This window comes from Halomonas sp. ABH4_019, assembly GCF_056159885.1.
The window spans coordinates 335,537-445,742 of sequence record NZ_JBSWWC010000004.1 but is presented as its reverse complement, the minus strand read 5'-3'; the positions used below and the strand labels follow the sequence as shown (position 1 = coordinate 445,742).

The 110,206-nt window shown below is 69.1% G+C and carries 110 protein-coding genes and 1 pseudogene (2 of these 111 cut by a window edge); 66 read left to right on the top strand and 45 right to left on the bottom strand.

The window, feature by feature from the left end:
• From ACXAFN_RS17870 to ACXAFN_RS17830, 9 genes are all read left to right on the top strand, one after another.
• A protein-coding gene (locus ACXAFN_RS17870; protein ID WP_474990976.1) for an ABC transporter ATP-binding protein crosses the window boundary here: on the top strand, positions 1-754 show its 3' portion. Its footprint begins 335 nt before the window's first position; 754 of the gene's 1,089 nt are visible here — the last part of the coding sequence; the start codon falls outside the window, past its left edge; it ends in the stop codon at positions 752-754.
• Between the two features lies 1 nt (position 755).
• Complete coding sequence (locus tag ACXAFN_RS17865; protein ID WP_474990974.1) at positions 756-1,856, top strand: ABC transporter ATP-binding protein; 1,101 nt, start codon at positions 756-758, stop codon at positions 1,854-1,856.
• On the top strand, positions 1,849-2,730 hold the full coding sequence (locus ACXAFN_RS17860) for a carbohydrate ABC transporter permease (RefSeq protein ID WP_474990972.1): 882 nt from the start codon (positions 1,849-1,851) through the stop codon (positions 2,728-2,730). Before ACXAFN_RS17865 ends, ACXAFN_RS17860 begins: the two co-directional genes overlap by 8 nt.
• A gap of 1 nt (position 2,731) precedes the next feature.
• Positions 2,732-3,625 (top strand): carbohydrate ABC transporter permease, encoded by an 894-nt coding sequence (locus ACXAFN_RS17855; protein WP_474990970.1) that lies wholly within the window; start codon positions 2,732-2,734, stop codon positions 3,623-3,625.
• A gap of 12 nt (positions 3,626-3,637) precedes the next feature.
• Entirely contained in the window at positions 3,638-3,910 is a 273-nt protein-coding gene (locus ACXAFN_RS17850; protein WP_474990968.1) for a DUF2160 domain-containing protein, read from the top strand.
• Positions 3,911-3,998: 88 nt separating this feature from the next.
• Entirely contained in the window at positions 3,999-5,723 is a 1,725-nt protein-coding gene (locus ACXAFN_RS17845) for an ABC transporter substrate-binding protein (protein WP_474990966.1), read from the top strand.
• Between the two features lie 273 nt (positions 5,724-5,996).
• Positions 5,997-7,238, top strand: a complete 1,242-nt coding sequence (locus tag ACXAFN_RS17840) for a uracil-xanthine permease family protein (RefSeq protein WP_474990964.1) — start codon at positions 5,997-5,999, stop codon at positions 7,236-7,238.
• Positions 7,239-7,333: 95 nt separating this feature from the next.
• Positions 7,334-8,515: an acyl-CoA dehydrogenase gene (locus ACXAFN_RS17835; RefSeq protein WP_474990962.1), complete on the top strand. Its 1,182-nt coding sequence runs from the start codon at positions 7,334-7,336 to the stop codon at positions 8,513-8,515.
• Positions 8,516-8,571: 56 nt separating this feature from the next.
• Complete coding sequence (locus ACXAFN_RS17830) at positions 8,572-9,795, top strand: CaiB/BaiF CoA transferase family protein (protein ID WP_474990960.1); 1,224 nt, start codon at positions 8,572-8,574, stop codon at positions 9,793-9,795.
• Positions 9,796-10,096: 301 nt separating this feature from the next.
• On the opposite strand, the gene ppsR is transcribed toward ACXAFN_RS17830, so the two are convergent.
• Positions 10,097-10,930, bottom strand: a complete 834-nt coding sequence (ppsR, locus tag ACXAFN_RS17825) for a posphoenolpyruvate synthetase regulatory kinase/phosphorylase PpsR (protein ID WP_474990958.1) — start codon at positions 10,928-10,930, stop codon at positions 10,097-10,099.
• 235 nt (positions 10,931-11,165) lie between these two features.
• Between ppsR and ppsA the strand changes: the two genes are divergently transcribed.
• From ppsA to ACXAFN_RS17810, 3 genes are all read left to right on the top strand, one after another.
• Entirely contained in the window at positions 11,166-13,538 is a 2,373-nt protein-coding gene (gene ppsA / locus ACXAFN_RS17820; protein WP_474990956.1) for a phosphoenolpyruvate synthase, read from the top strand.
• 198 nt (positions 13,539-13,736) lie between these two features.
• A complete protein-coding gene (locus ACXAFN_RS17815) occupies positions 13,737-14,180 on the top strand; it encodes a hypothetical protein (RefSeq protein ID WP_474990954.1) in 444 nt (147 codons plus the stop codon).
• A 54-nt stretch (positions 14,181-14,234) separates the two neighbouring features.
• The gene (locus ACXAFN_RS17810; RefSeq protein ID WP_474990952.1) at positions 14,235-16,064 is read left to right on the top strand and encodes a gamma-glutamyltransferase family protein; all 1,830 of its coding nucleotides are present in this window, start codon (positions 14,235-14,237) and stop codon (positions 16,062-16,064) included.
• Between the two features lie 7 nt (positions 16,065-16,071).
• On the opposite strand, the gene ACXAFN_RS17805 is transcribed toward ACXAFN_RS17810, so the two are convergent.
• From ACXAFN_RS17805 to acnB, 3 genes are all read right to left on the bottom strand, one after another.
• Positions 16,072-17,955, bottom strand: a complete 1,884-nt coding sequence (locus ACXAFN_RS17805; protein WP_474990950.1) for a glycerophosphodiester phosphodiesterase — start codon at positions 17,953-17,955, stop codon at positions 16,072-16,074.
• A gap of 77 nt (positions 17,956-18,032) precedes the next feature.
• Positions 18,033-18,518, bottom strand: a complete 486-nt coding sequence (gene rraA / locus ACXAFN_RS17800; RefSeq protein ID WP_474990948.1) for a ribonuclease E activity regulator RraA — start codon at positions 18,516-18,518, stop codon at positions 18,033-18,035.
• Between the two features lie 205 nt (positions 18,519-18,723).
• Entirely contained in the window at positions 18,724-21,327 is a 2,604-nt protein-coding gene (acnB, locus tag ACXAFN_RS17795) for a bifunctional aconitate hydratase 2/2-methylisocitrate dehydratase (protein ID WP_474990946.1), read from the bottom strand.
• 237 nt (positions 21,328-21,564) lie between these two features.
• On the opposite strand from acnB, the gene ACXAFN_RS17790 reads away from it, so the two are divergent.
• From ACXAFN_RS17790 to ACXAFN_RS17780, 3 genes are read left to right on the top strand one after another with little or no spacing between them, the layout of a single operon-like run.
• On the top strand, positions 21,565-21,999 hold the full coding sequence (locus ACXAFN_RS17790; protein ID WP_474990944.1) for a DUF1289 domain-containing protein: 435 nt from the start codon (positions 21,565-21,567) through the stop codon (positions 21,997-21,999).
• 43 nt (positions 22,000-22,042) lie between these two features.
• Positions 22,043-22,675, top strand: coding sequence for a MiaE family protein (locus ACXAFN_RS17785; RefSeq protein WP_474990942.1), 633 nt, complete (start codon positions 22,043-22,045; stop codon positions 22,673-22,675).
• A gap of 33 nt (positions 22,676-22,708) precedes the next feature.
• A complete protein-coding gene (locus ACXAFN_RS17780; protein ID WP_474990940.1) occupies positions 22,709-26,608 on the top strand; it encodes an AAA family ATPase in 3,900 nt (1,299 codons plus the stop codon).
• A 98-nt stretch (positions 26,609-26,706) separates the two neighbouring features.
• On the opposite strand, the gene ACXAFN_RS17775 is transcribed toward ACXAFN_RS17780, so the two are convergent.
• Genes ACXAFN_RS17775 through queC form a run of 4 tightly spaced genes read right to left on the bottom strand, consistent with a single transcriptional unit; the run spans position 26,707 to position 29,237 of the window.
• Positions 26,707-26,976, bottom strand: a complete 270-nt coding sequence (locus ACXAFN_RS17775) for a YkgJ family cysteine cluster protein (protein ID WP_474990938.1) — start codon at positions 26,974-26,976, stop codon at positions 26,707-26,709.
• Positions 26,973-27,818, bottom strand: a complete 846-nt coding sequence (locus ACXAFN_RS17770; RefSeq protein ID WP_474990936.1) for a 6-pyruvoyl trahydropterin synthase family protein — start codon at positions 27,816-27,818, stop codon at positions 26,973-26,975. Before ACXAFN_RS17770 ends, ACXAFN_RS17775 begins: the two co-directional genes overlap by 4 nt.
• Complete coding sequence (queE, locus tag ACXAFN_RS17765; RefSeq protein WP_474990934.1) at positions 27,818-28,459, bottom strand: 7-carboxy-7-deazaguanine synthase; 642 nt, start codon at positions 28,457-28,459, stop codon at positions 27,818-27,820. Before queE ends, ACXAFN_RS17770 begins: the two co-directional genes overlap by 1 nt.
• The gene (gene queC / locus ACXAFN_RS17760; RefSeq protein ID WP_474990932.1) at positions 28,452-29,237 is read right to left on the bottom strand and encodes a 7-cyano-7-deazaguanine synthase QueC; all 786 of its coding nucleotides are present in this window, start codon (positions 29,235-29,237) and stop codon (positions 28,452-28,454) included. The genes queE and queC overlap by 8 nt, the downstream gene beginning before the upstream one ends.
• 223 nt (positions 29,238-29,460) lie before the next feature.
• Here queC and ACXAFN_RS17755 point away from each other — a divergent pair, with 223 nt between their 5' ends.
• On the top strand, positions 29,461-29,871 hold the full coding sequence (locus ACXAFN_RS17755) for an SRPBCC family protein (RefSeq protein ID WP_474990930.1): 411 nt from the start codon (positions 29,461-29,463) through the stop codon (positions 29,869-29,871).
• A 357-nt stretch (positions 29,872-30,228) separates the two neighbouring features.
• Here the strand turns inward: ACXAFN_RS17755 and ACXAFN_RS17750 are convergent, their stop codons facing one another.
• From ACXAFN_RS17750 to ACXAFN_RS17710, 9 genes are all read right to left on the bottom strand, one after another.
• Positions 30,229-30,465, bottom strand: a complete 237-nt coding sequence (locus ACXAFN_RS17750; RefSeq protein ID WP_474990928.1) for a DUF2789 domain-containing protein — start codon at positions 30,463-30,465, stop codon at positions 30,229-30,231.
• Between the two features lie 108 nt (positions 30,466-30,573).
• Complete coding sequence (locus tag ACXAFN_RS17745; protein WP_474990926.1) at positions 30,574-31,626, bottom strand: asparaginase; 1,053 nt, start codon at positions 31,624-31,626, stop codon at positions 30,574-30,576.
• Between the two features lie 167 nt (positions 31,627-31,793).
• Positions 31,794-33,020, bottom strand: a complete 1,227-nt coding sequence (locus tag ACXAFN_RS17740) for an MFS transporter (protein WP_474990924.1) — start codon at positions 33,018-33,020, stop codon at positions 31,794-31,796.
• Positions 33,007-33,555: a hypothetical protein gene (locus tag ACXAFN_RS17735; protein ID WP_474990922.1), complete on the bottom strand. Its 549-nt coding sequence runs from the start codon at positions 33,553-33,555 to the stop codon at positions 33,007-33,009. Before ACXAFN_RS17735 ends, ACXAFN_RS17740 begins: the two co-directional genes overlap by 14 nt.
• A 3-nt stretch (positions 33,556-33,558) precedes the next feature.
• The gene (locus ACXAFN_RS17730) at positions 33,559-34,062 is read right to left on the bottom strand and encodes a hypothetical protein (RefSeq protein WP_474990920.1); all 504 of its coding nucleotides are present in this window, start codon (positions 34,060-34,062) and stop codon (positions 33,559-33,561) included.
• 58 nt (positions 34,063-34,120) lie between these two features.
• On the bottom strand, positions 34,121-35,482 hold the full coding sequence (locus ACXAFN_RS17725) for a DEAD/DEAH box helicase (RefSeq protein WP_474990918.1): 1,362 nt from the start codon (positions 35,480-35,482) through the stop codon (positions 34,121-34,123).
• 182 nt (positions 35,483-35,664) lie between these two features.
• On the bottom strand, positions 35,665-36,252 hold the full coding sequence (locus ACXAFN_RS17720) for a PqiC family protein (RefSeq protein WP_474990916.1): 588 nt from the start codon (positions 36,250-36,252) through the stop codon (positions 35,665-35,667).
• Entirely contained in the window at positions 36,249-37,931 is a 1,683-nt protein-coding gene (gene pqiB / locus ACXAFN_RS17715; protein WP_474990914.1) for an intermembrane transport protein PqiB, read from the bottom strand. The genes ACXAFN_RS17720 and pqiB overlap by 4 nt, the downstream gene beginning before the upstream one ends.
• Positions 37,928-39,274 carry a PqiA/YebS family transporter subunit gene (locus tag ACXAFN_RS17710; protein ID WP_474990912.1) on the bottom strand — a complete coding sequence of 449 codons (1,347 nt, stop codon included), beginning with the start codon at positions 39,272-39,274 and terminating at the stop codon, positions 37,928-37,930. The genes pqiB and ACXAFN_RS17710 overlap by 4 nt, the downstream gene beginning before the upstream one ends.
• 108 nt (positions 39,275-39,382) lie before the next feature.
• Between ACXAFN_RS17710 and ACXAFN_RS17705 the strand changes: the two genes are divergently transcribed.
• The 6 genes from ACXAFN_RS17705 to ACXAFN_RS17680 all read left to right on the top strand — a co-directional run bounded on the left by ACXAFN_RS17705 (position 39,383) and on the right by ACXAFN_RS17680 (position 47,403).
• Positions 39,383-40,366, top strand: coding sequence for a calcium/sodium antiporter (locus ACXAFN_RS17705; RefSeq protein WP_474990910.1), 984 nt, complete (start codon positions 39,383-39,385; stop codon positions 40,364-40,366).
• Positions 40,367-40,570: 204 nt separating this feature from the next.
• Entirely contained in the window at positions 40,571-41,980 is a 1,410-nt protein-coding gene (locus ACXAFN_RS17700) for a cytochrome ubiquinol oxidase subunit I (protein WP_474990908.1), read from the top strand.
• A gap of 3 nt (positions 41,981-41,983) precedes the next feature.
• Complete coding sequence (gene cydB / locus ACXAFN_RS17695; protein ID WP_474990906.1) at positions 41,984-42,985, top strand: cytochrome d ubiquinol oxidase subunit II; 1,002 nt, start codon at positions 41,984-41,986, stop codon at positions 42,983-42,985.
• A gap of 3 nt (positions 42,986-42,988) precedes the next feature.
• A complete protein-coding gene (gene cydD, locus ACXAFN_RS17690) occupies positions 42,989-44,653 on the top strand; it encodes a thiol reductant ABC exporter subunit CydD (protein WP_474990904.1) in 1,665 nt (554 codons plus the stop codon).
• Positions 44,646-46,394: a thiol reductant ABC exporter subunit CydC gene (gene cydC / locus ACXAFN_RS17685; protein ID WP_474990902.1), complete on the top strand. Its 1,749-nt coding sequence runs from the start codon at positions 44,646-44,648 to the stop codon at positions 46,392-46,394. Before cydD ends, cydC begins: the two co-directional genes overlap by 8 nt.
• A gap of 13 nt (positions 46,395-46,407) precedes the next feature.
• Positions 46,408-47,403: an adenosine deaminase gene (locus tag ACXAFN_RS17680; RefSeq protein ID WP_474990900.1), complete on the top strand. Its 996-nt coding sequence runs from the start codon at positions 46,408-46,410 to the stop codon at positions 47,401-47,403.
• A gap of 106 nt (positions 47,404-47,509) precedes the next feature.
• On the opposite strand, the gene guaD is transcribed toward ACXAFN_RS17680, so the two are convergent.
• From guaD to xdhA, 4 genes are all read right to left on the bottom strand, one after another.
• Positions 47,510-48,835: a guanine deaminase gene (gene guaD, locus ACXAFN_RS17675; protein WP_474990898.1), complete on the bottom strand. Its 1,326-nt coding sequence runs from the start codon at positions 48,833-48,835 to the stop codon at positions 47,510-47,512.
• Between the two features lie 201 nt (positions 48,836-49,036).
• Complete coding sequence (gene xdhC, locus ACXAFN_RS17670) at positions 49,037-49,900, bottom strand: xanthine dehydrogenase accessory protein XdhC (RefSeq protein WP_474990896.1); 864 nt, start codon at positions 49,898-49,900, stop codon at positions 49,037-49,039.
• Entirely contained in the window at positions 49,887-52,343 is a 2,457-nt protein-coding gene (xdhB, locus tag ACXAFN_RS17665) for a xanthine dehydrogenase molybdopterin binding subunit (protein ID WP_474990894.1), read from the bottom strand. The genes xdhC and xdhB overlap by 14 nt, the downstream gene beginning before the upstream one ends.
• On the bottom strand, positions 52,327-53,823 hold the full coding sequence (gene xdhA / locus ACXAFN_RS17660) for a xanthine dehydrogenase small subunit (protein WP_474990892.1): 1,497 nt from the start codon (positions 53,821-53,823) through the stop codon (positions 52,327-52,329). The genes xdhB and xdhA overlap by 17 nt, the downstream gene beginning before the upstream one ends.
• 182 nt (positions 53,824-54,005) lie before the next feature.
• Between xdhA and ACXAFN_RS17655 the strand changes: the two genes are divergently transcribed.
• A complete protein-coding gene (locus tag ACXAFN_RS17655; RefSeq protein ID WP_474990890.1) occupies positions 54,006-54,689 on the top strand; it encodes a TetR family transcriptional regulator C-terminal domain-containing protein in 684 nt (227 codons plus the stop codon).
• Here the strand turns inward: ACXAFN_RS17655 and ACXAFN_RS17650 are convergent.
• Positions 54,676-56,049, bottom strand: a complete 1,374-nt coding sequence (locus ACXAFN_RS17650) for an NCS2 family permease (protein WP_474990888.1) — start codon at positions 56,047-56,049, stop codon at positions 54,676-54,678. The genes ACXAFN_RS17655 and ACXAFN_RS17650 overlap by 14 nt on opposite strands.
• A gap of 198 nt (positions 56,050-56,247) precedes the next feature.
• Here ACXAFN_RS17650 and hrpB point away from each other — a divergent pair, with 198 nt between their 5' ends.
• Both hrpB and ACXAFN_RS17640 read left to right on the top strand, forming a co-directional pair.
• Positions 56,248-58,698, top strand: coding sequence for an ATP-dependent helicase HrpB (hrpB, locus tag ACXAFN_RS17645; protein WP_474990886.1), 2,451 nt, complete (start codon positions 56,248-56,250; stop codon positions 58,696-58,698).
• A 30-nt stretch (positions 58,699-58,728) separates the two neighbouring features.
• A complete protein-coding gene (locus tag ACXAFN_RS17640) occupies positions 58,729-59,184 on the top strand; it encodes a YchJ family protein (protein ID WP_474990884.1) in 456 nt (151 codons plus the stop codon).
• 91 nt (positions 59,185-59,275) lie between these two features.
• On the opposite strand, the gene ACXAFN_RS17635 is transcribed toward ACXAFN_RS17640, so the two are convergent.
• The 6 genes from ACXAFN_RS17635 to hutI form a co-directional block, all read right to left on the bottom strand.
• Positions 59,276-60,610 carry a Na+/H+ antiporter family protein gene (locus tag ACXAFN_RS17635; RefSeq protein ID WP_474990882.1) on the bottom strand — a complete coding sequence of 445 codons (1,335 nt, stop codon included), beginning with the start codon at positions 60,608-60,610 and terminating at the stop codon, positions 59,276-59,278.
• 120 nt (positions 60,611-60,730) lie between these two features.
• Positions 60,731-62,077 (bottom strand): Na+/H+ antiporter family protein, encoded by a 1,347-nt coding sequence (locus ACXAFN_RS17630; protein ID WP_474990880.1) that lies wholly within the window; start codon positions 62,075-62,077, stop codon positions 60,731-60,733.
• A gap of 89 nt (positions 62,078-62,166) precedes the next feature.
• Positions 62,167-63,699, bottom strand: a complete 1,533-nt coding sequence (gene hutH / locus ACXAFN_RS17625; RefSeq protein ID WP_474990878.1) for a histidine ammonia-lyase — start codon at positions 63,697-63,699, stop codon at positions 62,167-62,169.
• A 128-nt stretch (positions 63,700-63,827) separates the two neighbouring features.
• Positions 63,828-65,522: a urocanate hydratase gene (gene hutU, locus ACXAFN_RS17620; protein WP_474990876.1), complete on the bottom strand. Its 1,695-nt coding sequence runs from the start codon at positions 65,520-65,522 to the stop codon at positions 63,828-63,830.
• 55 nt (positions 65,523-65,577) lie between these two features.
• The gene (gene hutG / locus ACXAFN_RS17615; RefSeq protein WP_474990874.1) at positions 65,578-66,537 is read right to left on the bottom strand and encodes a formimidoylglutamase; all 960 of its coding nucleotides are present in this window, start codon (positions 66,535-66,537) and stop codon (positions 65,578-65,580) included.
• Positions 66,527-67,744 (bottom strand): imidazolonepropionase, encoded by a 1,218-nt coding sequence (gene hutI / locus ACXAFN_RS17610; protein ID WP_474990872.1) that lies wholly within the window; start codon positions 67,742-67,744, stop codon positions 66,527-66,529. Before hutI ends, hutG begins: the two co-directional genes overlap by 11 nt.
• 297 nt (positions 67,745-68,041) lie before the next feature.
• On the opposite strand from hutI, the gene ACXAFN_RS17605 reads away from it, so the two are divergent.
• The 3 genes from ACXAFN_RS17605 to ACXAFN_RS17595 all read left to right on the top strand — a co-directional run bounded on the left by ACXAFN_RS17605 (position 68,042) and on the right by ACXAFN_RS17595 (position 71,798).
• Complete coding sequence (locus tag ACXAFN_RS17605; RefSeq protein WP_474990870.1) at positions 68,042-69,370, top strand: YjiH family protein; 1,329 nt, start codon at positions 68,042-68,044, stop codon at positions 69,368-69,370.
• 210 nt (positions 69,371-69,580) lie between these two features.
• The gene (locus ACXAFN_RS17600; RefSeq protein ID WP_474990868.1) at positions 69,581-70,642 is read left to right on the top strand and encodes an HlyD family secretion protein; all 1,062 of its coding nucleotides are present in this window, start codon (positions 69,581-69,583) and stop codon (positions 70,640-70,642) included.
• The gene (locus ACXAFN_RS17595) at positions 70,632-71,798 is read left to right on the top strand and encodes a DUF2955 domain-containing protein (protein ID WP_474990858.1); all 1,167 of its coding nucleotides are present in this window, start codon (positions 70,632-70,634) and stop codon (positions 71,796-71,798) included. The genes ACXAFN_RS17600 and ACXAFN_RS17595 overlap by 11 nt, the downstream gene beginning before the upstream one ends.
• Positions 71,799-71,812: 14 nt before the next feature.
• Here ACXAFN_RS17595 and hutC read toward each other — a convergent pair whose 3' ends face one another.
• Positions 71,813-72,523, bottom strand: a complete 711-nt coding sequence (gene hutC / locus ACXAFN_RS17590) for a histidine utilization repressor (RefSeq protein WP_474990856.1) — start codon at positions 72,521-72,523, stop codon at positions 71,813-71,815.
• Between the two features lie 203 nt (positions 72,524-72,726).
• Here hutC and ACXAFN_RS17585 point away from each other — a divergent pair, with 203 nt between their 5' ends.
• Both ACXAFN_RS17585 and ACXAFN_RS17580 read left to right on the top strand, forming a co-directional pair.
• Positions 72,727-73,335: a DUF938 domain-containing protein gene (locus ACXAFN_RS17585; RefSeq protein WP_474990854.1), complete on the top strand. Its 609-nt coding sequence runs from the start codon at positions 72,727-72,729 to the stop codon at positions 73,333-73,335.
• The gene (locus tag ACXAFN_RS17580) at positions 73,298-73,501 is read left to right on the top strand and encodes a DUF938 domain-containing protein (protein ID WP_474991065.1); all 204 of its coding nucleotides are present in this window, start codon (positions 73,298-73,300) and stop codon (positions 73,499-73,501) included. The genes ACXAFN_RS17585 and ACXAFN_RS17580 overlap by 38 nt, the downstream gene beginning before the upstream one ends.
• Positions 73,502-73,504: 3 nt before the next feature.
• Here the strand turns inward: ACXAFN_RS17580 and ACXAFN_RS17575 are convergent, their stop codons facing one another.
• From ACXAFN_RS17575 to ACXAFN_RS17505, 15 genes and pseudogenes are all read right to left on the bottom strand, one after another.
• Positions 73,505-73,699 (bottom strand): hypothetical protein, encoded by a 195-nt coding sequence (locus ACXAFN_RS17575; protein WP_474990852.1) that lies wholly within the window; start codon positions 73,697-73,699, stop codon positions 73,505-73,507.
• A gap of 32 nt (positions 73,700-73,731) precedes the next feature.
• On the bottom strand, positions 73,732-73,980 hold the full coding sequence (locus tag ACXAFN_RS17570; RefSeq protein ID WP_474990850.1) for a hypothetical protein: 249 nt from the start codon (positions 73,978-73,980) through the stop codon (positions 73,732-73,734).
• 369 nt (positions 73,981-74,349) lie between these two features.
• Positions 74,350-74,550 carry a hypothetical protein gene (locus ACXAFN_RS17565; RefSeq protein WP_474990848.1) on the bottom strand — a complete coding sequence of 67 codons (201 nt, stop codon included), beginning with the start codon at positions 74,548-74,550 and terminating at the stop codon, positions 74,350-74,352.
• Positions 74,551-74,906: 356 nt separating this feature from the next.
• Positions 74,907-76,040: a phage integrase Arm DNA-binding domain-containing protein gene (locus ACXAFN_RS17560; RefSeq protein ID WP_474990846.1), complete on the bottom strand. Its 1,134-nt coding sequence runs from the start codon at positions 76,038-76,040 to the stop codon at positions 74,907-74,909.
• A 1-nt stretch (position 76,041) separates the two neighbouring features.
• Positions 76,042-76,242: an excisionase gene (locus tag ACXAFN_RS17555; RefSeq protein ID WP_016854756.1), complete on the bottom strand. Its 201-nt coding sequence runs from the start codon at positions 76,240-76,242 to the stop codon at positions 76,042-76,044.
• A 1-nt stretch (position 76,243) separates the two neighbouring features.
• Positions 76,244-76,744, bottom strand: a complete 501-nt coding sequence (locus ACXAFN_RS17550; protein WP_474990844.1) for a hypothetical protein — start codon at positions 76,742-76,744, stop codon at positions 76,244-76,246.
• On the bottom strand, positions 76,741-78,474 hold the full coding sequence (locus ACXAFN_RS17545) for a DNA cytosine methyltransferase (protein ID WP_474990842.1): 1,734 nt from the start codon (positions 78,472-78,474) through the stop codon (positions 76,741-76,743). The genes ACXAFN_RS17550 and ACXAFN_RS17545 overlap by 4 nt, the downstream gene beginning before the upstream one ends.
• Positions 78,475-78,712: 238 nt before the next feature.
• Positions 78,713-79,525 (bottom strand): YfdQ family protein, encoded by an 813-nt coding sequence (locus tag ACXAFN_RS17540; RefSeq protein ID WP_474990840.1) that lies wholly within the window; start codon positions 79,523-79,525, stop codon positions 78,713-78,715.
• A 2-nt stretch (positions 79,526-79,527) separates the two neighbouring features.
• Positions 79,528-79,905: a hypothetical protein gene (locus tag ACXAFN_RS17535; protein ID WP_474990838.1), complete on the bottom strand. Its 378-nt coding sequence runs from the start codon at positions 79,903-79,905 to the stop codon at positions 79,528-79,530.
• Between the two features lie 15 nt (positions 79,906-79,920).
• On the bottom strand, positions 79,921-80,220 hold the full coding sequence (locus ACXAFN_RS17530) for a hypothetical protein (protein ID WP_474990836.1): 300 nt from the start codon (positions 80,218-80,220) through the stop codon (positions 79,921-79,923).
• A complete protein-coding gene (locus ACXAFN_RS17525; RefSeq protein WP_474990834.1) occupies positions 80,211-80,531 on the bottom strand; it encodes a hypothetical protein in 321 nt (106 codons plus the stop codon). The genes ACXAFN_RS17530 and ACXAFN_RS17525 overlap by 10 nt, the downstream gene beginning before the upstream one ends.
• Complete coding sequence (locus ACXAFN_RS17520; protein ID WP_474990832.1) at positions 80,528-80,920, bottom strand: response regulator transcription factor; 393 nt, start codon at positions 80,918-80,920, stop codon at positions 80,528-80,530. Before ACXAFN_RS17520 ends, ACXAFN_RS17525 begins: the two co-directional genes overlap by 4 nt.
• A 145-nt stretch (positions 80,921-81,065) precedes the next feature.
• Positions 81,066-81,923, bottom strand: coding sequence for a hypothetical protein (locus tag ACXAFN_RS17515; RefSeq protein WP_474990830.1), 858 nt, complete (start codon positions 81,921-81,923; stop codon positions 81,066-81,068).
• Between the two features lie 14 nt (positions 81,924-81,937).
• Positions 81,938-82,369 (bottom strand): LexA family protein, encoded by a 432-nt coding sequence (locus ACXAFN_RS17510; RefSeq protein WP_474991063.1) that lies wholly within the window; start codon positions 82,367-82,369, stop codon positions 81,938-81,940.
• A 159-nt stretch (positions 82,370-82,528) separates the two neighbouring features.
• Positions 82,529-82,708 (bottom strand): annotated as a pseudogene (locus ACXAFN_RS17505) (helix-turn-helix domain-containing protein); the annotation flags it as partial.
• A gap of 157 nt (positions 82,709-82,865) precedes the next feature.
• Between ACXAFN_RS17505 and ACXAFN_RS17500 the strand changes: the two are divergent.
• From ACXAFN_RS17500 to ACXAFN_RS17360, 29 genes are all read left to right on the top strand, one after another.
• Positions 82,866-83,102, top strand: a complete 237-nt coding sequence (locus ACXAFN_RS17500; RefSeq protein WP_474990828.1) for a helix-turn-helix domain-containing protein — start codon at positions 82,866-82,868, stop codon at positions 83,100-83,102.
• Positions 83,103-83,143: 41 nt separating this feature from the next.
• The gene (locus ACXAFN_RS17495; protein ID WP_474990826.1) at positions 83,144-83,470 is read left to right on the top strand and encodes a hypothetical protein; all 327 of its coding nucleotides are present in this window, start codon (positions 83,144-83,146) and stop codon (positions 83,468-83,470) included.
• Complete coding sequence (locus ACXAFN_RS17490) at positions 83,460-83,762, top strand: hypothetical protein (protein ID WP_474990824.1); 303 nt, start codon at positions 83,460-83,462, stop codon at positions 83,760-83,762. The genes ACXAFN_RS17495 and ACXAFN_RS17490 overlap by 11 nt, the downstream gene beginning before the upstream one ends.
• Entirely contained in the window at positions 83,759-84,775 is a 1,017-nt protein-coding gene (locus tag ACXAFN_RS17485) for a DnaT-like ssDNA-binding domain-containing protein (RefSeq protein WP_474990822.1), read from the top strand. The genes ACXAFN_RS17490 and ACXAFN_RS17485 overlap by 4 nt, the downstream gene beginning before the upstream one ends.
• Entirely contained in the window at positions 84,696-85,463 is a 768-nt protein-coding gene (locus ACXAFN_RS17480) for a hypothetical protein (protein ID WP_474990820.1), read from the top strand. The genes ACXAFN_RS17485 and ACXAFN_RS17480 overlap by 80 nt, the downstream gene beginning before the upstream one ends.
• A gap of 3 nt (positions 85,464-85,466) precedes the next feature.
• On the top strand, positions 85,467-86,252 hold the full coding sequence (locus ACXAFN_RS17475; protein WP_474990818.1) for a BRO-N domain-containing protein: 786 nt from the start codon (positions 85,467-85,469) through the stop codon (positions 86,250-86,252).
• The gene (locus tag ACXAFN_RS17470; protein ID WP_474990816.1) at positions 86,249-86,617 is read left to right on the top strand and encodes a hypothetical protein; all 369 of its coding nucleotides are present in this window, start codon (positions 86,249-86,251) and stop codon (positions 86,615-86,617) included. Before ACXAFN_RS17475 ends, ACXAFN_RS17470 begins: the two co-directional genes overlap by 4 nt.
• The gene (locus ACXAFN_RS17465; RefSeq protein ID WP_474990814.1) at positions 86,614-87,162 is read left to right on the top strand and encodes a VRR-NUC domain-containing protein; all 549 of its coding nucleotides are present in this window, start codon (positions 86,614-86,616) and stop codon (positions 87,160-87,162) included. The genes ACXAFN_RS17470 and ACXAFN_RS17465 overlap by 4 nt, the downstream gene beginning before the upstream one ends.
• The gene (locus ACXAFN_RS17460) at positions 87,162-87,698 is read left to right on the top strand and encodes a hypothetical protein (protein ID WP_474990812.1); all 537 of its coding nucleotides are present in this window, start codon (positions 87,162-87,164) and stop codon (positions 87,696-87,698) included. The genes ACXAFN_RS17465 and ACXAFN_RS17460 overlap by 1 nt, the downstream gene beginning before the upstream one ends.
• A gap of 119 nt (positions 87,699-87,817) precedes the next feature.
• Positions 87,818-88,189, top strand: a complete 372-nt coding sequence (locus ACXAFN_RS17455) for a hypothetical protein (RefSeq protein WP_474990810.1) — start codon at positions 87,818-87,820, stop codon at positions 88,187-88,189.
• Positions 88,190-88,197: 8 nt separating this feature from the next.
• The gene (locus ACXAFN_RS17450) at positions 88,198-88,557 is read left to right on the top strand and encodes a D-Ala-D-Ala carboxypeptidase family metallohydrolase (RefSeq protein ID WP_474990808.1); all 360 of its coding nucleotides are present in this window, start codon (positions 88,198-88,200) and stop codon (positions 88,555-88,557) included.
• Positions 88,558-88,647: 90 nt separating this feature from the next.
• Entirely contained in the window at positions 88,648-88,932 is a 285-nt protein-coding gene (locus ACXAFN_RS17445) for a hypothetical protein (RefSeq protein ID WP_474990806.1), read from the top strand.
• A complete protein-coding gene (locus tag ACXAFN_RS17440; protein ID WP_474990804.1) occupies positions 88,929-89,303 on the top strand; it encodes a hypothetical protein in 375 nt (124 codons plus the stop codon). The genes ACXAFN_RS17445 and ACXAFN_RS17440 overlap by 4 nt, the downstream gene beginning before the upstream one ends.
• On the top strand, positions 89,248-89,511 hold the full coding sequence (gene lysC / locus ACXAFN_RS17435) for an Rz1-like lysis system protein LysC (protein ID WP_474990802.1): 264 nt from the start codon (positions 89,248-89,250) through the stop codon (positions 89,509-89,511). The genes ACXAFN_RS17440 and lysC overlap by 56 nt, the downstream gene beginning before the upstream one ends.
• Positions 89,512-89,613: 102 nt before the next feature.
• Positions 89,614-90,126 carry a helix-turn-helix domain-containing protein gene (locus ACXAFN_RS17430; protein WP_474990800.1) on the top strand — a complete coding sequence of 171 codons (513 nt, stop codon included), beginning with the start codon at positions 89,614-89,616 and terminating at the stop codon, positions 90,124-90,126.
• Positions 90,119-92,074, top strand: coding sequence for a phage terminase large subunit family protein (locus ACXAFN_RS17425; protein WP_474990798.1), 1,956 nt, complete (start codon positions 90,119-90,121; stop codon positions 92,072-92,074). Before ACXAFN_RS17430 ends, ACXAFN_RS17425 begins: the two co-directional genes overlap by 8 nt.
• Positions 92,075-92,084: 10 nt before the next feature.
• Positions 92,085-92,627, top strand: a complete 543-nt coding sequence (locus tag ACXAFN_RS17420) for a hypothetical protein (protein ID WP_474990796.1) — start codon at positions 92,085-92,087, stop codon at positions 92,625-92,627.
• A 70-nt stretch (positions 92,628-92,697) separates the two neighbouring features.
• Positions 92,698-94,197: a phage portal protein gene (locus ACXAFN_RS17415; RefSeq protein WP_474990795.1), complete on the top strand. Its 1,500-nt coding sequence runs from the start codon at positions 92,698-92,700 to the stop codon at positions 94,195-94,197.
• Positions 94,187-96,307, top strand: a complete 2,121-nt coding sequence (locus ACXAFN_RS17410; protein WP_474990793.1) for a phage major capsid protein — start codon at positions 94,187-94,189, stop codon at positions 96,305-96,307. Before ACXAFN_RS17415 ends, ACXAFN_RS17410 begins: the two co-directional genes overlap by 11 nt.
• 74 nt (positions 96,308-96,381) lie before the next feature.
• The gene (locus ACXAFN_RS17405; protein ID WP_474990791.1) at positions 96,382-96,693 is read left to right on the top strand and encodes a Rho termination factor N-terminal domain-containing protein; all 312 of its coding nucleotides are present in this window, start codon (positions 96,382-96,384) and stop codon (positions 96,691-96,693) included.
• A complete protein-coding gene (locus ACXAFN_RS17400) occupies positions 96,693-97,013 on the top strand; it encodes a head-tail joining protein (RefSeq protein WP_474990789.1) in 321 nt (106 codons plus the stop codon). Before ACXAFN_RS17405 ends, ACXAFN_RS17400 begins: the two co-directional genes overlap by 1 nt.
• A 61-nt stretch (positions 97,014-97,074) precedes the next feature.
• Positions 97,075-97,593 carry a hypothetical protein gene (locus ACXAFN_RS17395; protein WP_474990787.1) on the top strand — a complete coding sequence of 173 codons (519 nt, stop codon included), beginning with the start codon at positions 97,075-97,077 and terminating at the stop codon, positions 97,591-97,593.
• Positions 97,590-98,147: a hypothetical protein gene (locus ACXAFN_RS17390; RefSeq protein WP_474990785.1), complete on the top strand. Its 558-nt coding sequence runs from the start codon at positions 97,590-97,592 to the stop codon at positions 98,145-98,147. Before ACXAFN_RS17395 ends, ACXAFN_RS17390 begins: the two co-directional genes overlap by 4 nt.
• Positions 98,144-98,689, top strand: a complete 546-nt coding sequence (locus ACXAFN_RS17385) for a phage baseplate assembly protein V (protein ID WP_474990783.1) — start codon at positions 98,144-98,146, stop codon at positions 98,687-98,689. Before ACXAFN_RS17390 ends, ACXAFN_RS17385 begins: the two co-directional genes overlap by 4 nt.
• 66 nt (positions 98,690-98,755) lie before the next feature.
• Positions 98,756-99,085 (top strand): GPW/gp25 family protein, encoded by a 330-nt coding sequence (locus ACXAFN_RS17380; protein ID WP_474990781.1) that lies wholly within the window; start codon positions 98,756-98,758, stop codon positions 99,083-99,085.
• Entirely contained in the window at positions 99,085-99,996 is a 912-nt protein-coding gene (locus ACXAFN_RS17375; protein ID WP_474990779.1) for a baseplate J/gp47 family protein, read from the top strand. Before ACXAFN_RS17380 ends, ACXAFN_RS17375 begins: the two co-directional genes overlap by 1 nt.
• The gene (locus tag ACXAFN_RS17370; RefSeq protein WP_474990777.1) at positions 99,989-100,618 is read left to right on the top strand and encodes a phage tail protein I; all 630 of its coding nucleotides are present in this window, start codon (positions 99,989-99,991) and stop codon (positions 100,616-100,618) included. Before ACXAFN_RS17375 ends, ACXAFN_RS17370 begins: the two co-directional genes overlap by 8 nt.
• A gap of 23 nt (positions 100,619-100,641) precedes the next feature.
• Entirely contained in the window at positions 100,642-101,676 is a 1,035-nt protein-coding gene (locus ACXAFN_RS17365; protein WP_474990775.1) for a phage tail protein, read from the top strand.
• A gap of 5 nt (positions 101,677-101,681) precedes the next feature.
• Complete coding sequence (locus tag ACXAFN_RS17360; RefSeq protein WP_474990773.1) at positions 101,682-102,266, top strand: DUF4376 domain-containing protein; 585 nt, start codon at positions 101,682-101,684, stop codon at positions 102,264-102,266.
• A 34-nt stretch (positions 102,267-102,300) separates the two neighbouring features.
• Here ACXAFN_RS17360 and ACXAFN_RS17355 read toward each other — a convergent pair whose 3' ends face one another.
• Positions 102,301-102,960 carry a hypothetical protein gene (locus tag ACXAFN_RS17355; RefSeq protein WP_474990771.1) on the bottom strand — a complete coding sequence of 220 codons (660 nt, stop codon included), beginning with the start codon at positions 102,958-102,960 and terminating at the stop codon, positions 102,301-102,303.
• Between the two features lie 979 nt (positions 102,961-103,939).
• Between ACXAFN_RS17355 and ACXAFN_RS17350 the strand changes: the two genes are divergently transcribed.
• The 7 genes from ACXAFN_RS17350 to ACXAFN_RS17320 form a co-directional block, all read left to right on the top strand.
• Positions 103,940-105,454 carry a phage tail sheath subtilisin-like domain-containing protein gene (locus ACXAFN_RS17350; RefSeq protein WP_474990769.1) on the top strand — a complete coding sequence of 505 codons (1,515 nt, stop codon included), beginning with the start codon at positions 103,940-103,942 and terminating at the stop codon, positions 105,452-105,454.
• On the top strand, positions 105,454-105,960 hold the full coding sequence (locus ACXAFN_RS17345) for a phage major tail tube protein (protein ID WP_474990767.1): 507 nt from the start codon (positions 105,454-105,456) through the stop codon (positions 105,958-105,960). The genes ACXAFN_RS17350 and ACXAFN_RS17345 overlap by 1 nt, the downstream gene beginning before the upstream one ends.
• A gap of 69 nt (positions 105,961-106,029) precedes the next feature.
• Complete coding sequence (locus ACXAFN_RS17340; protein WP_474990765.1) at positions 106,030-106,323, top strand: phage tail assembly protein; 294 nt, start codon at positions 106,030-106,032, stop codon at positions 106,321-106,323.
• Between the two features lie 134 nt (positions 106,324-106,457).
• A complete protein-coding gene (locus ACXAFN_RS17335) occupies positions 106,458-108,893 on the top strand; it encodes a hypothetical protein (protein WP_474990763.1) in 2,436 nt (811 codons plus the stop codon).
• On the top strand, positions 108,886-109,293 hold the full coding sequence (locus ACXAFN_RS17330; RefSeq protein WP_474990762.1) for a phage tail protein: 408 nt from the start codon (positions 108,886-108,888) through the stop codon (positions 109,291-109,293). Before ACXAFN_RS17335 ends, ACXAFN_RS17330 begins: the two co-directional genes overlap by 8 nt.
• Positions 109,268-109,480, top strand: a complete 213-nt coding sequence (locus tag ACXAFN_RS17325) for a tail protein X (RefSeq protein ID WP_474990760.1) — start codon at positions 109,268-109,270, stop codon at positions 109,478-109,480. Before ACXAFN_RS17330 ends, ACXAFN_RS17325 begins: the two co-directional genes overlap by 26 nt.
• Positions 109,477-110,206 carry the 5' portion of a contractile injection system protein, VgrG/Pvc8 family gene (locus tag ACXAFN_RS17320; RefSeq protein WP_474990758.1) on the top strand. It continues 287 nt past the right edge of the window, so only the first 730 of its 1,017 coding nucleotides appear in the window; it begins with the start codon at positions 109,477-109,479; its stop codon lies off the right edge, out of view. Before ACXAFN_RS17325 ends, ACXAFN_RS17320 begins: the two co-directional genes overlap by 4 nt.

The window sequence follows — 110,206 nt, the reverse complement described above, 5'->3', positions numbered from 1 at the left end:
GGTGCGCGAGATCGCCGAGATGCTGCATATCGCCCCCTTCCTGGATCGCCTGCCCCTGGAACTCTCCGGGGGGCAGCAGCAGCGCACCGCCATGGGCAGGGCGCTGGTCAAGGATGCCGATATCATCCTCTTCGACGAGCCGCTGGTGAACCTCGATTACAAGCTGCGCGAGGAATTTCGCGACGAGCTGCGCGCCGTGTTCGCCGAGCGCCACTGCATCGCCGTCTATGCCACCACCGAGCCCGCCGAGGCCCTGGCGCTGGGCGGCAATACCGCCGTGCTCCACGAGGGGCGGCTGGTGCAGTACGGTCGCACGGAGGACGTCTATCACCGCCCGCGCAACGTGCTGAGCGCCGAGATGTTCTCCGAGCCGCCGATCAACATCGTCGATGGCCGGGTGTCCGACACCGAGGTCACCTTCGACAGCCAACTGCATTTCCCGATCAACGACGACCTGCGCGTGCTCCCCCCGGGGGAATATCGCTTCGGCGTCAGGGCCTCGCACATCTCGCTGACACCCCGGGCCGAGGATGACATCGAGATGCGGATGATCGTCGACCTGGCCGAGATCAGCGGCTCCGAGACCTTCCTGCACGTGCACAACGAGCGCTTCCAGCTGACGGTGCATCTCGAGGGCGTGCATGAATTCGCCGTCGACGCGCCGGTCACGCTCTACTTTCCGACCCACAAGGTGTATGCCTTCGACCGCCAGGGCGCCGTGGTGCATATCCCGTCTCATCTGGGGGGCATCTGAGATGGCCGAGATCACCCTCAAGTCGCTGGCACACAGCTACCTCGCCGCGCCTCTATCGCCCGACGATTACGCCATCCGCGAGATGGATCACGTCTGGCACCAGGGCGGGGCGTACGCCTTGCTCGGGCCCTCGGGCTGCGGCAAGTCGACCCTGCTCAACATCATCTCCGGGCTGCTGGAGCCGTCCAGCGGCGAGGTGCTGTTCGACGGCGAGCGGGTCAACGCGCTGACGCCGGAGGCGCGCAACATCGCCCAGGTTTTCCAGTTCCCGGTCGTCTACGACACCATGACGGTCTACGACAACCTGGCCTTCCCGCTGCGCAACGTGAAGACGCCCGAGGCCAGGGTCCACGAGCGGGTGACGGAGGTCGCCGAGGTGCTGGAGCTGACGGGGCAGCTCAAGCGCAAGGCCAAGAACCTCACCGCCGACGAGAAGCAGAAGGTCTCCATGGGGCGCGGGCTGGTACGCGACGACGTCTCGGCGATCCTGTTCGACGAGCCGCTCACCGTGATCGACCCGCAGCTCAAGTGGAAGCTGCGCCGCAAGTTGAAGGAGATCCACCAGCGCTTCGCGATCACCATGGTCTACGTCACCCACGACCAGCTCGAGGCCTCGACCTTCGCCGACAAGATCGCCGTGATGTACGAGGGGCAGGTGGTCCAGTTCGGCACGCCTCGCGAGCTGTTCGAGACCCCCAACCATACCTTCGTGGGCTACTTCATCGGCAGCCCCGGCATGAACTTCCTCGACGTGACCCTGCGCGATGGCCGGGTGATGGCCGGCGACACGGCGCTCTCGGTGGGGCAGGGCGTGCGACGCGCCATCGACGGCGCTCGCTCGACCAACGTCAAGCTGGGCATCCGCCCCGAGTTCATCGAGGTTCACGAGACGCCGGTGGAAGGCGGCATGGCAGCCACCGTCGAGCACGCCCAGGATCTCGGCACCTACTCCATCGTCAACCTGAGGCTCGGTGACGTCAGTCTCAAGGCGCGCATCGAGGAAGACCAGCCGACCCCGGCAGGGCAGGCCTACCTGCGCTTCCCCGATGCTCGCCTCGGCCTCTACGTCGACGAGTACCGCGTGGAGATCGACCATGACTAAAGTCCGCAACAATCGTGCGTGGTGGCTGATCCTGCCCATGCTGCTGCTGGTGGCCTTCTCGGCCATCATCCCGCTGATGACCGTAGTGAACTATTCGGTCCAGGACGTCTTCGATGCCAATACCCGCTTCTTCACCGGGACCGAGTGGTTCCGGGAGATGCTCAACGATCCGGCCCTGCAGGCGGCGCTGCTGCGCCAGTTCGCCTTCTCGCTGACGGTGTTGGCCATCGAGGTGCCGCTGGGCATCGGCATCGCCCTGATCATGCCCAGGAAGGGCTGGCAGGCCTCGGCGGTGCTGATCCTGGTGACCATGCCGCTGCTGATCCCCTGGAACGTGGTGGGCAGCATCTGGCAGATCTTCACCCGCGGCGATATCGGCCTGATGGGCTGGAGCCTGCGCGAGCTGGGCTATGGCTACAACATCACGGCGAGCCCGGTGGATGCCTGGGCGACCATCGTCCTGATGGACGTCTGGCACTGGACCCCGCTGATCGCGCTGCTCTGCTACAGCGGCCTGCGCTCGATTCCCGATGCCTACTATCAGGCGGCGCGCATCGATCGGGCCTCCAGGTGGGCAGTGTTCCGCTACATCCAACTGCCCAAGCTGACCAACGTGCTGGTGATCGGGGTGCTGCTGCGCTTCATGCACTCCTTCATGATCTACGCCGAACCCTTCGTGCTCACCGGCGGGGGGCCCGGCAGTTCGACCACCTTCCTCAGCCAGTCGCTGACCACCATGGCCATCGGCCAGCAGGATCTCGGGCCCTCCGCGGCGTTCTCGCTGATCTACTTCCTGATCATCCTGCTCGTCAGCTGGGTGTTCTACACCGCGATCATGAACATGCAGAAGGACAAGCCGGATGGGGAGGCCTGACATGACCGATTCGATGCCCACCACGCCCGATGCCGTGCGCAAGCGGGCGGCCGCCGCCGATGCCAGGCGCCGTCGCCGAGCCCGGCCGGCGAGCCGCCAGTGGCACAAGCGTGGCCTGATGGCGGCCTATATCGTCTTCGTGCTGCTGCCGATCTACTGGCTGCTCAACATGTCGTTCCAGTCCAACACCGAGATCCTCGGTGGGCTGACGCTGTGGCCCGAGGACGTCACCCTGGAGCACTACGCCAAGATCTTCACCGACTCGAGCTGGTACATGGGGTACGTCAACTCCATCACCTACGTGGTGATGAACATGGCGATCAGCATCGCGGTGGCCCTGCCCGCGGCCTATGCCTTCAGCCGCTACCGGTTCATCGGCGACAAGCACCTGTTCTTCTGGCTGCTGACCAACCTGATGGCGCCGCCGGCGGTGTTCCTGCTGCCGTATTTCCAGCTCTACTACACGGTCGGGCTCTTCGATACCCATATCGCCGTGGCCCTGGCGCACTGCCTGTTCAACATTCCCCTGGCGGTGTGGATCCTCGAGGGCTTCATGAGCAGCGTGCCCAAGGAGATCGACGAGACCGCCTTCATCGACGGCTACAGCTTTCCGAGGTTCTTCGTCAGGATCTTCATTCCCATGATCAGCTCGGGGATCGGCGTCACGCTGTTCTTCCTGTTCATGTTCTCCTGGGTCGAGCTGTTGCTGGCCAGCACCCTGACCGCTACCGATGCCCAGCCCATCGCCTCGGTGATGACCCAGACCAAGGGCGCCTCGGGGATCGACTGGGGTGCGCTGGCGGCCGCCGGCACCCTGACCATCCTGCCGGGCATCGTCGTCGTCTACTTCGTGCGCAACCACATCGCCAAGGGCTTCGCCCTGGGCCGGACCTGAGGAGGACAAGGTATGGAATGGATGGTCTGGACCACCCCGACCATGATCTTCTTCGCGACCATCGCCGCCATCCTGGCCGGCATGACCGCCTGGGAGGTCGCCTCGCCCTCGGTCGAGCGCAAGGGCTTCCTGCCGATCACGACCACGCGGGGCGACCGGCTGTTCGTCGGCCTGCTCTCCGCCGCCTATATCCATCTGCTGGTGGTGGGGTTCTCGCCGCTGAGTATCTGGGTGGCCCTGGGAGCCTCCATCCTGTGGATGCTGGTACTGATGCGCTGGGGCTGACAGCGACGATGGAGCGGGACGTTCATGGAAGAACGATCACGGAAGAACGATCACAACAACCGATGAGGTCTATATGAAAGCGACAACAATGCGACTCTCTCTGCTGACGGCCGGCGTCATGCTGGCGAGCGGCTCCCTGCAGGCCGATGATCACGACGCCCGGGCCATCGCCGAGCGGCTGGTCGATGAGCACTTCCAGGAGTCGACGCTGACCCGCGAGCAGCAGATCGAGGAACTGCTGTGGTTCGCCGAGGCGGCCGAGCCGTTCCGGGGCATGGAGATCAACACCGTCGCCGAGGGCCTGACGACCCATATCTACGAGCGCGACGTGCTCGCCGAGGCCTTCGGCGAGCTGACCGGCATCGACATCACTCACAACATCATCGGCGAGGGTGATGTGGTGAACAACATGCAGACGCAGATGCAGTCGGGCCGCAACATCTACGACGGCTACGTCAACGACTCCGACGCGATCGGCACCCACATTCGCTATGGCGCCACCGTGAACCTCTCGCGGGCGATGGACAACGAGTGGGCCGACTTCACGCTGCCGACGCTGGACCTCGACGACTTCATCGGCCTGCAGTACGGCACCGGCCCGGACGGCAGCGTCTACCAGCTGCCCACCCAGCAGTTCGCCAATCTCTACTGGTTCCGCTACGACTGGTTCCAGCGCGAGGACCTGCAGTCGCAATTCCGCGAGATCTACGGCTATGACCTGGGCGTGCCGACCAACTGGACCGCCTACCAGGACATCGCCGAGTTCTTCACCGAGCACGTCGGCGAGATCGACGGCACCAAGGTCTATGGCCACATGGACTATGGCCGTCGCGATCCCTCTCTGGGCTGGCGCTTCCACGACTCCTGGCTCTCCATGGCCGGCATGGGCAGCCCCGGGGTGCCCTTCGGCAACCCGGTCGACGACTGGGGGATCCGCGTCAACGAGCAGAGCGAGCCGGTGGGGGCCAGCGTCAGTCGCGGCGGTGCCACCAATTCGCCGGCCTCGGTGTTCGCCGTCACCAAGATGGTCGACTGGCTCGACAAGTATGCGCCGCCCGAGGCCAGCGGCATGACCTTCGGCGAGGCGGGGCCGGTACCGGCCCAGGGCAACGTGGCCCAGCAGATGTTCTGGTATACCGCCTTCACCGCCGACATGACGGACCCGGAGCTGCCGGTGACCGACGAGCAGGGCAACCCGAAGTGGCGCATGGCGCCGTCGCCCACCGGGCCTTACTGGGAGGAGGGCATGAAGGTCGGCTACCAGGACGTGGGGGCCTGGACCTTCTTCGACTCCACCCCCGAGGATCGGCGCACCGCCGCCTGGCTGTTCGCCCAGTTCACGGTTTCCAAGACGGTCTCCCTCGAGAAGCTGATGGCCGGCCTCACGCCGATTCGCCAGTCCGACATCTTCTCCGAGCAGATGACCGAGATGGCGCCCAAGCTGGGCGGCTTGGTGGAGTTCTATCGCAGCCCCAACGAGTCCCAGTGGACGCCGTCCTCCACCAACGTGCCGGACTATCCGCGCATGGCACCGCTGTGGTGGCAGAATCTGTCGCCCGCCGTCAGCGGGGACATCTCGCCCCAGGAGGCCCTCGACAACCTGGCCGGGGATCTGGACAGCATCATGGCGCGGTTGGCCCGGGCCAAGGTCTTCGCGACCTATTCCCCGAACCTCAACGAGGAGCGCGACCCCCAGTACTGGCTCGACCAGCCCGGCTCGCCCAAGGCCAAGCTGGACGACGAGATGCCCCAGGGCCATACCGTGCCCTATGACGAGATGATGGAGGAGTGGATGTCCGCCGGCACGCGCTGAGGGGGCCGACCCCCGCCGCCCCTGAGCGGTGATGCCACGCAGGGCCGAGCCCCGCCGGATGCGCTCCGGCGGGGCTCGCGCGCGAAGGCCCTCCCGTTCCCGCGCTTTCGTCGCCCTCGGCCGCTCGCATCGCTACCAAGGCGCGGCGAGGCTGATAGAATGCCGCGCGATCGCTTGCCCGAAACCCGGGACGATCGCCGTTGGACAGGCCGTCGGGTGCCCGAGCGCGCCTGGCCAGCGGCAATCGCCCCGCCGATGACCCGGAGTCCTGACATGAGTGACCCTACGGCGGCCGCCGTTTCCCCGGCCGAATCCCCCCTGCGCACCCTGGTGGTCGGCGCCCAGATGCTGTTCGTGGCCTTCGGCTCGCTGGTGCTGGTGCCGCTGCTGACCGGCCTGGATCCCAACGTCGCGCTGTTCACCGCCGGCCTCGGCACCCTGGTGTTCCACGCCGTGACCCGCAACAGCGTGCCGGTGTTCCTGGCCTCGTCGTTCGCCTTCATCGCGCCGATCCAGGGCTCGGTGGCGAGCTTCGGCGTCTCGGCGACCCTCGGCGGGCTGCTGGCCGCCGGCGTGGTCTACGTGCTGATCTCCCAGCTGGTTCGCCTCAAGGGCACCGTCTGGCTGCATCACCTGCTGCCGCCGGTGGTGGTGGGGCCGGTGATCATGGTGATCGGCCTGGCCCTGGCGCCGGTGGCGGTGGACATGGCCACCGGCGGCACCAGCGAAGCCATCGGTTATGGACGCGCCATGGTGCTGTCCATGGCCAGCCTGCTGGTCACCCTGGTGCTGGCGGTGTTCGGCCGCGGCCTGATCCGGCTGATCCCGATCCTCGGCGGCATCGCCACCGGCTACGCGCTGGCCGCGCTGATGGGCGTGGTGGATTATTCCCCGGTGCGCGAGGCGGCCTGGCTGGCGCTGCCCGAGTTCGTCACGCCGAGCTTTCACTGGGCGGCGGTGCTGTTCATGATCCCGGTGGCCATTGCGCCGGCGGTGGAGCACATCGGCGACATGATCGCCATCGGCTCGGTGACCCGCCGCAACTACCTGGACAAGCCCGGCCTGCATCGCACCCTGCTGGGCGACGGTCTGGCCACCTGTACGGCGTCGCTGTTCGGCGGCCCGCCCAACACCACCTACTCCGAGGTCACCGGCGCGGTGACCCTGACCCGGGCCTTCAATCCGCGGATCATGGTGGTCACCGCGGTGATCGCCGTGCTGCTGTCGTTCCTCGGCAAGCTCGGCGCCGTGCTGCAGACCATTCCCGGGCCAGTGATGGGCGGCATCATGACGCTGCTGTTCGGTTCCATCGCGGTGGTCGGCATGAACACCCTGGTGCGCGCCGGCAAGCCGCTGACCGCGCCGCGCAATCTGGTGGTGGTGTCGCTGATCCTGGTGTTCGGCATCGGCGGCATGCAGCTCGGCGGCGGCCAGTTCACCCTGCAGGGCGTCGGCCTCGCGGCCCTGGTGGGCATCCTGCTCAATGCCATCCTGCCGAGGGCCGACGAGGACTGATTCGCAGACGAGGCGAGGGGCGCCTCGGGGGTTGGCAAAGCGGTCGCATGGGTCTACATTTTATAGAAATGTAGAAATTCACACGGAGCGCCCCCATGAGCCAGATCACCCCCATGACCTGGGACGACCCCTTTCGCCTCGTCGACCAGCTCGACGGCGACGAGCGGCTGGTGCAGCAGACCGCCCACGACTACTGCCAGGAGCAGCTGCTGCCCCGGGTGCTGGAGGCCAATCGGCACGAGCGCTTCGATCGCGAGATCATGACCGAGATGGGCGCGCTCGGCCTGCTGGGGGCCACCCTCGAGGGCTACGGCTGCGCCGGCATGAGCTACGTCGGCTACGGGCTGATCGCCCGCGAGGTCGAGCGGGTCGATTCCGGCTATCGCAGCGCCATGAGCGTGCAATCCAGCCTGGTGATGTACCCGATCCATGCCTTCGGCAGCGAGGCCCAGAAGGAGCGCTACCTGCCGAAGCTGGCCAGCGGCGAGTGGGTCGGCGCCTTCGGCCTCACCGAACCCGATCACGGCTCCGACCCCGGCGCCATGTCGACCCGGGCCGTGCGCACCGAGGGCGGCTGGCGGCTCAACGGTACCAAGACCTGGATCACCAATGCGCCGATCGCCGATGTCTTCGTGGTCTGGGCGCGGGACGAGGAGGGCGTGATCCGCGGCTTCGTGCTGGAGCAGGGCATGGCCGGGCTCTCGGCGCCCAAGATCGAGGGCAAGTTCAGCCTGCGGGCCTCGACCACCGGCCAGATCGCCCTGCAGGACGTGGAGGTCGGCGACGAGGCGCGGCTGCCCGGCGTCACCGGCCTGAAGGGCCCGTTCTCCTGCCTGAATCGCGCCCGCTACGGCATCGCCTGGGGCAGCATGGGCGCCGCCGAGGCCTGCTGGCACGCCGCCCGGCACTATACCCTGGAGCGTGAGCAGTTCGGCCGCCCGCTGGCCGCCAACCAGCTGATCCAGAAGAAGCTCGCCGACATGCAGACCGAGATCGCGCTCGGGCTGCAGGCCGCGCTGAGGGTGGGGCGGATGATCGACGCCGGCCAACTGGTGCCCGAGACCATCTCGCTGATCAAGCGCAACAATTGCGGCAAGGCGCTGGACATCGCCCGCACGGCGCGCGACATGCACGGCGGCAACGGCATCAGCGACGAGTACCACGTGATCCGTCACGTCATGAACCTCGAGGCGGTCAATACCTACGAGGGCACCCATGACATCCATGCGCTGATCCTGGGGCGGGCGCAGACCGGCCTCCAGGCGTTCACCGGCTGACACAGGCCTCTGCGATGGCTTGACGCCGGAATAGCTCCGAGAGCAGGGAGATCACAATGAGCGGACCGCTGGACGGCGTGGTGGTGCTGGACCTGTCCCGGGTGCTGGCCGGGCCCTGGGCCGGACAGCTGCTGGCCGACCTGGGCGCCCGGGTGATCAAGGTCGAGCACCCCGAGCGCGGCGACGACACCCGCGGCTGGGGCCCGCCCTGGCTCGGTGACGAGGGCGATGCCGAGCGGCTGGCCGCCTACTACCTGTGCGCCAACCGCGGCAAGCAGTCGCTGGCCGTGGATATCGCCACCGAGCAGGGGCAGGCGCTGATACGACGCCTGGCCGCCGGGGCCGATGTGCTGCTGGAAAACTTCAAGGTCGGCGGCCTGGCCCGCTACGGGCTCGACCATGCCAGCCTCAAGGACGTCAACCCGCGCCTGATCGGCTGCTCGATCACCGGTTTCGGCCAGGACGGCCCCTATGCCCATCGGGCCGGCTACGACTTCATGATCCAGGCCCTGGGCGGACTGATGAGCCTGACCGGCGAGCCGGAGGGCATGCCGATGAAGGCCGGGGTGGCGATCACCGATGTGATGACCGGCCTCTATGCCGCCATCGGCGTGCTGGCGGCACTGTACGAGCGGCGGCAGGGTGGGGCGGGGCACCGGGAGACGGGGCGGCATATCGACGTGGCGCTGCTCGACGTCCAGGTGGCGACCCTGGCCAACCAGGCGCTCAATGCTCTGGTGACGGGAGAGAGCCCCGAGCGCCACGGCAATGCCCATCCCAATATCGTGCCCTACCAGGCCTTCGCCTGCGCCGACGGCCACCTGGTGTTGACGGTGGGCAACGACGCCCAGTTCGCGCGCCTGGCCGAGCTGCTCGGCCACCCGGCATGGGCCGAGGACCCGGCTTTCGCCACCAATGCCGCCCGAGTCGCCCAGCGTGATCGCCTGGTGCCGAGGATCGCCGAGGTCCTGCGGACCCGCAGGCGCGATGCCTGGCTCGCCGAGCTCGAGGCGCGCGGCATTCCCGCCGGGCCGATCAATACCGTCCGCGAGGCCTTCGCCGACCCCCAGGTGTGCCACCGTGGCCTGCAGCGCACCCTCGACGGCGTCGACGGCCGCCGCCTGCCCCAGGTCGCCAACCCGCTGCGCTTCGACGGCCGGAGCGCCACCAGCGACACGCCGCCGCCGACCCTCGGCCAGGACAGCGACGCCCTGCTCGCCGAGATGGGACTTTCCCCGGCGGATATCGCCCGGCTCAGAAGGGCGGGGGTGGTGAGGTAGTCCGAGCCGGGAGCGGCGCCTGGCAAGCCGGCCCGATAGTCGCGGGAGTCGGCGGGGCGGCACGACGGCGCCGCGGCTCGATAAGGGCAACCGCCGCTACGGTGGGCAGTCTCCCTGTCGTTCCTCGTTCCTAGTGTCCTGCATCGGAGGTTGACGGTAGAATTCTGGCGGCCCCTTGCGCCGCCATGCCGCGTTGCCACTCCTCGCCATAGCGCTGCTATGCCTCGTCGCGGCGCCTTGCCTGGCGACCCAATGCGCTCGCCATCTCTTCAACGAACCTCCGAAACAGGACACTAGCTTGTCAGCGCGGTGAGAAGCGACGATGGATGCCGGTCTCGGCGATCATCCGCGTGGAAATCTCCTCCACCGAGAAGCGCGTGGTGTCGATGAAGGGAATGTGCAGGCGCCGGTAGAGGGCCTCGGCCTGTTCGACCTCCTGGACGCACTGGTCCATGGAGCTGTAGCGGCTGTTGGGCCGGCGTTCGTGACGAATCGCCGCCAGTCGCCGCGGATCGATGGTCAGCCCGAACAGCTTGTGGCGGTGTCGAGCCAGGTCGCGGGGCAGCTTGAGGCTGCCGTTGTCGTCCAGGTCGTCCTCGGTGAAGGGGTAGTTGGCGGCGCGAATGCCGAACTGCAGGGCCAGGTAGAGCGAGGTCGGTGTCTTGCCACAGCGCGAGACGCCGACCAGGATGATGTCGGCCTGGTCGTACTGGTGCGTGCGTGCCCCATCGTCGTTGTCCAGCGCGAAATGCACCGAGTGGATGCGGTCCATGTAGACGTCGTCGCTGCCGATGGAGTGAGTGCGGCCCACGCTGTAGGAGGAGTGGGTGGCCAGTTCCTGCTCCAGGGGTTCGAGGAAGGTGGAGAAGATGTCGACCTGGAAGCCCGGGGCGCTGCGGATCACGTTGCGCACGTCCTGGTCGACGATGGTGTCGATGATGATCGGCGTCTCGCCGTCCTTCACCGCCGTGGCCTGGATGATCTCGACCAGGCGCTGGGCCTTGTCGACGCTGTCGATGTAGGGCTTGGTGAGCATGCGTATCTCGACGTTCTCGAACTGGGCCAGCAGGCTGCGGCCCAGGCTCTCGGCGGTGATGCCGGTGCCGTCGGAGATGAAGAAGGCGGTACGCGTCATGGGGTCGCTCGGGCTGTGAGGAATGGCCGTATTGTCGAGCCTGGCGGGGGGCGAGACAAGCCGCCGACTACAGGAAGGGGCGCGAATCGCGGTTTGTTGTAAAAAACCTCCAGTGACTTCGATGTTAGACCAATGGCGAATATGGCGAGCCGCTGGTAGAGTCGCCACCATCCCGTCATGACCGTATGCGTCATGCGTCTATTTGGTGCCGGTATCCAATTCCTAAGGGGGTCTCGTGGACGATTACATTCTGTGGTTCGATCAGCTGGGCATGGACGATGTCGAGCGAGTAGGGGGCAAGAATGCCTCGCTCGGCGAGATGATCTCCAACCTGGCCGGCGCCGGGGTCACCGTGCCCGGCGGCTTCGCCACCACCGCCCACGCCTACCGTGAGTTCCTGTCCCATGAAGGCCTCAACGAGCGCATCAACCAGGCGCTGGCCACCCTGGACGTGGACGACGTGACCGAACTGGCCCGGGTCGGCGCGCAGATCCGTCAGTGGGTGATCGACACCCCGCTGCCGCCGAGCTTCGAGGCCGCCCTGCGCGAGAGCTACGAGCAGCTGCAGGCCAAGCACCCCAACCTCAAGGTGGCGGTGCGCAGCTCGGCCACCGCCGAGGACCTGCCCGACGCCTCCTTCGCCGGCCAGCAGGAGACCTTCCTCAACATCGAGGGCTTCGACAACATCAAGCGTGCCGTGCACGAGGTGTTCGCCTCGCTGTTCAATGACCGCGCGATCTCCTACCGGGTGCACCGCGGCTATGCCCACGAGAACGTGGCGCTGTCCGCCGGCATCCAGAAGATGGTGCGCTCCGAGACTGGCGCCTCCGGCGTGATGTTCACCCTGGACACCGAGTCCGGCTACCGTGACGCGGTCTTCGTCACCGCCTCCTGGGGCCTCGGCGAGACGGTCGTGCAGGGCGCGGTCAACCCCGACGAGTTCTACGTCCACAAGCCGACCCTGGCCGCCGGCCGCCCGGCGGTGCTGCGCCGCAACCTGGGCTCCAAGCTGATCAAGATGGTCTACACCGCCGACGCCAGCGCCGGCAAGTCGGTCGAGACCGTCGACGTGCCGCTGGCCGACCGGGCCCGCTTCAGCATCGACGACGACCAGGTCATGGCGCTGGCGCGCCAGGCGGTGATCATCGAGCAGCACTACGGCCGCCCCATGGACATCGAATGGGCCCTCGACGGCGACGACGGGGCGCTCTATATCGTCCAGGCGCGCCCCGAGACCGTGGTCTCCCAGCAGGAAGGCGGCAAGCTCGAGCGCTTCCAGCTCAAGGAGAAGGGCCGCACCCTGGTGACCGGCCGGGCCATCGGCCAGCGCATCGGCAGCGGCACGGTCAAGGTCGTGCATAGCCCCGACGACATGGACAAGATCCATGCCGGCGACGTGCTGGTCACCGACATGACCGATCCGGACTGGGAGCCGGTGATGAAGCGCGCCTCGGCCATCGTCACCAACCGCGGCGGGCGCACCTGCCACGCGGCGATCATCGCCCGCGAGCTGGGCATCCCGGCGGTGGTGGGCTGCGGCGACGCCACCGAGGCGCTGGCCGACGGCCGCGACGTCACCGTGTCCTGCGCCGAGGGCGACACCGGCCACGTCTACGACGGCCTGCTGGCGTTCGACCGCAACGTCACCAGCGTCGATGCCATGCCCGAGATTCCCTTCAAGATCATGATGAACGTCGGCAACCCGGACCGCGCCTTCAGCTTCGCCGGCCTGCCCAACGCCGGCGTCGGCCTGGCGCGCCTCGAGTTCATCATCAACCGCATGATCGGCGTGCACCCCAAGGCGCTGCTCGACTACGCCACCCTGCCCACCGACCTGCAGCAGACCATCGACGTACGCACCGCCGGCTACGACGATCCGGTCAGCTTCTACGTCGACAAGCTGGTCGAGGGCATCGCCACCCTGGCGGCGTCCTTCTACCCGCAGCGGGTCATCGTGCGGCTCTCGGACTTCAAGTCCAACGAGTACGAGAACCTGATCGGCGGCAAGCTGTACGAGCCGGGCGAAGAGAACCCGATGCTGGGCTTCCGCGGCGCCTCGCGCTACCTCTCCGAGGACTTCCAGGCCTGCTTCGAGCTGGAGTGCCGCGCGATCAAGCGGGTTCGCGAGCAGATGGGCCTCGACAACGTCGAGATCATGGTGCCCTTCGTGCGCACCACCGAAGAGGCGAGCGGCGTCATCGACCTGCTGGCCGCCAACGGCCTCAAGCGCGGCGAGAATGGCCTCAAGGTCATCATGATGTGCGAGCTGCCGGCCAACGCCCTGCTGGCCGACGAGTTCCTCGAGTACTTCGACGGCTTCTCCATCGGCTCCAACGACCTGACCCAGCTGACCCTGGGCCTCGACCGGGATTCCGGCATCGTCGCCGGCCTCTTCGAGGAGCGCAATCCAGCGGTCAAGAAGCTGCTGTCCATGGCGATCCAGGCCTGCAAGGCCCAGGGCAAGTACGTGGGCATCTGCGGCCAGGGGCCGTCGGACCACCCGGACCTGGCCAAGTGGCTGATGGAGCAGGGTATCGATTCCGTATCCCTGAACCCGGACGCGGTGCTGGAGACATGGTTCATGCTGGCCGGCGAGACGCTGGACTGACGCGAGCGCTGCCACGCCATCGACACGACACCCGGGCCCGGCCCGGGTGTCGTCGTTATGGCCTTGTCCCCGTCGGCCCGGCGGGTCCCGCCCGGCTCGGTGGACGCCTTCCGGGGCCGTCGAGGCCCGGGATCGCGGTACCCAGGGGCGGCGGCCTTTGGCATCATGGCCGGCCGATCTTTCACGAGGAGCCGCCCCATGGCGTATTTTCTGGTAATGGGCGGCCTGGCGCTGGCGGTCTGCTTCACCCTCGGCTGGGGGCTGTGGCGGCTGGCCCGCGGGGTCTTCGCCCGCCTGCCGCGGCGGCGTCCGGCCTCGGCACGCCGCGGCGACCGTACCAAGCCCCGCCGCGGTAGCGCCGCGCCGCGCCGCGCCGCCGCCGGGCGTCGTGCCGCCGCGTCGCCGTCATCCCCCTGGGCGCTGACCCGTGGCCTGGCCCGGCTGCGCGGGGCCTGGCCGCTGGCCCTGCTGGCCTGTGCGCTCTACGCTGGTGCCCAGCTGGTCGCCCATGGCATGGCGGCCCGCCCGCGCCCGGCGCCCGGCGCCTTCCTGCGCCTGGTCGATGTCCTCGGCTGGGGCGCCGCCGGCCTGCTGGGCATGGCGCTGCTCGGGCTGTTGGCCGCCTGGCGATGTCGGCGTTGAAGCGATATCGCCTATGCTGGGGAGGCGATCGCCTTCGTCACGGGAGCCACGGCCATGGAGAGATATTCCCCGCCAACCAGCCGACGCCTGGGGCAGGCGGCCCTGGGAGCCCTGATGGTGCTGCTGTCGACGCCGGGCGGCGCCGAGTCCTCGTTCCAGTACCAGCGCCCCGACGCGCTCTCCGGCCAGGCCGGCGAGGAGTCAGCGCCGTCGGCGGTGGCCGGCGAATCCTTCGCCATCGCCACGCCGCATCCCCTGGCCACCGACGCCGGCCGCCAGGTCCTGGCGGCAGGCGGGGCGGCCATCGATGCCGCCGTCGCCGCGCAGATGGTGCTGTCCCTGGTAGCGCCCCAGTCCTCCGGTCTCGGTGGCGGTGGCTTCCTGATGCTCTACGACGGGGAGCGGGTGCGGGCCTTCGACGGCCGTGAGAAGGCGCCCTCGGAGGTGGAGGAGACGCTGTTCATGGATGGGGAGGGCGAGCCGCTGGCCTTTGCGACGGCCGCCTCCAGCGGTCGTGCCGTCGGCGTGCCGGGCATGCTGCGGATGCTGGCGGCGGCCCACGACGCCCATGGCAGCCTGGACTGGGCGAGCCTCATCGCGCCGGCCATCGCGCTGGCCCGGCGGGGCGTCCCGGTGAGCCAGCCGCTGCACCGGGCGCTGTCGGCGGTCCCCGAGCTCGCCGACGACGGGGCGGCGGCCGCGCTCTATTTCACGGAAGCGGGCGAGCCTCTGGCCGCGGGGCAGACCCTGACCAATCCCGCCCTGGCGGCGATCCTCGAGCGGGTCGCCGAGCAGGGCAGTTCGGCGCTGCATACCGGCCCCGTCGCCGAGGACCTGGTGGCCCGGGTCCAGGGGCATCCCGACCTGCCGGGCGCACTGGCCCTCGAGGACCTCGCCACCTATGTCGCCGAACAGCGCGAACCGCTCTGCGCCCCCTGGCGACGCTGGCGCGTCTGCGGCTTCCCCCCGCCGGCCTCCGGCCACCTGTCCGTCATGCAGATCCTCGGCATCCTCGACCACCTGCCCCCGCTGGAGGCGGCGCTGGACGACGAGCGGCCCACGGCGGCCTGGCTTCACCGCCTCGTCGAGGCCTCGCGGCTGGCGCGCGCCGATCGCGACCGCTACGTCGCCGATCCGGCGTTCGTCGATCCGCCGGGGGACGAGTGGTCGACGCTGGTGGCCGACGACTACCTGGCCGCTCGCGCCGACCTCATCGGCGAGCGGCGGCTGGACGATGACCGGGCCAAGGCCGGCAATCCGGTCACGCCGTCGAGCGCCTGGGCCATGCCCCCCGGCCAGCCGGAGCCCGGCACCAGCCATCTCAGCGTCATCGACGGCGAGGGCCGGGCCGTGTCCATGACCACCTCGATCGGCCAGGCCTTCGGCGCCCGACTGCTGGCCGATGGAGGCACCGGAAAGCCCGGCGGCTACCTGCTGAACAGCGGCCTGGCCGATTTCTCCCTGCGGCCGTCGAACGACCAGGGCACGCCCTTCGCCAACCGGGCCGCCGCCGGCAAGCGGCCGCGCTCGAGCATGAGTCCGACCCTGGTCTTCGAACGGGAGAGCGGCGATCTGGTGGCGAGCCTGGGGGCGGCCGGCGGCGCCGACATCGTCCCGTATCTCGCCACGACCCTGGTGGCCCTGCTGGCCTGGGAGCTCGAACCGGCGGCGGCCATCGGCGTGCCGCATGCGGTCATCCGCGACGGGGGCATCCGCCTCGAGGCGGAGGGCTATCCCCAGGCGGTGCACGCGGCCCTCGCCGAGCGGGGGCATGAGGTCGAGGCCGGCGAGCTGGCCAGCGGCCTGCAGGTCCTGCGGCGCGACGGGGACGGCCTGGCCGGGGCCAGCGACCCGCGGGCCGGCGGTGCCGCGGGCGGCGACTGACGGGGCGTCATTCGCGCAGCCAGTTGCGCAGCTTGACCAGCATCAGGGCGCCGTCGCCGAGGCGGTGGCGTTCGGCGATCAGCGCCGCCAGACGGTCCGGGCGGTCGGTGATGATGCCGTCCACGCCGAGGTCGATGAGCCGCGACATGCGCGCCCGGTCGTTGATGGTCCAGGCATGCAGCCGGTAGCCATAGTGGTGAGCGCGGCGTACCTCGTCGGCATCGATCCGGTTGTGGCGCAGGGCCAGGGCATCGAAGCCGCGTCGCGGCAGGGTGCCGCGCATCACCAGCTGGGCGAGCAGGATGGTGCGGGCCCGGGGCGCCTGGCGCTCGATCTCGGCGAGCAGCGGGTAGGCCTGGGTCGCCAGGGCCACTCTCGCCAGCACGTCGGGCTCGCCGCAGGCGGCTCGCCGGATGCCGTCGGGGGCGCGCTCGCGACAGGCCAGCCGGGCCTGGCGCTCTTCGGCCAGGACGTCGAGCACCCGTCGCACCAGGAGGTCGCCGTTGCCCGTCGTCGGCTTGAGCTCGATCATCAGGCCGGCGCGGCCGCGTGTCCGCACCAGCGCCTCGTCGAGCCCGGCAATCCGCGTGCCCACGAAGGGGTCGCCGAACCAGCTGCCCACGTCCACGGCGGCGAGGCTGGCGCGATCGAGTTCGGCGATGCGTCGCCGGTCGCCGGCGAGCCGGGCCAGGCTGCTGTCGTGGTGAAGCACCACCTGGTGGTCGGCGGTCAGGCGGGCATCGACCTCGATGAGGTCGGCGCCGTCGACGATGGCCTGGTCGATGGCCGCCAGGGTGTTCTCCGGGGCCTTCAGCGAGCTGCCGCGGTGGGCGATGATCGCCACCTCCTCGCGCAGCTCGAAGCGATGGACGATCAGCCAGGCCTGGCCGATCGCGAACAGCACCACCGCGAGTTCCACGGCCCAGGCCAGCCGGCCCGAGTGGGTGCCGGGAGGCGGCGCCGGCGGCCTGGGCTCGCGATGGGCCAGGCGCAGGTAGAGGCAGGCACCCATCAGGGCGTTGGCCGCGATGCCCAGGAAGGTGATGGCCAGCGTGACCAGCACGTAGAGCCCCACGTAGCCGAGCATGGCCGGGACCAGCACCGCCTGGCGGTCGGGCAGGTTCCCGAGCAGGGGCGTGAAGAGCGCGTCGAAGGCCAGGCTGGCGGCGAGCGGCAGGGCGAGGATCGCCGCCAGCAGTACCAGGATCGACAGGGCGATGCCGCGCCCGCGACCGCGGGTCAGGTCGAGGCTGCGGGCCAGGGCGCGACGGGGCGAGGCCTCCTCGAGGATCAGCACCGGCAGGGCCAGGTGCCAGCGGGTGTAGAGGGTGGCGGCGGCCGTCGCCCAGAGCAGCGTCAAGGGCAGGGCGGCGGCCAGGAAGCCCCAGAACGCCGGCGGACGCACCTGCTGGACATAGTAGGCGTCCAGGTGGCCGAGCATCAGCCCGTGCAGCCCCACCAGGGCCAGCGCCAGCGGCAGCGCCAGCAGCAGCTGGCTGCCGACCTGCAGGACCACCAGGCCGGACAGCGCCGGCAGTCGTCTCAAGCAGCCCCACAGGGCTTCGAAGGCCAGGCGCACGTGGTGGTCCCGCGGCCGCACCGCGACCAGGGTCATGCCGGCCTGCTGCAGGTAGAGCAGCAGGAAGATGATGCCCAGGGCGGCCAGCAGCCAGGCCTGGCCGCCCGGCGTCAGCAGGATCTCGAGCAGCGCCGCCGGGGAGAGCAGCGGCCGGCCGAAGCGGCCGAGCAGGTGGGCGAGTGCCCAGCCCGCCGCCGGCAGCAGCAGGCTCGAGGCCAGCAGGGTGAAGAACAGGTGGTAGGCGACGAGCGGACGCAGATGGTCACGCAGGCTGCGCAGCACGTCGCCACCGAGCGTGGTCAGGGACAGCATGGACGCCTTGGGGCCGAAGTCATGCGCCTAGCCTGGCATCGTCGCGGCCGGGGCGGCAAGCCGCCGCCGAGGCGGGCTCAGTCCAGGTTCAGGCGCTGGTCGGCCACCAGGATGCCGTTGTTGTCGGCGTAGAGCCATTGCCCCGGCGAGACGGTCACCCCGGCGAAGCCGACCGGCACGTCGCGCTGGCCCTCGCCGTGCTTCTCGCTCTTGCGCGGGTGGGCGCCGAGCGCCTGGATGCCGAGCTCGGTCTCGGCGAGCTCGTCGACGTCGCGCACGCAGCCGTACATCACGATGCCGGCCCAGCCGTTGCCGGCGGCCTGTTCGGCCAGCATGTCGCCGAGCATGGCGCAGCGGGTCGAGCCGCCGGCGTCGACCACCAGCACGGCGCCGTCCCCCGGCTCGTTGACGGCCTGCCTGACCAGCGAGTTGTCCTCGAAGCACTTGACGGTGCGCACCGGGCCGAAGAAGGCCTCGAGGCCGCCGAAGTTGACGAAGATCGGCTCGAGCACGGCCACCTCGGGGTAGGCGTCGCAGAGATCGGGGGTGACGATGGAGGTCATGACGGTGTCCTTGCGAGGAAACGAAGGGAAGGTCTCCGATCATGCCAGGCCCGGGCGTGGCGATGAAAGTCGGCGATGGTCGCAGGGGCGGCGAACGAAGCCGCGCATGAAAAAAAGCGCCCCGCCAGGGGCGGAGCGCTTCGGTCGTCGACGGCCCGCCGGGGCGGGCCTACGATGGTGCGAGCATCGGTGACGATGGCGGTGGTCAGGCTTCCTGAGCCACCGGGATCACGTTCGAGGCGGCCTTCTGGAATTCCTCGATCTCGTGGAAGTTCATGTAACGATAGATCTCGCCGGCCATGGCGTCGAACTCGCTCATGTAGCGACGATATTCGCTGACGCTCGGCAGGCGACCCTCCACGGCGGCCACGGCGGCGAGCTCCGCGGAGGCCAGGAAGACATCGGCGCCGTCGCCCAGGCGGTTGGGGAAGTTACGCGTGGAGGTGGAGACCACGGTGCTCTTGGCGGCGACGCGGGCCTGGTTGCCCATGCACAGCGAGCAGCCGGGCATCTCCATGCGTGCGCCGGCACGGCCGTAGATGCCGTAGTAGCCTTCCTCGGTCAGCTGGTGCTGGTCCATCTTGGTCGGCGGCGCCAGCCACAGCTTGGTCTTCAGGCTGCCCGCGGGCTGCTTCTCGAGCAGCTTGCCGGCGGCGCGGAAGTGGCCGATGTTGGTCATGCACGAGCCGATGAACACCTCGTCGATCTTCTCGCCGGCCACCTCGGAGAGCAGGCGGGCGTCGTCCGGATCGTTGGGGGCGCACAGCACCGGCTCGGCCAGCTGGTCGAGGTCGATCTCGATCACCTCGGCGTACTCGGCGTCCTTGTCGGCGCGCATCAGGCTCGGGTTCTCGAGCCACTCTTCCATGCCCTGGATGCGGCGCTCGATGGTGCGCTTGTCGCCGTAGCCGTTGGCGATCATCCACTTGAGCAGGGTGATGTTGGACTTCAGGTACTCGGCGACCGAGTCCTCGCCCAGGGTGATGGTGCAGCCCGCGGCGGAGCGCTCGGCGGAGGCGTCGGAGAGCTCGAAGGCCTGCTCGACGGTGAGGTCCTCGAGGCCCTCGATCTCCAGCACGCGGCCGGAGAAGGCGTTCTTCTTGCCGGACTTCTCGACTGTCAGCAGGCCCTGCTGAATGGCGTAATAGGGGATGGCGTGGACCAGGTCACGCAGGGTGACGCCGGGCTGACGCTGGCCCTTGAAGCGCACCAGCACCGATTCCGGCATGTCCAGCGGCATCACGCCGGTGGCGGCGGCGAAGGCCACCAGACCGGAGCCCGCCGGGAAGGAGATGCCCATCGGGAAGCGGGTGTGGGAGTCGCCGCCGGTGCCCACGGTGTCGGGCAGCAGCATGCGGTTCAGCCAGCTGTGGATGATGCCGTCGCCGGGGCGCAGCGAGACGCCGCCGCGGTTCATGATGAAGTCGGGAAGGGTGTGGTGGGTCTCCACGTCGACCGGCTTCGGATAGGCGCTGGTGTGGCAGAACGACTGCATCACCAGGTCGGCCTGGAAGCCCAGGCAGGCCAGGTCCTTGAGCTCGTCGCGGGTCATCGGGCCGGTGGTGTCCTGAGAGCCCACGGTGGTCATCTTCGGCTCGCAGTACATGCCCGGGCGAACGCCGTCCATGCCGCAGGCCTTGCCGACCATCTTCTGGGCCAGGGTGAAGCCCTTGTCGCTGTCGGCCGGCTGTTCGGGCAGGCGGAACACGTCGGACGGGGCCAGGCCCAGTGACTCGCGGGCCTTGGCGGTGAGGCCGCGGCCGATGATCAGCGGGATACGGCCGCCGGCACGGGCCTCGTCGAGCAGCAGCTGGGTCTTGAGCTCGAAGGTGGTCAGCACCTCGTCGGTGCCGTGGCGGCAGACCTTGCCTTCATACGGATAGACGTCGATCACGTCGCCCATCTCGAGCTTCTCGACGTCCATCTCGACCGGCAGGGCGCCGGAGTCTTCCATGGTGTTGAAGAAGATCGGGGCGATCTTGCCGCCGAAGCAGAAGCCGCCGGCGCGCTTGTTCGGCACGTTGGGAATGTCGTCACCGAAGAACCACAGCACGGAGTTGGTGGCGGACTTGCGCGAGGAGCCGGTGCCGACCACGTCGCCGACGTAGACGACCGGGTGGCCCTTGGCCTTCACTTCCTCGATCTGCTTGAGCGGGCCGGTGACGCCCGGCTCTTCCGGCTCGATGCCGTCGCGCGGATTCTTCAGCATGGCGTTGGCATGCAGCGGAATGTCCGGGCGCGACCAGGCATCCGGGGCCGGGGAGAGGTCGTCGGTGTTGGTCTCACCGGGCACCTTGAACACGGTCAGGGTGATCTTGTCGGCCAGCTTGGGCTTGGCGAGGAACCACTCGGCCTCGGCCCAGGACGCGATGATCTCCTTGGCCACGGCGTTGCCCGCCTTGGCGCGTTCTTCCACGTCGTGGAAGGCATCGAACATCAGCAGGGTGTGCTTGAGCTGCTCGCCCACTTCCTTGGCCAGCGAGTCGTCGTCCAGCAGCTCGACCAGCGAGGCGATGTTGTAGCCGCCCTGCATGGTGCCCAGCAGCTTCACGGCGTGGACGCGGTCGATCAGCGGGGACTCGGCCTCGCCCTTGGCGATGGCGGTCAGGAAGCCGGCCTTGACGTAGGCGGCCTCGTCGACCCCCGGGGGCACGCGGTTGGTCAGCAGGTCGAGGATGGCCTCTTCCTCGCCGGCGGGCGGGTTCTTCAGCAGCTCGACCAGCGCAGCCGTCTGCTCGGCGTTCAGCGGCTTCGGCGGAACGCCCGCCTGGGCGCGCTCCTCGACATGTTGGCGATAGGCTTCAAGCACGTGGTGGCCCTCATTGGTTGGTGGTGGCCGAGCGCGCCGCGCTTCGAGGTGACAGCGCGGCGTCGGCGTCGGCGTTCGGCACGGTCAACGGTGGCGCCATTCTATGAGAAACTGTCGACAATGTTAAGAAGGCCGGCCGTGGCGGGGCTCGAACTTTGGTCGGCGGTCGGGCCGGGGTGTCAGCGCGCGGGCGGCGCGTTACCATGGCAGGCTCATGTCAACGGAGAGGAGCGGCCGATGTCGGGGCGTATCGCTTCCCCCTGTGTGGGGCTGTGCTCGACCACGGTGGGGGATCGTGTCTGCCGGGGCTGTCAGCGCGTCGACGACGAGATCCGCGACTGGCCTGCCCTGGACGGCGCGGAGCGCACGCGGCGCATGCAGGCGCTGGATGCCCTGCGCGAGGAGGTGGCCGCCCGCTACCTGCGGGTGGAAGACGCCGCGGCGCTGGAGGCGCAGCTGGTGCGCCACCGGATCCGCTTTCGCGTCGAGCAGCCGCCGCTGTCCCGGGCGGTGGAGCTGCTGCGGGTGGGTCGCGATCGCATTCGCGACCTGTCGCGCTACGGCATCGTGCCCCTGGAACCGCTGGATGCCGCGGCGCTGCATGGGTGCATCGCCGAGGCGCTCATGGCGGCGGCCGAACACCGTCGCCTCGACCTCGTCCCCCTTTCCTGAACCCCGAAACCCTCTCCTGAACCCCGAACCACCGGATCTTGCGATGACCGCGATGCCTGCCGCTGCCCACGATGCCTTGCTGCCCGCCGGGCTGCTCGAGTTCCTCGACTGCGCCACCCCCGATGCCTGGGTCGACGAGGCGCTCGCCAATCCCGCGCTGCTGTTGATCGATCATGCCCAGTGCGAGAAGAAGGCCGCCTCCACGGCCATGAGCCTGCTCTACCGCTACGTGGACCGGCCGCTGCTGCTGACCAAGATGAGCCAGCTGGCCCGCGAGGAGCTGCTGCACTTCGAGCAGGTCGTCAAGCTGATGGAGGACAGGGGCATCGCCTACCGGCACCTGTCGGCGTCGCGCTATGCCGAGGGCCTGCGTCGCCACGTCCGCCCTGAAGAACCGCAGCGGCTGGTCGATATCCTGATCGTGGGCGCCCTGATCGAGGCGAGAAGCTGCGAGCGCTTCGCGCGTTTGATCCCTTACCTTGACGACGAGCTTGCCAAGTTCTACCGCGGTCTGGTTAAGTCGGAAGGGCGTCACTATGAGGATTACCTGATGCTGGCGCGGGACACCGCCCCGGACGCCATCGACGATCGGGTCGCCTTTCTCGCCGCACGGGAAGCCGAACTGATCAGCATGCCGGACACGGCATTTCGTTTTCACAGCGGCGTCCCGGCCTGAGGCCGGGGCGACGCCCAGCTGGACCGATCAATCATGCGGGATGCATCCGACGCCGTTAGCCATGACGACCAGGACCGCCTGGCCCTCTTCGGTCACTTCTCGCTGACCCTGGGCGACGACGCCCTGACCCATTTCAGCTACGACAAGGTCAAGGCGCTGCTCGTCTACCTGCTGCTCCACGATCAGCCGGTGAACCGGGCGACGCTCGCCGAGCTGCTGTGGCCCGACCAGGGGCTCTCCTCGGGTCGTACCAACCTCCGCCATGCCCTGCATTGCCTGCGCCAGTCGCTGGGCGAACAGGCCGAGGAGGTGCTGTCGGTGTCGCGCCAGACCATCGCCTTTCATCTCCCCGAGCGCTGGCGCTTCGACCTGCACGAGCTGCAGGCCATGCTCGACGCCCCGGCCGAGGTGGCGACCCTGGAAGAGATCCTCGAGTGCTACCAGGGAGATCTGGTCGAGGAACTCCAGCTCGCCGCCTGCGCCGAGTTTCAGCGCTGGCTGGTGCAGGTCCGCAACGAATGGCGCCAGCGGGTGATCCGCTACGCCGAGGCGGTGCTGGAACAGCACGACCCGCTGCCCGACGCCGTGCTGCAGGCGCTGGTCAGCCGCTTCTCGGGCTATGGGCCCTTCCACGAGCGTCTGGTGCGTCAGCTGGCCGAGCAGAACCAGCTGGCCGCCGCCCACGAACAGTACAATGCCTACCTGCAGCTGCTGGCGCTGACCGGCCAGCAGCCCGATCCGGCCTTCCTGCAGCTGGCGCGCTACTGGTCCGACGGCAAGTCCGACGCGACCAACGGGCCCAGTGGCGCCTTCTCGCGCACCCTGGCCCCGGACAGCGCGCCGCTGCGCGAGGACGAGATCGAGCAACGCCAGCTCTCGGTGATGGCGATCCGCCTGAGCCTGTCGGCCGATCTCTCGACCCGCGGCGAGTCGCGGGCCTGCCTGACGCTGCAGATCGAGCTGATGCGCTGGCTCGAGCAGCAGTGCCACCACCTGGGCGGTTTCTGGCTGCCCGGTGCCACCGGTGGCCTGGGGCTGGCCTGCTTCGGCACCCACGGCCCGGCCCATCAGCTGGCCGAGCTGGTGGCGCTCTACGAGCACTGCCGACGGGTGTTGCCCGAGGAGTGTGCCCGTCACTGGAGCGGCGAGGGCGACCCGCCGCCGATCGCGCTGGCCGCCGGCCTGGACAGCGGCCGGGTGGTCTATCTGCCCGAACGCCACCTGGTCGACCCCCTCGGCCAGGTCACCCAGGGGGCGCTGGACCTGATGAGCGCCGCCCAGGGCAGCGAACTGGTGATCTCCCAGGACGCCAGCCAGCACATGCCGCCGGCCCTGGACCTGCAACCGAGGCTGTCCTCGCGGCTGGTGGCCAGCGACGGCCGGGTGCGCCTGCGGGCGCTGGTCCTGGGCACCAACGAGGGCGGCCGGGAGGCCCTGCCGCCCAGCCTGGTGGGCCGCGAGTCGGCGCTGCGTACGCTGCGTGACGCCCTGGCCCGGGCCGGCATCGGCCTGCGTCAGAGCGTGCTGGTGCGCGGGCCGTCGGGGCTCGGCAAGTCGGCGCTGCTGGTCGGCTTCCGCCAGCTGGAACAGAGCCGCGAGGCCGCCGTCTGCTGGCAGCCCACGACCCGGCTGTCCGTCCAGGAGCCGTACGGCGTGGCCCGCCAGCTGTTGCGTTGGCACCTGGGCGATGCGCTCGATGGCGAGGCCCTGAACGACCTCGCCGCCGCCGGGCTCGACGACGAGCCGCGACGGCTGCTGGAGGAGGCGCTGGGCGTGCGCGAGCCACGCGAGGTGGCGGTGCTCGCCCAGAGTGGCGAGGCGGTCGAGCTGGTGGTGGCCCTGCTGCATCGGCTGATCGACCGGCTGACCGCCGAGCGGACCCTGGTGCTGATGATCGATGACCTGCAGTGGCTCGACGAGCCGTCGTTCAAGGTGCTGGCCGGTCTGCAGGCGCGCCTGCCGATCAACTGCCCCTTCCTGCTGGTGGCCAGTCATCACGGTCGCGAGGCGCTGCCCGCCAAGCTCGACTGGGACCAGCAGATCACCCTGGGGCGCCTGGACCCGATGCAGGCCTCGCGGCTGTTGACCCAGCTGGCCCGGCGCTATCGGCTGCACCTGAGCCCGCGGCTGCGCAGCCAGATCATCGAGCGCTGCGACGGCGTGCCGCTGTATCTCCAGGAGCTCTGCCGCCGGGTCGACATGGACCGCCGCGAGGGGCGCAGCATCCAGCTCGACGAGCTGCCCCGGGGGCTGCTCGGCCTGCTGGCCAGCCGCATCGACCAGCTCGATGGCGACCGCGAGGTGGCGCACGTGGCCGCCGTGCTGGGGCGCCGCTTCCGCCTCGACTTCCTGGCCGAATGCAGCGACTGGGAGATGCCGCGGCTGACCTCGGCGCTGGAGCAGATGAACCGCCTCGAGATCATCGAGCCGGTCGAGGACGCCGAGGAGGGGCGCGAGTACCAGTTCACCCACCAGCTGCTGCAGGAGGCGGCCTACCTGTCCTGCCCGCGGGACGTGCGGGTGGCCCTGCACCGCCAGGTGGTGGGGCTGATCGAGGAACGCTTCCCAGTGTGGATCAGCCGCCACCCTGGCGACTTCGCCACTCACCTGCGGCGCAGCGGCCACTATGCCCGCGGCGCCCGCTACTTCGAGCTGGCCGCCCGCGAGGCGCTCAAGGTCAGCGCCAATCGCACGGCGCTCAAGATGGCCGACTTCGGCCTGGCCAGCCTGCGCCAGGTCGAGGGTCAGGAAGAGCGCGAGATCAGCCTGCACACGGTGCGCGGCCAGGCGGCCTTCGCCCTGGAGGGGCATGGCTCGCCGACGGCCCACGAGAGCTTCGTGCGGGCCCGGGAGCTGATGAGCTGTGCCGGGCCGTCGCTGGAGGACAGCGAGGACCTGGAGCAGGCCTTCCTGGTCAAGTGGGGCCTGTGGGTGGGCTGCAGCCAGCGCAACGCCCATGCCGATGCCTTCCTGCTGGCGGCGCGCCTGGCCGACCTCGCCGAGCAGCTGGAGGATCCCCGCTATCGGCGCCTGGCCGACTTCGCCCGGGCCTGCTGCGAGTACTGGGCGGGGCGCATCCAGCAGGCCTACGAGCACCTCGAGGAGATCGATCCGCTGCATTCGCCGATGATGATCGAGTGGCTGCCGTTCTCCGACCATCCCCAGGTGGCCGCCGCCTGCTTCCAGGGCTGGGCGCTGTGCCTGCGGGGCGACTATCGCCGCGCCGAGCAGCAGGTGGAGTCGGCAATCCGCCTGGCCGAGCGCATCAACCACCCGGGCAGCCTGGCCATGGCGCTGATGTACGCCGCCGCCCTCTATCGTCAGGTCGGCCACGTGCATCTCGCCGCCCAGCGCGCCGAGCGCGCCTACGAGATCACCGGCACGCCGGACCTGCAGCTGTGGCAGGTGTCGGCGCGGATCGTGCTCGGCTGGCAGCGTGCGCTGTCCGCCGACCGCGAGGGGCTCAAGCGCATCGATGCGGCGCTGGAGGAGCTGGTCGAGGTCACCGGCCGCGATCCCTACCAGCGGCCCTCGCTGTGGTGCGTGGACGCCTGCGCCTCGCTCGGCGAGCTGGCGCGGGCCGAGGACTACCTCGACCAGTGCCTGCTGATCGCCCGGGAGCGGGCCACGCTGTTCGTGCCGGAGCTGGCGGTGCAGCTGGCCCGGGTGCGCCATCGCCTCGGGCATCCCGCCGAGGAGGTACGGGCGCTGACCGAGCAGGCCCTGCAACAGGCCCGCGATGACGGCAACCTGCACCAGGAGCTGTGTGCCCTGGAGGCCTGGCTGACCCTGGTCGATCCGGACGACGCGCCCGCCCGGGCGGCGTTCCGGGCGCTGCTCGGCGAGGTCAGTCACAGCGATGCCCCGGTGCTGGTGCGCTGGCGGACCCTGCTCGACAAGCGCCTGCCGCATACCGCCGACCTGGAAGACTGAGGACGCCGGCAAGGCCGGCGCCAGGGAAAACGCCCGGCGAGGCTCGAGAGACGAGCGTCGCCGGGCGTCTTGTCATCCGGGAGAGCGGTGAGCCGGGCTCAGGTCGCGACCTCCAGGGCGGCGATGCGTGCCAGCGCCTGGTCGCGGTGCTCGCCGCACAGCTCGCGGTCATAATCGAAGCGTGCGCAGACCGCCGGCCGTTCGGGGCGGCCGAACAGCCGACACAGGTTGTCGTCGTCGAGCTGGGCGCAGCGCACCCCGGCGGGCTTGCCGTCCGGCATGCCGGGGATCGGCGAGCTGATCGAGGGCGCGATGCAGCAGGCGCCGCAGCCGGGGCGGCAGCCGCCGTGAGCGGGGGATGCCGTCATGGCCGGGCCTCCGCCAGGGCCCCCTTGTCGATGCCCTCGAAGGCCTGGACGCGGGTGGTCCGGCCGGTCTCCCGGGCGATCTCACCGGCCAGCCAGCCGGCGATATGCTCCACCGTGGTGGGGGTGGGCATCACCACGCATCGGCTGCGGGGCAGGGTCAGCGCGAAGCGGCCCTGCTCGGCGGTGTAACGGCTCGTCAGCCGCCCCATGAAGGAGGCGTCCAGGCCATCGGTGACGTCGGCCTCGTCCACCAGGTAGCGGTCCGCCAGGCGGTCGGCCCACTCGGCCTCGAGGACCGGGCGGCGCGCGCCGTCCTGCCAGACGTGCAGCCGCGAACGGTGGCCGTGGGCGATGCGCTGGCAGTTGCCGGCGTGGCGCTTGAGACCGTGGCTGTAGGTATAGGCGGCGCCGTCGATCGCCTCGTCGGTGAGGGTCAGGCGGATGGCCTCGACCCGGGCGGGCGGTTGGCGCGAGAGCTCCGCGGCCAGGTGCCCCGCCAGCCGTGCCGGCGTGATGGCGTCCCAGGGCAGCAGCGTGAAGGCCTGGCGCGGGCCGCGCACCTCGAAGGGGTAGGGCGCCTCGGCGCGTAGGCACAGGCCCTCGGGGGCATCGTTGACGGTGACGCCGGGCGCCGCGGTGGGCACCAGCAGGGTGTGATCGGCGCCCTGGTCGATCCGCGACTTGATCCACGGCTTGACCTCGCCGAAGTCGAACAGCATGCCGTCCTCGCCCAGCTCGCCGTCGAGTTCGGCGTCCACGCGCCAGCTGGCGCCGATCAGTCCCCGCTCGGGGCACCACAGGGAGGCGTCGAGGTGGGTGAGGCGGTTCACGAACAGCGTCATCAGTCGATCCCCGTGATCTTGTGGGTCTGCAGCGAGAGCCGCCATTGGGGATGGCTCAGGCAGTAGGCCACGGTGTCGGCCGTGACATCGCCGCCGCCCACCGCGGCGGTATCCATGGGCTGCAGGAAGAAGTGGTGGAAGTCCAGGCCGGTGAAGCGCTCGGGCGGCGCGTCGCCCTGCGGATAGACCAGCTTGAGTTCGTCGCCGGAGGTCTGGGCCAGCGCCGTCTCGCCCTTGGGGCTGACGCACAGCCAGTCGATGCCCGGTGGGGCCGCCAGGGTGCCGTTGGTCTCCACGGCGACGTCGAAGCCGCGCTCGTGCATGGCGTCGATCAGCGCCGCGTCGAGCTGCAACAGCGGCTCGCCGCCGGTGAAGATCACCTGGGGCGTGGCGGTGCCCGGGGCGTCCGGCCACAGCGCGATCAGGTGGTCGGCCAGGGCGTCGGCCTCGGCGAAGCGCCCGCCGTGCTGGCCGTCGGTGCCGCGGATATCGGTATCGCAGAAGCGACAGGCCGCCGCGGCGCGGTCGGCCTCGCGGCCGGACCACAGGTTGCAGCCGCTGAAGCGGCAGAACACGCTGGCACGCCCGGCCTGGCCGCCTTCGCCCTGCAGCGAGTAGAAGGCCTCCTTGACGCTATACATTGCCGGTCCCATCGGTCGTTTCGGCGGCGGCGTGTGGCCGCTGTGACGAGGCCCTAGCGGCGTCCTCGGGACGCTGAGACGAGGCCCCGGCGGCGGCATCGGGCCGCTGCGAATAGCCGATCGGGTCGACGGCGCCGTTGGCCTCGAAGGCCGCCAGCCGCTCGCGGCAGCTGCCGCAGCGCCCGCAGGCCAACGCTTCGCCGCGGTAGCAGGTCCAGGTCCTGGCGTAGTCGAGGCCCATGGCCAGGCCGTCGGCGAGGATCTCGCCCTTGCCGGCGCGCAGGTAGGGGGCGTGCAGGGTCACCGGTTCGAAGTTGGCGATGCCGGCCACGGCGTTCATGGCCTCGACGAACTCGGGGCGGCAGTCCGGATAGAGCACGTGGTCGCCGCCATGGGCACCGTAGTCGACCCGGTCGGCGCCGATGTTGACCGCCTTGGCGATGGCCAGCGACAGCAGGATCATGTTGCGGTTGGGGACCACGGTGGCCTGGAGGTTGGCCTCGGCGTAGTCGCCGTCCGGCAGCTCGCGACTGGCGTCGGTGAGCGCCGAGGCGTCGATCAGCCCGTGGATGGCGGTGATGTCGATCACCTGGTGAGGCACGCCGAGCTCGCGGCAGACCTCGCGGGCGACATCGAGCTCCCGGGCGTGACGCTGGCCGTAGTCGAAGGACAGGGCGTGGACCTCGCGGCCCTCGCGCAGGGCGCGATGCAGCACGGTGTAGGAATCCATGCCACCGGAGTAGATCACCACGGTGGACGGTGCAGACGTTGGGGACATAGCTAACCTGTGGGTCGGAGAATTTGTCCGCCCGCGGCGCCTCGGGCGCGGCGGGACCTTGGCCGGGGTCCGGTCCGGCAGGGCGCACAGTGTACTTGACCGACGAGACAGGCGGCAATCACGCCCGCGCCAGGTCGCCGCGGGCTGGACATCGCCCGGGGTCGTCGGGGAAGCTGGCACGGCAGCCGCGGTTGCTCCGAGGCCCCCAGCACAAGGAACCGGCATGGCCACCATCGAACATCGCGCGACCCTCGAGGCGCCCCCCGAACGCGTTTTCGCCCTGCTCGAGCGGGTCGAGGACTTCGTCGACTATTCGGACCTGATCCAGGCCATCGAGCCGCTCGGCGAGAGGCGCTACCGCTGGCACGTCCATGCGGTGCGCATGGACTGGACCTTCGAGGTGGCGATCACCGAGCGACACCCTCCCGAGGTGCTGGCCTGGGAGTCGCTCAGCGGGGTCAAGAATCGAGGCCGCTACCGGCTGACCCCGGTGCCCGAGGGCACCGAGGTGGCGCTGACCCTGGAGTACGAGATCAAGAACCGCCTGGTCGAGAAGGCGGTCAAGCGGGCGGTGTCGCCGCTGGTCAACCGGGTCAGCCAGCAGATCCTGGATCGCGTCGCCGCGCGGCTCTAGCGTCCTGTATCAGAGGCTGACTGCCGAATTCCGGCGGCCCCTGGGGCCGCCATGGGGTGTTGCCACTCCTCGCCATAGCGCTGCCATGCCTCGTCGTGGTGTCTTGCCTGGCAGACCCAATGGCGCTCGCCGTCTCTTCAACGAACCTCCGAAACAGGACACTAGGCAATGTCTGAAAACTGTCTGCGCTCGGCTATACCGCGTTAAAAATCAGCTCAAAGTCCTCATTTACACCCCGTAAACTCCGGCTTCTCGCTGATTTTTGCCTTGTTTAGCCTGCGCTCGCCGACTTTTCAAACAAAGCCTAGCGGCGCCAGGCCGAGGCGCGCGAGGCCTCCCCGCTCGCTGTCGCTTCTCTCAGGCCTTGCGCAGCGAGGCGTTCAGATGGTCGACCACCTCGGCCCAGTCGGCGTCGGCGTCGATGGCCTCGCGCAGGAACTCCGCCTGCCCCTCGTTCCAGCAGGGTGCGTCGGGAAGCTCCATGCCCTCGGGGAGGGGGCCGTTGCGTTCGATGAAGCGCTGGATGGCGGCCGGGTCCGAGGCCAGGCCGAGCTGTTCGAAGAGTTCGGTGAACGGATGGTCGGGATGTTCCATGGCGTGGCACCTGTGTGAGCGGGCATGTGTCACCACTCTAGCGCGCCGAGGAGGTCGCGTGGCGATGGTGCGTCCATGACGCCTTCAACGCTCGGCCTTCCGCGCCGCTCAGGGCGCGGAGCGCTCGCCGACCAGCGGGGTCAGGAAGCGCCGGCGGCGTTCCTCGTCGGGCAGCGGCTGGGCCAGCAGGTGGATGAGCTTGGTGGCGGCGGCCTCCGGCGTCATGTCGTCGCCGGCCAGCACGCCGGCATCGGCCAGCGGGCGGCCGGCGGCATAGCGGCCGATGGCCACCGCCCCATGGGGGCATTGACTGATGGCGGCCAGCAGCTTGCCCTCGCCGCAGGCCTCGGCCAGCACGCCGGCCAGGCCCGGATCGTCGGGTAGGTTGCCGCCGCCCCAGACCTCCAGCAGCGCCCCCTTGACGCGTTCATCCAGCAGCCAGGCCTCGAGCTGCCAGGCCTCGAGTCCCGGCCACAGGGCGATCCGCGGCACGGCACCCGCGGCGAGGGGCGCGTAGTCGGGCAGTTCGAAGCGCGGCGCACCGCGCTGCGCTCGTTCCAGGCCGCGGCTCGGGTAGAGCACGGGATCGTCGTCCACCCACTCGCCCAGGGGCGGATAGTTGGGGCTGGCGAAGGCGTCGTCGGCGCTCGTCTGCCACTTGCGGCTGCGCACGCCCCGCAGCAGGCGGCCGGCGAAGCACACCGCGACTTCCTGCAGCCGGGCATCGGCGGCGTAGCGCAGCGCCGACTCCAGGTTGCTTGGGGCGTCGCTGTAGGGGGCCTCCAGGGGGCGCATGGCGCCGGTGACGACCACCGGGCGGTCCAGGCCCTGCAGCTGATAGGCCAGGCTGGCGGCGGTCCAGGCCAGGGTGTCGGTGCCGTGGATCACCACGATGCCGGCGTGGTCGGCATAGCGATCGGCGATCAGCCGGGCCAGCATCTGCCAGTCCCGGGGCGTGGCGGCACTGGAGTCGATGGGCGTCGGCGTGGCGAGGACCCGAAAGTCGGGCAGTGTCGCCCGACGGGCCGGGGGCAGGGCGGCGAGGGCACGGCGCAGGCGCGCCTCGATGTCGCGGCCCGGCGTCAGGCCATCGGGGCCCTCGACCATGCCCAAGGTGCCGCCGGCGTAGATCACCAGCAGCGAAGAGGCAAAAGCGGTCATGTCGGCTCCAGCGAGAGGGGGTGTGGCCATGATACGGGGCCCGCCTCGCCAGGCAAGGCGACCCTTTCGACGCGGGCTCTCACCGTTGGCGTTGTCGCTCGGGGCGGATCCGTCGACGGGCCCGGGGCGCCGCGGCCAACGGCGGTCGCACGGGGCGGTGCGTCGGGCTAGCGGACCACCAACCGGCCGTCGTCGTCGGTGGCCAGGCGGCGGTTGCGTCCGGCGAGCAGGGCGAAGGCCGCCGCCGCCGCCACCACGGCGAGCAGCGCCAGGGTGATGCCGGTGAGGCTCAGGTCCAGGTCGAGCATGACGCCGATGCCCAGCGGGCCCAGCGAGGCGAGGGCATAGCCCCCGCCCTGGACCATGCCCGAGAGCTTGCCGGCCAGCCGGGCGTCGGCGGTGCGCAGCACGATCAGCGACAGCGCCAGGCTGAAGCCGCCGCCCTGGCCGAGCCCCAGCAGCACCACGCCGGCCCAGCGCCACTCGACGGGCCCCTGGAGCAGCACCCAGAAGCCCGCGCCGACCAGGCTCAGCACCAGGATCAGCGCCGGGCGCTGGTCGCGCCCCAGGCGCGCCAGCCAGGGCGCGGCCAGGGCCGCGCCGAGCTGCACCATCACCGACACGCCCATCAGCCAGCCGGCCTCGGCCTCGCCATAGCCGCGCTCCACCAGCAGGGTGGGCAACCAGCCGAAGACGATGTAGGCCAGCGAGGACTGGCAGCCCATGTAGAGGGTCACCTGCCAGGCCAGCGGCTGATGCAGCAGCGCCCGGGTGTTGCCGCTGCGCGGGGGGGGAGGCGGCCGCTGCGCCGGCGTGGGCATCAGCCCCTGCCAGGCCACCAGGCTCAGCGCCGCCAGCGCGGCCCAGCTCACCAGGGCCTGGGGCCAGCCGCCCAGCGTCTCGGCCAGCGGGATGCTGAGCCCGGCGCCGAGAGCGCCGCCCAGGCACAAGGCCATGGTGTAGACGCCGGTCATCACGTCGGCGCTGGCCGGCAGCTCGCGCTTGACCAGTGCCGGCAGCAGGGTGCCGGCGACCCCGATGCCGGCGCCCACCAGCAGGGTGCCGGTGAACAACCAGGCGGGCGTGGCCAGGCCGCGCAGGCCGAGGCCGAGCGCCAGGATCAGCAGCGCCAGCGACAGGGTCCGCTCGGGCCCCAGGCGACGCGACAGCCAGGGCGCCAGCGGGGCGAACAGCCCCAGGCACAGCACCGGCAGGGTGGTCAGGGCGCCGATGGCGAGCAGCGGCATGCCGGTGGCGGCCTCGATGCGCGGCAGCAGCGGGGCCAGCGACGACAGGGCGGGCCGCAGGTTGAGCCCGACCAGCACCATCAGGGCGATGAAGACCAGCGGCGAGGGAGCGCCGTCGCGGCGCGCGCCGAGGCTAGGGGTCGTCATGGGGCCGTTCCTCTTCGTGCCTGGGGGCGTCGCCGCGGCGCCGGCGCGCGGCAAACGCCGCTTCTCCCTCGAGCTCATCGGCGGCCGCGAACCGCGGGCCGCTCGGCAAGGCGGCCTCGGCGGAGGCGCGCCGGCGGATGTCGCTGACGTCCTCGCCGCTGACCAGGTCGTGGGGGGCGCCAGCCGCGGGCGCGGCCACCAGTCGGCCCTCGTAGGTCCAGCAGCGCTGGGGCGTGCTGGCGATCCGCCACCGTCGCCCGCGCCAGTGGGCCTGGCCGTCGGCGCCCAGGTGCAGGCCGTCGCGGGGAACCAGGGCGGCGAACAGGCGGGCATTGAGCACCGCGCCGTTATCGGCCATGGTCACCGGCCCCCGGTAGTCGCCGCGCTGCAGGGCGCCGATCACCTCGTCCCGTTCGCGCCGGTGGGCGGGCAGCAGGTGGCCCTCGCCGCACAGGTGCAGCAGCGCCTGCTCGCGGTCGACCTGCTTGATCACCCACACGGGGATCGGACGCTTGCCGAACAGCTTCTTCCACATGGCTCAGCTCAAGTGTCGACGAAGGTCGCCCCGCACGCTGTCGATCAGGGTGATGAAGTGGCTGTCACCGGCGGCGTCGACGCGATCGACCCGCGCCACGCTGGCCAGGCCGCGGTCGACCAGCAGCTGATCGAACACCTCCAGGGTCAGGGTCTCGGGGTGGGCGTCGGCCGGGGCCAGGGCGCCATCGCCCAGGGTGAAGCTCGGCAGCAGGGTGCCGCGCACCCGGGTGGCACCGCCCTCGGCGATCACCCGGCGCACGAACAGCCAGCCCTCGCAGGCCAGCCGCTGGCCGTCGCCATGATCGCGCAGGAAGAGGGTGCGGTAGCAGGCGCCCTGGGCGGCGGCCTTGTCGGCCATGCTGCGGTAGGCGTCGGTGGTGCGCTGCGCCGAGACGCCGGCGGATTCCAGCTGCTGCCAGGCCGCCCGGTGTTCGCGGTCGAGGCGGGCCTGGTACTGGAAGCGTTGCCAGCGGTGATAGTCGTCGATCAGCTCTCGTGATGCCATGGGCCTTCCTTGTGCGGGGGGTGAGCGTGGCGTTCGGCTACATTCGCATTATCGGATGCTATTCGCCAGCGCGGCGGCGTCCCCGGCCGCCGCGACGGCGGCGACGCCGTCCGGGGGACTGGCCGTCGCGGTCGGCGGCATTGCCGTCGTTGCCGCTGGCCTGGCGGTTACGGGTACCGCCATTGCCGCTGCGACCGCCGCCGCTCGCCTGGCGAGCATTCCCCCGGCCGTTGCCGCCGCGTCCGCCGCGACCGCGGCCGTTCTCGATGGGCTCGGGCTTGGCGTTGGGATCGGGCTCGAAGCCGGGCTCCACGTGCTTGACCAGCTCGCGCTTCATGAGTTTCTCGATGTTGCCGAGCAGGCCGTGCTCGTCGACGCATACCAGGGACACCGCCTGGCCGTCGTTGCCGGCGCGGCCGGTACGGCCGATGCGGTGCACGTAGTCCTCGGCCACGTTGGGCAGCTCGAAGTTGACCACATGGGGCAGCTCGTCGATGTCCAGCCCGCGGGCGGCGATGTCGGTGGCCACCAGGACCTGCAGGTCGCCCGACTTGAAGGCGGACAGGGCCCGGGTGCGGGCCGACTGGCTCTTGTTGCCGTGGATCGCCATGGCCGAGATGTCGCGCTTGTCGAGGTGCTCGGCGAGGCGGTTGGCGCCGTGCTTGGTGCGGGTGAACACCAGCACCTGGAACCATTGGCGGCTGCTGATCAGGTGGGCGAGCAGCTCGCGCTTGCGCTCGCGATCGACTCGGTAGATGGCCTGGTCCACGGTCTCGGCGGGGGTGTTGCGTCGCGCCACCTCGATCAGCGTCGGGGCGTCGAGCAGCTTGTTGGCGAGCGCCTGGATCTCCTTGGAGAAGGTCGCCGAGAACAGCAGGTTCTGGCGCACCTCGGGCAGCAGCCGGAGGACCTTGCGGATGTCGTGGATGAAGCCCATGTCGAGCATGCGGTCGGCCTCGTCCAGCACCAGGATCTCCACGCCGGAGAGGTCCACGTGGCCCTGCTGATGCAGGTCGAGCAGGCGGCCCGGAGTGGCCACCAGGATGTCGAGGCCGGGGCGGATGGCGTCCACCTGGGGCTGCTGGCCGACCCCGCCGAAGATCACGTGGGAGGTCAGCGGCAGGTGGCGGCCGTAGTCGCGCACGCTCTCGCCGACCTGGGCGGCCAGCTCGCGGGTCGGCGTCAGCACCAGGGCGCGCACGCCGCGCTTGGCCGGACGGCGGCCGTCCTTGAGGCGCTGCAGCATGGGCAGGGTGAAACCGGCGGTCTTGCCGGTGCCGGTCTGGGCGCTGCCCAGCAGATCGCCGCCCTGGAGGACGGCGGGGATGGCCTGGCGCTGGATGGGCGTCGGGGTGGTATAGCCCTGGGCGTCGATGGCGCGCAGTAGTTCGGGGCACAGGCCGAGGTCGGAAAAGGTCATGCGGTCTCCGCGGCGACGTCCCGCCCGGCCCGCCGCGGGGTGCGGTCGGCGCCAGGCGGCACGTGGGAATGGGGTGAGTCGCGGCGGCGGGGCGGCCGCGAGTGGCGCGCATTATGCCATAACGACGGGCGCGGCGCAGCCGCTTCGCCCGGCCGTGGCGTGATCGGCGGCAGGCGGGACGATCAGCGCGCGGCGTCCCGCACCGCCGCGGCGATGGCCTCGGCGACGCCGTCCCAGCTGTGGCCCAGGGCGCGGACCAGCGCCGGGTAGCCATCGCTGGCCAACGGTGTGGCCACCCGGAAGGCGGCGGTGTCGATCAGCGAGCGGTCGGCGGCGAGCAGCTGCCAGCGGCCGGCGGCCTCCGCATGGCCGTCGGGGCGGCCCTGGAAGCGCTCCACGCTGACCCGCAGCTGCAGGGGGTCGGGTTCCGTGGCGGCCTCGGCCTCGAGCAGTACCCGGGTGTCGGGCAGGGCGGCGGCCAGCCGGTCGCGCAGGCCGCGCTCCAGCTGGCGGCCCAGCGGCTCGGCCCAGCGATGGCCGCTGGCCTCGCGCAGGGTGACGTCATCGAGCTGGACGATGATGCCCTCGGCGTCCAGGAAGGGGGCCAGGCGCAGGGGTCGCAGGATCAGCACCCGGCCGGCCTCGGCGCCGGCAACGTTGGTGGCGGTGGGCTCGGGCAGGGCATAGCGGGTCGCCGGCGTGCCGCCCAGGGCACAGCCGGTGAGCCAGAGCAGGGCCAGCAGGGGGAGCAGGGCGCGTGGGGCGATCATGGCGAAGTCCTTTGCGTCGGAGCGCGGGGCACGGGGTCCTGGGCGTCCAGGCTGTCGAACAGCAGCGCGCCGGGGGTATCGCCGAGGCGACGGGCCGTCGGCTGGAGGTCGCGCAGCAGCCGTTCGAGCTGGTCGAGGGTCTCGGTCAGGTCGCGGTAGGCCGGGGCGCCCGGCGAGACGCCACCGAGGGTGTCGCGCAGCGTCGTCAGGGTGGCGTTGAGCTCGCCCGGCAGGGCGCGGGTATCGGGATCCTCGAGCAGCGTCTGGACGCCGGCGGTGAGCTGGCGGACCTGTTCCAGGGTCGCCTCGGAGGTGGCCAGGTTGCGTTCGAGGCCGTCGAGGATCGGCTCGATCTTCAGCCCGTTGAGCTTGTCGAGCAGCGCCGTGACCTGGGCCTGGATCTGGGCCAGCCCCCCCGAGGTGGTCGGGAAGACGGGGCGTTCGGCGAAGGTCTCGGCCCGGTAGTCGCCGGCGCGCTGCGGGTCCAGGCCGAGATCGACGAACAGCGCCCCGGTCAGCAGGTTGCCGCTCTTCAGCGAGGCACGCATGCCGCGTCGGAACAGCCGGTCGAAGCGGGCCCGCCAGGCGTCGAGGTCCAGGGTCTGGCTGTCGATGCCGAGCCGCTGGGGTTCGATGCGGATCAGCACCGGAATCGCCAGTCGCGCGTCGCGGTCGGGCTGGGGGGCGGTGAAGTTCCAGGGCACGCTGGCCACGGTGCCGACCCTGACGCCGCGGAACTCGACCGGCGCACCGCGGGTCAGGCCGCGCACCGTGTCCTCGATCAGCAGCACATACTCCAGGTAGCGGTCGAAGGTGCCCTGGCGGGCGCTGTCCTCGTCGGCATAGAGGGTGAAGGTGGTGTCGGGCTCGGCGGCCAGGCCCCGGGGCAGGTCCTCGGGCACGCCGAAGGTGACGCCGCCGCTGAACATCGCCTCCAGCGACTCGAGCTGCACGCGCACGCCCTCGGAGTCGAGCCGCAGGTCGATCCCGCTGGCGGTCCAGAAGCGGGTGTTGTCGGTGACCAGCCGGTGGTAGGGGCTCTCGATGAAGATGCGATGGCGCATGCGGCGGGTCTCGACGTCGAAGTCGGCCTCCTCGACGCGGCCCACCGTGAAGCCCTGGAAGGTGACCGGGTCGCCGACGCTGAGGGCGTTGCCGACCTCGCTGAGCAGGTTGATGCGCAGGCCCTCGGCGCCGGGGGGCGCCACCGGCGGCTGCTCGCTGACCGCGAACTCGCGGGCCTCGACTTCGCTCTGGCCGGGCTCCAGCTGCAGGTAGGCACCGGACAGCACGGTGTTGAGCCCGCTGATGCCCTCGCGGCCGATGCGCGGCTTGACCACCCAGAAGGTGCTGTCCTCGACCAGCATCGGCGCGGCCTCCGGCTTCATGCGGGCCGTGATCTCGACCTGGCTGAGCTCCTCGGAGAGGCTGACCGATTCCACCTGGCCGACTTCGACGTTGCGGGTCTTGATCAGGGTGCTGCCGGCCTCGATGCCGTCGGCGCTCTGCATGGTCAGGGTGATCACCGGGCCTCGGCTGAGGTAGCTGTCATACACCAGCCAGGCACCGATCAGCAGTGCCACGATGGGCACGATCCAGATCGGCGAGAGCGGCGCCTGGCGGGTGGCCCGGGCGCGGTGCTCGTCCTCTGGCGCGGCGTCGCGGGGGGTATCGTTCATGCGGGGGCGTCCTCGTCCGCGGTGGAGTCAGGGCCCCGGCCGTCCCAGATCAAGCGGGGATCGAAGGTCATGGCGGCGAGCATGGTGAGTACCACCACGCTGCCGAAGGCCAGGGCCGCGGGGCCGGGTTCGACCGCCATCAGGTTGCCGGCGCGGATCAGCGCCACCAGGATGGCGACCACGAAGATATCGACCATCGACCAGCGGCCGATGAATTCGGTCAGCCGGTACAGTCGGGTGCGCACCGGCGCCTTGAGCGACTGGGCGCGCGGCACCACCAGGCACAGCCAGGCCAGGGCCATCAGCTTGCCGAGCGGCACGATGACGCTGGCCACCAGGATCACCAGGGCCACCGGCCAGGAGCCCATCTCGATCAGTTCGACGATGCCGCCGATGATGGTGTTGGGGCTCGCGCGCCCGAGGCTGATGGTGGTCATGATCGGGTAGACGTTGGCGGGCACGTAGAGCACCGCGGCGCCGGCGAGCAGCGCCCAGGTGCGCTGCAGGCTACGCGGGCGACGGGCGTGGAGCGGCTCGCCGCAGCGTTGGCAGTTGCCATGTCCCTTGTCATCGAGCCGGTTGACCAGGCCGCAGGTATGGCAGCCGGTGAGCCCCTGGGGGGCGGCGGTGCGGCCGGTCTGGGAGCCCTCGGGGGCGGGCGGCTCGCCGGCCAGCGCGAACCACAGCCAGTCGCGGTCCACCGATTGGGTGGTGGCGAGCAGCAGCACGGTGAAGGCGCCGAAGGCCCAGAAGGAGGGGCCGAGCTCGACCTGGGCCAGGCCGGCGATCTTGATCAGGCTGACCAGGGTGCCGATCAGGAAGACGTCGGCCATCATCCACGGCTCCAGGTGCGCCAGGGCCCGGGCCAGGGCGCGACTCCCCGTTGGCGGCGCGCCGCGCAGCAGGCCGACCTGCAGCCAGGCCACGCCGAGCAGGTAGAGGGCCGGCAACACCAGGATGGTCAGCAGCACGGCGATGGCCACCACCGGCTCGTGATGGCCGATCAGGTCGGTGGCGGTCTGGGTCAGCTCGATGCGATTGCCGACCCCGCTGACGCTGAAGCCGAGAAAGGGGAAGGCCACCGCCATCGCCAGGGTGGCCAGGGCCGCGAGAGCCAGGGCCAGGCTGCGCTGGGCCGGATAGCGGTGGCGACGCACCTCGGCATGGCCGCAGCGGGGGCATACCGCCTGCTCGCCGGAGCGCAGGGGGGGCAGGGCCATCAGCCAGTCGCACTCGTGGCAGGCGCGCAGGCGGCGCCGATTGACCCTGGCCTCCGGCGGGGCGCGGTCGACGTAGGGGGCCTGGGTGGGCAGGGCGAGATGGCGAAAGGCCGGCCTTGGCACGGCGATGGCGTCCTCCTGACGATCAACGGCATTGTCTGAAGTGTGTCACGTTGACGCGGGGGGCACCATAGTCAACCATGCGTGCCTCATATTTGCGATGGAGACACCATGATGCTTCCCGCCCTGGCGGTGGTGGCAGGCCTGATCCTGCTGGTTTGGAGCGCCGAGCGCTTCGTCGACGGCGCGGCGGCGACGTCCGCGCGGCTCGGCCTGTCCCCCCTGTTGATCGGCATGCTGGTGATCGGCTTCGGCACCTCGGCGCCGGAGCTGGTGGTCTCGGCCATCGCCGCCAGCCAGGGCAATCCCGGGCTGGCGCTCGGCAACGCCTATGGCTCGAACATCGCCAATATCGGCATGATCCTCGGCCTGGTGGCGCTGATCTCCCCGCTGGCGGTGCATTCCAGCGTGATCCGCCGCGAGCTGCCGGTGCTGGGCGGGGCGACCCTGCTGTCGGCGGTGCTGATGCTCGGCGGCATGATCGAGCGCCTCGAGGGTGTGCTGCTGCTGGTGGTACTGGCGGCCTTCATGGGCTTCAGCGTCGTGCAGGGGCTGCGCGACGGCAGCGACCCGCTGTCGTCGGATACCGAGACCGACCTGGCCTCGCATCCCATGTCGCTGAAGGTCGCCCTGGCCTGGACGGCGGTGGGCCTGGTGCTGCTGGTGGCAAGCTCCAGGCTGCTGGTGTGGGGCGCGGTGTCGATCGCCCAGAGTCTCGGGGTCAGCGACCTGGTGATCGGCCTGACCGTGGTGGCGGTGGGCACCTCGCTGCCGGAGCTGGCCTCCTCGATCAGCGCCCTGCGCCGCCGCGAGCACGACCTGGTGCTGGGCAATGTGGTGGGGTCGAACCTGTTCAACACCCTCGGCGTGGTGGGGCTCGCCGCGGTCATCGCGCCCATCGAGGCCGGCCGCGAGGTGCTGTTGCGCGACTGGAGCCTGATGACCGCGATGACGGTGATGATGGTGGTGTTCGCCATGGGCTGGCGCGGTCGGGCCGGGCGCATCAACCGCCTGGAGGGCGGCGCCCTGCTGGCGATGTACGTGGCCTACCTGGGTTTCATGGTCCACCTGGTGGTGAGCGCCGCCCCGCTCTGAGGCCCGCTGCGACAACGCGACACAGACGGCGGATCGGCCGGGGCGCGCTATGATGGCCCCGGTTGCCTCTACCCGCCCCGCGTCGGCTAGGCTGGTGCAGGCAAGGGGGAGGAATGCGGCAGGGCGCCACGCGCCCCACGCACAAGAGCACCTCGAGTGCCTGGCGCATCCCGGTCATCGATCCGCAGGAACGAGGTATGCCTCATGGAACTGGATCCTCTGCTGCTGTCGCGGCTGCAGTTCGCCTTCGTGGTGTCCTTTCACGCCATCTTCCCGGTCTTCACGATCGGTTTGGCGTCCTATCTGGCCGTGCTCAACGGCCTCTTCTACCGTACCGGCAACCGGGCCTGGGAGCGCCTGGCGATCTTCTGGACCCGGGTCTTCGCCGTGGTGTTCGGCATGGGGGTGGTCTCGGGCATCGTGATGTCCTTCCAGTTCGGTACCAACTGGAGCAACTTCGCCCTGGCGGCGTCGAACTTCCTCGGCCCCATGCTCAGCTACGAGGTGGTCACCGCCTTCTTCCTCGAGGCCGCCTTCCTCGGCGTGCTGCTGTTCGGCCGCGGCAAGGTGCCCCAGGGCGTGCACCTGTTCGCCTCGATCATGGTGGCGCTCGGCACCTTCATCTCGGCCTTCTGGATCCTCGCCGCCAATAGCTGGATGCAGACGCCGGCGGGCACCGAGCTGATCGACGGGCGCTTCCGCGTCACCGACTGGAGCGCGGCGATCTTCAATGCCTCCTTCCCGTATCGCTTCGCCCACATGGTGCTGGCGTCCTTCCTCACCGGCGGCTTCGTGGTGGCCGGGGTCAGCGCCTGGTTCCTGCTGTTCGGGCGGGATCCGGCGGCCAATCGCAAGGCCTTCTCCATGTGCCTGTGGCTGCTGCTGGTGCTGGCCCCGGCCCAGGCAGTGGTGGGCGACTTCCACGGCCTCAACACCCTGGAGCACCAGCCGACCAAGGTCGCCGCCATGGAGGGCAACTGGGAGACCCAGGCCCGCACGCCGCTGCTGCTGTTCGCCTGGCCCGACCAGGCCGCCCAGCAGAACCGCCTGGAGCTCGGCATCCCGGGGCTCGCCAGCCTGATCCTCACCCATCGCCTGGACGGCGAGGTGCCGGGCGTCAGCGAGGCGCCGCCGGAGGAGCAGCCGCCGGTGTGGCTGGTGTTCTGGTCGTTCCGGGTCATGGTAGCCATGGGCATGGCGATGATCGCCGCGGCGCTGATCGGGCTCTGGCTGCGGGCCAGGGGCCGGCTCTACGACCATCGCGGCTTCCTGCAGTTCATGCGTCTCATGACGGTCGCGCCCTTCCTGGCGGTGCTCGCCGGCTGGTTCGTCACCGAGGTCGGCCGGGCGCCCTGGCTGGTCTACGGCATCATGACCCAGGCCGAGGCGGTGACGCCGTCGCTGACCGGCGGCATGGCGCTGTTCAGCCTGGTGGGCTACGGCCTGGTCTATGCCGTGGTCTTCTACGCCGGGACCCTCTACCTGACCCGGGTGGTACGCCAGGGCATGTTGCCCGAGCCGCCCCACGACGACGAGGTCGAGCGGCCCAAGCGCCCGCTGTCCGCCGCCCACGTGCCCTTCGAGGACGCCGCCAACCAGCCGGGAAGGAGCTGAGCCATGGGAATCTTCGATCTGACGCTGATCTGGGCCGGCATCATCGGTTTCGGGATCATCATGTACGTGCTGATGGACGGCTTCGACCTGGGCGTGGGGCTCCTGTTTCCCTTCGCCCCGGACGAGGGCAGCCGCGACGTGATGATGAACTCGGTGGCGCCGATCTGGGACGGCAACGAGACCTGGCTGGTGCTCGGCGGGGCCGGCCTGCTGGCGGCCTTCCCGCTGGTCTACTCGGTGTTCCTGCCGGCGCTCTATATCGGCGTCTTCCTGATGCTGGCCGGGCTGATCTTCCGGGGCATCGCCTTCGAGTTCCGCTTCAAGTCGCATCGCCATCGCCGCTGGTGGAACCGCGCCTTCAGCTGGGGCTCGGCGGTGGCCGCCTTCGCCCAGGGGGCGGTGGTCGGCGCCTACATCCAGGGCTTCGCCGTGGAGGACTTCGTCTACGTGGGCGGCGCCCTGGACTGGCTGACGCCGTTCAGCGTGCTCACCGGGATCGGGCTGATGGCCGGCTATGCGCTGCTCGGCGCCACCTGGCTGATCATGAAGTCCGAGGGCCATACCCAGGAGTGGGTCTACCGGCTGGCGCCTCGGCTGCTGGTGGCGGTGCTGGCGGTGTTCGCTGCGATCAGCCTGTGGACCCCCTTCGTCGACCAGGCGGTGCGCGAGCGCTGGTTCGGCCACCTGCACCTGATCTGGGTGTTCCCGGTGCTGGCCCTGGCCTGCGCCTACTGGCTGTGGCGCTCGGTGCAGGAACGCCGCGAGGGCCAACCCTTCATCGCCACCCTGGGACTGTTCGTGTTCACCTATCTGGGCCTGGTGGTCAGCAAATGGCCGGTGATCGTGCCCCCGGACTACACCCTGTGGGACGCCGCCTCGGCGCCGGAATCGCAGCTCTTCCTGCTGCTGGGGATGCTGTTCGTGATCCCCATCGTGCTGGCCTACACCGCCTGGACCTACTGGGTCTTCCGCGGCAAGGTCCGCGAGGGCGAGGGGTATCACTGAGCCATGACCCGGACCTCCCGTTCGCGGGCCTGGCTCGCCGGCCTGGCCCGCGCCGAAAGGGGGCGGCTGGGCCTGGCGGTGGGCTGCGGGCTCGTCGCCGGCGCCGCGACCCTCGTGCAGCTCGCGCTGCTGGCCTGGCTGATCGCGGCGCTGCTGGTGGACGGCCGGGCGCTCGCCACCCTGTGGCCCGTCTTCGCCGTCCTGGCCGCGACGATGGCGCTGCGTGCCCTGGCCCAGTGGGGGCAGGAGGCGGCGGGGCTCGCCGCCAGCCTGCGGCTGCGCCGTCGGGCCCGCGGCGAGCTGCTCGACCACCTGGCGCGGCTCGGCCCGGTCGCGCTCGCCGGTCATCACAGCGCCAGCCTGGCCCACCGCGCGGTGGACCAGGTCGAGGCCCTCGACGGTTACATGGCCCGCTACCTGCCCCAGCGCTATCTCGCGGTGCTGCTGCCGCTGGCGATCCTGGCGGCGGTGGCCTGGCTCGATTGGCTGGCGGCGCTGTTCCTGCTGCTGGCCGCGCCCCTGATCCCGCTGTTCATGGTCCTGGTGGGCATGGGCGCCGAACGGCTCAACGAGCAGCAGTTCGAGGCCGTGGCGCGGCTGTCGCGGCACTTCATCGACCGGGTCCGCGGCATCGCCACCCTGCAGCTGTTCGGCCGCACCGCGGCCGCCACCGAGGAGGTGCACGACGTCGCCGACGATTACCGGCGGCGTACCCTGCGTCCGCTGCGTCTCGCGTTCCTCTCCTCGGCGGTACTGGAGTTCTTCGCCGCCGTGTCGATCGCCGTGGTGGCCATCTACGTGGGCTTCGGGCTGCTCGGCTTCATCCGCTACGGCCCCGCCGAGCAGCTGACGCTGTTCACGGGGCTGCTGGCGCTGCTGCTGGCCCCGGAGTTCTTCCAGCCGCTGCGCAGCCTGGCCCAGCACTACCATGACCGGGCCGCGGCCCTGGGTGCCGCCGAGGGCATGGTGGCGCTGCTCGACGAGACGCCGCGTCGCAGCGGACTCGTCCCCGCCGCGCCACGTGCCCCGCGTGCGCTGGCCGAACTGGCGGCGGTCACGGTGTCCCATCCCGAACGCGGCCCGGTGCTGGGGCCGCTGGACCTGTCCCTGGTCCCGGGCGAGATCCTGGCGCTCGGCGGGCCCTCGGGGGCCGGCAAGTCGACCCTGCTGCAGCTGCTGGCGGGCTTCGTCGATCCCGATGCCGGGGAACGGCGCCTGGCCCCGGGGCTGGCCATGGCCTGGATGGACCAGCGCCCGCTGCTGGTCCAGGGCAGCCTGGCCGACAACCTGCGCCTGGCGGCCCCCGAGGCCGACGAGACGGCGCTGCGTCGGGCGCTCGATGCCGCGGGGCTGGGTGACCTGGTGGCCGCCTTGCCGCGGGGCCTCGAGACGCCCATCGGCGAGCGCGGGGCGGGACTCTCGGGGGGGCAGGCACGACGCCTGGCGCTGGCGCGGGTCTTCCTGTCCGACGCCCGACTGGTGCTGCTCGACGAACCGACCGAGAGCCTGGATGCCGCCAGCGAGGCCCATGTGCTCGAGGCGCTGATGGCGCTGGCCGCCGAGGGGCGCAGCCTGGTGATCGTCAGCCATCGAGAAGCGCCATTGGCCTGCGCCGACCGGCGACTGGCGCTGCGCGACGGGCGCCTCGAGGAGCGGGCCGATGGCTGAGCGACACGGCACGATCGCGACCCTGGCGCCCTGGCTGCGCCTGCTCGGGCGGCATCGGCGTCGCCTGGCGGCCGGCGCCGCCCTGATGGCCCTGGCGCTGGCCGCGGCGATCGGGCTGCTGGCACTGTCGGGCTGGTTCATCACCGCGACTGGCCTTGCCGGCATCGCCCTGGCGGCGGGGGCCGCGCTGACCCTCGACGTCTATGTGCCGGGCGGCGGCATCCGCGGCTTCGCGGTGACGCGCACCCTGGCCCGTTACGTCGAGCGCCTCTACAACCACGACACCGTGCTGCGACTGCTGGCCGACCTGCGCGGGCGCATGTTCGCGGTGCTGGCCGGGCTCGATGCCCGGACGCTGTCCCGGCGCCGGGCCAGCGACTGGCTGAACCGTCTCACCGCCGACATCGACACCCTCGACAGCCTCTTCCTGCGCCTGCTGGCGCCGGCGGTGGTGGCGCTGCTGGCGATCCTCGCCCTGGCCGGCTTCCTGGCGCTGTGGTTGCCGGCGGCGGGCCTGGCGGTGGGGACGCTGCTCGGCCTGGCCTGGGGCTGGCTGACCGTCGGCCAGGCGCGCCTGGGCCTCGCCGCCAGCCGTCGCCGGGTGGCGGAGCTGGAACGCCTGCGCGGGCGGCTGATCGAGCAGCTCCAGGGGCTCGCCGAGCTCGAGCGCTATGGCGCCCTGTCCGTCCAGCGGCGACGCCTGGCCGCCATCGAGGAGCGGCTCCAGGCCGATCAGCGACGGCTGGGCCGGATCGCCGCCCTGGGCTCGGCGCTGGCCGGCCTGGCGACGGGCCTGGGCTGGCTGGCGGCGCTGTGGCTGGCGATCCTGGCCTGGCAGGCCGGGGCGCTGTCCGGGCCGCTGATGGTGATGATGCCGCTGGCGGTGATGGCGATGGGCGAAGCGCTGGCCGCGCTGCCCCCGGCCTTCACCCCGTTCGGGGCGACCCTGGCCGCCGCCGAGCGGCTCAATGCGTTGGCCGACGCCCGCCGCGATGCCCCGCCCGGCGCCACGGCGGACCTGCCCGACGGGGCCCTGGGGCTATCCCTCGAGGAGGTCTCACTGTGCTATCCCGGGGCCCTGACCTCGGTGTTCGACGGCTTTACCCTGGCCCTGGCGCCCGGGGAGTGGGTCGCCGTGTACGGGGTGTCGGGCAGTGGCAAGTCGAGCCTGGCGGCGCTCGTCACCGGCCAACTGGTGCCGGACGCGGGCGTCGTGGGCCTGGCCGGCCTGCCGCTGGCGGATATCGCCCCCCAGGCCCTGGCCGACCGGGTGGCCTGCCTGACCCAGCACACCGAACTGTTCGACGACAGCCTGGCCGCCAACCTGCGCCTCGCCGCCCCCGAGGTCGAGGACGCGCGGCTGTGGGCGGTGCTGGCCAGCGTGGAGCTGGCCGACTGGGCCGAGGCCCTGCCGCGAGGGCTCGACACCCGGGTCGGCGAGGGCGGTCGTCGCCTCTCCGGCGGCCAGGCGCGACGCCTCGCGCTGGCCCGGCTGCTGCTGCGCGACCCGGGGCTGGTGATCCTCGACGAGCCCTTCGCCGGCCTCGATTCGGCCCTCGCGGCGCGCATCGCCGAGCGGCTCGATGCCTGGCTCGAGGGGCGCAGCCTGCTGTATCTGACCCACGAGCGCACGTCCCCGACGCCGCTGCCGGGGATCGGCCGTTGGCAAGCGTTGGCCGACAGCGGGACATCGGGCTTTGCGCCGCCGCCGCGAATCTTTCAGGATGGGGCAAAGCACTGACACGAGGTGAGCCATGCGGGATTTCCTCAAGGCCCTGCCCAAGGCCGAACTGCACCTGCATATCGAGGGCACCCTGGAACCCGAGCTGATGATGGCGCTCGCCGAGCGCAACGGCGTGAGCCTGCCCTATGCCTCGGTGGAGGAGGTGCGCGCCGCCTACGACTTCAGCGACCTGCAGTCCTTCCTGGACCTGTACTTCCAGGGCATGAGCGTGCTGCGCACCGCCCAGGACTTCGAGGACCTGGCGATGGACTACTTCCGGCGTGCCAGCGCCGAGGGCGTGGTCCACGTGGAACTGCACGTCGATCCCCAGGCGCACCTGGCGCGTGGCATCGAGCTGGCCACGGTCATGGAGGGGCTGGGCCGGGCCCGCCGGCGCGCCGAGCGGGAGCTCGACCTGTCCACGGCGATGATCCTGGCCTTCCTGCGCGACCAGCCCGCCGAGGAGGCGCTGGACCTGCTCGAGCGGGCCGCCCCGTACTGGGAGACCCTGGATGCGGTCGGGCTCGACAGCGCCGAGGTCGGCCATCCGCCGGGCAAGTTCGCCGAGGCCTTTCGCCGCGCCGGCGAGCTGGGCCTGGCGCGGGTCGCCCATGCCGGCGAGGAGGGCCCGCCGGCCTATATCCACGAGGCGCTGGACGTCCTCGGTGTCGACCGCATCGACCATGGGGTGCGCTGCCTGGAGGACCCGGCGCTGGTCGCCCGGCTTCGCGACGAGGCCATGGTGCTGACCGTCTGCCCGTTGTCCAACCTGCGCCTCAGGGTGGTCGAGCGGCTCGAGGACCACCCGCTGCCGGCGATGCTCGAGGCCGGCCTCAACCTGACCCTCAACTCCGACGATCCCGCCTACTTCGGCGGCGGCATGCTGGACAACTTCCTGGCCTGCCGCCGCGCCTTCGGCTGGTCCCGGGAGGTGTTCCTGGGCCTGGCGAGCAACGCCATCGAGGCCGCCTTCATGAGCGAGGCGCGCCGCGCCGAGCTGCGCGAGCGGCTCGCCGCCTGCCGCTGACCCCGTCGCCGGCCCGGTGCCTCGCTACCGGGCCCCCACGAAAAAGGGGCGGCTCCTTCGAGCCGCCCAAGTGGGTACCACACCCAATGACGAAACAGCGTGGCGGTCAGGCCGCGCGCTGGTGCACCCGTCGGCCGTCGGCCCAGGTGGCGTAGACCGTGCGGTCGTCGCCCAGCATCATCAGCGCGAACAGCGTCTCGGCGAGCGACTGGCAGCGGGCGGTGCGCCGCGCCAGCAGCGGCGTGGCCGCGGGATCGAGGACCACGATGTCGGCCTCGCCGCCTTCCCTCAGGCGACCGATGCGGTCGTCCAGGTGCAGGGCCCGGGCATTGCCTAGGGTCAGGCGATAGAAGCCCTGCCAGGCGGTGAGCGGCTGGCCGAGCAGCTGGCCGACCTGGTAGGCGGCCTTGAGGGTGGCCAGCCCCGAGAGGTCGGTGCCGGCGCCCACGTCGCTGGCGATGCTGGTGGCGAGGCCCATCTCGCGGCAGGCCTGGCGGTCGAACAGCCCGCTGCCGAGGAACAGGTTGGAGGTGGGGCAGAAGGCGATGCTGGCGCCGGCGTCGGCCAGCCGGCGGCGCATGCCCTGGTCCAGGTGGATGCCGTGGGCGAAGGTGCTGCGCGGGCCCACCAGGCCGAAGCGCTCGTAGACCCCCAGGTAGTCCTGGCATTCCGGAAACAGCTCGGCGACCCAGGCGATCTCGCCCTCGTTCTCCGAGAGGTGGGTCTGCAGGTGCAGGTCCGGGGCGTTGCGCAGCACCGCGCCGGTGGCCTCGAGCTGCTCGCGGCTCGAGGTGGGGGCGAAGCGCGGCGTCAGGCTGTAGCCCAGCCGGCCCTTGCCGTGCCAGTCGCCGATCAGCCGTTCGCTGTCGGCGAGCCCGCCCAGGCTGTCGTCGACCAGGGCCTCCGGGGCATGGCGGTCCATCAGCACCTTGCCGGCCAGCATGCGCAGGCCGCGGGCCTTGGCGGCGGTGAAGAAGGCGTCCACCGAGCCGGGGTGCGAGGTGCAGAACACCTGGGCGGTGGTGGTGCCGGCGCGCAGGGTCTCGTCGAGGAAGGCCTCGGCCACGGACTCGGCGTGGGTGCGCTGGGCGAAGCGGCACTCCTCGGGGAAGGTGTAGTCGTTCAGCCAGTCGAGCAGCTGACGGCCGTAGGAGGCCATGATGTCGAGCTGGGCATAGTGGACGTGGCTGTCGATGAAGCCCGGCATCATCAGCTTGTCCGAGTAGTCCACCACCTCGATGTCGGAGGGCAGGTGGGGGGCCAGCTCGGCGAAGTCGGCGACGGCGCGGATATGGCCGTCGACCAGCCACACGGCGCCGTCTTCCAGGTGGCGCACGCTGCCCGGCGCCGGGGCATCGTCCTCGCCCGGGTCGGCGTCGAAGCTCAGCAGCGGGCCGCGCAGTACGCGCATGGGGGTACGGGGGTCGTTCATGAATCTCTCCAATCGGCGCCGGTTCGGCCGACGCAACGCGATGTTGGCTTCAAGGTCATGGACGCCGTGCGCCGGGGACAAGTCGAAGCGAGGTTTTTTGCCATGGATGGCAAAAGTAGCGCCCATGGATGGGTCTACAGCGCCTCGCGACGCCTTGTCGCCGAGACAGCTCGGCGTCCGGACTCTCGATAACGATCGTCCTCAGCGGGCTGACGGGAAGGCCTCGCGCAGTTGCTCCGGGGCGATGCCGCGCCGGTCGGGCCGCGCGTCGGCGGGCTTGAGCGTCAGCAGCTCGGCGGCCACCGCCAGGGCGATCTCGTAGGGCCGCTTGCCGTGGGCGCCGGGCACGCCGATCGGGCAGCGCACGCCGGCCAGGGCCGCTTCGTCGTGGCCGGCCTCGCTGAGCCGGCGGCGGAAGCTCGCCCACTTGCTGTCCGATCCGATCAGGCCGATCGAGGCGCAGTCGCCGCGGCGCAGCAGGGCGTCGACCAGGGCGCGATCCTCGGCGTGATCGTGGGTCATCACCAGGGCATGGCAGCCGGCCGGTAGCGAGGCCACGGCGGCGGCCGCCTCGCGGCCCTCGGCGCCCATCACGAAGCGTCGGTGATGCAGGCGCTCGCGGTCGGTGCCGCCGTCGGGAAAGGCGTCCTCGCGGCTGTCGAACCACAGCACCCGCCAGGGCAGCGGGGCCAGCACCTCGACCAGCGCCTGGCCGACGTGGCCGGCGCCGAACAGCGCCACGTCCATCTCGGCGCCGGCGAACAGCTCGATCAGCACGTGCACGTAGCCGCCGCAGCACTGGCCGGAACGCCCGCCCAGCGGGAAGGCCTCGAGCCGGGTGTCGGTGAGGCCCGCGGCCAGCGCCTCGCGGGCCGCCTCGATGACCTGCAGCTCGAAGGTGCCGCCGCCCAGGGTGTCGTGGACGGCGTCCTCGGTGATCACCATCTTGGCGCCGGGCTCCCTCGGCGTGGAGCCGGCTACCCCCACCACGCTTGCCAGCGCGTGGGGGCGGGCCTGGCGCTGCAGGCGATCGAGCGCCGCGTGCCAGGCTTCAGGCCGGTGCATGGTCGGGCCTCGCGGCGGAAACCGGCTCGGCCTGGCGCAGGGCCTCGGCGGCCATCATCACCCGTTCCGGCGTGGCCGGGGTGTCGAGCGCCGGGCTGACCCGGTAGTCGGCCAGGCTCGCCAGGGCATCGCGCAGCGCCGACCACACCGAGATGGCCAGCATGAACGGCGGCTCGCCCACCGCCTTGGAGCGGTAGATGCTGGCCTGGGAGTTGGGATGGCCCTGCAGCAGCGAGACGTTGAAGGTCTCGGGCAGGTCGCCGAAGGCCGGGATCTTGTAGGTGGCCGGGCCGTCGGAGACCAGCCGGCCGGCGTCGTTCCACTTGAGCTCCTCGCTGGTCATCCAGCCCATGCCCTGGATGAAGCCGCCCTCGATCTGGCCGATGTCGATGGCCGGGTTCAGGGACTCGCCGACGTCGTGGAGGATGTCGGCGCGGCTGACCCGGTACTCGCCGGACAGGGTGTCGACCTCCACCTCGGCCACGGCGGCGCCGTGGGCGTAGTAGTAGAAGGGGCGGCCGCGGCCGGTGGCGCGGTCGTAGTGGATCAGCGGGGTGGCGTAGAAGCCCTTCTCGGACAGCGACACCCGCGCCATGTAGGCCTCCTGGACCAGCTCGCCCCAGGGAATGCGCCGCTCGGCCTCGCCGATGCCGGCCACCAGCTGGCCGTCCTCCAGGCGCATGGCCTCGCGGTCGAGCCCGCCGGCCTCGCGGTCGAAGTGGCTGGCGGCGAAGTCGAACAGCCGCTCGCGCAGCTTGCTGGCGGCGTCGCGGGCGGCCTGGCCGTTGAGGTCGGCGCCGCTGGAGGCGGCGGTGGGCGAGGTGTTGGGCACCTTGTCGGTGCGGGTGGCGCTGATGCGCACACGCTCCAGATCGAGCCCCAGCTCGCGGGCCACCACCTGGCAGACCTTGGTGTGCAGGCCCTGGCCCATCTCGGTGCCGCCGTGGTTGATCATCACGCTGCCGTCGGTATAGACGAGCAGCAGGGCGCCGGCCTGGTTGAGGTGCTGGACGGTGAAGGAGATGCCGAACTTGACCGGGGTCAGCGCCAGGCCCTTCTTGATGATCGGGCTCTCGGCGTTGAAGGCGGCGATCTCGCGGCGGCGGTTCCAGTAGTCGCTGCTGGCCTCGAGCTGGCCGATCAGGTCGTGGAGCAGGCCGAGCTGCTCGACCCGCTGGCCGTAGTGGGTCACGTCCCGCGGCTTGCCGTCGGAGTCCTTCGCGCGATAGAGGTTGCGCTTGCGGATGGTCAGCGGGTCCTCGCCGAGGTGACGGGCGATGTCGTCCATGGCGCGCTCGATGATCATCATGCCCTGGGGGCCGCCGAAGCCGCGGAAGGCGGTGTTGGACGCGGTATGGGTCTTGGCCCGCTGGCCGGTCACCCGGGCATCGCCCAGGGAATAGGCGTTGTCGGAGTGGAACATGGCGCGGTCGACGATGGCGTCGGAGAGATCCGGCGAGTAGCCGCAGTCGCCGATCACGGTGATCTCGCCGCCGGCCAGCACGCCCTGGTCGTCGAAGCCCAGCCGATAGCGGTTATGGAAGGGGTGGCGCTTGCCGGTGGCCCGGGAATCCTCGGCGCGGGGCAGGCGAATCTTGGTGGCCCGGCCGGTGCGCCGGGCGATCAGCGCGGCGATGCACGCCCAGGGCGAGGCCTGGGTCTCCTTGCCGCCGAAGCCGCCGCCCATGCGGCGCATCTCCATGGTCACCGCGTGGAAGGGGATGCCGAGCACCTCGGCGACCAGCTTCTGGGTCTCGCTGGGGTGCTGGTTGGAGGTGTAGACCATCACCCCCTCGTCCTCGGTGGGCTGGACCAGGCAGGCCTGCCCCTCCAGGTAGAAGTGCTCCTGGCCGCCGACGAACTGCTCGCCCTCCAGGACGTGGGGCGCGTCCAGCAGGGCCTGGCGCCAGTCGCCGCGCTCGTGGGTGTGGGTGGGGCGCACGAAGTCGCCGCGCTCGGCGGCGGCCACGGGATCCAGCGAGGCCGGCTGCTCGTCGATCTCGACCACAGCTTCCTTGACCGCCAGGCGGGCGGCCTTGTGGCTCTCCGCGGCGACCGCGAACAGGCTCTGGCCGACGTAGCTGATCTCGTCGCTGGCGAAGATCGGGTCGCCGGGGAACACCGGGCCGATATCGGTGTGGCCGGGCACGTCGGCCAGGGTGATGACGTCCACCACGCCCGGGGCGGACCTGACCTTGTCCAGGTCCAGGCGGGTCAGCCGACCGTGGGCCACCGGCGACAGGCCGAGGGCCACGTGCAGGGTGTCGGCCGGGCTCGGGATGTCGTCGATGTAGGCGGCGCGGCCGGTGACGTGCTTGACGGCGCTCTCGTGGGCGCGAGAGCTGCCGGCGCCGCCCCGGGGGTCGACGGTCTCGCGGGCCAGGGGGGCGTCGCCCTGGTTGCGCCGGGAGGTGTCTTGGGCAATGTCAGTGAGCGTACGCATCGAGAGTCACCTTGGTCACGGAATCGCGGTTGTCGCTGTTGTTGTCGGCCTGGCCGCCCTCGGCGGCGATCATCAGGCGCAGGCGTTCGAGCAGGTTGCCGGCGGCGACGCGGCGGTAGTCGGCGCTGCCGCGCACGTCGGACATCGGCGCGAGCTCCTCGGCCAGCGCCGAACGGGCGGCGGCGAAGACCTCGGCGTCCGGGGCGCGGCCCTCCAGGGCGGCCTCGGCCGCCGGGGCGCGGCGGGGAATCGCTGCCATGCCGCCGAAGGCCAGGTGGACGTCGCGCATCACGCCGTCCTCGAGACGCCAGGCGAAGGCGCCGAGCACCGCGGAGATATCGTCCTCGCGACGCTTGGACAGCTTCCATACCTTCAGGTTAGCGCCGTCGGCCGGACGCGGCAGGAGGATCGCGGCGATGAACTCGTCCTCGGCCAGCGCCGTGCGCTTGTAGTCGAGGAAGAAGTCGGCCAGCGGCAGTTCGCGGCTGCCACGGGGGCCGTCCAGGCGCACCCGGGCATCGATGGCCAGCAGCACCGGCGGGGTGTCGCCGATCGGCGAGGCGTTGGCGACGTTGCCGCCGAGCGTCGCCCGGTTGCGGATCTGTGAGGAAGCGAAGCGATGCATCAGGTGCTCGAAGGCCGGGTAGGGCCCGGCGAGCAGCGGCGTCAGCCGGGCCAGGGTCACGGCACCGCCGATCCACCAGCCCTCGTCGGTCTCCTCGATGGCGTTCAGCTCGGCGACCTGGCGCACGTCGATGATGTCGTCCAGCGCCTTGAGCTGCTGGGTGGTCTCCAGCCACAGGTCGGTGCCGCCGGCCACCAGTCGCGCGGCGGGGCGCTTGGCCTTGAGGGCGCGCAGGGCCTCGATGTCCTGGGGGGCGACATAGTGGCCCTCGGCGGCGGGCTCGCCGTTGCGCGGGCGGCGCAGCCAGGCGACGTTGCCGGCGAGCGCGGCGTCCTCCGCCCAGGCCGGGTCGGCCGCGGGGTAGTCGTTCATGCTCAGGGCGGCGTCGCGGATCGGTCGGTAGCCGGTGCAGCGGCACAGGTTGCCGCCCAGGGCCGCTTCCAGGCGATCCTGGGTGAGCGGGGCGGGCCGGCGACGCTGGTTCTCGTAGAGGGTGAACAGCGACATCACGATACCCGGCGTACAGAAGCCGCACTGGCTGCCATGACAGTCGACCATCGCGGCCTGGGCCGGGTGGAGGCGCTCGCCGGAGGCCAGGCCTTCCACGGTGACCAGGTGGCAGCCGTCCAGCTGATGGGCCGGCGTGATGCAAGCGTTGGCGTTGTGGTAGACCAGCTCGCCGCCGGCGGCATCGGGCTCGCCGATGGCCACGGTGCAGGCGCCGCAGTCACCGGAGGCGCAGCCTTCCTTGGTGCCGGTCTGGCCGAGCCGGGTGCGCAACAGCTCGAGGATGCTGGTGTCGGCGGTCACGTCGCTGCAGCGCTGCCGCCTGCCGTTGAGATAGAAGTCGATCATGGTCGGCTCCGTTTGTGGTTGTGTAGGCCGGTGGTCACGGGTTGAGTTAATTCTTGACCATGTGGTCAGCTTTGGCAAGTTTCCCCGGCATTTTTTTCGCTCCCGGCTCTCGGAATTGCCTTGGTGCCGGCCTGTCAGGCAATCTCTTGCCCCAAGAACGTCTTCGGGAGCGACGAGGGCCCATGGCCAAGGTAGACAACAGTGAACAGGAAGGGGGCGCCATCCGGCGGCGCAACGAGCGGGCGATCCTGGCGGCGGCGGAGCGGGTCTTCGCCCGCCACGGCTATCGCGGCGCCAGCGTGCAGGAGATCGCCGAGCAGGCGGGACTGCCCAAGTCGAACGTCCTCTATTACATGGGCAGCAAGCGCAAGCTCTACGTTCGCCTGCTGGAGCGGATGATGGAGCGCTGGAACGCCATGCTCGACGACATTTCGGCGGAGGACGATCCGGCCGAGGTGCTGTCTGCCTTCATTCGTTCGAAGATGCTGATGTCGCGGCGCCATCCCGAAGGCTCCCGGCTGTTCGCCAGCGAGATCCTCGGTGGCGCGCCCTTCCTCCAGGAGTACCTGAGCGGTGAACTGCGCGACTGGGTGCAGAGCCGTGCGGCGGTGTTCCGCGAATGGGCCGACCGGGGCCTGATGGACCCGGTCGACCCGGTGTGGCTGATCTTCCTGATCTGGTCCTCCACCCAGCACTATGCCGACTTCGAGGCCCAGGTGCTGGGCATCACCGGCCGGGAAGCGCTTTCCGACGAGGACCTGGAGCGGATCACCGAGTTCCTGACCCAGGTGGTGATCAAGGGCTGCGGGGTGAAGCACCCCGCGGCCCGGGCGCCGTCGGGTCAGGCCTCGCTCACTGAGCGGTGACCAGCAGCAGCACCGAGAGTGCCGCGGACACCCACATGGCCGGCTTGATCTCCTCGATCCGGCCGGTGGCGACCTTGATCAGCACGAAGCTCATGAAGCCGAAGGCGATGCCCAAGGTGATCGAGTAGGTCAGCGGCATCAGGATGATCGCCAGGAAGGCCGGGAAGGCCTGGTCGAAGCGTTGCCAGTCGATCTTGGAAATCGGCGCCATCATGAACAGCCCGACCAGCACCAGCGCCGGCGCGGTGGCGATGCCGGGCACCAGCGACAGCAGCGGCGAGAGGAACAGGAACGGCAGGAACAGCAGCGCGATCACCACCGCCACCAGGCCGGTGCGGCCGCCCTGGGCGACGCCGGCGCCGGATTCGATGAAGGTCTGGGCGGCGCTGGTGCCGAGCGGTGCGGCGATCATCGAGGCGAAGGCGTCCACGGTCATCGAGCGCTTGAGGTTGCGCGGGTTGCCGTCCTCGTCCTTGAGGTTCGCCGATTCCGACAGCGCCATGAAGCAGGACAGGGCGTCGAAGAAGTTGGTGAACAGCATCACGAAGATGAACGGCAGGTAGGCCACCTTGAGCGCGCCGAGGATGTCGACCTGCATCACGGCGCTGAAGTCCGGCCAGGCGGCCAGGCCGTTCCAGGCCACCATCACCTCGTCGCCCCACAGCCGGCCCATGGGCGCGGCCATCAGGGTGGTCAGGGCGATGCCCATGATCAGCGCGCCGTTGAAGCGCAGGATCACGAACACCGCCGTGGCCACCAGGCCCAGGAAGAAGGTCGCCAGGTGGGCGTCCATGGCGCCCAGCGACACCAGGGTGGCGTCGCTGCCGACGATGAAGCCGGCGTTCTGCAGCCCGATGAAGGTGATGAACAGCCCGATGCCGCAGGTGATGGCATAGCGCAGCGAGGCGGGGATGGCCTCGATGATCGCGCGGCGCACGTTGAACACCGCGAGCACCGCGAACATCACCCCCGACCAGAAGACGCAGCCCAGCGCGACCTCCCAGCTCAGGCCGGCGCCGAGCACCAGGGTGTAGGTGAACAGCGCGTTCATGCCCATGCCCGGAGCGACCAGGATGGGGTTGCGGGCGTAGAGGCCCATGGCCAGGCTGCTCATGAAGCTGATCAGCACCGTGGCCGAGAGGGCGGCGGAGAAGGGAATGCCGGCGTCGGAGAGCACGGCGGGGTTGACCACGATGATGTACATCCCGGCCAGGAAGGTGGCGATCCCGGCGAGGATCTCGATCTTGAGCGTCGAGCCGCGACGGGTGACGCCGAACCAGCGGTCGAGGAGCGGCAGGCCCTCCTGCTGAGAGGTGTCCGCGCTAAGCTCCCCGGCGGGGCGGGTGGATGTCTGTTGCATGCCGATACCCTGTTGTTGTTGTGGGTGGTTGGATGAAAATGTCATTTCCTGACCTTTTGGTCAAGATGCCGAGAGCCAAGGCTAGTCATCGCGTCACGGCGGGGCAAGCGTCGGTCATGCATTGGCATTCAACGAAGCAGAGCGGCCCCGATATTCGCGAAATGCGCGGTATCGCGGGCCTTGGAAGCGAAGATGAACATGAAGCAAAGCGTTGACGAGCCCACCCTTGAAAGCTTGCCGATCGAGCCGCGACTGGCCGATATCCGCACCGCCCTGGCGGTCCACTCCCGCGCCCTGCTGGTGGCGGAGCCGGGGGCGGGCAAGACCACTCGGGTGCCGCTGGCGCTGCTCGACACCGGCTGGTGCCGCGGGCAGCGTCTGCTGCTGCTCGAGCCGCGCCGGGTGGCCGCCCGGCTGGCGGCCGGGCACATGGCCGAGTCGCTCGGCGAGCCGGTGGGGCAGACGGTGGGCTACCGCATGCGCGGCGAGTCCCGCCTCGGCCCCGAGACGCGCCTGGAGGTGGTCACCCAGGGCGTGCTGACGCGCATGCTCCAGGACGATCCGCTGCTCGAGGGCGTGGCCGGCGTGATCTTCGACGAGTTTCACGAGCGCAGCCTGGAGGCCGATCTCGGCCTGGCGCTGACCCTCGACGCCCAGTCGGTGCGCGAGGACCTGCGGCTGCTGGTGATGTCGGCGACCCTGGACGTGGCCTCGCTCACCGCGGTGCTCGGCGAGGCCACGCCGGTGATCGAGTGCGAGGGGCGCCAGTTCCCGGTGACGACCCGTCACCGACCGCCCCCGACACGGGACGAACCGGTGCGTCATCAGGCGGCGGTGGTCGCCGAGGCCCTGGCGGCCGACGACGGCGATGCGCTGGTGATCCTGCCCGGGGTCGGCGAGATCCGGCGCCTGGCGAGGGCGCTTTGCGAGCGGATGCCCGACGTGGCGGTTCATGAGCTCCACGGCCGCTTGCCGCTGGAGGCCCAGCGCCGGGCGCTCGCCGCGGATACGGAGGGGCGGCGCCGGGTGGTGTTGGCCACCGCCATCGCCGAATCGAGCGTCACCGTGCCGGGCGTGCGCATCGTGATCGACGCCGGCCGGGAGCGGCTGCCGGTGTTCCAGCCGCGCACCGGGCTGACGCGCCTCGAGACCCGACGGGTCAATCGCGCCAGTGCCGACCAGCGTCGCGGGCGTGCCGGCCGCCAGGGGCCGGGGGTCTGCTACCGGCTGTGGGCCGAGGAGCAGCCGCTCGCGCCGGACCGCGAGCCGGAGATTCGCCAGGCCGACCTGGCCCCGCTGGCCTTCGAGCTGGCGCGCTGGGGCATCACCGAGCCGCAGTCGCTGACCTGGATCACGCCGCCCCCGGCGGGGGCGCTTTCCGCCGGGCGCGAGTTGCTGCGCGGCCTCGGCGTGCTGGACGACGCCCATCGGCTGACGGCGCTGGGCCGCGCCTGCGCGCGCTGGCCGACGCACCCGCGCCTGGCGGTGATGCTGGAGCGTGCCGCCGAGCTCGATGCCGAGGTCCTGGCCTGCGGGCTGGCGGCGCTGCTCGAGGGGCGCGGTGCCGACGACGAGCGCGATCTGGCGGCGGCGCTCGAGAAGCGCTTCGCGAACCCCGGGGAGGATCGCGCCTGGCACCGCGACGCCAAGCGGCTGGCGGGCCTAATGGGCTGTCGACTGGCGGCACCGCGGCTGGACGCGCTCGGCGAACTGCTGGCGCTGGCCTGGCCCGAGCGCATCGCCCAGCGACTCTCGCCGGGGCGCTTTCGCCTGGCCGGCGGCGGGCAGGCCACGCTACCCGAAGCGCACCCGCTGGCCCACGCCGGGCTGCTGGTGGCGGTGGCCCTGGACGGCGAGGGCGGCGGCGGCCGAATCTTCCGCGCCGCGGCCCTGGACGAGGCGCGGCTGACCGTGCTGCATCCGGAGGCCGGCCAGTGGCGGGACCATCTCGAATGGTCCGATGAGCGCGGACGGCTGGTCGGCGAGCGGCGACGTGGCCTCGGGGCGGTGGTGCTCGAGCGTCGGCCCCTGCAGACCCTGACGCCTGGAGCCGCCCAGCGAGCGCTGCTCGAGGCGGTGCGCCGCCGCGGCCTGCCGTTCGATGAAGCCACCGAGCAGCTGCGTGCCCGGGTGGCGCTGCTGCGTCGCGAACTGGGCGACGCCTGGCCGGACTGGTCCGATGCGGCGCTGCTCGACACGCTGGACACCTGGCTCGGTCCCTACCTGGCAGGACTGACGCGCCTCGGCGAGGTCGAGGCGCTGCCGTTCTCGCGGATCCTGCGCGACGGCCTCGCCGTCGGCCAGTCGGCCCGGCTCGACGACCTGGCGCCGACCCACCTGACGGTGCCCAGCGGCTCGCGAATCGCGCTGGACTATCGCGGCGAGACGCCGGTGCTCGCGGTCAAGCTGCAGGAGGTATTCGGCTGGCGCGAAGCGCCGCGGCTGGTCGACGGCCGGGTCGCGCCGCTGCTGCACCTATTATCGCCGGCGCGGCGCCCGCTGCAGGTCACCGCGGACCTGGCGAGCTTCTGGGCCAACGGCTACCCCGAGGTGCGCAAGGACATGCGCGGCCGCTACCCCAAGCACCCCTGGCCGGAGGATCCGTGGTCGGCCGAGGCCACCGCGCGGACCAAGCGCCGTCGCCCCTGATCCCCATTCACGATCGATACGAGAGCCCCGATGACGATTCCGAACGACTGCCCCTGCGGTAGCGGCCTGGCGCTTTCCGCCTGCTGCGGCCGCTACCACCACGGCGAGCCGGCCCCGACGCCGGAGGCGCTGATGCGCTCGCGCTACAGCGCCTTCGCCCTGGGTCTGACCGACTACCTGCTCGAGAGCTGGGCGCCCGAGACGCGGCCGGCGGCCTTGCCGGACGACGACCCGAACCAGTGGATACGCCTGGAGATCCTCGACCACGGCGAGTCGGGTGACGAGGGCACCGTGCACTTTCGCGCCACCTTCCGCGAGGGGCGCCGCTGGGGCGCGCTGGAGGAGCGCTCGCGCTTTCGCCGCGAGCAAGGCCGCTGGGTCTACGTCGACGGCGAGCCCACGGTGACGCGCCTCAAGCCGGGACGCAACGATCCCTGCCCGTGCGGCAGTGGGAAGAAGGGCAAGAGCTGCTGCGTGCGCGGCTGAGTCCCGCATCGCCGAGACCTTCTGCTGACAGGAAGAGGCCCCGCCGGTATCGCTCGGCGGGGCCTCTTGCGTGGTGACGCGACTCGCTGGCTTACAGCGTCATGGCGGCGAGCCAGCCGAAGGCGATCAGCGGGATGTTGTAGTGCAGGAAGGTGGGCACCACGCTGTCCCAGATATGGTCGTGCTGGCCGTCGGCGTTGAGGCCGGCGGTGGGGCCGAGGGTCGAGTCCGAGGCCGGGGAGCCGGCGTCGCCCAGGGCGGCGGCGGTGCCGACCAGGGCGATGGTGGCCATCGGCGAGAAGCCGAAGCCGATGGCCAGCGGCACGTAGATCGAGGCGATGATCGGGATGGTCGAGAACGACGAACCGATGCCCATGGTGATGAACAGGCCGACCAGCAGCATGACCAGCGCGGCCAGGCCCTTGTTGTCACCGATCAGCTCGGTGGAGCTCGAGACCAGGGTCTCCACCTGTCCGCTCGCCTGCATGACGCTGGCGAAGCCGGCCGCGGCGATCATGATGAAGCCGACCAGCGCCATCATTCGCATGCCCTCGGTGAAGATGTCGTCCTGCTCGTGCCAGTGGAAGACGCCGCTCACCGACAGCAGCGCGAAGCCGAACAGCCCGCCGAGCACCATGGAACCGCTCATCAGCTGCACCGTCACGGTGCCGACCAGCGACAGGGCCAGCACCGCGATCTGCCAGGGCTTGAGGTGGCCGGCGGCCTCGGCGGGCGTCTCGTCGCCGTGGGCCAGGTCGCGGTCCTCGTAGTCGCGTCGGCGGCGATAGCTGAGCAGGAGAGCGACCGCGAGGCCGATCGCCATGCCGCCGATCGGCACGATCATCGCCGTGGGCACCATGGCCGCGGTGACGTCCAGGCCGTTGTCGTTGAGGTTGGTCAGCAGGATGTCGTGGAGGAAGATCGAGCCGAAGCCCACCGGCAGCAGCATGTAGGGGGCGGTGATGCCGAAGGTGATCACGCAGGCCACGGCGCGACGGTCGAGCTTGAGGTGGTTCATCAGCTTGAGCAGCGGCGGCACCAGCACCGGGATGAAGGCGATGTGCACCGGGATCAGGTTCTGGGAGCTGATCGCGAAGGCCAGCAGCACGCCGAGCAGGGTGAAGACGATGGTGCGGCGGTGGGGAATGCCCTCGTCCAGGTGCAGCCCGGCGATGGCCTTCTGGGACAGCAGCTGGGTGATGCCGGAGCGCGACAGCGCCACGGCGAAGGCGCCGAGCACGGCGTAGGAGATGGCCACGGTGGCGCCGTTGCCCAGGCCGTCGTTGAAGGCGTCCATGATCTCGCTGATCGGCATGCCGGCGTAGAGGCCGCCGACCAGGGTGGCGGCGATCAGCGCGAAGACCACGGACACCCGCATCAGGCTCAGGGTGACCATGACCAGGATGGCAAGCACGATGGCGTTCATGAGGGTTCCTTGCGGGAGTGTCGAGGGTATGGGCGGAAAACGAAGCGCCCATTGTAGTCATCTGATCCCTCGACGCCAGGAAACCGGGGCCGCCGGCTCGTCGCGAGCCGGCGGCGGGGCTTACAGCGTCATGGCGGCGAGCCAGCCGAAGGCGATCAGCGGGATGTTGTAGTGCAGGAAGGTGGGCACCACGCTGTCCCAGATATGGTCGTGCTGGCCGTCGGCGTTGAGGCCGGCGGTGGGGCCGAGGGTCGAGTCCGAGGCCGGGGAGCCGGCATCGCCCAGGGCGGCGGCGGTGCCGACCAGCGCCACGGTGGCCATCGGCGAGAAGCCGAAGTTGATGGCCAGCGGCACATAGAGCGAGGCGATGATCGGGATGGTCGAGAACGACGAGCCGATGCCCATGGTGATGAACAGGCCGACCAGCAGCATGATCAGTGCGGCCAGGCCCTTGTTGTCGCCGATCAGCTCGGTAGAGGTGGTGACCAGGGTCTCGACCTGGCCGCTTTCCTGCATGACGCTGGCGAAGCCCGACGCCGAGATCATGATGAAGCCGACCAGCGCCATCATGCGCATGCCTTCGGTGAAGATGCCGTCCTGTTCGTGCCAGCGAAACACGCCGCTGACCGAGAGCACGGCAAAGCCGAAGATGCCGCCCAGCACCATGGAGCCGGTCACCAGTTGGGTGGCCACGGTGCCGCCCAGGGCGATGGCCAGCACGCCGAGTTGCCAGGGCTTGAGGTGGCCGGCGGCCTGGGCCTGGCTCTCGTCGCCGTGGGCCAGGTCCAGGTCCCGATACTCGCGCTTGCCGCGGTAGCTGAACAGCACCGCGGTGGCCAGCCCCAGCGCCATGCCGCCGATCGGCACGATCATCGCCGTGGGCACCATGCCCGGCGTCACCGACAGGCCCAGCGAGGCACCGGCCTCGTTGAGGTTGGCCAGCAGGATGTCGTGGAGGAAGATCGAGCCGAAGCCCACCGGCAGCAGCATGTAGGGCGCGGTGATGCCGAAGGTGATCACGCAGGCCACGGCGCGGCGGTCGAGCTTCAGGTGGTTCATCAGCTTGAGCAGCGGCGGCACCAGCACCGGGATGAAGGCGATGTGCACCGGGATCAGGTTCTGGGAGCTGATCGAGAAGGCCAGCAGCGCGCCTAGCAGGGTGAGGGCGATCGTCTTGCGGCGAGGGATGCCCTCGTCGAGCTTGAGCCGACCGATGGCCCGGGCGGAGAGCAGCTCGGTGACGCCTGAGCGCGACAGCGCCACGGCGAAGGCGCCGAGCACGGCGTAGGAGATGGCCACCGTGGCGCCGTTGCCCAGGCCGTCGTTGAAGGCGTCCATGATCTCGCCGATCGGCATGCCGGCGTAGAGGCCACCGACCAGGGAAGCGGCAATCAGGGCGAAGACCACGGAAACGCGGGCGAGACTGAGCACGACCATCACCAGGATGGCCAGTACGACTGCATTCATGGAAGGTCCTTGTGGAGCGAATTGTTGTTGGAAGGGCGAGCCGCCCGCCTTCCCGCCGTGGTCGGGAGGGCGAGCGGTAGAGCGCCGGCTCAGTGGCTGGGCAGCAGTTCGGCGGGCACCAGGTGGCTCAGGGTGCGTGCCGCCAGAAGCTCCTCGGCGGCCTCGATGTCGGGGGCGAAGAAGCGGTCGCGGTCGTAGTAGGCAACGCGCTCGCGCAGGGCGTGTCGGGCCTCTTCCAGCGGGGCGGTGGTCGCCAGGCCCTGGCGGAAGTCGAGCCCCTGGCAGGCGGCCAGCAATTCGATGGCCAGGATGCCGCGCACGTTATCGGCCATCTCCCACAGGCGCTTGCCGGCGGCCGGTGCCATGGAGACGTGGTCTTCCTGGTTGGCTGAGGTGGGCAGGCTGTCGACGCTGTGCGGATGGGCCAGGGCCTTGTTTTCGCTGGCCAGAGCGGCGGCGGTGACCTGCGCGATCATGAAGCCCGAGTTGACCCCGCCGTTCTCCACCAGGAAGGGCGGCAGCTGGGACATGTGCTTGTCCATCATCAGCGACACGCGGCGCTCGGTGAGCGAGCCGATTTCGGCGATGGCCAGCGCCAGGTTGTCGGCCGCCATGGCCACCGGCTCGGCGTGGAAGTTGCCGCCGGAGATGATGTCGCCCTGTTCGGCGAACACCAGCGGATTGTCGGAGACCGCATTGACCTCGATGGCCAGCACGTCGGCGGCCTGGCGGATCTGGGTCAGTGCGGCGCCCATCACCTGAGGCTGGCAGCGCAGCGAGTAGGGGTCCTGGACCTTGCCGCAGTCGGCATGGGAGTCGCTGAGCTCGCTGCGGCTGCCCAGCAGGTGACGGTAGCCTGCGGCGGCATCGATCTGGCCGCGCTGGCCGCGAACCTCGTGGATGCGGGCATCGAACGGCGAGCGCGAACTCAGGGTCGCTTCCACGGTGAGCGAGCCGCATACCGTGGCCGCCGCGAACAGATCCTCGGCCTCGAACAGGCCCTTGAGGGCGTAGGCGGTGGACACCTGGGTGCCGTTGAGCAGGGCGAGGCCCTCCTTGGGCGCCAGGGCCAGCGGCTCCAGGCCGGCCTTGGTCAGGGCCTCCCGGGCCGGCAGCCAGTCGCCGTTATGGCGGGCCTTGCCCTCGCCGAGCAGCACCACGCTCATATGGGCCAGCGGGGCCAGGTCACCGGAGGCGCCTACCGAGCCCTTGAGCGGGATATGCGGGTAGACCTCGGCGTTGATCAGCGCCACCAGGGCGTCCAGCACCTCGCGGCGGATGCCGGAGAAGCCGCGGGCCAGGCTGTTGACCTTGAGCACCATGATCAGCCGCACCAGGTCGTCGCTCATGGCCTCGCCGACGCCGGTGGCGTGGGACAGTACCAGCGAGCGCTGCAGGTCCTCGAGCCGGTCCTTCTCGATACGGGTCTGGGCCAGCAGGCCGAAGCCGGTGTTGATGCCGTAGACGGTGCGGTCCTCGGCGATCACGCGATTGACGCAGTCGACGGCACGGCCGATGTCGGCGTCGGCGCTGGCGGGCAGATCGACGGTCACGGGGGCCTGGAAGACCTGGCGCGCCTGGGCGAGGGTCATCTTGCCGGGTTGGATCTCGAGATGGTTCATCTGACAGTTCCTTTCGTTGCCGGGCCGGGGGCCGGCCGGGAGCAGGCACTCGACGATGACGCATGCGTCCTGTGCGTCGGCCTGCTCCGGTCTATCGGGTTCCGGTGGGCGAGTCGTGGGAGATGCTCTTACCTATCGACCATCGGCAGGTCGAGGTCGTTTTCCGCGGCACAGCGCTTGGCGATGTCGTAGCCGGCATCGGCGTGGCGCATCACGCCGGTGCCCGGGTCGTTGCGCAGCACCCGGCCCAGGCGGGCGTGGGCGTCATCGCTGCCGTCGGCGACGATCACCACGCCGGCGTGCTGCGAGTAGCCCATGCCCACGCCGCCGCCGTGGTGCAGCGACACCCAGGTGGCGCCGCCGGCGGTGTTGAGCAGGGCGTTGAGCAGCGGCCAGTCGGACACGGCGTCGGAGCCGTCCTGCATGGCCTCGGTCTCGCGGTTGGGGCTGGCCACCGAGCCGGAGTCCAGGTGGTCGCGGCCGATCACCACCGGCGCCTTGAGCTCGCCGTTGGCGACCATCTCGTTGAAGGCCTGGCCGAGCCGCGCGCGGTCCTTGAGGCCGACCCAGCAGATGCGCGCCGGCAGGCCCTGGAAGGAGATCCGCTCGCGGGCCATGTCGAGCCAGTTGTGCAGGTGCGGGTCGTCCGGGATCAGTTCCTTGACCTTCTGGTCGGTCTTGTAGATGTCCTCGGGGTCGCCGGACAGCGCCGCCCAGCGGAACGGGCCGATGCCCTGGCAGAACAGCGGGCGGATATAGGCCGGCACGAAGCCGGGGAAGTCGAAGGCGTTGTCGACCCCTTCCTCCTGGGCCATCTGGCGGATGTTGTTGCCGTAGTCGAAGGTCGGCACGCCCATCGCCTGGAAGTCGAGCATGGCCTGCACGTGTACCGCCATGGAGCGCTTGGCGGCCTTGACGGTGGCCTTGGGCTCGGCCTTGCCGCGTTCGACGTACTCGTCCCAGGTCCAGCCGGCCGGCAGATAGCCGTGCAGCGGGTCGTGGGCGCTGGTCTGGTCGGTGACCATGTCCGGCTTGACGCCGCGCTTGACCAGTTCGGGCAGCACGTCGGCGGCGTTGGCGCACAGGCCGATGGAGATTGCCTTGCCCTCGGCGGTGTAGCGCTCAATGCGGGCCAGGGCGTCGTCCAGATCGTCGGCCTGTTCGTCCAGATAGCGGGTGCGCAGGCGGAAGTCGAGGCTCGACTGCTGGCACTCGATGTTCAGCGAGCAGGCGCCGGCCAGCGTGGCGGCCAGCGGCTGGGCGCCACCCATGCCGCCGAGGCCGGCGGTGAGGATCCAGCGGCCGGCGAGCTCGCCGTCGTAGTGTTGGCGCCCGGCCTCGACGAAGGTCTCGTAGGTGCCCTGGACGATGCCCTGGGAGCCGATATAGATCCACGAGCCGGCGGTCATCTGGCCATACATCATCAGGCCCTTGCGATCCAGCTCGTTGAAGTGCTCCCAGTTGGCCCAGGCCGGCACCAGGTTGGAGTTGGCGATCAGCACGCGGGGCGCGTCCTTGTGGGTCTCGAACACGCCCACCGGCTTGCCGGACTGGATCAGCAGCGACTGGGTGTCCTCCAGGCGCTGGAGGGTCTCGACGATCTTGTCGTAGCACGCCCAGTCGCGGGCGGCGCGGCCGATGCCGCCGTAGACCACCAGGTCCTCGGGGCGCTCGGCGACGTCCGGGTGCAGGTTGTTCATCAGCATGCGCAGCGGTGCTTCGGTGAGCCAGCTCTTGCAGGACAGCTCGGTCCCGGTGGGGGCGGCAATCTGGCGGCTCGGGTCGTGGCGGCCGGCGCTCCGGCGCTTGTCGGTATCGGACATGCTCTTGTTCCTCGCAGGGTCTCGCGGTAAGGGGGCTGACGGCCGGGGTGGCGGTTCAGCCGTTCAGGGTCAGTAGATGGACGAGCCGGGCCGCCGCCTTGGCGGTGCGGGCGTCCAGATCGAAATCGGGATTCAGCTCGGCCAGGTCGGCCAGGCGCAGCTTGCCGCTGTCGCGGATCGCCTCGAGCAGCGGCTCGAGCAGGGCCAGCGACACGCCGCGAGCGGCGGGGGCGCTGACGCCGGGGGCCTCGGCGGCGGGCAGCACGTCCAGGTCGATGGTCAGGTAGACGTGATCGCAGCGGGCGATGAAGCGCTCGATGTCGCGCCGCAGGGCGTCCAGCCGGCGGGCATCGAACTCGCGATCCTCGCGGACCAGCACGTCGAGGGCCTCGGCCCGGGCGAACAGCGCACGGGTGTTGGCGGCGCGGCTGACGCCCAGGCAGGCGTAGCGGAAGGGCCAGCCCCGCTCCTGGCACTGCTCGGCGATCTGGGCGAAGGGCGTGCCGGAGGAGCGCACATGGGCCGGGTCGCGCAGGTCGAAGTGGGCATCGAAGTTGATGATGCTGATCCGTGGCCTGGCCTCTTGCGCCTCGAGGTGGCGGGCCAGGCCCGACCAGCTGGCATAGGCCACCTCGTGGCCGCCGCCGAGCACGATGGGCAGGTGGCCGGCCTCGAGCAGCGGGGCCAGGCGCGCGGCCAGGGCCTCCTGGGCGGCCTCGAGGGCGTCGCCCTCGCAGCTCACGTCGCCGGCGTCATGGGCCGGTCCTTCCCGGTGCCAGGCCAGCGGCGCCAGGGCGCGGCGAATGGCGCTAGGCCCGGCGGCGGCGCCGGTGCGCCCCTGGTTGCGGGCCACGCCGGCGTCGCTTTGGAAGCCGACCAGCACGGCGCCGGGGGCGGCATCGGCGTCGAGGGGACGCACGCGCTGGTGCCAGCGCTCGCTGTCGGGCTCCGGGTCGGTGCGACCCTGCCAGACGCCCATGTCGATCTCCACGGGCTTGGCGGTTTCAGTGCTCATGGCTGATGGCTCCCTGGAAGACCCGCTGGCGCAGCCGACCCGGCTGGACGGCATAGGCGAGTTCGGCGGGCGAGTCGATGTCCCACACGCAGAGATCGGCGGGTGCGCCCTCGTACAGCCGTCCCAGGTCGCGACGACCCAGGGCGGCGGCACCGTGGGCGGTCATGCCGGCCAGGGCCTCGCGCGGGGTGAGCCGGAACAGGGTGCAGGCGAGGTTGAGCATCAGCGTCGGCATGAACAGCGGCGAGCTGCCCGGGTTGGCGTCGGTGGCCACGGCCATGGGCACGCCGGCCTCGCGCAGCGCGGCGATGGGCGGTTGCTGCGTCTCGCGCAGGGTGTGGAAGGCACCGGGCAGGATCACCGCCACGCTGCCCGCCTCGCGCATGGCGTCGACGCCGGCCTGGTCGAGGTACTCGATGTGGTCGGCGGACAGCGCGCCGTGACGCGCCGCCATGGCGCTGCCGCCAAGGTTCGAGAGCTGCTCGGCGTGGGCCTTGATGGGCAGGCCATGGGCCGCGGCCGCCTGGAAGACTCGTTCGCACTGGGCCACCGAGAAGGCGATCGTCTCGCAGAACACGTCCACCGCGTCGGCCAGCCCCTCGGCGGCCGCGGCCGGGATCATCTCGTCGCAGACCAGGTCGATATAGGCATCGCTGTCGTGGCGATATTCCGGCGGCAGGGCGTGGGCGCCGAGCAGGGTGGTGACGATACGCACCGGCAGGGCCTCGCCGAGCCGACGCGCCACGCGCAGCATCTTCAGCTCGCCGTCCACGGACAGGCCGTAGCCCGACTTGATCTCCACCGTGGTGGCGCCGTCGGCGATCATCGCCGTCAGCCGGGGCAGGGCGGCGGCGAACAGGGTGTCCTCGTCGGCGTCCCGGGTGGCGTTGACGGTGCTCAGGATGCCGCCGCCGCGCCGGGCGATCTCCTCGTAGCTCGCGCCCTCGAGGCGCGCCTCGAACTCGTCGGCGCGGCCGCCGCCGAAGACGATGTGGGTGTGGCAGTCCACCAGGCCGGGCGTCATGACGCCGCCGCGGCCCATCTCCCGGCAGTCGGCGGCCCGCCCGGCGTCGAGCTCGCGCATCGGCGTCAATGCGGCGATGCGCTCTCCCTCGACGATGACCGCCATCGGCTCGGGGCAGGTGGCCAGCCCGTCGAAGACGGTGACGTCGCGCCACAGCAGGCGGGTCGGCGTGTCTTGGGTCATGGGAGCGCCTCCGTGTAAGTTTGTATATACAAATGCTAGCCGATCCTTGCGGATCCGTCACCCCTTCGGATCATCTGTAGACCGACCGGTAGTTTTGTGGGGAGGCCCTGAAATATAAATTAAAAATCAGATGGTTGAGCTGAATCGTTCGGCATCTGGAGAAGCCGAGACGCCGGGCTAATACCAAAGTATAAGCGAAAGAGGGAGCGACGAATTGGCGTCCCGAGGTCGGCATAATGTATATACATTACATGGCGGCGACGCGTCGTCATCACAACGACAACCCAGGAGTGCAACATGGCTACCCCTCCCTCCGCTTCGACGCCGGCGCGACACCATTCGCCGGCCGTGGCGCTGAAACTCTTCCTGCCCAGCCTGCTGGGCGTGCTGATCTTCTTCGTGCCGCTGAGCCTGGGCGGCAAGACCACCATCCTGCTCGATCACATGGTCACCGGCGCCCGGACGCTGCTCGGCGAGGCCAGCGGCTTCTACGCGCTGGCGCTGATCGTGGCGGGCGCCATTTATCCGCTGTGGAAGGGCACCTGGCGGCGCAGTGTGACCGACAGGGTGTTCACCGTGCTGAAGCTCGCCGGGATCATCACGGCGGTGCTGGCGCTGACCGGCTGGGGGCCGGCCTTCCTGCACACGCCGGACATGCTGCCGTTCCTGTTCGACAAGCTGGTGATTCCGGTAGGGCTGATCGTGCCGATCGGCGCCATCTTCCTGGCGCTGCTGATCGGCTTCGGGCTGCTCGAGCTGATCGGCGTGCTGGTCCAGCCGGTGATGCGCCCGATCTGGCGTACCCCGGGCCGCAGCGCCATCGATGCGGTGGCGTCCTTCGTCGGCAGCTACTCGATCGGGCTGTTGATCACCAACCGGGTCTATCGGGCCGGCGAGTACTCGGCCCGTGAGGCGGCGATCATCGCCACCGGTTTCTCCACCGTCTCGGCGACCTTCATGATCATCGTCGCCAAGACCCTGGACCTGATGAGCGTGTGGAACGCCTACTTCTGGCTGACGCTTTGCATCACCTTCCTGGTCACCGCCATCACCGTGCGGCTGCCGCCGCTGGCCGGCATGGACGACACCAAGCGCCACCCCGAGCCCGAGGCGGCGTCCGGCAAGCGATTTGCCACCGCCTGGCAGACCGGCCTCGACGTGGCCGCCAAGGCACCGAGCCTGCCGGCCAGCGTAGCGCTGAACTTCCGCGAGGGGCTGGTGATGGCCATCAGCATCCTGCCGTCGATCATGTCGGTGGGGTTGGCGGGGCTGTTGCTCGCCAAGTACACCCCGGTGTTCGAGTGGCTGGGCTGGGTGTTCTACCCGTTCGTCGCCGTGTGGGGCGTGCCGGAGGCGGCCGAGCTGGCCCAGGCCGCGGCGGCGGGGCTCGCCGAGATGTTCCTGCCGGCGCTGCTGATGGGCGAGGCCGACTTCGTGGCGCGCTTCGCCACCGGCGTGGTCTCGGTGTCGGCGGTGCTGTTCTTCTCGGCCTCGATCCCCTGCATCCTGTCCACCAGCATTCCGCTGTCGGTGGGACGCATCGTGGTGGTGTGGTTCCTGCGTGTGGCGCTGAGCCTGCTGCTGGCGGTGCCGACCGGCTACCTAGTGCAGGGCCTGAGCGGGTAGATGACCGGGCCGCATGGCCTGGACAGGGAAGTCGTTGACGGCCGGAGGCGTGGGAGCGCCTCCGGTCGTTTGCTTTTCACCATGCCTGGCGACATCGAGAACGGGCCGATCATTCTTTTAGCATGCTAAATGATTTGCTATGATCGCCGACCTTTTGTCGCGCCGTCGGCTCTGTCGGCGGCATCGAGTGATGTGTCAGGAAGCTTTTCGATGTCTCCAGATCAGAGTTTCGCGCGCTGGGTCCGGGTCGCGCTGGTGGCCTTCTGCGTGCTGTTCGTCTATTTCGTGGTCGCCGATAGCTATATGCCGATGACGCCCCAGGCGCGCGTGCTGCGCCCCGTGGTGCGGGTGGCACCGGAGGTCTCGGGGCGGGTCGAGGCGGTCGCCGTGGCCAACAACCAGCGGGTCGAGCGCGGCGACGTGCTGTTCTCGCTGGAGCGCGCCCCCTTCGCGCTGGCGCTACGCGAGGCGCGGCTGGCCCGCGAGGGCGTGGAGCGCGACAACGCCTTGATCGAGGCCGACCTCGTCGGGGCGCGGGCCGACCTCGAGGCGGCACGCGCGTCGGCCGAGGAACTGGCCGGTGAGCGCCGCCGGGCCGAGTCGCTGCTGGCGCGCCAGGGCATCTCCCGGCAGCGTGTCGACAGCATCGTGGCCCAGGAGCGCCAGGCCAGGGCGTCGGTGGACGCGGCCCGGGCGCGGGTGCGTCAGTTAGAAGTGAAACTCGGTGACCGGGGGGACGGTAACCTGCAGCTGCGTCAGGCGAACAACGCCATCGAACAGGCCCAGCTGGATCTGGCGCATACCCTGGTGCGGGCCGAGCGCGATGGGGTGGTGACCAACCTGCAGTTGCGCGAAGGCGACTACGCGACCCGGGGGCGGCCGGCCCTGGCACTGGTGGGGGAGCGCCTCGACCTGGTCGCCGACCTGCGCGAGAAGAGCCTGCGCCATGTGCGTGAGGGCGAAGGCGCGTGGGTGGTGTTCGATGCCCTGCCGGGCCGAGTGTTCGAGGCGCGGGTGGCCTCGCTGGATGCCGGGGTCCGTGCCGGCCAGCTGGCCGCGGACGGCCAGTTGGCGGACATTCCGACCACCGACCGCTGGGTGCGGGACGCCCAACGCGTGCGCCTGCATCTCGAGGTGCAGGATCCGCCGGCGTCGCTGCCCGTCAGCGGCGCTCGGGCCACCGTGCAGCTGCTGCCGGCGGCCAGTCCGCTGGCGTCGCTGTTCGGCGGGTTTCAGATTCGTCTGATGTCCTGGCTGCACTATGTCTACTGAGCAGGCCGCTAGCGAGGGTGAACGTAGCGGTGCCTCGCTCGCCGGGCTCGGTCGCGGCGTGCGGCGACTGCTGACGCGCACGCTGGGTCCGGTGCTGGCCCATCGCGGCACCGGTCTGCAGGAGGCGGAGCCCGGCGAGTCGCGCTTCTCGGCCAACGACCTGCGCCAGTGTCAGCGCATCGCCTGCGGAGCCGGGCTTGGTTTCGTCGTCAGTCACCTGATGGGCTGGAACTACGGCGTCTTCTATACCGTCTTTCCGATGTTCCTGCTGGGCATGATCCCGGCGCTCAACGCCCACGTGATCCGCCAGTTCCTCGGCAACGTGTTCCTCAACCTGGTCGAGGTGACCCTGGTGGTGGGGCTGACCCAGCACCTGCCGGTGGTGATGACCGGGCTGGTGTTCCTGCTGTTCGCCATCCGCTTTCGATTGATGGCCAAGGGGCCGCTGTTCCTGTTCGGCGCCAACGGCGTGCTGACGCTGAGCATCCTGCTGCACTTCGCCAGCTACCCGTCCGTCGATCTCCTGGACCTGCTGGCCAATCACGTGACGGCCAGCATGCTGGCGGTGGCCATCGCCGCGGTGATGCATCTGGCGTTCCCCGACACCGCGCCCCGCCCGCGCCCGGCGGGCGCAGAGAAGTCGGCCGCCCTGGTGCGCCATCAGACGCTGATCGGCGCCTGCACGGCCACGCTGTCGTTCGTGGTGTTCCAGACGCTGGACCTGCGCGATTCGCTGTCGGCCCAGATGGCCACGATCCTGATTCTTTTCGCGCTGGGCTATCCCGGCGCCCGGCTGTCCGCGGTCAAGCGGGCCGTAGGCGCTCTGCTGGGCTGTAACCTGGCGATCCTGTTGCAGCTGATGCTGTTCACCCAGAGCGATCACCTGCTGCTGGTGCTGCTCAGCTACTGGATCGGACTGATGTGCTTCGCGCGGATTCACCTGCTCGAGGGTGCTGGCTCGGGCGTCGGGTTCGGCGGCCTGACCACGCTTGGCATCCTGTTCGGCCAGTACCTGGGGCCGAACCAGGACTTCTTCTACGACGCCCTCTATCGTTTCAGCTCGATGAGCGTGGCCATGACGATCACGCTGGGGGTGATGGCGGTACTGCATCGCCTGCTCAACGCCTCGGCGATGACGCGGGCCCAGGATCCGTGAGAACGAGCCCGGGGTCAGCTGGTATGCAGCGAGGAGCGCAGCTTGTAGCGGTCACCAGGGTGCAGCAGGCGGGCGTAGCTGACCAGATGGTCGCCGGACCAGGTGCGCCGGATCATGCGCAGGCAGGGCTGGTTCGGGGCCATCTCGAGCCGCTCGGCGGTGTCTGCATCGACCAGCACCGCCTCCACGACGTGTTCGACGTCGCTGATCGGGCAGGCGGCCTCCAGCACCTCGTTGGGAGTGTGGCGGGCGAAGTCGGTCTCCAGGTAGTGGGGCACCTGGCGGGGATTGACGTAGCGATCCTCCAGCTGGATCGGTACGCCGTCCTCGCGATGGATGATCAGGGTATGGAAGACCCGGGTGCCGAGGCGAACGCCGAGGCGCATGGAGACTTCGTCGCTGGCGTCGAGCGCCTCGGCGGTGAGCAGTTGACTGGTGTAGTGGTGGCCGCGGCTGGCGACCTCGGTGGCGATGTTGTGCACCTCGACCAGCGAGGATTCCGCCTTGTGGTCGGTGACGAAGGTGCCGACGCCGGGTTGGCGGGTCAGGTAACCCTGTTGGACCAGGTCGCGGATGGCCTTGTTGGCGGTCATGCGGCTGACGCCGAAGTCTCGGGCCAGCTGTTCCTCCGGAGGAATCTGGTGATGAGGCGCCCATTCGCCACCGCGAATCTTTTCCAGCAGGTGCTGCTGGATCCTGAGGTAGAGCGGGAGAGTGCTGCCCATGGTCGGCCGTGAGTCCTTCACTGGTGGGTCGGTAGTGCCGGGCGCCCGGTGGCCTCTCGGTCGGGGCCGGCGGGCGCCTGGGCGTCAGTCTACCCGGGAGCGGGGCGCGAGGCACCCCGGTGACGGCCGGCCTGGTGAGCTGATGGACCGGGGCGCTATCATCGTGTGCCAATTCCTTCGTCTTTCCCGCCAGGAGCCCCGCCATGACCGATGCCCGATTGCACAGCCCCGCCGCGGCCCGCAACCGACAGCCGATCCTCGAGGTGCTCGAGGCGGCGCTGCCCGGGCCGGCACGGGTCCTCGAACTGGCCGCCGGCAGCGGCGAGCATGCCTGCCACTTTGCCGGCGCCCGCCCCGATTGGCGGTGGCAGCCCAGCGACCCGGCGCCGGCGGCTCGCGCCTCGATCGACGCCTGGCGCGTAACCACCGGGCTGCCCAACCTGGCCGTGCCGCTGGCCCTGGACGTCACCGGGGACTGGCCCGCGGGGCCCTATGATGCGATCGTCGCCATCAACCTGTTGCATATCTCGCCCTGGGCGGTCACCGAGTCGCTGATGGCCCGGGCAGGGGAGCGCTTGGTGCCCGGTGGCGTGCTGTTCCTCTATGGCCCCTACCGGCGGGCGGAGTGCCCGACCACCGCCAGCAACCTGGCCTTCGATGCCGACCTGCGGGCGCGGGATCCGCGATGGGGGCTGCGGGACCTGGCGGAGGTCACGGCGGTGGCCGAGCGGCACGGTCTACGTCTGGAGCGGCTGGTGGAGATGCCGGCCAACAATCTCGGCCTGGTCTGGCGGCTGGGGCGCGCCGACTGAGCCTCACCTTCGATGCCGACCTGCGGGCGCGGGACCCCGCTGGGGGCTGCGGGACCTGGCGGAGGTCACGGCGGTGGCCGAGCGGCATGGCCTGAGCCTCGAGCGGCTGGTGGAGATGCCGGCCAACAATCTCGGCCTGGTCTGGCGGCTGGGGCGCGCCGACTGAGCCTCACTCGGGGAGCTCGCCGGGCTGGCGGTACTGAACACCTTCGGCGCGGCGCTGCTCCTCGCTCTTGGTCTCGTCCTGGGCGGGGACACCCCAGACCGTCTCGCGTTGGCCGTCGGGCCAGGTGTAGGTGGTGCAGCCGGAGAGGGGCGCCAGCAGGGCGAGGCAGAGCAGGGCGGTCGGGACTCGGCGTGACATGTCGGGCTCCAGTCGTGGGAGCCTTCAGCCTATCAGACATGCTCCGGATCGTGGGTCCAGACCGAGACACCGTTCTCCTCGCCGGGGATGCGCACCGAGAACGTGCCGGGAGAGAGGCACTCCACCTCGTGACCGTCGCGGGTCTTGAACAGGGTCAGTCCGCGGCTGATGGCCCCACCGTGCTGCAGGCTGTCGAGATCGGGGAGATCGCGATATTCGTCGATGATGTACTCGTTGCCTCGTTCGTCGAAGCCGATATGGGTTCTCTCGTAATGGCGCATGCGTCCACCTCCCGGTTGCTCCTCGTCCATAGTATCGGCGGGGCTTAGCCGAATGGCGAATGGCGGCGATTCGGCGCGCCGGATAGGGTATGATGCCTATACATACGTTTGAATATGGAGCTCGTCATGCCCACTTCCCTGATTCCGGAGGTCCTCGCTCACTGGACCGCCGTCGCCGAGGCCGAGTTCGCGGCCGAACGGGCCATCGCTCGCTACATCGGTTAAGCCCTTCCACCTGCCCAAGCGACACCGACCGGGAGCCCTCGTGGCTCCCGGTCGGTGTGTTGGCGGATCCCGTGGCGTGCACCGAGTGGCTCCCCTTCATGGCAGGAACCGGCCTGCGCCAAGTGGTATCGTCGTCGCTAGACGTTATTTCGTGGACTTTCGAGAATGTGTCAGATCGTCATGGCGTACCGTCTCGGTGCTCATCGCGGCGTGTTCGGGTGCCAATGGCTGACTGATCTCCATGTTGATTTTCTGAATGACGTCGCTATCCATCGCCAGGGCCGGGAGCGTCATCATCAGGGCGCCGAGGGACAGAATAACCGCACTGATCGCTGAGCGTTTCATGGTGTTGTCCTCCAACCGGTTTCGTGGTTCGACATCACTGTGTCGGCGAGGACGCGATGGCCTTACAGCCGGGTGGCGTGATCCGTGATCGGAGGAAACGGCCTGGAGAGAGGCTGATGGGTCTTGCGGGCAGGTATCGTGAAATTATCGACAATCATGAAAAAAGCCGCCACCCGGCATGACCCGTAAGTGGCGGCTTTTCGATGTTCGATGGTCGGAGCGACTGGATTCGAACCAGCGACCTTTGCAACCCCATTTTTGCGTCAAGTATCCTTTAAGTTCTTGTTGGTGCTGGGAAAACAGGGCTATTTCAGGGGCGGCCAAAATGGCCATTGCAGCCAATACAATTCAACAGGTTACGCGCTGGGTTTTGACAGCAGCTCGGCCATGCTCAAGGCGGTGCCCTTGGCCTGTTGCCAGCGGATGTCGTGGCCGTCCAGATAGACCTGCGTCATGTCCGGATCGGCATGTCCCATCAGCACCTGGATGTCGGCCACATCGGCGCCGGCGAGCTCCTGCAGGCGTGAGCCCAGGGCGCGGATCTCGTGAAATGTCGGCCGAGCATTCTCCGGCAGCCGCTTGATGCTTGGCACCTTCACGCGCAGCCGGGCAAACTCCTTGCTCAGCTGGTCGCCGCTGAGCTGTGTCCAGTGGTCCTTGCTGGCACTCTTGCGCATCCGTTCGGGGTGGCGGTGCACGATGTAGGGTGACATCGGTGGTAGAGCTCGGGCGCGCTTGATGAGGTCCTCGACGGGTGGTGTGATCTCAATGGCTACATACGCTGTCTTGCTCCGCTCCTTGGTCTTCTGGCGGATGTAGTGCAAGCGGTCGCCTCGCACATCATCGAAGCGAGCGTTGACGGCCTCGGCGCGCCCGAACAGGCACAAGAGGCCGAGCTCCATGGCGATCTGCATCCAGTCGGGAGCGTGAGCGTAGATGGCCTGGAACTGCTCGACTGTGAGGCGCCGCCGGACCTTCTCATACTGGTTGCTCGAGCGGGTGGGCTCCACAGGGTTCGTTTGCAGCCAGCCTTTCGTCTGCGCGAATTGGCATACCTGCCTGAGCACGGCTCGATATTGCACATAGGCACTGCCCTGATGGTTTTCGTCGAGGTACTGAGCGCACCATCGGGTATCGATCGTGGCGAGCGGCATGTCGCCGGCGTCCTCGATCAGCCGATTGCCGCGGCCACGCTTGGCACGCTTCGTCCACTTCGAGAGCTTCTTGTCCGGCTCGACCCATTCGGCAAGCCAGGCCTTCACCGCGGTGGCCAGGGTGTCGCCTTCCTCACCCATCACCCTGGCGACATAGTCCACGCCTTGGTGGAGCCGGGCGTTCAGGATTCTAGCGGCGTCCTGTGCCTGGGAGCGGTCTCGGCCCAGCCCATGCCAGGTGCCGGTATCCGGGCGGCGATAAGTGTAGTAGCCGTCTCGCTCATAGAGGTTGGGCTCCAGCCCCTTGTTCTTGCGCTTCCTTGGCCGTGGCGCCATCTCAAGCCTCCAGCACACTATCCGCCAGCGGGTTGCCGGTCTGGCGTCTCTCGGCGTCGAGGTCGATGAACCATGTGCCGCCCATCTTCTTGGCGGGCACATGTCCCTCGCGGCACCAGCGGCGCACGGTGGTCATGGATGGCGGATTGCCGGCGAAGCGAGCTTGCCGCCACTGATCGAGATCCATCAGCTTTCCCATCATCTTAGTCTCCTGTTCTCCGCTGGCCGTTGGGGCCCTTGCCCCGACCATCACGCCATTCCTGCTCCTGCCGCCCCACGGCTTCGTCCTTCCGGCGCTTCACCAGCTCCCGGACCTCGGGCATGGCCTCGAGGCTGTGCAGCCGCTGTATGGCCGTCTGCTGGCGCTGGAGTAGGCGACCGGCTATCTCGGCCAGCTGCCACATGTCGTCCGGCGTCTCTCCGTCCCGCCGGACTTTCCCGAGGCCATAGCAGCCGCCGCACGGCTGGCCGGCGGCGCCCTTGATGGCGTCCCGGCCGGTGCCCATGCAGACGCTGCAGTCGTCTGTCTCGATCTCTCGCCAGTGCTGGCGCCATTCCCCCTCGAGGGCGACGCTCTCGACGTCGCGGTCCAGGTCGCGATAGAGCGCCAGGCGCTGGCCATCCAGGGCCCCTGTCCCGTGGTGCAAGGCGACCAAGGCGAAACGCCCGCCCTGGGTCTTGTGGGTGTGGGTGGGCTGGGTCACTGCACATCCTCCATGGGCGATCCAGTGGGCTGGAGGGAAAGACCGGCGGCGACCTGGCGGACCCAGATCGGCGTCGAGCCCAGGACGAAGGTTTCGCCGGCCCAGGCCAGCAGCAAGGTGGTGCCCATGACGCCAGCGATGGCCTCGGCGGCATCCGGCGGCACGGCGTTGCCAATGCGTTCGCGCCACGCCGAGTCGTTGAGGCCGTCGAGCTCGAGCATCCCCCATGGATCGACCAGCCCCTGTAGGGCCGCGAGCTCCAACGTCGTAAACGGGCGGTGCCATGTGCCGTCCAGTGCACGAATCTGGGCGACTAGCCGCTCGTTGGCCGCCGGCAGGTATTCGCCTTCGAGGGGAAGGTGTGCGATCCCCTGCCGCGGATCGGCGATCGACCAGGGCCCGTTGTCGTGGCCCGCCGATGCCGAGACGGCGCCGCAGGTGGCACTCCATGGGAGGACGCCGTAATGGCCGCCATGCAGCCAGGGGTCGCCTTGCCCGCGGCGCAGGCCCGGGCGCGGATCAGCCACCGCCAGGCCGCCAGCCGTGGGGCCGCCGCCGCCGGTGACTGCCTGGCTGGTCGCTGCCCAGGGCATGATGCGGAACACGTTGTTGTGCCGGATGCCGCTGAGCCGCGGGTCCGCCACGCTGAACGATCCCTGCCCGGGCGACGGCTGGCCGGTGACGGCGCCGGTGGTTTCATCCCAGCGCCGCACGCCGTAGGCCTGGCCGTGGTTCCAGCGCGCCGACTGGTCGAAGCGCGGATCCGCGACCGAGAAGGCGCCGTTGCCTGGCCGGCTGGCCCCGGCGACGGTGCCGGCGGCCTCGTCCCAATCGTTGACACCCAGGAATCCGTTTCGCCTCTCGGGCATGATGAGGTAGTCCCGCAGGTGGCCATCCTCGACGGCCAGCCGGTTCAGCGACCGCCAGTCGCTCCCCGCCTCAACGAAGGCCAGCCGGACCCAGGTTTTCCACTGCAGGCGTGGGACGCGGTGCATGGGCCCGGCCAGTTCATCGCCGGGCATCGGCATGTCGCCGAGCACCGCCCCGACCGAGCGAAGCGGGCGGCGCTCGGGTTCGTACAGGAAGGGCGGCACTTTCTCGGCATGGCGCGCGACCAGGAGGAACCGCTTTCGCGATTGGGCCAGGCCGCCGAGTTCGCCACAGTCGTGGGTGGTCTCGGCAACGTGATAGCCGTACTGCTCGAGCAGGGCGGTGATGCTGTCCAGCAGCGGCCGACCGCGATTAGCGATCCTGGGCACGTTCTCGAAGATCAGCAGCTCGGGGGGATCGTCGGCGAAGGCTTCCAGGGTGAGCCAGATGCCGCGGACGGTGAGGCGGTTGAGGGCCTGATATTTCGGGGTGGTGCTGCGTGACTGCGAGAGCAGGCCCGAGAATCCCTTACAGGGCGCCGACAGGAACACGATATGGGGACGCTCGCCACCGGCCGCGGCCTGGATGTCGGCCGGGGTGGCTTCCCGCCAGCTTGCCGGCGGCTCAGCGTCGTGGAAGGCCTGGTACTGGTCGCGGTCGAACAGGTCTAGCACCGTGCCCGGGGTGCCGGCCAGCCGGCCGAAGTCGGCGATGGCGCCCGGGTCGGAGTCGATACCGCCGATGCAGCGGAACCGCGCATCCATGGCGCCCACCCGGGCGTGGCCGCGGTTGAAGCCCGCGGCACCACCGCCGAGGCCGCAGAACAAGTGGAAGTGGCGGATCTCGTGTTGCTCGATCATGTGGTTCTCCGGTGATTTAGCCCAAGCCAGTGGTCAAGCAATCCTTGACGACTGCCTCACCGCTGCCCTGGGAAAAGGCCCCGCCCGCAGGCGGGGAAGTGCAGGGAACTGATGGGGTGCTGGCGCCCGAGCGATGGGGTAACTCGTCACCAGCTGCCGGCGTTTTGCTCGTGGTCCCCGTGGCACTGGCCGGCGCTGCCTGGGGCGAGGCCCTGGTGCGACCAGGGCGACCGGAGAGTTAGCTGGCTGGCGCGTCGGCGTGGAGCATCATCACGTCGTCGCCGAGGTCCTGGCGGATCTGCTCCAAGGTGCTGGCGAAGGCGTCTTCCAAGAGGCGCTCGGGGCGCAGCAGGTCGAACCACATGACCAGCTGGCCGTCGTGGATGCGGTAGCGGAGGCGAGCGGTCAGGGCATAGTGGTCGCCGCCCTCGAAGACTGGGATGCCCAGCTCGAAGGTCTCGGGGATCTCGATCGTGCCCTTGCCGGCGGTGCCCTTGATCTCTTCGTTGAAGGTGATCTGCACCTCGCCGTTGTCGAGACGCACGCCGCTCTGGAAGTCGACCTTCTTCTTGGCCTCCAGGGTGCGGCTGATGGTCAGGATGTCGCTGCCGCTGGGCTGCTGGACGTCCGGGAGGTTGTCTTCGATGAACTTGGCGAAGTCGACCTGGCGCATGGACTTGCCATCGGCTGCCGTCCAGGTGATCCAGCTGCGCGAGTGCGGGCAGGCGTAGGTCGCCCGGTGGTCGCCCCAGGCCGGCAGGCCGGCGCCGGGGTGGTTCAGTACCGCGGTGAAGCGAGTGCGCTCCAGGTCGGCATAGACGGTGGTCTCCGAGTCCTTGAAGCGGTTCACGTAGCGCGTGAAGTCGGCGGCGTTGTGGATCGCCACCTTCTGGCGTGTACGCCGCGGTACAGCGTGGAATCGCTCGAGGTCCTCCAGGCGGAAGCCCTCGGGTACCAGTACGGTCTCCTGAGTTTCCGGGTCGACCTTGGTCAGCGCCATGCCAGCGGCAATGGCTTCTCCGGTGGTGGTCTTGAGGGTCAGGTCTTCCATGGTCACACCTGCTTGATCGTGGTGGGCTTGGGCTCTTCGGCCACGGTCTTGGTCTCACGCGGGGCGTCCGGCACCTCGCGAAGATCCATCTTCTGCTGACGCGGATCCTCCAGCTGGAGCTGCAGGTTCGCGTCCTCGAACATCACGCTGGCGCCGCGATCCAGTTCCGGCAGCTGGGCCTTGATCTCGTCGGTCAGCATGTACATGCCAGGCATGCCCTTCTCGGGCTTGATCTTCACGCGGTACGTGAGGACCGCCTGCTTGCCGGTCTCCTTGCAGGCCTCCTGGGCTTCCATCAGCTTCTCGCTGAGCTCCTCGGCGGTCTGGCCGCGACGCATCTTGGCGAGCATCTGCGCAAAGGCGTGGGGGTTGGCTTCCATCTCGCTCTCCTTGGGTCAGAACTGCACCAGCTGGCGCTCGGTGCTGGGGGTGATACGCCGTGGGGCAGGGCACTGCTCGTCGGCGATCTCGCGGTAATCGGGCTGGCCGGCGCGACGGTTCAGCGGCACACCCCGCTCGATCTCGGCGCGCCACAGGGCGACGTCTTCGCAGTACTGCCGGTGCGACTCGGCGGCGACCCGGGCATCCATCCGGGTGACCGCGGCGAGGGCGAGCAGCAGGGCGGTACCCACCACCAGGGAGACGAAGAACAGCACCAGGCCCAGGGCGCTGCGGTCGTTGGCTGTCATGCGCATGCGGCGTCCTCCCGGCGGAACAGGGTGATGTTCCCGTTGTGGTGGAGCTGTTCGAGCATCCAGCGCAGCCAGCTGATGGCTTCTTCCTGGGTGCGGTGTGGCTCCTGGGCGACGATGGTCACCAGCTCTCCGGTGCTGGGCACGAAGAACGCGGGCCGGTATCCGGCCCGGGGTGAGGTCGACACGGCGCGCTGGGCTACCAGCTGGGTCTCGGGGTCGGTGATCCCGTGGCGCTGGGCGTGATCGCGCCAGGCCGCGGCGATCTCGCGCACGTGGTAGGTGAACTGAGTGGCGGTCTCGTGCTGGTTCATGCGAAGACACTCCCGAGGTCGCGCCGGGCGATCCGGCTGGTGGCTGCCAATGGCTGGCGCGTGCGCACTGGCTGGCGGACGCGGAGGGTGGTGCCGTTGAGGTCGGCGACCAGCAGGACCAGCACCAGGGGCGCGATCCAGCCGCGGCGCATCGCCTTGGCGATGGCGTCGGTGGCTCGGCTGGCGCGGAGGGAGTGATAGACCTTCTCTGCGGTGGTCTTCACCGTGGCGGGTGAGATACCCCGGGCCCTGGCGATTTCCTTCTGAGTCCAGCCCGCTGCCATGCCGGCGATGACCATGCCCTGCTTCTCGGTGAGTAGCCCCTGGCGAGGCTGGCCGACCTGGCATCGCCACCCGGCGAACTCGACGAACTGCGGTGTGTGTTCCATGCGATGTCCCCATCCATGTCGTGAGCCGATAGGGGAACAATACGAAAACGTATTAAGATGGTCAATGCGTTTACGTATAGATTGTGCGGTCAGACACAAAAAACCCGCCAGGGCGGCGGGTCTCGAGGCGGCGTGAGGAGGGAGCTCAGTCGTATTCGACGGGGTAGACGCCGGGCAGGAAGCGGAAGAGGGCGGTATCGATCGCCATCAAGGCATAAGCATTCTCCAGCGCAGCTTCGGCTTCGCGCATCAGTCGTGGCGCCGCTCGAATCTTCTGGCGCCATTCGTCGAGGCGCTTGTCGGTCTGCTGATCGATCTCTTGCTGGCTCATAGCCGTAAGCTCCACCAACGGCTGTTGTAGCTGCTCGAGCAGTACCCTGCGAAAGGGATACAAGAGCGCCGAGGTGCCCGGGAAGCGCAGCTCTAGGTCCTTCACCGTGGGGCGCTCATCGCGATACCAATGGCCGAACTTCTTGGTGATGCCCCGTGCCTGGTGCAACGCCTTGGCATCCTTGCGCAATAGTCGGTCGCTGGATCTCAGGCGTTCCTGATCTGTTCGCGCCATGGCCGTCAGGGCAGAAACTACCTCGGGCTCAAGCGATCGGGTGAAGCGTCGAAAATCACGGGCCCGTGCGATCGCGTCCTCAACCCTGTCGCGATGTGAAAAGGCCTGCTTCTGGAACTCGGAGATGGTGGCCCGGTTGCGCTGGCGCCGCTCCCAGGCACGAAAGCGGCTCCGTTCTTGCTTGAAGTCGGCTCCGAGGTGTTTTGCACCGCATATGTTGCCGATGTTGGTTTCCAGGCCGTCGCTGGTTTCGACCAGAAAGCCGCTGCCGTGCATGGTGCGGCAGCTGCTGATGCCGCATGGAAGCTGGTCGTTATCGGGGAAGCGGTATGCCTGGAGAATGCGAGCGAGCCCGCGCCCGCTCTCAGGGGAGAAGTCGAGTGATTCGCGATAGCGCGGGCGCTTGGTCAGATCGGCGGGGGTCCTGATCTCGTCCATGGCACCTCCGTGTGTTACAGACGCGTCTTAGCCTCAACGGCCACGCCGAGAATCCGGCAGTTGCCGTTGATGGGAATCAGCGGGTAGGCGGGGTTGAGCGCCTTGAGGAAGCGCTGTCCTCCATCCTCGATCAGCTGCTTGAAGGTGGCCTCGTTGCTGTCGGCCAGCAGGGCGGCCACCAGCTTTCCGGGCGCGGCCTCGATTCCGGTGTCGAACAGCACCAGGGTGCCCTCGGGGATGCTGGGGCGGCTGCCCGGTGGCGCGGTCATCGAGTCGCCCTGGACCTCCAACCAGAAGGCGCGGCCCTGGGCGCGGTAGTCGGTGGCTTCTTCGTGGGGCTCGGCGCCGGGCTCGTAGGGCGTCACGCACTCCGTCCAGGCGCCGGCCTGCACGCGGCTGATCACCGGGTAGCGGTGATAGCGAATCGGCTGCGGGGCCTCCTGCACGTTGGAAGACCGACGAACAGTGTCGCCCACCCTCGGGCCTTTGCGCACTGTCTCACCCACCCTCGGGCCTTTGCGCACTGTCTCACCCACCTTGGGGCTTTCGCGGTAGGTGTCGCCCACGCGAGGCATGTCACCATATGTCAGGTGGACAATCGAGACATCGAGGGCCTGCGCAATCTTCTCCAAGTTGCCCGTGCGGGGCGATTTGCTCTCCCCGGTGATGATCCGATGGATGGTCGGCTGAGGTACGCCGGACCTGCGAGCAAGCTCATTCTCGCTCCATCCCTTGTCGGATAGAGCCTGCGTCAGCCGATCAGCGAGTGTCTGTCCTTCGGTCATCCCGGGGCCTGCCTATGTAGTCCGGCGCTATCGCCGTCCAGGTTCTCGTCACTACACCACGTTATTCGAATTTGCATTGTCTCGGACGCAACCTTGCTCGCGCCAATACGCTTATGTATGCTCCATCCAATACGTTTGCGTATTAACCGAGGCTCTCATGCAGCATTTCACCGCTCGCGACATGGTTCGCGATCTCATCGATTCGGGGCTCACTCAGCAGCAGATCGCTGAGCGTGCCCGGGTCTCCCAAGCAACCATTGCTCGCGTGCACAGCGGATCGGATACCCGGTATGAGACCGGGAAGCGTCTCGCCGAACTCCATCGCCAGCTCTGCCCCGACAAGTACCGCACCCCAAAGCTTACCCCCGGCCGGGCCACGCCGACGACCGCCTGACCGGGGTGGATAGCCATACAGGACACGGAGACGGGGACGAGATGACCGCCGCATTGATGCTGCCGAGCTACGGGAATAGCTCACGCACCGACCTGATCCTCGAGGTGGCCCGCCTGGGGCTTCTCGTCGAGGACGCTACCCACCACCTGAGCCCGGCCGAGGATGGCCGCTCCCGGGCGCAATTCCACCACGCCATGGCGGCACTGCTGGCGCTGACGGAAGCCGAGCAGGCGGACGGCGGCAAGGCCGATCCCGAGACCTGCGCCCGGGTTGCCGCCTTCCGCAAGCATCACGAGTCGCTGGTGGAGCAATACCGCCAGGACCTGAAAGAACTGGCCCAGCAGGGAGGCGATACCGATGCAAGCTGATACCGCGAAGCGCGCCACGGCCGAGCGGGACCGGGCCAACCTCATCACCGAGGCGAGCCGCCTGGCGTTCGAGATCGAGGCCGCCGAGCGCAACGCGCCGCACGACGCCCACGGCACGCACATGCCCCGGCTGCGCCTACGCTACCACAACGCCATGGCCCGACTGCTGGCGCTGACCGAGGCGTTCGACCCCGCCGCACAGAACCGGATCGACCAGGCCCGCCAGGACCACGACGAGTTGGCGGCCCGGTATGAGCGTGAGCTGGCACAGCTCGAGGGGCAGGGGGCATGAGCGTCGAAGCTATCACCTGGGCCCTTCAACAGCAGGCCGTCACCGATCCCGGTGCCCGGTCGGTGCTGTTCGGCTTGGCCAACCACGCCAACCACGAAGGCCGCCATGCCTTCCCGAGCGTGGACCTGCTGCGTCGCTATACCGGCCTGGGCCGTCGCACGGTGATCGCCAAGCTGAAGCTGCTTCAGCAGGAGGGGCTGATCCGCAAGGGGAACCAGCGGGTCGCCGCGGCGATCATCGACCGCGCTGACCGACGCCCCACGGTGTATGACCTCGCCCTGGGCATGGGGCTGGAGAGTGTCGAGCCAATTGGTGACGAGCAGGAACCGGACATGCCGGCCGAACCGGGTGCAAATCCTGCACCCCGTGAGAGTGGGGCTACACGGGATGCGGCTGGCGCACCCCGTGATGACCAGCGAGGTGCACGGCCTGCACCCCGTGACGGGAACGGGGTGCAAATGACGACGCCACGGGGTGCAGGAGCTGCACCCGAACCGTCCGGAACCAACCCCTACTCTCTCTCTGGCGCGAGCGGCGATCCGAACGAGCACCAGGTGTTCGGCCAGGCCGCCGGTCGCGATGACGATGGCCAGCCGCCGGCCAGTGATCACCGCTTCGCCATGACCCTCGACTGGCAGCCCGAGCCCGAAGCGTTCGCCATGGCCTGCCAGCGCGCCGCCCTGGCTGCCGACACCGAGTACACGCCGGCCCAGCTAGCCAAGTTCACCGCCCACCACGCCGATGCCCCGGGCCGCCGTCACGGCCAGGCCGCCTGGGTCGCCAAGTTCGTCGACTGGATCCGCAACGATGACCGCCGCGCTCAGGCTGCGGCGAGCGCCACCACGGGAGGACAGCCTCATGGAAACCGCACAGGACATGCTGGCCAGCGTCAGCGCTTCGCCAACCTCAGCGCCGCGGAGGCTCGTCGCCTCGTTGAGCAACGCCGCCGAGAGCAAGCGGCGGGATCGCCAGGGGGCGAGGTCTACGACGGGGACGCTGGCGCCGGTTACTGAGCAAACCATCGACTGGCTGTTCGATGCCCTGGGCCAGCTCTACGGCGTGCACTGGCGTCGTCGTTGCGCCGATGCCGGCTGGGGCGAGGAGATCGAGGGGCAATGGGTCTGCCTCGATGCCACCGGCGAGTGGCTCCAGGCCCTGCAGCACCTGAGCGAGGCCCACGTGACCTGCGGGCTGGCCGCCCTGAACGAGGCCGCCGCCACTGCCGTGGCCGAGGGGCGCACCGCCTGGCCGCCGGACAGCGCGATGCTGTTCGCCAAGGCCTGCCGCCTGCGTCCGGAACCGCTGGGCCTGCCGAGCACCGAGGAAGCCTGGCGCAACGTGCAGGAGCACGCCTTCGCCGGCAAGCCGTTCATCCACGACGCCGTGGCCGCCGCCGCCGAGCACGTGGACCTGCACAACCTGCGAAGCGCGAGCTACCACCAGCTCGGCGAGCACCGCCGGCAGTTCCAGCACTACTACGCCAGCGGCAACCACGACTGCGTGGTGGAACGAGTGGCCCGTGGCGACACCATGCGGCCCCGGGCGGCCCTGGAGCATGACGCTAAGCGCAGCCAGGCCGAGATGGCCGAGCGTGCTGGCCGTGAGGCGGCACAAGCTCAAGTGGAGGCCGCGGGTCTGCCGCACCGCATGAACGCCGACCAGGGCCTCCGGTCCCTGCGGGCCGCACTGAAAGGAGCCTGAGCCATGAGCAACGTGATCCCCTTCGAGTTCGATCAGCAGCCGGTGCGAGTCGTCCAGGATGACGACGGCGATACGCTCTTCCTGGCCCATGACGTCGCGCGTGCCTTGGGATACGCCAAGCCACGCAACGCTGTGTCTCGTCACTGCAAGGGGGCCCTGAAACGGGGCGCCCTTACCGATGGCGGTCAGCAGGCCATGACCGTCATCCGCGAGCCCGACGTCTACCGGCTGATCGTGAAGAGCCAGCTGCCCAGCGCCGAGCGTTTCGAGGCCTGGGTGTTCGAGGAGGTGCTGCCGGCGATCCGCCAGACCGGCGGCTATCAGGTGGTCCAGCCGTCGGCGCCGGCCGAGGACACCACGGCCATCGCTCGTGCCTCGGCGATTGCTGGCGCCCTGGACGGCGCCGCCCGGGCGTTCGGCTTCGACGACAACATGCGGCTGCTCTCGGTCAACCAGGCGGTGCAGAAGCGCACCGGGGTCAACCTGCTCGAGGAGCTGGGCGCGACCCACCTGCTGAGCCCGATGAACGAGCGCTACCTCACGCCGACCGAGCTGGGCCTGCCGCTGGACATGAGTGCCATCGCGGTGAATCGGGCGCTGCGCGATCTCGGCTTCCAGGCGCAGCAGTCCGATGGCCGTGGCAAGAAGCACTGGGTGCTGACCGAGGTCGGGCGCAAGGCCGGCGGGCGGATGCTGGACACCGGCAAGCGTCATGGTGATGGCACGCCGGTGCAGCAGCTCAAGTGGCCGGAGAGTGTGGGCGACGCCCTGCGGGAGGCGGCGGCGTGACCAGCTACAAGGGCGGCCAGCAGGCCCGGCGCGCGGCAATGCTGTGCCAGAACGCGCGCTTCCGCCTCTACCTCGACGGGACACAGCGTCGCCGGCATGGCCTGGGCATCGCCGACCTGCCGGACGGCACCCATACCGAGCAGGACGCCGCCGATGCCATCCGGCGGGCCTGTGGCGTTGGCAGCCGGGCGGAGATCGACCACAGCGACGAGGCGCGGGCGATGCTCGACCGGATCGTCGCCGACTACCAGCGCTGGGAGCGGCAGCAGCTCAGGGCCGTATCCCCTATGGGGGATAACCGCCAAATATCCGCCATGGGGGATAACGCCCCATCACAGCCACAGAAGCAGGAGCGGTACCCATGACTACTGGCAGCAAGGCGCGCCCGGTGCGCCGCAAGCGGACATGGCGGGAACGGTCGCTCACGGGACCGGCGTTGGGCGCCAACGGGGCAGGCAAGCCTGCGGCGTCTCGTGCCGACCACGAGGGCAGCGAGCAGAAGGCGCTGATCAGCTGGCTGCATGGCGAGTGGCGGCGCGGGTCCGAGGTGGGCCAGGCCTACCCGGTCACCTACCACGTGCCCAATGGTGGCGCCCGCCACAAGCGCACCGCGGGGGAGCTGAAGGCTCAGGGCGTGAAAGCGGGCGTGTCGGACCTGGTGGTGATGGAGGCGAGAGGTGGGCTGTTCGGGCTGTATCTGGAATTCAAGGCGACGCCGCCGCGCAATGCGTCGATCGCGACCTCCCAGCGCGATTGGCTGGTGCTAGCGGATGAGCGGGGATACGGCGCGGTGCTGGCGCAGGGTCTCGAGGAGGCCCGGCGGGTGCTGCGCGAGTACATGGCGCTGCCGCCGACCTTGGTGGAGGGCCGCCGCCATCGCCTGGAGATGGGGACCGACTGGAGGAAGTGATGCGGCTGCCGAAAAGCGTGCAACAGATTGCGGACGTCATTGGGCGTGATAAGGCGCTGCGGCTGGTGCGGCAGCTGCCCCGTTGCGGGAGCCGGCCGCGCCGTCGGAACCTCTACATCCCCTCCGCCGAGAACCTACGTGACGACCACAAGCTGGTGGCCCTGGTCGGCAAGGAGGACGCGCGGGCGCTGGCCGAGGCCCTCGGCGGCCAGACGATCCAGCCGGCCCTGTGCCGCTACATGGAGCGGGCCATGGCCAATCGACGAATCCTGGCACTGCGCGACCTGGGCCAGACCGTGCCGGAGATCGCCCGGGAGATGGGCATGACCGAGAAGTGGGTCGGGCACATCGTCGAGGCTCGGGAAATGCACCAGGCCGGCGCCGACGTCGAGGTGATCGCCCATTCGGTGAAGATCAGCCCGCTGACGCTGGGTTACATCCTCGGCATCGATGTCGGCGACCTGGTCGACGATGCCCCCGTGAAGCGGCGCGGTACGCCCCGGGCCGCCAGCCCGCAAATGACCTTCGAGCTTTGAACCCCCGCCAGCGGAGCGCCGTCGCGCGCCTGCGCACACTGAGCCCATGCAATCACCGCCGTGCCGGCTGGCGCGGATCGAGAACCAGAATGCAGCCCAGATACGCAGGCCCGGGAACCATGGCAGAAGCAAACGAGCGATTGGCGAGGGTGGAGACCCGCCTGGATGGCCAGGGGGAGATCCTCAACCGCCTTGAGCGCCACATGGAGTCGATGAGCGATTCCCACGCGGAGATGGCCAAAGCCGTCGCGCAGATCCCCCAACTGTTCCATCAGATGCTGGAGGTTCAGCAGGTATCCGCCGACCAGGGCGCGCGTCTGGCGGCCCTCGAGATCGAGATGGAGCACTCCCGCAAGGCGCGTGCGCGCCTGCGTGACGTGATCGAGCCCCGGGTCAACCGTTCCCACTTCGTGTCCAGCGCTACCGCCTGGGTGGCGGCGCTGGCCCTCACGGCTGTCGTGACCGCGGCGGCCAAAGGCTGGATCGCATAGGAGGCCCCATGCCCGACCATATCTCCCCCCACTTCCGCCGCGCCGAGTTCGCCTGCAGCTGCGGCTGCGGTTTCGACACCGTCGACCATCAGACCCTCGGCATCCTCGAGGCGGTCCGCGAGCACTTCGGGGCGCCCGTGACCGTGACCAGCGGCTGCCGGTGCCCCGACTACAACGCCCGCATCGGCGGCGCACGGCACAGCCAGCACAAGCTGGGGCGGGCCGCGGACATCCAGGTGCAGGGCGTCTCGCCCGGCGAGGTGCACGACTGGATCGCTGCTCAGTACCCGGCGGCCAGCCTGGGGCGCTATGACAGCTTCACCCACGTGGACACCCGCACCGACGGGCCCGCCAGGTGGCGCGGCTGATCCTGCTCACGCTCATGGCGGCCTCGGTGGCCGCCATGCTCCTCGAGGCCCTGCTACTGCATCGACGCCGATACCGGCACAGGAGACGTCATGCTCGAACATGTCGCACCGCTCGCCATGCTGCTCGCTGGCCTGGTGACGCACCTGCTCAAGAAGTTCATGGAGGTCCGCCAACAGCTGGAGGCGCTGACCCTGGGCGCGTACCTGAAGGCGCGCCCGTACAAGACCGCGATGGCGGTCATCGGCGCCCTGGCTGGCTACCTGCTGACCGCTGAGGCATCGGTACCCAGCCTGGTGGCGGCCTTCGGCGTCGGCTATGCGGCCGACAGCATGCTCGAGGTTGTGGGCGCCCGTGCGCGGGCGGCGGCCCGATGATCGGCCTCGGGCTGCTGCGCTCCTGGAAGCTGTGGCTGGCGCTGGCCCTGGTGGCTGGCGCTGCTGGTGTGGTGGCCATGGGGCTGCACCAGGCGCGCACGATCGGCGAGCTCGAGGCCGACAACGCCACCAAGCAGGCCGCCATCGAGAAGCTGGGCCAGCAGCTGGCCGACCAGCAGCAACAGCACCGCCAGGCCTTGGCGGCACGGGATGCGGCCCTCGAGGCCGAACGGGCCCATGCCCGTAAAGCACAAGCGCGTGCCCAGGGGCTGGCGGCCGAGATCGATAAAGCGAGGGCCACCGATGAACAGATTGATGCCTGCATGGGCCTGCGCCTGCCTGCTGGGCTGGCTGACCGGCTGCGCCAGTAGTCCTCACATCGTGACCGAGCAGCAGCCCCAACTGCCGCCGCCGGCCTACTTGGAGCCGTGCCCGGTATCGCTGGGCGCTGGGACGATCGGCGATGCCCTGAAGGGCCTGCGGGCCACGGTAGAGTGCGACCGCGCCGACAAGGCCGCGCTGCGTGAGTGGCGCGCCAAGCATGCCGAGGGCGACGGCGACGAGCCCGAGACTTTTTAGGTACTCCCGGCAGGGGGCCAGCCTGCGGGTGACAGGCAGCGCGGAAATTCGCATGAGCGAGGCATCCAGGAGCCGGTTGATTGTTGTTGTTTGAGGGAGCCGATGGCGTTCAAGGGAAAGGGCAGGGCGGTCAACCGCGAGGAGCTCGCCGAGGTGTTCGGCGTGTCGCTCAATACCGTGTCGACGTGGATCCGCAACGGCTGCCCCTTCGATCAACGCGGCCGGCAGGGCAAGCCATGGAAGTTCAACACCCGGGACGTCTCCGAGTGGTTGCGCGATCAGGCGCGAGAGGAAGCCGTCTCCGACAAGCCCGCCGACGAGTATTCGCTCAAGCTGCGCAAGCTGGCGGCCGAGACCGCCCAGGCCGAGCTGGATCTCGCCGAGGCCCGCAAGCAGGTGGCGCCCATCGAGGAGTTCGAGCGGGCGCGCGCGCTCGAGAATGCCGAGGTTCGGGCCGGCGTGATGAATGTCCCGAGCCGGGTGGTCAGCCAGCTGATCGGTGAGACCGACGAGGGGCGCTTCAAGGAGGTGCTGCGCGCTGAGCTGATCCAGGCCCTCGAGGCGGCGGCCGAGGCCGAGGTCGAGCTCGAGGAGGAGGACTGCGAGGATGACTGACGTCGTCGAGCCCGCCGAGCAGTTCAGCAACGCCAGCGGGGTGCTGCAGGCGCTGAAGCGCAGCGCCCGGCACCTGGTGCCGCCGGCCCCGCTCAAGCCCAGCGAGTGGGCCGAGCAGAACGTCCGTATCCCGGCCGGCAACGCCATTCCCGGGCCGATCCGGTTCGACAATGCTCCATACCAGCGCGAGCCGATGGATATGGCCGTGCACCCGGGCTGCTATCGCATCTCGCTCATGTGGGGCGCCCAGGTGGGCAAGACCCAGCTGGCGCTGTGCCTGCAGGGCTACAACATCGCCCACGAGCCGCGCAGCCAGATGATGATGCAGCCCAGCCAGGGCGACCTCACCACCTGGCTGGAGACCAAGTTCAATCCCATGGTCGACGCGAATCCGGTGCTGCAGAGTTTACTGGCCAAGCCGCGCAGCCATGAGGGCGTGAACAACCAGCGCATGAAGTCCTACCCGGGAGGCTTCCTGATGTTCGCCTGGGCTGGTTCCACCAAGACCATGCGCGGGCGCTCGGCGCCGATCATCGTCGCCGACGAGGTCGACGGCTACAGCGGTACCGACGAAGGCGACGAGGTCGAGCTGCTCTGGCAGCGGGCGGCCACCTTCGGCGACCAGCGGCTGCTGGTGGAGATCTCCACGCCGACCATCAAAGACGAGAGCCGCATCGAGGCCGCCTTCGAGGCTGGCGATCAGCGACGCTTCTACGTCGCCTGCCCGCACTGCGACCATCACCAGCCGCTGCGCTGGGAGCAGGTCAGCTGGGACAAGGACGACGACGGCAATGCTCTGCCCGACACGGCGGACTACACCTGCGAAGGTTGCGCGAAGGCCTGGAACGACGGGCAGCGTATCGCTGCGATCCGCACCGCCGAGCAGGTCGGCGCCGGCTGGAAGGCCGCCAAGCCGTTCCGCGGGCACGCCAGCTACCACCTCAACGAGCTGTACAGCTGCTTTCGCCGCCTGCGGGACATCGTCCAGTCGTTCCTCGACAAGAAGGCCAAGGGTGATCTTCAGTCGTTCATCAACGTCAGCTTGGCGGAGACTTGGGAGGAGCAGGGCGAGCAGGCCGAAGCCCACGTGCTGATGCAACGCGCCGAGAACTACAGGGCCCCGGTGCCGTCCGGCGGCGTAGTGCTGACCGCCGGCATCGACATGCAGCAGGACCGCCTCGAAATGGAGACGGTGGCCTGGGGCTATGGCGAGGAATCCTGGTCGGTGGATTACACCGTGCTGTGGGGCGACCCGCTGCAGGACGACGTCTGGCGCGACCTTGACGACTACCTGGCCACCACCTGGACCCACGAGAGCGGCGCTCAGCTGGGCATCATCGCCGCCTGCCTGGATACCGGCGGCAGTAGCGGCTACACCCAGCGCGCCTACGAATACGCCCGCGGCAAGACCGGCCGCCGGCTGTTCGCCATCAAGGGCGTGGCGGGCTGGGATCGCCCCGTGGTCACCGCCCCCTCGCGCAAGCGCACCGGCCGTGGCCAGCGCAAGGTCGACCTGTTCAGCGTCGGGGTGGACGAGGCCAAGCTCACCATCATGCGGCGCCTGGCCGTCGACCAGCACGGCCCCGGCTTCTGCCACTTCCCGGCCGATCGCGAGGCCGAATACTTCCACCAGCTCACCGCCGAGAAGCTGGTCACCAAGTACGTAAAGGGCGTGCCCAAGCGCGAATGGCACCAGACCCGTCCGCGCAACGAAGCGCTCGACTGCCGTGGCTACGCCTATGCCGCCTTCAAGATCGCCTCGCCCAGCCTCAAGCGCCACGCCGCTCGCCTGGCCGAATACGAGCCGCCGGCGGAGGAGAAGCCCGAGCCGGCAGCGAGCCCCGAAACGACGCCATCGGAACCACCGCCAGCGGAGTCGAAGCCGCGCAAGCGCAAGACTAGGCGCAAACGCTCCCGGCCCAGCAGCAGCTGGGTCAATCACTGGTGACTGGTGACGCATGCCCCACATCCCGGACAGCCTCACGGCCGGTACCACACTGGCATTTTCGGTGGCGCTGACCGCCTACCCACCTCCCGACTGGTCCCTCACACTGCTGCTGCGCGGCCCCGAGCAGCACGACCTGACCTCGAGCCCCGACGGCACCGTGCACGCCTTCAGCGTCTCGGCGACCGAGAGCGCTGGCTGGGCGGCCGGCGCCTACTGGTACAGCCTGCGTGCCACCGACGGCACCGAGGTGCACGAGCTGGAGACCGGCACCCTGACCGTCTCGCCGGATCTGGCAGCGGTCAGCGCCGAGTACGACGGCCGCGGTCATGCCGAGAAGGTCCTCGAGGCCATCGAGGCGGTGATCGAAGGGCGGGCCAGCAAGGACCAGGACAGCTACCGCATCAACAACCGCGAGCTTCGCCGCACTCCAATCTCGCAGCTGCTCAAGCTGCGCGCCGTCTATCGCCAGGAGGTGCGCCGCGCCAAGGCCGCCCGGCGTGGCCGCAATACCCTGGGTCGCCAGGTGCTAGCGAGGTTCGGTCATGGCGTTTGAGCTCTTCAAGCGACGCCGATCCTCCGGCTCTGCATCGACCACTGCGGCGCCGCCAACGGCAGCCGGGAAGATGCGCAGCATTCCCCGGGCGCTGGCGCGCACCCTGCTGGGTCAGGCCCGGGCCGACCGGCTGTCGAAGGACATGCCCACCACGCCGATACCCGCCGACCAGTTCGTCGACAAGAACCAGCGCGCCCTGGTGGCGCGCTCTCGCCATCTTCTGCTGACCAACGACTACGCCCGCGGCTTCGTCCGTCAGGTGCGCCAGAACGTGGTGGGCCGCAACGGCATCCAGCTGCAGGCGCAGGCCAGGGATGCCGACGGCACCCTCGACGAGCGCGCCAACGACGCCATCGAGGCCGACTGGCGTACCTGGTGCGACCGGCGCGTCTGCGACGTCACCGGGCGTCGCTCGTTCCGCCAGCTGCTGGGGCGTGCCGCCGAGGATGCCGCTACCAACGGCGAGTTCATGATCCGGCTGGTGTACGGCCGCGACCTCAATCCCTGGGGGCTGGCGCTCCAGGCGCTGGACCCGCAGCGCTGCCCGGTCGAGGTCAACGAGGATCGCCTGCCTGACGGCCACTTCATCCGCCAGGGCATCAAGTACAACCGCTGGGGCCGGCCGGTCGGCTACCTGTTCGGCACCCTCGACCCGGCCGAGAGCGACTACCGCTTCGGCGGTCGCCACTTCGTCGAGGTGCCGGCGGACGAGGTGCTGCACGGCTTCCTCGAGGACCTGGTCGGCCAGCGCCGCGGCCTGCCGTGGATGGTTACCGCGGTGCTGCGCATGCACCACCTCGACGGCTTCGAGAAGGCCGCCCTGGTCAATGCCCGCGTCTCGGCCGCCAAGGGGGGCTTCTTCGAGTGGGACGAGGGCATGGGGCCCGACGATGACGAGGACGACGACGAGCCGCTCTACATGGACGCCGAGCCGGGCAGCTATCAGGAGCTGCCGCCGGGGCTCAAGTTCAAGGGCTGGGATCCTCAGTTTCCCAGCGGCGAGCTGGCGCCGTTCAGCAAGCAGAGCCTGCGCGGCATCGCCACCGGGCTGGGCGTGGACTATCCCACGCTGGCCAACGACCTTGGCGACGTGAATTTCTCCAGTCTGCGCCACGGCGTGCTGGATTCCCGCGACCACTGGATGGACCTGCAGGAGTGGCTGATCGAGCAGCTGCTCGAGCCGGTGTTCCAGGCCTGGCTGCCGCGTGCGTTGCTCAAGGGCATCCGCGTGGCCGGTACCAACGGCGCCACGCTGCGCCCGGATCGCATCGAGAAGTACCGCGCCCACGAGTGGCAGGCCCGCCGGTGGGACTGGGTCGACCCGGACAAGGACAGCAAGACCGCCGCCCGCGACATCGCCAACAAGATCAAGTCGCCCAGCCAGGTGATCCGCGAGCGCGGCGGCGATCCGCGCACCGTGTGGCGCCAGTGGGCCGCCGACCGCAACGCGATGATCGAGGCCGGCATCCCCGAGGCCATCGTCGACGCCACCCTGGGCAACCCGGCCATGAACACCGGCAGCACCACGCCCCAGGGCGAAACCGCAGGAGAGACGAGCAATGAAGGATAAGCGCGAGACGCGTGACCGGCTGCACCGGCCGGTCAGTGACAAGCCGCAGCCGGCGACCGACAAGGCCCGTCAGCTGCAGGGCAGCCACCAGACCCGCGGCGTCAGCGACGAACAGCTGCGCAAGCTGAAGGCCGAGGGGCTTCGCCGCGACATGGTGGTCGGCGAAATTCGGTCCATCGACCACGAGAACCGCACGGTCGAGCTGGCGTTCTCCAGCGAGGCCGAGGTCGAGCGGTGGTTCGGCATCGAGGTGCTGGACCACGGCGAGGGTGCCATGCGTACGGAGCGTCTCGCCGATGGCGGGGCGGTCCTGGTCAACCACGACTGGGACGACCATGTGGGCGTGGTGGAGTCTGTCACCGTGGGAGCCGACCGGCGGGGTCGGGCGAAGGTGCGCTTTGGCAAGGGCGCCCGCGCTTCCGAGGTGTGGCAGGACGTGGTCGACGGCATCCGTCGGCATGTCTCGGTGGGCTACTCGATCCACAAGGTAGAGGTCGAGGAGCGCGCCGGGCAGGCCGACATGGTGCGCGTCACCGATTGGGAGCCGCACGAGATCAGCATCGTCTCGGTGCCGGCGGATGTTTCGGTGGGCGTGGGTCGCTCACAGGAACCACTGCCAGCGGAGCCGGGGAAGGGCGGGCCCGATACTGCCAGCAACGACGGCAATGGCGCTGCTGGCGCATCCCGAACACACCGGAAGGACAGCGACATGAAAGAGAAAATCCTGCGCGACAAGAGCGGCAACCTGGTCCGCGCCAAGGTCGATGACGAGGGCAACATCGTCGAGGTGCTCGAGATGATCGAGCGCGCCGGCCAGGCTCAGGAAGAGGCCCGCTCGGCCGGCCAGCAGGCCGAGCAGCAGCGAGTGAAGGCGATCATGGACATGGGCCGCCAGTACGAGAACACCGACCTGGCGACCCAGTACGTCAGCGAGGGCAAGAGCCCGGAGGAGTTCCAACGCGCCCTGCTGGATTCCATGCACGGCACGCGCTCCAAGCCGCTGAGCGATCGCGGCGGCGACGGTGCCCAGGGCGTCCAGAACGGCGAGGCTCGTTCCTCGCAGCTGGGCATGACCGACCAGGACCTGCAGCGCTACTCGATGATGAAGGTGGTGCGCGCCCTGGCCAATCCGCAGGACAAGCGCGCCCAGGACGCCGCCGGCTTCGAGCTGGAGCTCTCCCAGGAAGCGGAGCGCCAGTACGGCAAGCAGGCCCGCGGCATCCTGATCCCCGACGACGTGCTCGCCCGTGCTTTCAATGCCGGCGGCGCGGCCGACACGCCGACCGGGGCTCAGACTGGCCAGCAGCTCGTGGATACCCAATACATGGCCGGCAGCTTCATCGAGATGCTGCGCAACCGCACCGCGCTGATGCGCCTGGCCACCACCATGAGCGGCCTGGTCGGCAACGTGGAGATCCCCAAGCAGACCGGCGGCGCCACCGCCTACTGGGTCGGCGAGGGTGTCGATGCCACCGAGGGCACCCCGACCATCGGTCAGCTGACCATGTCGCCCAAGACCGTGGCGGCCTTCACCGACATCACCCGCCGGCTGATGCTCCAGTCCACCCCGGACGCCGAGCGCATTGTGCGCAACGACCTGGCGTCCGCCGTGGCACTGGCCATCGACGACGCCGGCTTCTACGGCACCGGCGGCGACATGCCTACCGGCCTGGCCAACATCTCCGGCATCAACGCCGTGGAGTTCGCCACCAGCGGCAAGCCGACCTATGCCGAGACGGTGAAGATGGAGAGCGAGATCGCGGCCGACAACGCCGACGTGAACTCCATGGCCTACGTCATGGCCAGCGGCATGCGTGGCCACTACAAGACCACCGAGAAGTTCAGCGGCACCAACGGCAGCCCGATCTGGGAGCCCGGCAACACCGTCAATGGCTACGGCGCCGAGGTCACCAACCAGATCCAGGCCGGCGACCTGTTCTTCGGCAACTTCGCCGACCTGATCATCGGCATGTGGGGCGGCCTCGACCTGACCGTCGACCCCTACAGCCTGTCGAAGTCTGGCGGCACCCGCCTGGTGGTGTTCCAGGACGTCGACATGATGGCGCGCCGGGTCGAGTCCTTCTGCCTTGGCCGCTACGTCGCCCCCTGATCGGACGCCACTGACTGACGGCCCTGCACATCGCGGGGCCTTCTCACCATGAGCCATCCATGAGGTAAGCCCCCATGAGCAAGCAGACCAAGAAAGTCGACCTCGAGTGCACCAGCGCCTTCATGGCGAGTGGCAAGATGATCACCCCCGGCAAGGTGGTGCGCGGCGTGCCGGCGGCCGATGCCCAAAACCTGGTGCAGCGTGGCAAGGCCAAGCTGGTCGCCGCCGCGCCCGACGAGGACGACGGCGAGGCGCCCGCCCTCGAGGACCTGACCGTCGACGAACTCAAGGCCGTGGCCAAGGAGCACGAGATCGAGGGCGTCGAGCGCATGAAGAAGGCCGAGCTGATCGAAGCCATCTTGGCAGCTGAGATCGATGGTGAGTAATGCCGGCGCCTGACTGGGAAGACCTCGACGACTTCCTCGACGAGGCCGAGTTCGCCGACCCGGTCACCGTGACCCGGTCCGACAGCACGGTGTTGACCCTGTCCGGCATCTTCGAGGACCAGTACCTCGATGCCCAGCTCGGCGAGTACCGCATGGACACCGAGCGCCCGCGCGTCTGGTGTAAGCAGGCCGACGTGCCGGGCGTGCAGAGGGGCGATACCTGCACGGTCGGCGGCGTCACCTACGACGTCATGACCGAGCCCCAGGGCGACGGCACCGGCATGGCCATGCTCGATCTGGCGGTGAAGCCCGATGCTTAGAGAAGGGCTTTTCGAGATAGACACCGATGAGCTCCAGCGGGTCGCCGATGAGCTCGGGGCTATGCCGAAAGAGATCTACCAGTCCTATAACCGGGCTCTCAAGCGGACGGCCGCCACCCTGCGTAAGCTGGCCAGCCGTGGGCTGGTGTCTGAGCTCAACCTGCGGCGAGCCAAGGTGATGCGCCGCCGTTTGAAGTCCATTCGGGCCAAGGGGCGATTCCGAGGAAAAGAGATCGAAGACCTGGGCGAGGTGCGGCTGTGGTTTGGCCTCAACGACCTGCCGGTGTCCGAGTTCAAGGGGCGCGTGGCCGAGGAGAGCGGCGGGGCCAGATTCTCGGGGCCGGCCGGTAACCAACGCTATCCCGGGGCCTTCGTGGCCAGGAGTCGCTCAGCCGGGAGGCGCACCATCATGCGCCGTGTTCGGGAGACACGCCTGCCAGTCCGCCAGGAAACCCTGCCCATCGAGGAACGTGCTCAGGTGTTTCTCGAAGACCACGTATTCGACCAGCTCGAGGACATCTTCTGGCGCCACTTCCGGGATGACCTGGAGAGGCGCATCGCCTATCTGAGGGCCGCATGAACGCCGATACCGAGGCCGACCTCGATGGCCTGCACCAGGCCATCCTCGACACCATCGCCGACGCCTTCCCGGCGCTCAAGACCGTGGAGGACTACCCGGACGACCGCCAGCGCGTCCAGGTGCCGGCGGCCTTCATCGAGCTCACCGAGCTGACCGCGGTACCGGACGACGACCCGGGCACCGGCCAGCTGGCCCTCGAGGCGCAGTTCGAGCTGCGCTACCTGATCGGCTGGCGCGGGCTGAACCAGGGGAGGGTGGTGCGCCGCAACGCCGCGGCGCTGGCGCACTTCATCCACCAGCAGCAGTGGGGCCAGCCGGTGGAGCCCGCCCGGGTACTGGTCTGCGAGCCCGACGAGTTCAGCCCCGAGCTCGACCAGTACCTGGTGTGGCGTATCGAGTGGGCGCAAAACATCCACATCGGCGCCAACGAGTGGATCGACGACGGCACCCCGCCCACCGAGGTGTGGGTCGGCGTCTCGCCACTGATCGGCCCCGAGCACGAGGAGCACTACACCCGGCAGGATGGCGGCCAGTACGAGGAGGACGGGGCGTGAACCAGGCCTGGCGACTGCAAGAGCTCGAGCGCCGGCTCAACAACCTGTTGAGGGTCGGCACCATCTCGGCCGTCGACTACGATGCAGCCCGCTGTCGGGTGGCGATCGGCGAGATCCAGACCGCCTGGCTCAAGTGGTTCACCACCAGGGCAGGCAATGATCGCAGCTGGTGGGCCCCCGAGATCGGCGAACAGGTCATGGTCCTCTCGCCCAGCGGCGAGCTGGCGGCCGGCACCGTGCTGCCGGCGATCTACCAGAGCGCACATCCGGCTCCGGGTGACCGTGCCACTCACCGCATCGACGACTACGGCGATGGGACCCGTGTCACCTATGACCGAGAAGCCGGAAAGCTGACGGTGCAATGCGTGGGGGAGGTCGAGATCGCCGCGGCTGATGGGGTGACGATCAACGGCGATACCACCATCAATGGCGTGGTGGCCATCACCGGCGGCGGCGTGACCCACAACGGCACCGACATCGGCGACACCCACAAGCATGACGGCATCACAGCCGGCCCCGATACGACTGGTACCCCCGTCTAGTCTGCCGGGAACCACTGCCAGCGGAGCCGGCCGGGCTGCTGGCGCATTCTCCCCAGCATGAACGGCATGAATGCACAGACCGGGCACTCCCTCTCCGGCATCGACCACCTGCGGCAGTCACTGCGCGACATCCTGGCCACGCCCATCGGCACCCGGGTGATGCGGCGTGACTATGGCTCGCGCCTTCACGAGCTGGTGGATGCCCCCATGAACAACGCCACCCTGGTCGAGCTCTACGCCGCCACCGCTGAAGCCGTGGCGCGCTGGGAGGCTCGCTTCAGGCTGACGCGCGTTCAGGTCGCGAGCGCGGTACCGGGGGCCGTGACCCTGGACTTGTTGGGCGAGTACGTGCCCACAGGGGAGTCCATCCAACTCGACGGCATCGAGGTGAGCTGATGGCGGATACCATCAACCTGTCGCAACTTCCGCCGCCCAACGTCGTCGAGGATCTCGACTTCGAGGCCGTGCTCGCCGATCGCCGCGCCGCCCTGCTCGCCCTGGTCGGCGAGGACCGGCGCGCCGAGGTCGAGGCCACTCTCGCGCTCGAGAGCGAGCCGCTGACCATGTTGCTGCAAGAGAATGCCTACCGCGAGCTGGTCTGGCGGCAGCGGGTCAACGAGGCTGCCCGGGCGGTGATGCTGGCGTTCAGTCGCGACGAGGACCTGGACCAGCTGGTGGCCAACTTCGAGGTCGAGCGGCTGATGATCGACCCCGGCGATCCAGACGCCACCCCGCCGGTGCCGCCTACCTATGAGAGCAACACCGACCTGCGCCTGCGTGCGCAAAGGGCCTTCGAGGGGCTCAGCGTCGCCGGCCCGCGCGCCGCCTATGAGTTCCACGCCCTCAGCGCCGACGGCCGGGTCGCCGACGCCACGGCCACCAGCCCGGCCCCGGCCGAGGCCCTGGTCACCCTGCTTAGCACCGAGGGCGACGGCGAGGCCAGCCAGGACCTGATCGACATCGTCGACGCCGCACTGTCCGCCGATGACGTGCGTCCGGTGGCCGACCGCCTCACCGTGCAGTCGGCCGAGATCATCGACTACAGCGTCGACGCCACCCTCTACGTCTACCCGGGGCCCGAGCAGGAGCCGATCCTCGCCGCGGCCCAGGCCGCCCTGGCCAGCTATGTCACCGCCCAGCGCCGCATCGGCCGCGACATCCGCATCTCGGCGATCCATGCCGCGCTGCATGTCGAGGGCGTGCAGCGCGTCGAGCTGGCCGCACCGGCCGCCGACGTCGTGCTGGACGACACTCAGGCCGCCCACTGCACCGGCACCACCGTGACGATCGGAGGCAGCGATGCTTGATAGCCGCACGCCGCTGCTGCCGCCCAACGCCTCGCCCCTGGAGCGCGCCGCCGCCGAGGCCCTGGCCGAGATTCAGCGCGTGCCGATCCCGCTGCGCGACTTGTGGCGCCCATATACCTGCCCGGCGCACCTGCTGCCCTACCTCGCCTGGGCGTTCAGCGTCGACCGCTGGGACCCGACATGGTCGGAAGCCGCCAAGCGCGAGGTCATCGCCTCTGCGTTCTACGTCCACCAGCGCAAGGGCACGATCAGCGCGCTGCGCCGGGTGGTCGAGCCGCTGGGCTATCTGCTCGAGGTCGTGGAGTGGTGGCAGACCGAGCCGGCCGGCGAGCGCGGCACCTTCGCGCTCCGGATCGGCGTGCTGGATACCGGCATCACCGAACAGATGTACACCGAGCTCGAGCGGTTGATCGACGACGCCAGGCCGGTCAGCCGACACATCAGCGGCCTCGACCTTGCCGGCGAGAGCCGCGGCACCGCCTATGTGGCCACCGCCGCCTATGACGGTGACGTCACCGCCGTCATGCCGTTCGTCGCCGAAGAAACCGAGGTCGCCGGGCTGTTCTATGTGGGCGCCGCCACCGACAGCACCGACACCGCCACCGTCTACCCATTGCCATGATCTTGAAGAAAGAGGAGGCCTGAATGCCCCAGTTCTACACCCTGCTCACCGACACCGGTCAGGCCAAACTGGCCAACGCCGTGGCCCTCGGGCAGGTCATCGAGATCACCGCACTGGCCGTCGGCGACGGTGGTGGCAGCCTGCCCACGCCCGATAGCAGCGCCACAGCCCTGGTCAACGAGGTGCGCCGCGCGCCGATCAACGCCAGCCAGACCGATCCCGACAATCCGTCCTGGATCATCGTCGAGCAGATCCTCCCGCCCGACGTCGGTGGCTGGACCATCCGCGAGATCGGCATCTTCGACGTCGACGGCGACCTGATCGGCATCGGCAACTACCCCGAGACCTACAAGCCGGTGCTGGCCGAGGGCTCCAGCCGGACCCAGACCGTCCGATTCGTGCTCGAGGTCAGCGATACCAGCGCCGTCACGCTCAAGGTCGACCCCAGCGTGGTGCTGGCCACGCGGGAGTATGTCGACCAACAGCGGGCCGAGCACGAGGCCAGCCGCAACCATCCAGCCGCCACCGAGGCCGAGCAGGGTATGGCCATCATCGCCACGCAGGCCGAAGTGGATGCGGGCGCAGACGATGGCAAGTTCATCACCGCGAAGAAGCTCAAGGGCTGGGCGGCGCAGTGGGTCAAGCAAGCGACCGAAACCGTTGCGGGAATGTTGAAGGTAGCCACCCAAGCCCAGGTGGATGCCGGCACCGACGACACCTCTGCCGTGACACCGAAGAAGCTACGCTGGGGAGTTTCTTATTCAGTAGGAAATCAAACAGGGCATTTTTTCTTTCCATCATTTCTAGGAGGCTGGGGTATCCAATGGGGCACAGCCACCACCCTTTCAGATGGTTCCCAGATTAACTTCTCTGTAGCTTTTCCGTTGGAGTGTCTCAACGTGACGGTGGGGACGCGCCTTACCATTGGCAACTCATCGAAGTCACTGGCTGCGGTGGATCCTGCAACAATCACGACGACGGGGTTTCAGGCTGTTGGTGCATTAATCGAAGGGACGAATGAAAGCTTCAACTTGTTTTACATCGCTTTAGGGAAGTAGCTGCCATGTATTATTTCAGCCCTTCAGAAAACATTTTCTATCCGGTTTCAATGCGTCTTCGCTATGAAGGCGCAGGGACATTTCCTAGGGATTCTGTCGAAGTTACCGACGAGGAATTTAACAAGTATGGGCAAACTGAGCCGCCGACCGGTTACCAGCGAGCAGCAGACGAGAGTGGACGCCCCACCTGGGTGCCGATCCCGCCCCTGGACCTTGACACCCTCGCTGCCCGCAAGCGCGCTGCGATCGACACCGCTCTCGTCGACGCCCTCGCCGCCGGCCTGCCCTACACAATGCCCGATGGCACCGAGGACACGGTCCAGATGATGGCCGAGGACCGGCAGAACCTGATGGGGTTGGCCATCGAGGCCCGCGACCTGGCCGCCGCCGGCGAGACAAGCGCCGTGCAGGAGTTCCGCGCCATGTCGAACACCACCTACCCGATGACGCCCGACGAGACCATCGCCCTCACCGACGCGGCCCTGGCCCACTACAAGGCCCTCAAGGCCCGCAGCTGGGACAGGAAGGACGCCATCACCGCGGCGCTCGCTGCCGAAGACCGGGAAGGGATCGAAGCGGTGGTGTGGTGATCAAGGCGAAACAAGTGTGCAAATGATAATTCTATTAGTCCACGGGGTGTGGGCTAATAGGTCTCGCCTTAATATAAAACGAAAGGGTGGGGTCAGCCTTTAAAGCCGCATCCTTGATCACCTCGCAATTGTCTATGCCTTCATAGCATATCTGCTTTGCAATCGAGATATTGGTCGCACTGATCTCGCCATCTTCTCTATATTGTGATAACAAAGCATCAAGATAGTTGACCAACAAAAACCTCTTGGAAATTGCATTCATGTAACAGCCCGTAATGCTTCCAGGTAAGTATGATATAAGGTTAAACTTATCACTGCTTACATCCACATTTAATCTTGGATCTGCTTTTGATCGACCACTAGCCAAGTCAGCAATAACCTCAATCCTACAGCTAACAAGACTCATCTCTACATGATGAAAGAAATCTCTGAGAAGAACGATTTCATTATATATTGACTGGAATGAAGAACGACGCCGCCCCTCATCTTCTACATTCTTCCTTGAAACTCTTTGCCTCTCAAATAAAGCGGGGACAATAATCGCCACCAATATTGCCATTATAGAGCCTATAGCTTGCACCCACTCTGGCCGCCAAGAAGTAAGAAAAAGGCGGTTTTCAAATAGAAAGGGCCCCAACGCAGCCACTAGCGCTACTGCCATGAGTATCCCGATGCTCCACCAACGTTCGTTCATCACTCCCCCTGCAGACCGCACCTGTCTGGACTTTACCAGATCAACACGCGCCATTGAGCACTTCGCCAAACGTTTTAGATCCCCAGCCACATCGCCCGACGCTCACTCCTCGCCGGCTACTGCGCAACCCTGTCCGCACCGTCGCCGTGACGGTGATCGGCCTGGTGGCTTACGCCAACCGCCGTAGCCTCAGACGATCGAGCGGGCCGCGAAGCGGTGGAGTGCCCTTCAGGAAGCACCAAGCCCGACACTCGGGGAGGTTCTTCATTGTGGGTCGGGGTTCCACACCGACTTCGTCAGGGCGATAGCCATCGAAAGCAGCTAGCTGGAGGCATTGATACCAATGGGGGAGTCGTCAATCTTTCTTACGCCGCCGTTAGTGCTGGTCTGTCACTAGTGAGTCAGTTGCTCATTTCCATGCACCTGGCGTTAGGCCTCGTCATGACCGTCTCTACCGCTATTTCCTAAAGGTTGACTGGTGTTGACATGAGGCAGGAGATCGCAAAGGCGGTTATGCGTTTTCTCGTCGGAATGTTTATACGTCTTTGCGTTAATGTGCCTTTGTACAAATGACCATTTGTCCATATTGCGCAGGTATCATTGCGTCAGAAAGTCGACAGCTGTTGGGTTTGTAGGTCGCTGTAGGTCTCTGAAACTACAGGTGATTGGTAAATTGTTGTAAATGCTTTGGTCCTTAGGCGTGTTGATGAGTTTTTGGGTTTGAGGGCTTGATTTCTTCCCTTGTTGGCGGATAGCTTGAAAAGAGATTGGCTAAGGTGAGATCCGTCGCTCAGGGTGTGACAGTGTGGATTAGAACTGCCTCATGCCGGAATTCTTTGTGATCGAGATGAAAGCTCTGGATCTTCTGGAAGCTACCAGATATGCCGAGGAACCACTGCCAGCGGAGCGTTGCCAGCTCGCGCGTCATGCTGGGATTACCGTCCGGAACATCACCTGATCAGGCGAGAGGCAAACCGCTATGGCATTTCTTCACGGGGCCGAGGTCCTCGAGATTGCAACTGGCCCCCGGCCGATCCAGACCGTGCGCTCCGGCGTCATCGGTATCGTCGGTACCGCGCCGGAAGCTGAGGGCGCGACGGAAGCCACGCTGACGCTGGGCAACGCCCCGGCCAACACAGGGATCAACTACACCGCCGTCACCGAGGGCACCGAGGGCAACAACGTGCGGATCCGCTACGTCGATCCGGGCAGCGCCTCGGCGACCCTGGCGGTGACCGTCGATGGCAACGACATCACCGTCGCGCTGGCGACCGACACCGAGGGCGCCGTCTCCAGCACCGCCGCCGACATCGTCACCGCGGTGAATGGCGAAACCGAGGCCGCGGCCTTGGTCACTGCCGCCGCAGTGGCCGGCAGCGACGGCACCGGCCTGGCTCGGGCACGCGAGTTCCAAGCGCTCAGCGGTGGGGCGGCCGAACCGTTCCCGCTCAACCGGCCGACCCTGGTGGCCGGCAGCCGTACCGAGGCGGCCCGGCTGGGCACCGCCGGCACACTGCCCGGGGCCATGGATGGCATCTTCGACCAGGTGGGTGCCGTGGTCATCGTGGTGCGGGTCGAGGACACCGAGGACGAGCAAACCACCCTGGCCAACGTGGTCGGCGGGGTGAACGCCACCACCGGCGACCTCGAGGGCGTGCACGCACTGCTGGGCGCCGAGTCGGTGGTCGGCTTCTCGCCGCGCATCCTCTGCGCGCCTGGTTGGACACACCAGCGCGAGAGCGGCCTGCGCAACGCCGTGGTGGCCGAGCTGCTGGGCATCGCCGAGCGCATGCGGGCGATCATCGTCGCCGACGGCCCGAACACCACAGACGACGCGGCCCAGCAATATGCCAACGACTGGGGCAGCGCACGGGTCTACCTGGTCGATCCCTGGGTGCAGGTCCTGCAGAGCGACGGCAGCTATGCCGCCGAGCCGCCCAGCGCACGCGTGGCCGGCATCATCGCCAAGATCGACAACGATCTCGGGTTCTGGTGGTCGCCCTCGAACAAGCCGGTCAACGGCATCGTCGGTACCGCCCGCCCGGTGGACTTCAAGCTGGGCGACGCCAACAGTCGCGCCAACCTGCTCAACGAGGGCGGCATCGCCACCATCATCCGCCAGGACGGCTATCGGCTGTGGGGCAACCGCTCGCTGACCGACGACACCAAGTGGATCTTCCTCTCGGTGCGCCGCACGGCGGACATGATCAACGACTCGATCCAGCGCGCTCACCTGTGGGCGGTGGACCGCAACATCACCAAGACCTACGTCGAGGACGTGACCGAGGGCGTCAACGCCTATATCGCCAGCCTCGTGGCCCAGGGCGCACTGCTGGGCGGGCGCTGCTGGCCGGATCCCGACCTCAACACGCCCGCCAACATCCAGCTGGGCAAGGTGTACTTCAACTTCGAGTTCACCCCGCCGTATCCGGCCGAGCACATCACGTTCCGGTCGATGCTGGTCAATGACTACGTCGAGGAGGTGTTCGCCTGATGGCCGCTCGCAACATCATCAAGCAGATGACCGTCTCCGTGGATGGCCGCGGCTACGCCGGTCAGGTCATGGAGTACACGCCCCCGGTACTGACCCTGTCCACCGAGGAGCACCGCGCCGGCGGCATGGATGCCCCGATCACCCTGGACATGGGCATGGAGGCGCTCACTACCAGCTTCGTGCTGCGCGCCTACGATGCGGAGATCCTGCGCCAGTTTGGCGTCTCCGAGGGCAACACCGTGCCGTTCGTGGGCCGCGGCGCCATGCAGTCCTATGACGGCACCTGGCGGCCCACCGTGCACACCATGCGCGGCAAGGTGACCAGTCTCGACCGTGGCACCTGGCAGCCCGGCCAGGCGGCCTCGATGACCGTCAATATGGCCCTGGACTACTACCGCGAGGAGCACGACGGCTCCCTGGTTCACGAGATCGACCCGATCAACATGATCCGCATCGTCAACGGCAACGATCTACTGGCCGACTTGCGCGCGTCCCTGGGCGTGTAGCGGTGCTCGGCATGGCAGGCCTTGGCCGGTGATCTCTCGCCGGCCCACTTCCACCACATGGAGTCCCCGATGGACGATCAAGACCAGACCCCCGATTACCTGAACTACGACCCGCAGGGCTTCTGCGACATCACCTTCGACCGATCGGTGACGCTGGCCAGCGGTGTCGAGCAGAAAACGATGCGCATGCGCGAGCCGACCGTCGATGACCAGATCGTGCAGGACGAGATGAAGGGCAGCGATGCGATCAAGGAAGTGACGGCCATGGCCAACCTCTGCGAGGTGGCGCCGGAGGACATTCGCCGTCTCTCGCTCAAGAACTACCGCCGCCTCCAGGAGGCCTACTCGGGTTTTTTGTCCTGAGCGCTGATGACGCGCGTCGGCTGGTGCTGGCGCTGGCCTCCCATACCGGCTGGTCACTAGCCGAGCTCACGGGGCTGCCCACCAGTCGACTGCTGTGGTGGGCGGCCGGCCTGCCACGCAAGTAAGGATCGCGCATGGCGAACCAACGCCTCAACGCCACCATCCAGATCGGCGGCACCGTTGCCCGGTCGCTGACTCGCGGGCTGGCCAATACCCAGGACCAGCTGGGCGAAGTCGGCGACACCATCCGGCAGGCCACCCGCCGGCAGACCATGCTCTCCCGCGAGATCGATCGCATGGGGCGCCGGGGCATGAACGTCGAGCCGCTGCGCCGGCAGTATGCGTCGCTGAGCGACGAGATCGACCGCGCCCGACGCAAGCAAGCCGCCCTGCAGCGCATCGCCGATGCCGACGTGGGGGGGCGGTTCACCAACATGACCCGTGAGGTCGGCACTCTGGCGCGTCGCACCGCCGTGGGAATGGGCGCCATGGGCACGGCCATCGGCCTGGTCACCCATACCACCGCCAACAGTAACGAGGAACTGAACCAGTACGCCCGCCGCCTGGGCGTCACCACCGAGTGGCTGAGCCGCACCCAGTACGCAGCCGGGCAGTTCGGCATCGCCAACGACTCGCTGGTGGATGGCGTCAAGGAGCTCTCGCTGCGTGCCGATGAGTTCGCTGTCGCCGGTGCCGGTCCTGCTGTTGAGGCGTTCGAGCGCCTGGGGCTCTCGCAGGAGGAGGTCAACCGGCTTTCCAAGGATACTGCTGAGCTGTTCAGCGTGGTCCGGGATCGCATGACAGCCATCCAGGAGCCCGCCGCTCGCCAGCGCGTGTCAGATGAGCTGTTCGGCGGCGAGGCCGGCGAGCAGTTCATCGAGTACCTGCAGCTATCGCGTGAAGAGGTGTCCAAGCTACACCGTGAAGCGGACGCTGCAGGGGTCACGATGTCGCGCAGCCAGGCTCAAGCGTCCCGGGCATACATGCGCTCCTGGCGTCGGGTGTCCGGTGTGGTGGTCGGGCTGCGCAATACCATCGGTACCGCCCTGATGCCGGCGGTGGGCGACATGATGAACCAGCTTTCCGGCTGGCTGATCGAGAACCGGGATCGTGTCGACCAATTCGCCAGCACCATGGCGGATGGCCTCGAGAAGGCTGTGCCCATCGTCGGGGACCTGCTGCGCGGGCTAGCCACCACTGCCGAGCATGTTGGTCAGGCCACCGCGGTAGTCGCCGATCTCGTTGGCGGCTTCGACAACCTGGGCATGATCGTCGGCGGGATCTTCGCCGGCAAGGCCATCGCTTCGGTAGTCGCCTTCGGTGCGTCTATCTGGCAGGCCGGCTCGGCGCTAGTGTCGCTCTCCGGTGCGTTGCCAATGGTGGCGGGCGGCATCAAGGCTATTGGGGCTGCGCTGATGGCTAACCCCATCGGCCTGGTCATCGGTGCGATCGCTGGCGCCGGTTACCTGATCTATCGCAATTGGGAGGCCGTCGGCCCCTGGTTCGCTGGCATGTGGGAGGGGATCAAGGGCGCCGCTTCCTGGGCTTGGGAGGGGCTCAAGTCCATCGTCAGTTTCTCCCCGTTGGGATTGATCGTCCGGGCCTGGCAGCCCGCCGCCGAGGCGATCGGCAACATCGTGGGTGCGGTCAAGGATATGGCTGGCGCTGCCTGGGACTGGATGCAGACCAGATTCTCCTGGTCACCACTCGAGACCATTGCCACCGCCTGGGGCGGCCTCACTAACTGGCTCGGTCGCACATGGGCAGACGCCAAGGCTGGCGCCCGAGCCACCTGGGAGTGGATGCAGGCCAAGCTCTCCTGGTCGCCCCTCGAGACCATCGCCACCGCCTGGAGCGGCGTCAGCGGCTGGTTCGCCAGCATGTGGGAGGGGATCAAGGGCGCAGCATCCCAGGCTTGGGATGGTATCAAGACCATCCTGGGATGGTCGCCGCTGGGGCTGGTCATCGAGAACTGGGGCGGCCTCACCGGCTGGCTGGGCGGTGTGTGGGATGTCGTGAAGGACGACGCCGCTGCCGCCTGGGAGTGGATGCAGGCCAAGCTCTCCTGGTCGCCCCTCGAGACCATTGCCACCGCCTGGGGGGGCGTGAGCGACTGGTTCGCCGGCATGTGGGATGGCATCACCGGTGCCGCCGAGCGGGCGATGAACTGGATCACCGGCAAGCTGGAGTGGGTGGGCAATGCCTTCGGCCAGGTCCGGGATTGGTTGGGCTTCGGTGAGGACGCACCCGATACCCCGCCGCCACGGCTGACCGCCGGCCGCGGGCCAGGGCCGGCGGCACGGGTGGGTGGCAGCCGCCACGATGCCGAGGCTCGTGGCCAGGCTGCCGCCGAGCGTGCCATGCCGCGCCCCGATTTCTCCGGCGACCAGTCGGCCGGGGCATCCGCCGGCGAGCGAGTCCGCGAGGTGGTCAACCAGATCACCAACAACCTGACGCTGCACGTGACCCGCCGCGAAGGGGAGGCCGACGCCTCCTATGCCGAGCGCATCGCCGAGATGGTCATGGAGCGGATCAACGAACGCCAGCAAGGGGCCCTCTACGATGGCTGATGTGATGATGAAGCTTGGGGCCTTCTCTTTCAGCCTCGACACCGCCGCCTATCAGAAGCTGAGCCGTTCCAGTCGGTACCAGTGGGCCGCTCAGGCCAGGGTAGGGCAGCACGAGGCCCTGCAGTTCACCGGGTACGGAGAGGACGCCATCACCGTGACGGGCCGGATCTATCCCGGCTGGCGCGGTGGTACCGGTCAACTCGACGCCATGCGCAGCCAGGCCACGAAGGGCGAGCCGCTGATGCTGGTGGACGGCCTCGGCCACGTGCATGGCCGCTGGGTCATCCTCGGCATCGAGGAGGAGGCCGACACCTTCGCCCCGGCCGGTGTGCCGCGCCGGCAACGCTTCACCCTGCAGATGAGGTTCTACGACGATGGCCCGCAAGTATCGAACTCGTGACGGCGACACCGTCGACTGGATCTGCTGGCGCGCCTACGGCCGCCTGAGCCAGGGGCTGGTGGAAACCGTGCTCGCGGCCAATCGCGGCATCGCTGATCAGGGACCGCTGCTGCCGGCCGGCCTGCTGCTGACCCTGCCGGACGTCGAGCAGCCCGCGCCGAGCCGGAGGGTGCGCCTGTGGGGGTGAAGCCGACGTTCCGTATCACGGCCAACCAGGAAGACATCACCGAGGCGCTGCAAGAGCGCTTTGTCTCGCTGCGCTTGACCGACAAGGCCGGCATCGAGTCCGACGAGCTGACGCTCACGCTGGCCGACCACGACCCCTCCGCCCCGATCGCACTGCCCCCGAGCGGCGCCGAGCTTCGGGTGTGGCTCGGCTATGATGACGAGGCCGACGAAATGGGCGCCTTCATCGTCGACAGCCTCGAGATGAGCTGGCCGCCCAATCAGCTCAAGATCGTCGCCAAGGCGGCGCCCTTGGCGGTGAGCGAGTCGGGGGAGGGCAGCCAGCGGCCCATGCTCCAGACCAAGAAGACCCGCAGCTGGGAAGCGGGGACCACCCTCGGCGACATGGTGCGCACCATCGCCGGCGAGCATGACCTCGAGCCCGCCATCCAGGAGGCCATGGTCGGCATCGGCCTCTCGCATATCGACCAGACCGACGAATCCGACATGAGCCTGCTGACGCGGCTGGCGCACCAGTATGACGGCATCATCAAGCCTGGTGGCGGCCGGCTGCTGCTGGCGCAGCGTGCCGCTTCGCAGAGCGCGGGAGGCGAGAGTGGTGGCCAGGCGCTGCCCACGGTGGCCATCACGCCCGCCATGGTGAGTCGTGGCCGCATGAAGCTGGCCAAGCGTGGCGCCGCCGGCAAGGTGGTGGCTCGCTGGCGTGATACCCAGGCCGCGGCGACGC

What these genes read in the sequence shown, in the direction of transcription:
- ACXAFN_RS17330 (WP_474990762.1), top strand. Translation starts at nt 108,886, where the DNA reads ATGGCTGATGTGATGATGAAGCTTGGGGCCTTCTCTTTCAGCCTCGAC.
- ACXAFN_RS17560 (WP_474990846.1), bottom strand. Translation starts at nt 76,040, where the DNA reads ATGGCGCCACGGCCAAGGAAGCGCAAGAACAAGGGGCTGGAGCCCAAC.
- ACXAFN_RS17405 (WP_474990791.1), top strand. Translation starts at nt 96,382, where the DNA reads ATGAGCAAGCAGACCAAGAAAGTCGACCTCGAGTGCACCAGCGCCTTC.
- rraA (WP_474990948.1), bottom strand. Translation starts at nt 18,518, where the DNA reads ATGACCTCCATCGTCACCCCCGATCTCTGCGACGCCTACCCCGAGGTG.
- ACXAFN_RS17545 (WP_474990842.1), bottom strand. Translation starts at nt 78,474, where the DNA reads ATGATCGAGCAACACGAGATCCGCCACTTCCACTTGTTCTGCGGCCTC.
- hutC (WP_474990856.1), bottom strand. Translation starts at nt 72,523, where the DNA reads ATGGGCAGCACTCTCCCGCTCTACCTCAGGATCCAGCAGCACCTGCTG.
- ACXAFN_RS17680 (WP_474990900.1), top strand. Translation starts at nt 46,408, where the DNA reads ATGCGGGATTTCCTCAAGGCCCTGCCCAAGGCCGAACTGCACCTGCAT.
- queE (WP_474990934.1), bottom strand. Translation starts at nt 28,459, where the DNA reads ATGTATAGCGTCAAGGAGGCCTTCTACTCGCTGCAGGGCGAAGGCGGC.
- ACXAFN_RS17790 (WP_474990944.1), top strand. Translation starts at nt 21,565, where the DNA reads ATGTCGGGGCGTATCGCTTCCCCCTGTGTGGGGCTGTGCTCGACCACG.
- ACXAFN_RS17475 (WP_474990818.1), top strand. Translation starts at nt 85,467, where the DNA reads ATGAGCAACGTGATCCCCTTCGAGTTCGATCAGCAGCCGGTGCGAGTC.
- ACXAFN_RS17395 (WP_474990787.1), top strand. Translation starts at nt 97,075, where the DNA reads ATGCCGAAAGAGATCTACCAGTCCTATAACCGGGCTCTCAAGCGGACG.
- ACXAFN_RS17450 (WP_474990808.1), top strand. Translation starts at nt 88,198, where the DNA reads ATGCCCGACCATATCTCCCCCCACTTCCGCCGCGCCGAGTTCGCCTGC.
- ACXAFN_RS17515 (WP_474990830.1), bottom strand. Translation starts at nt 81,923, where the DNA reads ATGGACGAGATCAGGACCCCCGCCGATCTGACCAAGCGCCCGCGCTAT.
- ACXAFN_RS17380 (WP_474990781.1), top strand. Translation starts at nt 98,756, where the DNA reads ATGAATGCACAGACCGGGCACTCCCTCTCCGGCATCGACCACCTGCGG.
- cydD (WP_474990904.1), top strand. Translation starts at nt 42,989, where the DNA reads ATGACCCGGACCTCCCGTTCGCGGGCCTGGCTCGCCGGCCTGGCCCGC.
- ACXAFN_RS17445 (WP_474990806.1), top strand. Translation starts at nt 88,648, where the DNA reads ATGCTCGAACATGTCGCACCGCTCGCCATGCTGCTCGCTGGCCTGGTG.
- ACXAFN_RS17335 (WP_474990763.1), top strand. Translation starts at nt 106,458, where the DNA reads ATGGCGAACCAACGCCTCAACGCCACCATCCAGATCGGCGGCACCGTT.
- ACXAFN_RS17500 (WP_474990828.1), top strand. Translation starts at nt 82,866, where the DNA reads ATGCAGCATTTCACCGCTCGCGACATGGTTCGCGATCTCATCGATTCG.
- ACXAFN_RS17555 (WP_016854756.1), bottom strand. Translation starts at nt 76,242, where the DNA reads ATGATGGGAAAGCTGATGGATCTCGATCAGTGGCGGCAAGCTCGCTTC.
- ACXAFN_RS17705 (WP_474990910.1), top strand. Translation starts at nt 39,383, where the DNA reads ATGATGCTTCCCGCCCTGGCGGTGGTGGCAGGCCTGATCCTGCTGGTT.
- cydC (WP_474990902.1), top strand. Translation starts at nt 44,646, where the DNA reads ATGGCTGAGCGACACGGCACGATCGCGACCCTGGCGCCCTGGCTGCGC.
- ACXAFN_RS17635 (WP_474990882.1), bottom strand. Translation starts at nt 60,610, where the DNA reads ATGAACGCCATCGTGCTTGCCATCCTGGTCATGGTCACCCTGAGCCTG.
- ACXAFN_RS17600 (WP_474990868.1), top strand. Translation starts at nt 69,581, where the DNA reads ATGTCTCCAGATCAGAGTTTCGCGCGCTGGGTCCGGGTCGCGCTGGTG.
- ACXAFN_RS17730 (WP_474990920.1), bottom strand. Translation starts at nt 34,062, where the DNA reads ATGGCATCACGAGAGCTGATCGACGACTATCACCGCTGGCAACGCTTC.
- ACXAFN_RS17855 (WP_474990970.1), top strand. Translation starts at nt 2,732, where the DNA reads ATGACCGATTCGATGCCCACCACGCCCGATGCCGTGCGCAAGCGGGCG.
- ACXAFN_RS17530 (WP_474990836.1), bottom strand. Translation starts at nt 80,220, where the DNA reads ATGCGCATGACAGCCAACGACCGCAGCGCCCTGGGCCTGGTGCTGTTC.
- ACXAFN_RS17700 (WP_474990908.1), top strand. Translation starts at nt 40,571, where the DNA reads ATGGAACTGGATCCTCTGCTGCTGTCGCGGCTGCAGTTCGCCTTCGTG.
- pqiB (WP_474990914.1), bottom strand. Translation starts at nt 37,931, where the DNA reads ATGAACGATACCCCCCGCGACGCCGCGCCAGAGGACGAGCACCGCGCC.
- ACXAFN_RS17375 (WP_474990779.1), top strand. Translation starts at nt 99,085, where the DNA reads ATGGCGGATACCATCAACCTGTCGCAACTTCCGCCGCCCAACGTCGTC.
- ACXAFN_RS17355 (WP_474990771.1), bottom strand. Translation starts at nt 102,960, where the DNA reads ATGAACGAACGTTGGTGGAGCATCGGGATACTCATGGCAGTAGCGCTA.
- ACXAFN_RS17540 (WP_474990840.1), bottom strand. Translation starts at nt 79,525, where the DNA reads ATGGAAGACCTGACCCTCAAGACCACCACCGGAGAAGCCATTGCCGCT.
- ACXAFN_RS17750 (WP_474990928.1), bottom strand. Translation starts at nt 30,465, where the DNA reads ATGGAACATCCCGACCATCCGTTCACCGAACTCTTCGAACAGCTCGGC.
- ACXAFN_RS17585 (WP_474990854.1), top strand. Translation starts at nt 72,727, where the DNA reads ATGACCGATGCCCGATTGCACAGCCCCGCCGCGGCCCGCAACCGACAG.
- ACXAFN_RS17340 (WP_474990765.1), top strand. Translation starts at nt 106,030, where the DNA reads ATGGACGATCAAGACCAGACCCCCGATTACCTGAACTACGACCCGCAG.
- ACXAFN_RS17325 (WP_474990760.1), top strand. Translation starts at nt 109,268, where the DNA reads ATGGCCCGCAAGTATCGAACTCGTGACGGCGACACCGTCGACTGGATC.
- ACXAFN_RS17865 (WP_474990974.1), top strand. Translation starts at nt 756, where the DNA reads ATGGCCGAGATCACCCTCAAGTCGCTGGCACACAGCTACCTCGCCGCG.
- hutH (WP_474990878.1), bottom strand. Translation starts at nt 63,699, where the DNA reads ATGAACCATCTCGAGATCCAACCCGGCAAGATGACCCTCGCCCAGGCG.
- ACXAFN_RS17370 (WP_474990777.1), top strand. Translation starts at nt 99,989, where the DNA reads ATGCTTGATAGCCGCACGCCGCTGCTGCCGCCCAACGCCTCGCCCCTG.
- xdhB (WP_474990894.1), bottom strand. Translation starts at nt 52,343, where the DNA reads ATGCGTACGCTCACTGACATTGCCCAAGACACCTCCCGGCGCAACCAG.
- ACXAFN_RS17740 (WP_474990924.1), bottom strand. Translation starts at nt 33,020, where the DNA reads ATGACGACCCCTAGCCTCGGCGCGCGCCGCGACGGCGCTCCCTCGCCG.
- ACXAFN_RS17490 (WP_474990824.1), top strand. Translation starts at nt 83,460, where the DNA reads ATGCAAGCTGATACCGCGAAGCGCGCCACGGCCGAGCGGGACCGGGCC.
- ACXAFN_RS17570 (WP_474990850.1), bottom strand. Translation starts at nt 73,980, where the DNA reads ATGCGCCATTACGAGAGAACCCATATCGGCTTCGACGAACGAGGCAAC.
- ACXAFN_RS17440 (WP_474990804.1), top strand. Translation starts at nt 88,929, where the DNA reads ATGATCGGCCTCGGGCTGCTGCGCTCCTGGAAGCTGTGGCTGGCGCTG.
- ACXAFN_RS17770 (WP_474990936.1), bottom strand. Translation starts at nt 27,818, where the DNA reads ATGACGCTGTTCGTGAACCGCCTCACCCACCTCGACGCCTCCCTGTGG.
- ACXAFN_RS17605 (WP_474990870.1), top strand. Translation starts at nt 68,042, where the DNA reads ATGGCTACCCCTCCCTCCGCTTCGACGCCGGCGCGACACCATTCGCCG.
- ACXAFN_RS17805 (WP_474990950.1), bottom strand. Translation starts at nt 17,955, where the DNA reads ATGCTGTCCCTGACCACGCTCGGTGGCGACGTGCTGCGCAGCCTGCGT.
- ACXAFN_RS17735 (WP_474990922.1), bottom strand. Translation starts at nt 33,555, where the DNA reads ATGTGGAAGAAGCTGTTCGGCAAGCGTCCGATCCCCGTGTGGGTGATC.
- ACXAFN_RS17755 (WP_474990930.1), top strand. Translation starts at nt 29,461, where the DNA reads ATGGCCACCATCGAACATCGCGCGACCCTCGAGGCGCCCCCCGAACGC.
- xdhC (WP_474990896.1), bottom strand. Translation starts at nt 49,900, where the DNA reads ATGCACCGGCCTGAAGCCTGGCACGCGGCGCTCGATCGCCTGCAGCGC.
- ACXAFN_RS17495 (WP_474990826.1), top strand. Translation starts at nt 83,144, where the DNA reads ATGACCGCCGCATTGATGCTGCCGAGCTACGGGAATAGCTCACGCACC.
- ACXAFN_RS17365 (WP_474990775.1), top strand. Translation starts at nt 100,642, where the DNA reads ATGCCCCAGTTCTACACCCTGCTCACCGACACCGGTCAGGCCAAACTG.
- queC (WP_474990932.1), bottom strand. Translation starts at nt 29,237, where the DNA reads ATGTCCCCAACGTCTGCACCGTCCACCGTGGTGATCTACTCCGGTGGC.
- ACXAFN_RS17640 (WP_474990884.1), top strand. Translation starts at nt 58,729, where the DNA reads ATGACGATTCCGAACGACTGCCCCTGCGGTAGCGGCCTGGCGCTTTCC.
- ACXAFN_RS17360 (WP_474990773.1), top strand. Translation starts at nt 101,682, where the DNA reads ATGTATTATTTCAGCCCTTCAGAAAACATTTTCTATCCGGTTTCAATG.
- hrpB (WP_474990886.1), top strand. Translation starts at nt 56,248, where the DNA reads ATGAAGCAAAGCGTTGACGAGCCCACCCTTGAAAGCTTGCCGATCGAG.
- hutU (WP_474990876.1), bottom strand. Translation starts at nt 65,522, where the DNA reads ATGTCCGATACCGACAAGCGCCGGAGCGCCGGCCGCCACGACCCGAGC.
- hutI (WP_474990872.1), bottom strand. Translation starts at nt 67,744, where the DNA reads ATGACCCAAGACACGCCGACCCGCCTGCTGTGGCGCGACGTCACCGTC.
- ACXAFN_RS17575 (WP_474990852.1), bottom strand. Translation starts at nt 73,699, where the DNA reads ATGTCACGCCGAGTCCCGACCGCCCTGCTCTGCCTCGCCCTGCTGGCG.
- ACXAFN_RS17810 (WP_474990952.1), top strand. Translation starts at nt 14,235, where the DNA reads ATGGAGAGATATTCCCCGCCAACCAGCCGACGCCTGGGGCAGGCGGCC.
- ACXAFN_RS17460 (WP_474990812.1), top strand. Translation starts at nt 87,162, where the DNA reads ATGCGGCTGCCGAAAAGCGTGCAACAGATTGCGGACGTCATTGGGCGT.
- ACXAFN_RS17845 (WP_474990966.1), top strand. Translation starts at nt 3,999, where the DNA reads ATGCGACTCTCTCTGCTGACGGCCGGCGTCATGCTGGCGAGCGGCTCC.
- ACXAFN_RS17655 (WP_474990890.1), top strand. Translation starts at nt 54,006, where the DNA reads ATGGCCAAGGTAGACAACAGTGAACAGGAAGGGGGCGCCATCCGGCGG.
- ACXAFN_RS17415 (WP_474990795.1), top strand. Translation starts at nt 92,698, where the DNA reads ATGCGCAGCATTCCCCGGGCGCTGGCGCGCACCCTGCTGGGTCAGGCC.
- lysC (WP_474990802.1), top strand. Translation starts at nt 89,248, where the DNA reads ATGCCTGCATGGGCCTGCGCCTGCCTGCTGGGCTGGCTGACCGGCTGC.
- ACXAFN_RS17630 (WP_474990880.1), bottom strand. Translation starts at nt 62,077, where the DNA reads ATGAATGCAGTCGTACTGGCCATCCTGGTGATGGTCGTGCTCAGTCTC.
- ACXAFN_RS17780 (WP_474990940.1), top strand. Translation starts at nt 22,709, where the DNA reads ATGCGGGATGCATCCGACGCCGTTAGCCATGACGACCAGGACCGCCTG.
- hutG (WP_474990874.1), bottom strand. Translation starts at nt 66,537, where the DNA reads ATGAGCACTGAAACCGCCAAGCCCGTGGAGATCGACATGGGCGTCTGG.
- ACXAFN_RS17420 (WP_474990796.1), top strand. Translation starts at nt 92,085, where the DNA reads ATGCCCCACATCCCGGACAGCCTCACGGCCGGTACCACACTGGCATTT.
- ACXAFN_RS17465 (WP_474990814.1), top strand. Translation starts at nt 86,614, where the DNA reads ATGACTACTGGCAGCAAGGCGCGCCCGGTGCGCCGCAAGCGGACATGG.
- ACXAFN_RS17400 (WP_474990789.1), top strand. Translation starts at nt 96,693, where the DNA reads ATGCCGGCGCCTGACTGGGAAGACCTCGACGACTTCCTCGACGAGGCC.
- ACXAFN_RS17785 (WP_474990942.1), top strand. Translation starts at nt 22,043, where the DNA reads ATGACCGCGATGCCTGCCGCTGCCCACGATGCCTTGCTGCCCGCCGGG.
- ACXAFN_RS17350 (WP_474990769.1), top strand. Translation starts at nt 103,940, where the DNA reads ATGGCATTTCTTCACGGGGCCGAGGTCCTCGAGATTGCAACTGGCCCC.
- ACXAFN_RS17535 (WP_474990838.1), bottom strand. Translation starts at nt 79,905, where the DNA reads ATGGAAGCCAACCCCCACGCCTTTGCGCAGATGCTCGCCAAGATGCGT.
- ACXAFN_RS17850 (WP_474990968.1), top strand. Translation starts at nt 3,638, where the DNA reads ATGGAATGGATGGTCTGGACCACCCCGACCATGATCTTCTTCGCGACC.
- ACXAFN_RS17860 (WP_474990972.1), top strand. Translation starts at nt 1,849, where the DNA reads ATGACTAAAGTCCGCAACAATCGTGCGTGGTGGCTGATCCTGCCCATG.
- ACXAFN_RS17775 (WP_474990938.1), bottom strand. Translation starts at nt 26,976, where the DNA reads ATGACGGCATCCCCCGCTCACGGCGGCTGCCGCCCCGGCTGCGGCGCC.
- ACXAFN_RS17425 (WP_474990798.1), top strand. Translation starts at nt 90,119, where the DNA reads ATGACTGACGTCGTCGAGCCCGCCGAGCAGTTCAGCAACGCCAGCGGG.
- ACXAFN_RS17830 (WP_474990960.1), top strand. Translation starts at nt 8,572, where the DNA reads ATGAGCGGACCGCTGGACGGCGTGGTGGTGCTGGACCTGTCCCGGGTG.
- ACXAFN_RS17725 (WP_474990918.1), bottom strand. Translation starts at nt 35,482, where the DNA reads ATGACCTTTTCCGACCTCGGCCTGTGCCCCGAACTACTGCGCGCCATC.
- ACXAFN_RS17410 (WP_474990793.1), top strand. Translation starts at nt 94,187, where the DNA reads ATGAAGGATAAGCGCGAGACGCGTGACCGGCTGCACCGGCCGGTCAGT.
- ACXAFN_RS17650 (WP_474990888.1), bottom strand. Translation starts at nt 56,049, where the DNA reads ATGCAACAGACATCCACCCGCCCCGCCGGGGAGCTTAGCGCGGACACC.
- ACXAFN_RS17565 (WP_474990848.1), bottom strand. Translation starts at nt 74,550, where the DNA reads ATGAAACGCTCAGCGATCAGTGCGGTTATTCTGTCCCTCGGCGCCCTG.
- ACXAFN_RS17525 (WP_474990834.1), bottom strand. Translation starts at nt 80,531, where the DNA reads ATGAACCAGCACGAGACCGCCACTCAGTTCACCTACCACGTGCGCGAG.
- ACXAFN_RS17720 (WP_474990916.1), bottom strand. Translation starts at nt 36,252, where the DNA reads ATGATCGCCCCACGCGCCCTGCTCCCCCTGCTGGCCCTGCTCTGGCTC.
- ACXAFN_RS17345 (WP_474990767.1), top strand. Translation starts at nt 105,454, where the DNA reads ATGGCCGCTCGCAACATCATCAAGCAGATGACCGTCTCCGTGGATGGC.
- ACXAFN_RS17390 (WP_474990785.1), top strand. Translation starts at nt 97,590, where the DNA reads ATGAACGCCGATACCGAGGCCGACCTCGATGGCCTGCACCAGGCCATC.
- ACXAFN_RS17745 (WP_474990926.1), bottom strand. Translation starts at nt 31,626, where the DNA reads ATGACCGCTTTTGCCTCTTCGCTGCTGGTGATCTACGCCGGCGGCACC.
- ACXAFN_RS17520 (WP_474990832.1), bottom strand. Translation starts at nt 80,920, where the DNA reads ATGGAACACACACCGCAGTTCGTCGAGTTCGCCGGGTGGCGATGCCAG.
- ppsR (WP_474990958.1), bottom strand. Translation starts at nt 10,930, where the DNA reads ATGACGCGTACCGCCTTCTTCATCTCCGACGGCACCGGCATCACCGCC.
- ACXAFN_RS17455 (WP_474990810.1), top strand. Translation starts at nt 87,818, where the DNA reads ATGGCAGAAGCAAACGAGCGATTGGCGAGGGTGGAGACCCGCCTGGAT.
- ACXAFN_RS17835 (WP_474990962.1), top strand. Translation starts at nt 7,334, where the DNA reads ATGAGCCAGATCACCCCCATGACCTGGGACGACCCCTTTCGCCTCGTC.
- cydB (WP_474990906.1), top strand. Translation starts at nt 41,984, where the DNA reads ATGGGAATCTTCGATCTGACGCTGATCTGGGCCGGCATCATCGGTTTC.
- guaD (WP_474990898.1), bottom strand. Translation starts at nt 48,835, where the DNA reads ATGAACGACCCCCGTACCCCCATGCGCGTACTGCGCGGCCCGCTGCTG.
- xdhA (WP_474990892.1), bottom strand. Translation starts at nt 53,823, where the DNA reads ATGATCGACTTCTATCTCAACGGCAGGCGGCAGCGCTGCAGCGACGTG.
- ACXAFN_RS17595 (WP_474990858.1), top strand. Translation starts at nt 70,632, where the DNA reads ATGTCTACTGAGCAGGCCGCTAGCGAGGGTGAACGTAGCGGTGCCTCG.
- ACXAFN_RS17485 (WP_474990822.1), top strand. Translation starts at nt 83,759, where the DNA reads ATGAGCGTCGAAGCTATCACCTGGGCCCTTCAACAGCAGGCCGTCACC.
- ACXAFN_RS17430 (WP_474990800.1), top strand. Translation starts at nt 89,614, where the DNA reads ATGGCGTTCAAGGGAAAGGGCAGGGCGGTCAACCGCGAGGAGCTCGCC.
- ACXAFN_RS17840 (WP_474990964.1), top strand. Translation starts at nt 5,997, where the DNA reads ATGAGTGACCCTACGGCGGCCGCCGTTTCCCCGGCCGAATCCCCCCTG.
- ACXAFN_RS17815 (WP_474990954.1), top strand. Translation starts at nt 13,737, where the DNA reads ATGGCGTATTTTCTGGTAATGGGCGGCCTGGCGCTGGCGGTCTGCTTC.